The 115343-nt window shown below is 31.4% G+C and carries 119 protein-coding genes, 1 other RNA gene and 2 riboswitches (1 of these 122 only partly in view); of the genes, 105 read left to right on the top strand and 15 right to left on the bottom strand.

Annotation, left to right across the window (positions count from 1 at the left end; all coding sequences use genetic code 11):
- Positions 1–230 precede the first annotated feature (230 nt).
- From AB1J10_RS02785 to gcvPB, 14 genes are all read left to right on the top strand, one after another.
- Complete coding sequence (locus AB1J10_RS02785) at positions 231–1217, top strand: glucokinase (protein WP_070039362.1); 987 nt, start codon at positions 231–233, stop codon at positions 1215–1217.
- On the top strand, positions 1217–1540 hold the full coding sequence (locus AB1J10_RS02780) for an MTH1187 family thiamine-binding protein (RefSeq protein ID WP_064208909.1): 324 nt from the start codon (positions 1217–1219) through the stop codon (positions 1538–1540). Before AB1J10_RS02785 ends, AB1J10_RS02780 begins: the two co-directional genes overlap by 1 nt.
- A gap of 2 nt (positions 1541–1542) precedes the next feature.
- The gene (locus AB1J10_RS02775; protein WP_107365892.1) at positions 1543–2166 is read left to right on the top strand and encodes an MBL fold metallo-hydrolase; all 624 of its coding nucleotides are present in this window, start codon (positions 1543–1545) and stop codon (positions 2164–2166) included.
- A 59-nt stretch (positions 2167–2225) separates the two neighbouring features.
- On the top strand, positions 2226–3200 hold the full coding sequence (comGA, locus tag AB1J10_RS02770; protein WP_107365890.1) for a competence type IV pilus ATPase ComGA: 975 nt from the start codon (positions 2226–2228) through the stop codon (positions 3198–3200).
- The gene (gene comGB, locus AB1J10_RS02765; protein ID WP_064208911.1) at positions 3172–4239 is read left to right on the top strand and encodes a competence type IV pilus assembly protein ComGB; all 1068 of its coding nucleotides are present in this window, start codon (positions 3172–3174) and stop codon (positions 4237–4239) included. Before comGA ends, comGB begins: the two co-directional genes overlap by 29 nt.
- Positions 4240–4258: 19 nt before the next feature.
- The gene (gene comGC / locus AB1J10_RS02760) at positions 4259–4576 is read left to right on the top strand and encodes a competence type IV pilus major pilin ComGC (protein ID WP_046208171.1); all 318 of its coding nucleotides are present in this window, start codon (positions 4259–4261) and stop codon (positions 4574–4576) included.
- 22 nt (positions 4577–4598) lie between these two features.
- The gene (locus AB1J10_RS02755) at positions 4599–4697 is read left to right on the top strand and encodes a hypothetical protein (protein WP_369003010.1); all 99 of its coding nucleotides are present in this window, start codon (positions 4599–4601) and stop codon (positions 4695–4697) included.
- A complete protein-coding gene (locus AB1J10_RS02750; RefSeq protein ID WP_239991608.1) occupies positions 4694–5005 on the top strand; it encodes a competence protein in 312 nt (103 codons plus the stop codon). Before AB1J10_RS02755 ends, AB1J10_RS02750 begins: the two co-directional genes overlap by 4 nt.
- Entirely contained in the window at positions 4986–5279 is a 294-nt protein-coding gene (locus tag AB1J10_RS02745; protein WP_107520903.1) for a hypothetical protein, read from the top strand. The genes AB1J10_RS02750 and AB1J10_RS02745 overlap by 20 nt, the downstream gene beginning before the upstream one ends.
- Positions 5257–5700 carry a competence type IV pilus minor pilin ComGF gene (locus AB1J10_RS02740; protein ID WP_192945963.1) on the top strand — a complete coding sequence of 148 codons (444 nt, stop codon included), beginning with the start codon at positions 5257–5259 and terminating at the stop codon, positions 5698–5700. The genes AB1J10_RS02745 and AB1J10_RS02740 overlap by 23 nt, the downstream gene beginning before the upstream one ends.
- Before the next feature lie 164 nt (positions 5701–5864).
- The gene (locus AB1J10_RS02735) at positions 5865–6389 is read left to right on the top strand and encodes a shikimate kinase (protein ID WP_046208175.1); all 525 of its coding nucleotides are present in this window, start codon (positions 5865–5867) and stop codon (positions 6387–6389) included.
- Positions 6376–6472, top strand: a riboswitch (glycine riboswitch). It overlaps the preceding gene by 14 nt.
- Before the next feature lie 73 nt (positions 6473–6545).
- Positions 6546–7637 (top strand): glycine cleavage system aminomethyltransferase GcvT, encoded by a 1092-nt coding sequence (gcvT, locus tag AB1J10_RS02730; protein ID WP_064208915.1) that lies wholly within the window; start codon positions 6546–6548, stop codon positions 7635–7637.
- A 17-nt stretch (positions 7638–7654) separates the two neighbouring features.
- On the top strand, positions 7655–9007 hold the full coding sequence (gene gcvPA / locus AB1J10_RS02725) for an aminomethyl-transferring glycine dehydrogenase subunit GcvPA (protein WP_046208177.1): 1353 nt from the start codon (positions 7655–7657) through the stop codon (positions 9005–9007).
- Positions 8994–10469, top strand: coding sequence for an aminomethyl-transferring glycine dehydrogenase subunit GcvPB (gene gcvPB, locus AB1J10_RS02720; RefSeq protein WP_046208178.1), 1476 nt, complete (start codon positions 8994–8996; stop codon positions 10467–10469). Before gcvPA ends, gcvPB begins: the two co-directional genes overlap by 14 nt.
- Positions 10470–10821: 352 nt before the next feature.
- Here the strand turns inward: gcvPB and AB1J10_RS02715 are convergent, their stop codons facing one another.
- Complete coding sequence (locus AB1J10_RS02715; RefSeq protein WP_046208179.1) at positions 10822–11208, bottom strand: rhodanese-like domain-containing protein; 387 nt, start codon at positions 11206–11208, stop codon at positions 10822–10824.
- A 172-nt stretch (positions 11209–11380) separates the two neighbouring features.
- Between AB1J10_RS02715 and AB1J10_RS02710 the strand changes: the two genes are divergently transcribed.
- Entirely contained in the window at positions 11381–12211 is an 831-nt protein-coding gene (locus tag AB1J10_RS02710; protein ID WP_046208180.1) for a lipoate--protein ligase family protein, read from the top strand.
- Positions 12212–12318: 107 nt separating this feature from the next.
- Here the strand turns inward: AB1J10_RS02710 and AB1J10_RS02705 are convergent, their stop codons facing one another.
- Entirely contained in the window at positions 12319–12534 is a 216-nt protein-coding gene (locus AB1J10_RS02705; RefSeq protein ID WP_046208181.1) for an SA1362 family protein, read from the bottom strand.
- Positions 12535–12561: 27 nt separating this feature from the next.
- The gene (locus AB1J10_RS02700) at positions 12562–13143 is read right to left on the bottom strand and encodes a hypothetical protein (protein ID WP_046208182.1); all 582 of its coding nucleotides are present in this window, start codon (positions 13141–13143) and stop codon (positions 12562–12564) included.
- Positions 13144–13246: 103 nt separating this feature from the next.
- On the opposite strand from AB1J10_RS02700, the gene AB1J10_RS02695 reads away from it, so the two are divergent.
- From AB1J10_RS02695 to AB1J10_RS02610, 18 genes are all read left to right on the top strand, one after another.
- Complete coding sequence (locus AB1J10_RS02695; protein ID WP_046208183.1) at positions 13247–14305, top strand: M24 family metallopeptidase; 1059 nt, start codon at positions 13247–13249, stop codon at positions 14303–14305.
- A gap of 27 nt (positions 14306–14332) precedes the next feature.
- The gene (gene efp / locus AB1J10_RS02690; RefSeq protein ID WP_046208184.1) at positions 14333–14890 is read left to right on the top strand and encodes an elongation factor P; all 558 of its coding nucleotides are present in this window, start codon (positions 14333–14335) and stop codon (positions 14888–14890) included.
- 255 nt (positions 14891–15145) lie between these two features.
- Positions 15146–15619: an acetyl-CoA carboxylase biotin carboxyl carrier protein gene (accB, locus tag AB1J10_RS02685; protein ID WP_073341962.1), complete on the top strand. Its 474-nt coding sequence runs from the start codon at positions 15146–15148 to the stop codon at positions 15617–15619.
- Positions 15619–16968, top strand: a complete 1350-nt coding sequence (gene accC, locus AB1J10_RS02680; RefSeq protein WP_107365616.1) for an acetyl-CoA carboxylase biotin carboxylase subunit — start codon at positions 15619–15621, stop codon at positions 16966–16968. The genes accB and accC overlap by 1 nt, the downstream gene beginning before the upstream one ends.
- A 21-nt stretch (positions 16969–16989) precedes the next feature.
- Entirely contained in the window at positions 16990–17352 is a 363-nt protein-coding gene (locus AB1J10_RS02675; protein ID WP_070658616.1) for an Asp23/Gls24 family envelope stress response protein, read from the top strand.
- Positions 17353–17464: 112 nt separating this feature from the next.
- Entirely contained in the window at positions 17465–17851 is a 387-nt protein-coding gene (gene nusB, locus AB1J10_RS02670) for a transcription antitermination factor NusB (protein WP_046208188.1), read from the top strand.
- A 14-nt stretch (positions 17852–17865) separates the two neighbouring features.
- Positions 17866–19206, top strand: a complete 1341-nt coding sequence (gene xseA / locus AB1J10_RS02665) for an exodeoxyribonuclease VII large subunit (protein WP_070038263.1) — start codon at positions 17866–17868, stop codon at positions 19204–19206.
- Entirely contained in the window at positions 19196–19441 is a 246-nt protein-coding gene (locus AB1J10_RS02660; protein ID WP_103161483.1) for an exodeoxyribonuclease VII small subunit, read from the top strand. The genes xseA and AB1J10_RS02660 overlap by 11 nt, the downstream gene beginning before the upstream one ends.
- Positions 19428–20315 carry a polyprenyl synthetase family protein gene (locus AB1J10_RS02655; RefSeq protein ID WP_070038260.1) on the top strand — a complete coding sequence of 296 codons (888 nt, stop codon included), beginning with the start codon at positions 19428–19430 and terminating at the stop codon, positions 20313–20315. Before AB1J10_RS02660 ends, AB1J10_RS02655 begins: the two co-directional genes overlap by 14 nt.
- A 319-nt stretch (positions 20316–20634) precedes the next feature.
- Positions 20635–21087: a transcriptional regulator AhrC/ArgR gene (gene ahrC / locus AB1J10_RS02650; protein ID WP_019468379.1), complete on the top strand. Its 453-nt coding sequence runs from the start codon at positions 20635–20637 to the stop codon at positions 21085–21087.
- 20 nt (positions 21088–21107) lie between these two features.
- A complete protein-coding gene (gene recN, locus AB1J10_RS02645) occupies positions 21108–22787 on the top strand; it encodes a DNA repair protein RecN (RefSeq protein ID WP_064208921.1) in 1680 nt (559 codons plus the stop codon).
- Between the two features lie 73 nt (positions 22788–22860).
- Positions 22861–23769: a phosphate acyltransferase gene (locus tag AB1J10_RS02640; protein WP_064208922.1), complete on the top strand. Its 909-nt coding sequence runs from the start codon at positions 22861–22863 to the stop codon at positions 23767–23769.
- Between the two features lie 492 nt (positions 23770–24261).
- Positions 24262–25683 (top strand): dihydrolipoyl dehydrogenase, encoded by a 1422-nt coding sequence (gene lpdA, locus AB1J10_RS02635; RefSeq protein ID WP_070658613.1) that lies wholly within the window; start codon positions 24262–24264, stop codon positions 25681–25683.
- A 16-nt stretch (positions 25684–25699) separates the two neighbouring features.
- The gene (locus AB1J10_RS02630; RefSeq protein ID WP_046208195.1) at positions 25700–26698 is read left to right on the top strand and encodes a thiamine pyrophosphate-dependent dehydrogenase E1 component subunit alpha; all 999 of its coding nucleotides are present in this window, start codon (positions 25700–25702) and stop codon (positions 26696–26698) included.
- Positions 26691–27674 (top strand): alpha-ketoacid dehydrogenase subunit beta, encoded by a 984-nt coding sequence (locus AB1J10_RS02625; RefSeq protein ID WP_046208196.1) that lies wholly within the window; start codon positions 26691–26693, stop codon positions 27672–27674. Before AB1J10_RS02630 ends, AB1J10_RS02625 begins: the two co-directional genes overlap by 8 nt.
- A gap of 12 nt (positions 27675–27686) precedes the next feature.
- Entirely contained in the window at positions 27687–28967 is a 1281-nt protein-coding gene (locus AB1J10_RS02620) for a dihydrolipoamide acetyltransferase family protein (RefSeq protein ID WP_064208924.1), read from the top strand.
- Positions 28968–29182: 215 nt separating this feature from the next.
- The gene (gene brxB / locus AB1J10_RS02615; protein ID WP_046208198.1) at positions 29183–29620 is read left to right on the top strand and encodes a bacilliredoxin BrxB; all 438 of its coding nucleotides are present in this window, start codon (positions 29183–29185) and stop codon (positions 29618–29620) included.
- 12 nt (positions 29621–29632) lie between these two features.
- Positions 29633–30628, top strand: a complete 996-nt coding sequence (locus AB1J10_RS02610; RefSeq protein ID WP_046208199.1) for an aromatic acid exporter family protein — start codon at positions 29633–29635, stop codon at positions 30626–30628.
- Positions 30629–30798: 170 nt separating this feature from the next.
- Here the strand turns inward: AB1J10_RS02610 and prli42 are convergent, their stop codons facing one another.
- The gene (prli42, locus tag AB1J10_RS02605) at positions 30799–30897 is read right to left on the bottom strand and encodes a stressosome-associated protein Prli42 (RefSeq protein ID WP_150822912.1); all 99 of its coding nucleotides are present in this window, start codon (positions 30895–30897) and stop codon (positions 30799–30801) included.
- 201 nt (positions 30898–31098) lie between these two features.
- Between prli42 and AB1J10_RS02600 the strand changes: the two genes are divergently transcribed.
- From AB1J10_RS02600 to AB1J10_RS02590, 3 genes are all read left to right on the top strand, one after another.
- The gene (locus AB1J10_RS02600) at positions 31099–32238 is read left to right on the top strand and encodes a M20/M25/M40 family metallo-hydrolase (protein WP_107365943.1); all 1140 of its coding nucleotides are present in this window, start codon (positions 31099–31101) and stop codon (positions 32236–32238) included.
- 68 nt (positions 32239–32306) lie between these two features.
- The gene (gene gndA, locus AB1J10_RS02595; protein ID WP_046208201.1) at positions 32307–33716 is read left to right on the top strand and encodes an NADP-dependent phosphogluconate dehydrogenase; all 1410 of its coding nucleotides are present in this window, start codon (positions 32307–32309) and stop codon (positions 33714–33716) included.
- A gap of 548 nt (positions 33717–34264) precedes the next feature.
- Positions 34265–35914 (top strand): glycoside hydrolase family 13 protein, encoded by a 1650-nt coding sequence (locus AB1J10_RS02590; protein ID WP_107365761.1) that lies wholly within the window; start codon positions 34265–34267, stop codon positions 35912–35914.
- Between the two features lie 118 nt (positions 35915–36032).
- On the opposite strand, the gene AB1J10_RS02585 is transcribed toward AB1J10_RS02590, so the two are convergent.
- Both AB1J10_RS02585 and zwf read right to left on the bottom strand, forming a co-directional pair.
- Positions 36033–36902 carry an AraC family transcriptional regulator gene (locus AB1J10_RS02585; RefSeq protein WP_046208203.1) on the bottom strand — a complete coding sequence of 290 codons (870 nt, stop codon included), beginning with the start codon at positions 36900–36902 and terminating at the stop codon, positions 36033–36035.
- A gap of 288 nt (positions 36903–37190) precedes the next feature.
- The gene (gene zwf / locus AB1J10_RS02580) at positions 37191–38675 is read right to left on the bottom strand and encodes a glucose-6-phosphate dehydrogenase (RefSeq protein ID WP_046208204.1); all 1485 of its coding nucleotides are present in this window, start codon (positions 38673–38675) and stop codon (positions 37191–37193) included.
- Positions 38676–38823: 148 nt separating this feature from the next.
- Here zwf and rnz point away from each other — a divergent pair, with 148 nt between their 5' ends.
- The gene (gene rnz / locus AB1J10_RS02575) at positions 38824–39744 is read left to right on the top strand and encodes a ribonuclease Z (protein WP_064208927.1); all 921 of its coding nucleotides are present in this window, start codon (positions 38824–38826) and stop codon (positions 39742–39744) included.
- 132 nt (positions 39745–39876) lie between these two features.
- Here the strand turns inward: rnz and proC are convergent, their stop codons facing one another.
- A complete protein-coding gene (gene proC, locus AB1J10_RS02570; protein WP_070658596.1) occupies positions 39877–40692 on the bottom strand; it encodes a pyrroline-5-carboxylate reductase in 816 nt (271 codons plus the stop codon).
- A 145-nt stretch (positions 40693–40837) separates the two neighbouring features.
- Here proC and AB1J10_RS02565 point away from each other — a divergent pair, with 145 nt between their 5' ends.
- Positions 40838–41596 carry an SDR family NAD(P)-dependent oxidoreductase gene (locus AB1J10_RS02565; RefSeq protein ID WP_107365763.1) on the top strand — a complete coding sequence of 253 codons (759 nt, stop codon included), beginning with the start codon at positions 40838–40840 and terminating at the stop codon, positions 41594–41596.
- Positions 41597–41856: 260 nt separating this feature from the next.
- Here the strand turns inward: AB1J10_RS02565 and AB1J10_RS02560 are convergent, their stop codons facing one another.
- Positions 41857–42771, bottom strand: a complete 915-nt coding sequence (locus tag AB1J10_RS02560; RefSeq protein WP_046208208.1) for an aldo/keto reductase — start codon at positions 42769–42771, stop codon at positions 41857–41859.
- Positions 42772–42961: 190 nt separating this feature from the next.
- Here AB1J10_RS02560 and AB1J10_RS02555 point away from each other — a divergent pair, with 190 nt between their 5' ends.
- From AB1J10_RS02555 to xerD, 3 genes are all read left to right on the top strand, one after another.
- A complete protein-coding gene (locus AB1J10_RS02555) occupies positions 42962–43504 on the top strand; it encodes an NUDIX hydrolase (RefSeq protein WP_046208209.1) in 543 nt (180 codons plus the stop codon).
- Between the two features lie 104 nt (positions 43505–43608).
- Positions 43609–44055 carry a ferric iron uptake transcriptional regulator gene (gene fur / locus AB1J10_RS02550; RefSeq protein WP_019468360.1) on the top strand — a complete coding sequence of 149 codons (447 nt, stop codon included), beginning with the start codon at positions 43609–43611 and terminating at the stop codon, positions 44053–44055.
- A 36-nt stretch (positions 44056–44091) separates the two neighbouring features.
- Complete coding sequence (gene xerD / locus AB1J10_RS02545) at positions 44092–44979, top strand: site-specific tyrosine recombinase XerD (protein WP_064208929.1); 888 nt, start codon at positions 44092–44094, stop codon at positions 44977–44979.
- A 97-nt stretch (positions 44980–45076) separates the two neighbouring features.
- Here the strand turns inward: xerD and AB1J10_RS02540 are convergent, their stop codons facing one another.
- Positions 45077–45577, bottom strand: coding sequence for a DUF309 domain-containing protein (locus AB1J10_RS02540; RefSeq protein ID WP_107365842.1), 501 nt, complete (start codon positions 45575–45577; stop codon positions 45077–45079).
- A 91-nt stretch (positions 45578–45668) separates the two neighbouring features.
- Between AB1J10_RS02540 and AB1J10_RS02535 the strand changes: the two genes are divergently transcribed.
- The 6 genes from AB1J10_RS02535 (at position 45669) to AB1J10_RS02510 (ending at position 51245) form a co-directional block, all read left to right on the top strand.
- Positions 45669–46403 carry a segregation and condensation protein A gene (locus AB1J10_RS02535; protein ID WP_046208212.1) on the top strand — a complete coding sequence of 245 codons (735 nt, stop codon included), beginning with the start codon at positions 45669–45671 and terminating at the stop codon, positions 46401–46403.
- Positions 46387–46935: an SMC-Scp complex subunit ScpB gene (gene scpB / locus AB1J10_RS02530; protein WP_081254262.1), complete on the top strand. Its 549-nt coding sequence runs from the start codon at positions 46387–46389 to the stop codon at positions 46933–46935. Before AB1J10_RS02535 ends, scpB begins: the two co-directional genes overlap by 17 nt.
- Positions 46928–47665, top strand: coding sequence for a pseudouridine synthase (locus AB1J10_RS02525; RefSeq protein ID WP_046208213.1), 738 nt, complete (start codon positions 46928–46930; stop codon positions 47663–47665). Before scpB ends, AB1J10_RS02525 begins: the two co-directional genes overlap by 8 nt.
- Positions 47666–47800: 135 nt before the next feature.
- Positions 47801–48526, top strand: a complete 726-nt coding sequence (locus tag AB1J10_RS02520) for a response regulator transcription factor (protein ID WP_046208214.1) — start codon at positions 47801–47803, stop codon at positions 48524–48526.
- Positions 48510–50282, top strand: a complete 1773-nt coding sequence (locus tag AB1J10_RS02515) for an ATP-binding protein (protein ID WP_064208930.1) — start codon at positions 48510–48512, stop codon at positions 50280–50282. Before AB1J10_RS02520 ends, AB1J10_RS02515 begins: the two co-directional genes overlap by 17 nt.
- 216 nt (positions 50283–50498) lie before the next feature.
- Positions 50499–50635: riboswitch (FMN riboswitch) on the top strand.
- A 64-nt stretch (positions 50636–50699) separates the two neighbouring features.
- Entirely contained in the window at positions 50700–51245 is a 546-nt protein-coding gene (locus tag AB1J10_RS02510; protein WP_107391386.1) for an ECF transporter S component, read from the top strand.
- Positions 51246–51738: 493 nt separating this feature from the next.
- Here AB1J10_RS02510 and AB1J10_RS02505 read toward each other — a convergent pair whose 3' ends face one another.
- Positions 51739–51987: a ferredoxin gene (locus AB1J10_RS02505; RefSeq protein ID WP_019468351.1), complete on the bottom strand. Its 249-nt coding sequence runs from the start codon at positions 51985–51987 to the stop codon at positions 51739–51741.
- Positions 51988–52096: 109 nt separating this feature from the next.
- Here AB1J10_RS02505 and AB1J10_RS02500 point away from each other — a divergent pair, with 109 nt between their 5' ends.
- From AB1J10_RS02500 to ypdA, 4 genes are all read left to right on the top strand, one after another.
- Positions 52097–53062 carry a helix-turn-helix domain-containing protein gene (locus AB1J10_RS02500; protein WP_070658585.1) on the top strand — a complete coding sequence of 322 codons (966 nt, stop codon included), beginning with the start codon at positions 52097–52099 and terminating at the stop codon, positions 53060–53062.
- Entirely contained in the window at positions 53049–54428 is a 1380-nt protein-coding gene (locus tag AB1J10_RS02495; protein ID WP_107365475.1) for a RecQ family ATP-dependent DNA helicase, read from the top strand. Before AB1J10_RS02500 ends, AB1J10_RS02495 begins: the two co-directional genes overlap by 14 nt.
- Positions 54429–54575: 147 nt before the next feature.
- Positions 54576–56039, top strand: a complete 1464-nt coding sequence (locus AB1J10_RS02490; protein ID WP_107520756.1) for a LysM peptidoglycan-binding domain-containing protein — start codon at positions 54576–54578, stop codon at positions 56037–56039.
- A 231-nt stretch (positions 56040–56270) separates the two neighbouring features.
- Positions 56271–57257, top strand: a complete 987-nt coding sequence (gene ypdA / locus AB1J10_RS02485) for a bacillithiol disulfide reductase YpdA (RefSeq protein WP_070658583.1) — start codon at positions 56271–56273, stop codon at positions 57255–57257.
- 86 nt (positions 57258–57343) lie between these two features.
- On the opposite strand, the gene AB1J10_RS02480 is transcribed toward ypdA, so the two are convergent.
- Complete coding sequence (locus AB1J10_RS02480; protein ID WP_070658582.1) at positions 57344–58318, bottom strand: asparaginase; 975 nt, start codon at positions 58316–58318, stop codon at positions 57344–57346.
- A gap of 78 nt (positions 58319–58396) precedes the next feature.
- Here AB1J10_RS02480 and cmk point away from each other — a divergent pair, with 78 nt between their 5' ends.
- The 25 genes from cmk to AB1J10_RS02355 all read left to right on the top strand — a co-directional run bounded on the left by cmk (position 58397) and on the right by AB1J10_RS02355 (position 83646).
- Entirely contained in the window at positions 58397–59053 is a 657-nt protein-coding gene (gene cmk / locus AB1J10_RS02475; RefSeq protein WP_064208934.1) for a (d)CMP kinase, read from the top strand.
- Between the two features lie 297 nt (positions 59054–59350).
- On the top strand, positions 59351–60529 hold the full coding sequence (rpsA, locus tag AB1J10_RS02470) for a 30S ribosomal protein S1 (protein ID WP_070658580.1): 1179 nt from the start codon (positions 59351–59353) through the stop codon (positions 60527–60529).
- A gap of 196 nt (positions 60530–60725) precedes the next feature.
- On the top strand, positions 60726–62036 hold the full coding sequence (der, locus tag AB1J10_RS02465) for a ribosome biogenesis GTPase Der (protein ID WP_046208224.1): 1311 nt from the start codon (positions 60726–60728) through the stop codon (positions 62034–62036).
- A 16-nt stretch (positions 62037–62052) separates the two neighbouring features.
- On the top strand, positions 62053–63051 hold the full coding sequence (locus tag AB1J10_RS02460; protein ID WP_369002994.1) for an NAD(P)H-dependent glycerol-3-phosphate dehydrogenase: 999 nt from the start codon (positions 62053–62055) through the stop codon (positions 63049–63051).
- Positions 63052–63220: 169 nt separating this feature from the next.
- Positions 63221–63493 (top strand): HU family DNA-binding protein, encoded by a 273-nt coding sequence (locus AB1J10_RS02455; protein WP_019468914.1) that lies wholly within the window; start codon positions 63221–63223, stop codon positions 63491–63493.
- Between the two features lie 327 nt (positions 63494–63820).
- Positions 63821–64378, top strand: a complete 558-nt coding sequence (locus tag AB1J10_RS02450; protein WP_046208226.1) for a heptaprenyl pyrophosphate synthase subunit A — start codon at positions 63821–63823, stop codon at positions 64376–64378.
- Positions 64379–64395: 17 nt separating this feature from the next.
- The gene (locus AB1J10_RS02445) at positions 64396–65097 is read left to right on the top strand and encodes a demethylmenaquinone methyltransferase (RefSeq protein ID WP_073343660.1); all 702 of its coding nucleotides are present in this window, start codon (positions 64396–64398) and stop codon (positions 65095–65097) included.
- Between the two features lie 26 nt (positions 65098–65123).
- Positions 65124–66077 carry a polyprenyl synthetase family protein gene (locus tag AB1J10_RS02440; RefSeq protein ID WP_169926885.1) on the top strand — a complete coding sequence of 318 codons (954 nt, stop codon included), beginning with the start codon at positions 65124–65126 and terminating at the stop codon, positions 66075–66077.
- A 124-nt stretch (positions 66078–66201) separates the two neighbouring features.
- On the top strand, positions 66202–66651 hold the full coding sequence (ndk, locus tag AB1J10_RS02435; protein WP_070038216.1) for a nucleoside-diphosphate kinase: 450 nt from the start codon (positions 66202–66204) through the stop codon (positions 66649–66651).
- Positions 66652–67038: 387 nt separating this feature from the next.
- The gene (gene aroC / locus AB1J10_RS02430) at positions 67039–68205 is read left to right on the top strand and encodes a chorismate synthase (RefSeq protein ID WP_107365473.1); all 1167 of its coding nucleotides are present in this window, start codon (positions 67039–67041) and stop codon (positions 68203–68205) included.
- Between the two features lie 26 nt (positions 68206–68231).
- Positions 68232–69299 carry a 3-dehydroquinate synthase gene (gene aroB / locus AB1J10_RS02425; protein ID WP_369002993.1) on the top strand — a complete coding sequence of 356 codons (1068 nt, stop codon included), beginning with the start codon at positions 68232–68234 and terminating at the stop codon, positions 69297–69299.
- Positions 69300–69308: 9 nt separating this feature from the next.
- Positions 69309–70607, top strand: coding sequence for a 3-phosphoshikimate 1-carboxyvinyltransferase (gene aroA, locus AB1J10_RS02420; protein WP_107365471.1), 1299 nt, complete (start codon positions 69309–69311; stop codon positions 70605–70607).
- 3 nt (positions 70608–70610) lie between these two features.
- A complete protein-coding gene (locus AB1J10_RS02415; protein WP_046208232.1) occupies positions 70611–71858 on the top strand; it encodes a tetratricopeptide repeat protein in 1248 nt (415 codons plus the stop codon).
- Positions 71859–71879: 21 nt separating this feature from the next.
- Positions 71880–72440, top strand: coding sequence for a YpiB family protein (locus AB1J10_RS02410; protein WP_046208233.1), 561 nt, complete (start codon positions 71880–71882; stop codon positions 72438–72440).
- A 4-nt stretch (positions 72441–72444) separates the two neighbouring features.
- Positions 72445–73047 (top strand): DUF1405 domain-containing protein, encoded by a 603-nt coding sequence (locus AB1J10_RS02405; protein WP_064208941.1) that lies wholly within the window; start codon positions 72445–72447, stop codon positions 73045–73047.
- A gap of 37 nt (positions 73048–73084) precedes the next feature.
- Complete coding sequence (locus AB1J10_RS02400) at positions 73085–73780, top strand: zinc metallopeptidase (RefSeq protein ID WP_046208235.1); 696 nt, start codon at positions 73085–73087, stop codon at positions 73778–73780.
- A 331-nt stretch (positions 73781–74111) separates the two neighbouring features.
- Entirely contained in the window at positions 74112–74429 is a 318-nt protein-coding gene (locus tag AB1J10_RS02395; RefSeq protein WP_019468926.1) for a nucleotide pyrophosphohydrolase, read from the top strand.
- Between the two features lie 32 nt (positions 74430–74461).
- The gene (bshA, locus tag AB1J10_RS02390) at positions 74462–75610 is read left to right on the top strand and encodes an N-acetyl-alpha-D-glucosaminyl L-malate synthase BshA (protein WP_064208942.1); all 1149 of its coding nucleotides are present in this window, start codon (positions 74462–74464) and stop codon (positions 75608–75610) included.
- On the top strand, positions 75603–76811 hold the full coding sequence (locus AB1J10_RS02385) for a CCA tRNA nucleotidyltransferase (protein WP_064208943.1): 1209 nt from the start codon (positions 75603–75605) through the stop codon (positions 76809–76811). Before bshA ends, AB1J10_RS02385 begins: the two co-directional genes overlap by 8 nt.
- A complete protein-coding gene (locus AB1J10_RS02380) occupies positions 76795–77766 on the top strand; it encodes a biotin--[acetyl-CoA-carboxylase] ligase (protein WP_107365961.1) in 972 nt (323 codons plus the stop codon). The genes AB1J10_RS02385 and AB1J10_RS02380 overlap by 17 nt, the downstream gene beginning before the upstream one ends.
- Before the next feature lie 25 nt (positions 77767–77791).
- Positions 77792–80509, top strand: a complete 2718-nt coding sequence (locus tag AB1J10_RS02375; RefSeq protein ID WP_369002991.1) for a helicase C-terminal domain-containing protein — start codon at positions 77792–77794, stop codon at positions 80507–80509.
- A gap of 74 nt (positions 80510–80583) precedes the next feature.
- Positions 80584–81876, top strand: a complete 1293-nt coding sequence (gene asnS, locus AB1J10_RS02370) for an asparagine--tRNA ligase (protein WP_046208240.1) — start codon at positions 80584–80586, stop codon at positions 81874–81876.
- A 105-nt stretch (positions 81877–81981) separates the two neighbouring features.
- Entirely contained in the window at positions 81982–82656 is a 675-nt protein-coding gene (locus AB1J10_RS02365; protein WP_371090942.1) for a DnaD domain-containing protein, read from the top strand.
- Entirely contained in the window at positions 82646–83305 is a 660-nt protein-coding gene (nth, locus tag AB1J10_RS02360; RefSeq protein WP_046208242.1) for an endonuclease III, read from the top strand. Before AB1J10_RS02365 ends, nth begins: the two co-directional genes overlap by 11 nt.
- A gap of 5 nt (positions 83306–83310) precedes the next feature.
- Positions 83311–83646 (top strand): YpoC family protein, encoded by a 336-nt coding sequence (locus AB1J10_RS02355; RefSeq protein ID WP_064208947.1) that lies wholly within the window; start codon positions 83311–83313, stop codon positions 83644–83646.
- 245 nt (positions 83647–83891) lie between these two features.
- On the opposite strand, the gene AB1J10_RS02350 is transcribed toward AB1J10_RS02355, so the two are convergent.
- Positions 83892–86099, bottom strand: coding sequence for a transglycosylase domain-containing protein (locus tag AB1J10_RS02350; RefSeq protein WP_107365820.1), 2208 nt, complete (start codon positions 86097–86099; stop codon positions 83892–83894).
- Entirely contained in the window at positions 86096–86722 is a 627-nt protein-coding gene (recU, locus tag AB1J10_RS02345; protein ID WP_046208244.1) for a Holliday junction resolvase RecU, read from the bottom strand. Before recU ends, AB1J10_RS02350 begins: the two co-directional genes overlap by 4 nt.
- A gap of 250 nt (positions 86723–86972) precedes the next feature.
- Here recU and AB1J10_RS02340 point away from each other — a divergent pair, with 250 nt between their 5' ends.
- The 9 genes from AB1J10_RS02340 (at position 86973) to AB1J10_RS02300 (ending at position 96438) form a co-directional block, all read left to right on the top strand.
- A complete protein-coding gene (locus AB1J10_RS02340; RefSeq protein WP_064208949.1) occupies positions 86973–87311 on the top strand; it encodes a DUF1798 family protein in 339 nt (112 codons plus the stop codon).
- Positions 87308–87874, top strand: coding sequence for a DUF1273 domain-containing protein (locus tag AB1J10_RS02335; protein WP_046208246.1), 567 nt, complete (start codon positions 87308–87310; stop codon positions 87872–87874). The genes AB1J10_RS02340 and AB1J10_RS02335 overlap by 4 nt, the downstream gene beginning before the upstream one ends.
- Before the next feature lie 12 nt (positions 87875–87886).
- Positions 87887–88237, top strand: a complete 351-nt coding sequence (gene gpsB, locus AB1J10_RS02330) for a cell division regulator GpsB (protein ID WP_046208247.1) — start codon at positions 87887–87889, stop codon at positions 88235–88237.
- Positions 88238–88373: 136 nt separating this feature from the next.
- Positions 88374–88747: RNase P RNA component class B (rnpB, locus tag AB1J10_RS02325), an RNA gene on the top strand.
- A gap of 162 nt (positions 88748–88909) precedes the next feature.
- Complete coding sequence (locus AB1J10_RS02320; protein WP_369002990.1) at positions 88910–90043, top strand: THUMP domain-containing class I SAM-dependent RNA methyltransferase; 1134 nt, start codon at positions 88910–88912, stop codon at positions 90041–90043.
- A gap of 32 nt (positions 90044–90075) precedes the next feature.
- Positions 90076–90981, top strand: a complete 906-nt coding sequence (gene rarD / locus AB1J10_RS02315) for an EamA family transporter RarD (protein ID WP_369002989.1) — start codon at positions 90076–90078, stop codon at positions 90979–90981.
- A gap of 246 nt (positions 90982–91227) precedes the next feature.
- Positions 91228–91863: an SDR family oxidoreductase gene (locus AB1J10_RS02310; RefSeq protein WP_046208250.1), complete on the top strand. Its 636-nt coding sequence runs from the start codon at positions 91228–91230 to the stop codon at positions 91861–91863.
- A 231-nt stretch (positions 91864–92094) separates the two neighbouring features.
- Positions 92095–95541 carry a dynamin family protein gene (locus AB1J10_RS02305; RefSeq protein WP_107520739.1) on the top strand — a complete coding sequence of 1149 codons (3447 nt, stop codon included), beginning with the start codon at positions 92095–92097 and terminating at the stop codon, positions 95539–95541.
- A 15-nt stretch (positions 95542–95556) separates the two neighbouring features.
- Positions 95557–96438, top strand: a complete 882-nt coding sequence (locus AB1J10_RS02300; protein WP_064208952.1) for a 5'-3' exonuclease — start codon at positions 95557–95559, stop codon at positions 96436–96438.
- A 281-nt stretch (positions 96439–96719) separates the two neighbouring features.
- On the opposite strand, the gene AB1J10_RS02295 is transcribed toward AB1J10_RS02300, so the two are convergent.
- Complete coding sequence (locus AB1J10_RS02295; RefSeq protein WP_107365832.1) at positions 96720–97130, bottom strand: ribonuclease HI family protein; 411 nt, start codon at positions 97128–97130, stop codon at positions 96720–96722.
- A gap of 170 nt (positions 97131–97300) precedes the next feature.
- Here AB1J10_RS02295 and AB1J10_RS02290 point away from each other — a divergent pair, with 170 nt between their 5' ends.
- Positions 97301–97846: an RBBP9/YdeN family alpha/beta hydrolase gene (locus AB1J10_RS02290; RefSeq protein ID WP_239991605.1), complete on the top strand. Its 546-nt coding sequence runs from the start codon at positions 97301–97303 to the stop codon at positions 97844–97846.
- A gap of 92 nt (positions 97847–97938) precedes the next feature.
- On the opposite strand, the gene AB1J10_RS02285 is transcribed toward AB1J10_RS02290, so the two are convergent.
- Entirely contained in the window at positions 97939–98643 is a 705-nt protein-coding gene (locus AB1J10_RS02285) for a queuosine precursor transporter (protein ID WP_046208255.1), read from the bottom strand.
- Positions 98644–98896: 253 nt separating this feature from the next.
- On the opposite strand from AB1J10_RS02285, the gene AB1J10_RS02280 reads away from it, so the two are divergent.
- From AB1J10_RS02280 to sucB, 19 genes are all read left to right on the top strand, one after another.
- On the top strand, positions 98897–99091 hold the full coding sequence (locus AB1J10_RS02280) for a zinc-finger domain-containing protein (RefSeq protein WP_046208256.1): 195 nt from the start codon (positions 98897–98899) through the stop codon (positions 99089–99091).
- Between the two features lie 16 nt (positions 99092–99107).
- Positions 99108–99365: a NifU N-terminal domain-containing protein gene (locus AB1J10_RS02275; RefSeq protein WP_046208257.1), complete on the top strand. Its 258-nt coding sequence runs from the start codon at positions 99108–99110 to the stop codon at positions 99363–99365.
- A gap of 19 nt (positions 99366–99384) precedes the next feature.
- Positions 99385–100503 (top strand): conserved virulence factor C family protein, encoded by a 1119-nt coding sequence (locus tag AB1J10_RS02270; protein WP_046208258.1) that lies wholly within the window; start codon positions 99385–99387, stop codon positions 100501–100503.
- Between the two features lie 35 nt (positions 100504–100538).
- Complete coding sequence (gene brxA, locus AB1J10_RS02265) at positions 100539–100976, top strand: bacilliredoxin BrxA (RefSeq protein WP_046208259.1); 438 nt, start codon at positions 100539–100541, stop codon at positions 100974–100976.
- A gap of 364 nt (positions 100977–101340) precedes the next feature.
- Positions 101341–102297, top strand: a complete 957-nt coding sequence (locus AB1J10_RS02260) for a thymidylate synthase (RefSeq protein ID WP_046208260.1) — start codon at positions 101341–101343, stop codon at positions 102295–102297.
- 78 nt (positions 102298–102375) lie between these two features.
- Positions 102376–102861: a dihydrofolate reductase gene (locus tag AB1J10_RS02255; RefSeq protein ID WP_046208261.1), complete on the top strand. Its 486-nt coding sequence runs from the start codon at positions 102376–102378 to the stop codon at positions 102859–102861.
- Between the two features lie 9 nt (positions 102862–102870).
- Positions 102871–103710 carry a DegV family protein gene (locus AB1J10_RS02250; RefSeq protein WP_046208262.1) on the top strand — a complete coding sequence of 280 codons (840 nt, stop codon included), beginning with the start codon at positions 102871–102873 and terminating at the stop codon, positions 103708–103710.
- Between the two features lie 129 nt (positions 103711–103839).
- A complete protein-coding gene (gene msrA, locus AB1J10_RS02245; protein WP_107365635.1) occupies positions 103840–104367 on the top strand; it encodes a peptide-methionine (S)-S-oxide reductase MsrA in 528 nt (175 codons plus the stop codon).
- Positions 104360–104788, top strand: coding sequence for a peptide-methionine (R)-S-oxide reductase MsrB (gene msrB / locus AB1J10_RS02240; RefSeq protein WP_046208264.1), 429 nt, complete (start codon positions 104360–104362; stop codon positions 104786–104788). Before msrA ends, msrB begins: the two co-directional genes overlap by 8 nt.
- 14 nt (positions 104789–104802) lie before the next feature.
- Positions 104803–105306, top strand: a complete 504-nt coding sequence (locus tag AB1J10_RS02235) for a PTS sugar transporter subunit IIA (RefSeq protein WP_046208265.1) — start codon at positions 104803–104805, stop codon at positions 105304–105306.
- The gene (locus tag AB1J10_RS02230; RefSeq protein WP_046208266.1) at positions 105306–105527 is read left to right on the top strand and encodes a YozE family protein; all 222 of its coding nucleotides are present in this window, start codon (positions 105306–105308) and stop codon (positions 105525–105527) included. Before AB1J10_RS02235 ends, AB1J10_RS02230 begins: the two co-directional genes overlap by 1 nt.
- Before the next feature lie 158 nt (positions 105528–105685).
- Positions 105686–107167: a S41 family peptidase gene (locus tag AB1J10_RS02225; protein ID WP_046208267.1), complete on the top strand. Its 1482-nt coding sequence runs from the start codon at positions 105686–105688 to the stop codon at positions 107165–107167.
- Positions 107168–107182: 15 nt separating this feature from the next.
- Complete coding sequence (locus tag AB1J10_RS02220) at positions 107183–107692, top strand: GNAT family N-acetyltransferase (RefSeq protein WP_064208958.1); 510 nt, start codon at positions 107183–107185, stop codon at positions 107690–107692.
- Positions 107693–107702: 10 nt separating this feature from the next.
- Positions 107703–108776, top strand: a complete 1074-nt coding sequence (locus tag AB1J10_RS02215) for an undecaprenyldiphospho-muramoylpentapeptide beta-N-acetylglucosaminyltransferase (RefSeq protein WP_046208269.1) — start codon at positions 107703–107705, stop codon at positions 108774–108776.
- Between the two features lie 18 nt (positions 108777–108794).
- Positions 108795–109409 carry a phosphatase PAP2 family protein gene (locus AB1J10_RS02210; RefSeq protein ID WP_046208270.1) on the top strand — a complete coding sequence of 205 codons (615 nt, stop codon included), beginning with the start codon at positions 108795–108797 and terminating at the stop codon, positions 109407–109409.
- 448 nt (positions 109410–109857) lie between these two features.
- Positions 109858–110520 carry a response regulator transcription factor gene (locus tag AB1J10_RS02205; protein ID WP_064208959.1) on the top strand — a complete coding sequence of 221 codons (663 nt, stop codon included), beginning with the start codon at positions 109858–109860 and terminating at the stop codon, positions 110518–110520.
- Positions 110517–111872, top strand: coding sequence for a HAMP domain-containing sensor histidine kinase (locus tag AB1J10_RS02200; RefSeq protein ID WP_046208272.1), 1356 nt, complete (start codon positions 110517–110519; stop codon positions 111870–111872). Before AB1J10_RS02205 ends, AB1J10_RS02200 begins: the two co-directional genes overlap by 4 nt.
- Before the next feature lie 184 nt (positions 111873–112056).
- Complete coding sequence (locus AB1J10_RS02195) at positions 112057–114861, top strand: 2-oxoglutarate dehydrogenase E1 component (RefSeq protein ID WP_070038169.1); 2805 nt, start codon at positions 112057–112059, stop codon at positions 114859–114861.
- Positions 114862–114874: 13 nt separating this feature from the next.
- Positions 114875–115343: the 5' end (the start) of a dihydrolipoyllysine-residue succinyltransferase gene (gene sucB, locus AB1J10_RS02190; RefSeq protein ID WP_046208274.1), read on the top strand. It continues 809 nt past the right edge of the window; 469 of the gene's 1278 nt are visible here — the first part of the coding sequence; its start codon is at positions 114875–114877; the stop codon falls past the right edge of the window.

The following is a 115343-nucleotide window of genomic DNA, read 5'->3' as shown; positions in this document are numbered from 1 at the left end:
ACTAAATAACAGCAATCATGCAAGTGCTGATATAATGTATCTTTATATTCATTATCATTGCATTTATGAAATGAAAAATATTAATATAGATATATATGTTTTATGCAGAGAAAAATATATTTTAAGGAAAAGACTACTATGTTGACACGTTAATCGTTAAAATCGTCTATTGACGAAACTAGGATTCAATTTAGCATTCCTTAAAAATAAGAGAAGGATGAATAAAATACATGAAAAAAATTATCTTAGCAGCAGATATTGGTGGTACAACTTGTAAGCTAGGTATATTCGACGAACAATTAGAACGAATTGAAAAATGGTCTATAAAAACTGATACGTCAGATGTTACAGGTTATGCACTTTTGAAAAATGTTTATGAATCTTTCGTTGAACATGTTGATAATTCAGAATTTGTTTTTTCAGATGTTTTAGGTGTTGGTATAGGTATACCAGGACCAGTGAATTTTGAAACAGGTGAAGTGAATGGTGCCGTTAACTTATATTGGAAAGAAACAGTTAATGTCAGAGAAATTTTCCAACAATTTGTAGACTGTCCGGTTTATGTTGATAACGATGCCAATGTTGCAGCATTAGGTGAAAAGCATAAAGGGGCAGGACATGGCGCAGACGATGTGGTTGCAATTACATTAGGCACTGGCCTTGGAGGCGGTATTATTTCTAATGGAGAGATTGTACATGGTCATAATGGCTCTGGTGCTGAAATTGGTCATTTTAGAGTTGACCATGACCAACGCTTTAAATGTAATTGCGGGAAATCAGGTTGTATTGAAACCGTTGCTTCTGCGACCGGCGTTGTCAATTTAGTGAATTTTTATTACCCTAAATTAACGTTTAAATCTTCGATACTTCAATTAATAAAAGATAATGAAGTTACCGCGAAAGCAGTATTTGATGCGGCAAAAGCTGGAGATCAATTCTGTATCTTTATTACCGAACGCGTGGCTAATTATATTGCATATTTGTGCAGTATTATCAGCGTAACAAGTAATCCTAAATATATTGTTTTAGGCGGAGGAATGTCAACTGCTGGTTTAATATTAATAGAAAATATAAAAACAGAGTACCATAATCTAACTTTTACACCAGCACAACAAGGTACAGAAATCGTTCAAGCTAAACTAGGCAATGATGCGGGCATTACTGGTGCTGCTGGTTTAATTTATACTTATATAATTGAAAAGGAAGGTGTGAAATAATGGCTATAGTAGATGTAGTAGTTATACCTGTGGGTACGGAAGGACCAAGTGTTAGTAAGTATATTGCTGAGATACAAACAAAATTAAAAGAATTTAAAGCACAAGGTAAAATTGATTATCAATTGACACCAATGAATACTTTGATTGAGGGAGATTTAAAAGATTTATTTGAAGTCGTTCAAGCAATCCATGAATTACCATTTGATAAAGGTATTGATAGAGTTTGTACTAATATAAGAATTGACGATCGAAGAGACAAATCTCGAAAAATGAATGACAAACTAAAATCTGTTGAAAATCATTTAGATAGTGGAGGTCACTAACAATGCAAATATCTAGTTTAGCATTGGGCTTAGTTAAAACGAATACTTATTTTATTGAAAATGATAAGAATGTGATTTTAGTAGATCCAGCGGCTGATTATGAATTAATTATAAAAAAATTAAATCAAATTAATAAACCTGTCATTGCAGTATTATTAACACATGCACATTTTGACCATATCGGGGCTTTAGATCAAATCGTTGATAAATTTAATGTGCCTGTTTATATGCATCCTAGTGAGTTCGATTTTTTAACTAATACAGAAAAAAATGGTTCACAAAAGTTTAAACAATATGGATTAACACCTGTCATTAGTCATGTATCACCACAAAAAATTGATGAAGGCTCTATGGAAATTGAGGGCTTTAAATTTAAAGTACTTCATACACCTGGACATTCCCCTGGTAGTTTATCTTTTATATTTGATGATTTTGCTGTAGTTGGAGATACTTTGTTTTATCAAGGTATAGGAAGAACTGACTTATATAAAGGCGATTATGAAACTTTGGTTGACTCTATATTAGATAAATTGTTTAAATTAGAGGATGACTTACCATTATTCCCAGGACATGGGCCATATACAACGATAGAAGACGAACAACTTAATCCATATTTGTATGGTTAGTTTTATTTCATAAAGTAATATTAACACCTCCTACGTGTATTATTGTAGGAGGTGTTTTTTTGAAATTACTCTTTAAAAATATCATTGATAAAGCGATTAAGGAAAATGTATCAGATGTACACTTTATTCCAAACCACAAAAAGGTATACATTAAATTTAGAAAAAAAGAATATTTAAACACTATAGAAACGATAGAAGTCAATATTTATAGGAAGTTGCTCACATATATGAAATATCAAGCAGGTTTAGATGTATCAACACACAGCACCGCACAAAGTGGAAGATACGCTTACAAACTTAAACAATTATACTATTTAAGAGTTTCAACTTTACCTTTATCTCTTGGATTTGAAAGTTGCGTAGTGAGAATTATACCTCAATATTTTCAAAGTTCAGCAAAAGCACTTAGTATAAATCAATTATTTAAACTAGTCCATAAAAAACAAGGTTTAATACTGTTTAGTGGACCTACTGGGTCTGGCAAAAGTACGTTAATGTATCAACTGATAGTGCACGCAAAGGAAAAATTAAATGTTAATATAATTACTGTAGAAGACCCTGTAGAACGTTTGGATGAAGGTATAACACAAGTTTCTATTAATGAAAAAGCAGGGATTAATTATGCTAATTCATTCAAGGCGATTTTAAGATGTGATCCAGATATTATACTTATTGGTGAAATCAGGGATGCTATGATTGCTAAACAAGTTATTCATGCAAGTTTAAGTGGTCACTTAGTACTTTCAACGATACATTCAAATAATTGTAAGGGTGCATTGAGTAGATTATTAGAAATGGGTATAAGTATTCAAGAACTACGACAGACGGTATTAAGTATTATCAATCAGAGATTAGTAAACACCTCAAAAGATGAACGTTCTTTAATTTATGAACAATTAACTCGAGAAGATATAGCATTTTATTTTGAAAATCAACTTACACTTCCAAACACATTCAAAAATTTGTCGTATAAATTGCATGAAATGGCAAAAGAAGGGGAAATTTGTGAAGAAACACTTAATAGATATCTTTAGTTCACCACGATTTATGATTATCAGTGAAAAAAACCAAATTGAATTACTTCAAAGATTACATGATTTACTTCAGCATGGATTCACATTATCAGCATCATTTAAATTTTTACTACAACACTTAACAATAAAAGCACCAAAAATAGTGACTCAGATTAATACTCGTCTAGATCAAGGCGCACAATGTTACGAAATATTATTGTTACTAAAATATCCCAAAATTATTATCATGCTAATATATTTTTCAGAGTTATTCAGTGAACTCACATCAACATTACCACATGCCCAAGACTATTTAATTCGAAATAACAAAGCAAAGCTACAACTACTAAAAACACTTCAATACCCTTTGCTATTAATTACAATTTTTATAGGTATGTTAATCATTTTAAATCATACTATTATACCTGAATTTCAATCTCTCTATAATAGCTTTGATGTTGAAATTTCAAAAACACAATTAATTTTATCATCTTTATTAATATATTTACCTAGAACACTTTTTATTATTTTATTTATCTGCTTAATTTTTTCTTACTTATTTTATATATCTACAAAAAAACTACCCATTAACTTAAAGTACAAAATTATATTAAAAATCCCGATTTTACGTACTTTTTTCAAATTTTATAAAACTTATAGACTTTCTACTGAATTTGCATTGTTTTATAAGAATGGTGTGAACTTACAATCAATCGTTGATATTTATTCTAAACAAAAAAATGACTCATATTTAATTTATCTTGCTAGAAAATTGGCAACAGGTACACAAAATGGCTATAAGTTAAGTGAAATATTAAAAAAGATTTCCTGTTTTGAAGAAGGCTTGATTAACTTTATTGAGGAAGGCGAAAAGATAGGAAAGCTAGACATAGAATTAAAATTATATAGTGAAATTATATTTACAAAAATTGAACGCTATCTGCAACGATTAATTAATTTTATACAACCAGCTATATTTTTAATGCTAGGCATCTTAATCATTGCGCTATATTTAGTGATTATGTTACCTATGTTTGATCTAATGCAAACGATCAAATAATAAGATTTGGAGGCTTTTAATGAATAAAATAAAACAATTTTTTAATAAACGTGCTTTTACTTTAATTGAGATGCTCCTCGTACTTTTAATTATCAGTTTATTACTGATATTGATTATACCCAATATTGCAAAACAATCTTCACATATTCAAAGTACAGGTTGTGATGCCCAAATAAAAATGATTGAAAGTCAAGTTGAAGCATATACTTTAAAACATAATAAAAAACCACAATCTATAGATGAATTGATTGCGGATGGCTATATTAAAGAAAACCAAAAAAATTGTAAATCAGGTGCTACTATCACAATTAACAATGGTGAAGTAATTGCAAACTAGTAAAGCATTTACATATATCGAGATGTTAATGGTTATGGTTATTATTAGTATCTTATTAATTGTCAAGTCAATCATATACCTATTAATGATAAAAAAAATAATGCGAACAATAATTTTATGAATAATTTAATCACTCAACTCAATTATTTAAAATCTAAAGCAATAAAAGATGATAAGTCTATAACACTTATATTTAACGACTATTCAAATAAAATTATAGTTAGAGAACAGTCAATTGAAAACAAAGATATACTATTTCCACCAAATACATTTGTACATCCTAAAAGTAATATAAAATATTTAACATTTAACAATAAAGGTAATATAAATAAATTTGGTAGTGTCTCACTTTCAGTTGATAATGAAATTTTCAAACTAATATTTCATATTGAAAAAGGAAGATTAAGATATGAAAAAATTAAACATTAACGGTAGTATACTTATGGATGCATATATCGCTTTTACTTGCATGCTTATAATGTGTAGTGTATTTTTGCCTATGCTTTTACAATTAAATCATACTTTTAATGATAAAATTGAAAACATAAGTATGAAAAGAATCATATTATTAGCTTTGAAATATAATGATAGTGAGCATTTAATAAACGGCGTAAATATTGACGGTTATAAAATAAAATTAACTAATTCTAATTTATGCATAAAAACAAAGGATAATAATAATGAAAAATGTTTTCACAAGTAAATATTCCAGCTTTACTTACATCGAAGTATTATTTACATTATTTATAACTATATTAATATTTACTATGCTACCTCTATTATATAAATCAATCGTTCCAACAAAGAATCAATCTAATTTAGAATCATCAATTGATATAGAATTTTTTTCAAGAGACATAACTGAAGCAATGTTACAAAACAATTCAAAAGCACTTGAAATTGATAAAAGCGGCCGTATTTTAAAAATTAGCATAAGGAAAAATATTATAAGGTACGAGTTTAAAAATAATAAGATTATTAAAACTGTAAATAACACAGGAAACATTACCTTATTAAACAATGTAAAAAATGCGCAATTTATATTACTAAAAAATAAGCATTTAAAATTAAAATTGAAAATGTATTATACAGGGGGTTCCTTTGAAAAGGCAGTTCAATTCTAATATGAAAGGGTATATATACCCTTTTGTGATGGTTATTTATATGCTATATTTATCACTAATAGCAATATATACTTCTCGATTTAATCTTCAACTAAAAACGCTTGATAACATTGAATCATATTATGATAAACAAATTAAATTACAATTACAAAAGGAAGATATTTTTGAAAAATAAAATTAACACACCACTTATTTTAATAGGTTTTATGGGGACAGGAAAAACAACATTAGGAAAATATATTGCACAAAACAATCAATTGAGTTTTGTAGATTTAGATGAATTTATAGTGCAACAAGAAGGAAAAACAATACCAGAAATTTTTGAACAATTAGGTGAAAAAGGATTTCGCAATTTAGAGTTTAAGTATTTAAAAAAATGTGCGAACCAATTTGACGTCATTGCTACAGGCGGGGGTATCATCGAAGGCAATGATGCATTTAACTTATTAAAAGAACAAAAACATGTTATATGGTTAGATTGCGACATAGAAATTCTATACGATAGAATTAAAAATGATAGTAATAGACCCAATGCGAATAATAAACCGTTTTTTAAATTAAAAAGCTTGTATTCAACTAGAGTTTCAAGATATAATGAAATCGCATTCATCAAAGTGAATAGTAATAAGTCGCTTCCAGTTACATATAAAAAAATATTGGAAACGATGAAAGCGAATGACCAGTATTAGAGAGAATGGTTAATCATTTATATAACCATCGCCGAAGGTGCAAGTTTAACGAAACTCTCAGGCAAAAGGATAATACTGAGACGCATTCCTGGATTTATTGACAGGGTAGTCTTAGTCTACTCTGTCTTTTTTAATATATTAATAGGGGGTTTAGCAATGGTAAATGAATTAAAACGCACACCACTTTATCAAAACTTTGTGGATCTCGGTGCAAAAATTGTTGAATTTGGTGGTTGGGCTATGCCAGTTCAATTTTCAAGTATTAAAGAAGAACATAATGCTGTAAGAACTAATATGGGCTTATTTGATGTAAGTCACATGGGTGAAATTTTAATAAAAGGTTCTGAAGCAGATCAATTAGTACAATACTTGCTTTCAAATGACACTGACAATTTAGACACAACAAAGGCGCAATATACAGCATTGTGTAACGAGCAAGGCGGTATCATCGATGATTTAATCACCTATAAACTCAGTGAAAAAGCATATTTATTAGTCGTAAATGCTGGAAACACAGATAAAGACTTTGAATGGATGAAAAAACAATCTGAAAATTTTGATGCTGAAGTCTTAAATGTATCAACAGATTATGGTCAATTAGCTATACAAGGTCCAAATGCACGTGATTTTGTTCAAAAGCATGTGAAACAGAATATATCAGAAATGTCTCCTTTTGAATTCTTACAAGATGTTGAATTCTTTGGTAAAAACGTAATATTATCCCAATCTGGTTACACAGGTGAAGATGGATTTGAAATTTATTGTAAATCAGATGATACACCATTTTTATGGGATTCAATATTAGAATTTGACGTAGAACCTTGTGGTCTTGGTGCAAGAGATACATTAAGATTAGAAGCTGGTTTACCACTTCATGGACAAGACTTAAGTGAATCAATTACACCATATGAAGGGGGAATTGCATTTGCTGCTAAACCATTAATTGATGCCGATTTTATAGGTAAAAAAGTGTTGAAAGATCAAAAAGAAAACGGTTCTAAAAGAAGAACAGTTGGCATAGAAATGATTGATAAAGGAATTCCAAGAACAGGTTACACTGTTTATGATATCGATGGAAATGAAATTGGAGAAGTTACTTCAGGCACACAATCTCCATTAACTGGTAAATCAATTGGTTTAGCTATAATTGATAGAGATGCATTTGAAATGGGCAAAGAGATTATTATTCAAATTAGAAAAAGACAAGCAAAAGCAAAAATTGTGAAGAAAAATCAAATCAGTAAATAATTTAAAGGGGTGTTACCGTGAGTCATCGTTATATTCCATTAACAGATCAAGATAAAAATGAAATGCTAGAGACAATTGGTGCTGAATCGATCAGCGAATTATTTGGAGATGTTCCAAAAGATATTTTATTAAACAGAGAGTTAGCTATTCCCGATGCTGAATCTGAAACCACATTAACAAAAAGACTTAATAAAATTGCTAGTAAAAACATTACTAAAGAAACACATACTTCGTTTTTAGGTGCAGGCGTTTATGATCATTATGCCCCAGCAGTAGTAGATGCAATGATTTCGCGTTCTGAATTTTATACTGCATATACACCTTATCAACCTGAAATTTCACAAGGTGAATTACAAGCTATCTTTGAATTTCAAACTTTAATTTGTGAATTAACAGATATGGATATTGCAAATTCATCTATGTACGATGGTATGACAAGTTTTGCAGAAGCTTGCATTTTAGCATTTAATCAAACGCGTAAAAATAAAATTGTCGTTTCAAAAGGCATGCATTATCAAGCATTACAAGTCTTACACACTTATGTAAAAACACGTGAAGAATTTGAAGTTGTTGAAGTTGATTTAGATGGTACAATTACAGATTTAGAAAAACTTGAAAATGCTATTGATGATGATACTGCTGCAGTTGCAGTCCAATATCCAAACTTTTATGGTTCAATTGAAGATTTAGAGAAAATACAGTCATATATCGAAGATAAAAAAGCATTATTTATTGTTTATACAAACCCAATCGCACTAGGGTTATTGACACCACCAGGTAGTTTTGGTGCAGATATTGTAGTTGGAGATACGCAACCATTTGGTATTCCAACACAGTTTGGCGGTCCACATTGTGGCTTCTTTGCTACTACTAAAAAACTCATGAGAAAAACACCTGGTAGACTTGTTGGACAAACCGAAGACCAAGATGGAAACCGTGGTTTTGTGTTGACACTTCAAGCACGTGAACAACATATTAGACGTGATAAAGCAACATCAAATATATGTTCAAACCAAGCATTAAATGCATTGGCTTCATCAATTTGTATGTCTGCTTTAGGAAAACAAGGTATTTACGACATTGCAGTTCAAAATTTTGAGAATGCAAACTATGCTAAAGAACAATTTAAGCAACAAGGATTTGAAGTTAGCAATGGCACATCATTTAATGAATTTGTAGTAAAATTCGATAAACCAGTTAAAGATGTAAACGATGCTTTAATTCAAGAAGACATAATAGGCGGATTTGATTTAAGTGAAATAGGAGAAAACTTCGACAATCATATGTTAATTGCAGTTACAGAATTACGAACTAAAGATGAAATTGATACATTTGTTAAGAAAGCAGGTGAAATAAATGGCAGTAAGTAAATCTAGTCCATTAATTTTTGAACGTTCTAAAGAAGGTCGTTACGCGTATTCTTTACCTAAAAAAGAAATTGATAATGGAGCAGTTAACAAGCTATTAGATGACAAATTTATTAGAAAAAACAAAGCTGAATTTCCCGAAGTAGCAGAACTAGATTTAGTGCGTCATTATACAGAATTATCAAATAAAAACTTTGGTGTTGATTCAGGATTTTATCCATTAGGTTCATGTACCATGAAATATAATCCAAAAGTAAATGAAAAAATAGCTAGAATACCTGGTTTTGCTGAATCACATCCACTACAAGATGAATCTCAAGTACAAGGTTCGCTAGAAATTATTCATAGCTTACAAGAAGAACTCAAAGAGATAACTGGTATGGATGAAGTCACTTTACAACCAGCAGCTGGTGCACATGGAGAATGGACAGCACTGATGATTTTTAAAGCTTATCATGAAAAAAATGGTGAAGGACATCGTAACGAAGTCATCGTTCCTGATTCTGCACATGGTACAAACCCTGCTTCAGCGGCATTTGCTGGATTTAAAGCTGTTACAGTGAAGTCAAATGAACGTGGAGAAGTTGATATAGAAGATTTAAAACGCCTTGTCAACGAAAACACAGCTGCAATTATGCTTACGAATCCAAATACACTAGGTATTTTTGAACAAAACATCATGGATATTCGCAATATTGTACACGAAGCCGGTGGATTATTGTATTATGATGGTGCCAACTTAAATGCAATCATGGACAAAGTTAGACCTGGAGACATGGGCTTTGATGCTGTTCATTTAAATTTACACAAGACATTTACTGGACCGCATGGTGGTGGCGGACCTGGTTCAGGACCAGTTGGTGTTAAAAAAGAACTTGCAAGTTTCTTACCAAAACCAATGGTAATTAAAGAAAATGATGTGTATAAATACGATAATAATATCGAGCATTCAATCGGACGTGTCAAACCATTTTATGGTAACTTCGGTATTTATTTAAGAGCATACACATATATTAGAACTATGGGTAATAAAGGACTTGAAGAAGTTTCAGAAGCAGCAGTACTAAATGCAAACTATATTAAAGCAAGATTAAAAGAACATTTTGAAATTCCTTATGAACAATATTGTAAACATGAATTTGTTTTAAGTGGCTCAAAACAAAAAGAATATGGTGTACGAACACTAGATATGGCTAAACGTTTACTTGACTTTGGTGTACACCCACCTACTATCTATTTCCCATTAAATGTAGAAGAGGGCATGATGATTGAACCTACTGAAACAGAATCTAAAGAAACTTTAGATTATTTCTGTGACACAATGATCGAAATTGCGAATGAAGCAAAAGAAAATCCCGATAAAGTTTTAGAAGCACCTCATACAACGATTATTGATCGATTAGACGAAACAAAAGCTGCTCGTCAACCAGTATTAAAATTTGAGCATTTAAGATCAGAAAAATAACTTTTAAAATGACATGTTAAAGGATTTTTTGAATTGATAATCAAATTATGTATGAAGCATTCAATTCAATTAAAAATTAATAACTTGATATAAACCTCATATAGAGAACAAAGGGCTAATCCGTATTAAAATGGATTGGCCCTTTATTCTCTATAAATCTTATGAAGTTAATTGTGTGAATTTACTTGGAAATATTATAAAATCACTGCCTTTCACCATGTATTTAAATTCATTCAAAACAGTTTATTTATAATATTTAGCAAATCATAAATTTAAATTTTTTAATTATATAAAAAATTGAGCTACTAGTTATTTAACTAACAGCCCAATTTTAAAATGTTAACTTATTCATTTATTTTTTTGATTTGATTTTACCAGTCCATTTTTTATATCCGCCTTTAAGCATGAATATATCTTTATAACCATTCTTTTTTAAGATTCTAGCGGCACGATAACTGGCAATACCATTCGCATCACAAAGATAGATAGGTTGATCTGTTCTCAAGCCTTGATATCTTTGCTTAAACATTGTGATTGGGATGTTACGGGCACCATTAATATGACCATAATCATAATCTACTTTTTCTCTTACATCAATCACTTGAGCTTTTCGCAAACCATTATGGAATTCATTTTGGTTTAATTCTGTTACCGCTTTTTTGTTCAAATATCTATTGAACAACATATATGCGATGATTATTATTAAAATTGCTAAAGCTATAAACCAAAAATTACTCATCTTGCATCCTCCCTAATTAACCGATATTATATATTATAAGACTGTTAGCACAAATTATCAAAATATTTTTATCATGATAATTACGTAAACTGACATTTTTGTACAATTATTGAAAACGATAACACAAATTAGATGTTATCACAATTTAATTTTAATGAATGGAGTTTTGATTGTGACTGAAACATGGCATTTTATTAATACAGGTAGTAATGATCCATTTTATAATATGGCAATGGATGAAGCGTTATTAAATTTTGTATCTAGAGGTGAAATTGATCCAGTAATTAGATTTTATACATGGGATCCAGCTACACTTTCAGTTGGTTACTTTCAAAGATTAACGAAAGAAATTGATATAGACAAGGTGAAAGATAAAGGTTATGGCCTTGTTAGAAGACAAACAGGTGGCAGAGGTGTCTTGCATGACAAAGAATTAACTTATAGTGTTATTGTACCGGAATCACATCCAAACATGCCCAAAACAGTTACAGAAGCATATAGGGTCATTTCTGAAGGGCTACTTGAAGGATTCAAAACATTAGGTTTTAATGCTTCATTTGCTATCCCACGAACTAAAGAAGAACGGTCTAAATTAAAACAACCAAGAAGTGCGGTTTGTTTTGATGCTTCCAGTTGGTATGAATTAGTCGTAGAAGGACGCAAAATTGCAGGTAGTGCGCAAATGAGACAAAAGGGTGTGATTCTGCAGCATGGTTCATTGTTACAAGATATAGATATTGATGATTTATTTGATATGTTTATATTTAAAAATGACCGTTTGAAAGAGAAAATGAAGCAAGCTTTTGTCGATAAAGCAGTAGCAATTAATGATATATCTGATCGCTACATCACTTTAGATGAAATGGAACAAGCATTCGAAAGTGGATTCAAAAAAGGATTAAATATCAATTTAAAACCTTTAGAATTGACTGCTCAGCAAAACGCAGAAGTTGACGCATTAATTAATAAGTACCAATCATCAGAATGGACTTATAGAAAATAATTAAATTCGCTATAAAAAAAGCATTTACCCAACAATTTTTGAATTTAATTGTTGGGTAAATGTTTTAATTTATTCAATAATGTTAAATATTCAGAACCTAATTTTTATTATTTTTTATGCCTTTTTCTATATTTTCTTTGGGCACGTTTATACTTTCTTTGATCTTCTGTTAAAAAGAAAAAATAATAAATTAAATAAATGATACCTGCAAAAATTGCTAAACTGATAGCCATTCTTACAAAACTAAATAAGAACGCATCTAAGTTAAGTATTAAACCAACTAATGCAATTGCGATTACGATATAAAATATTGCTTGTTTCAAAATACACACTCCTATTTATATGTCACATTACTCATTGCTTATGCTCACTTTTGATAAAGTAGTTTGCCCTTTATTAAGTTTTTTCTTATCTTTCTCGTTATAACCATCCCTTATATCACTCATGGCAGAATCTAATGACTTGTTTAATTTAGTAATATTTTTATGTTTCTTCTTATCTTCGTCATTCATTTTATCTTTATCAATTTTACTTTTATATGTAGTAAATGCACTATCAATTTTATTAGTAATATCGGTTAATTTATTTTGAACTTTTTCGCTCTGCTTATTTTTTGAGACTTCGTCTTCAATATCATTATAATCACCAATTGCTTTTGCGACATCTTGATAATATTCAGAAGACGCCTTAATATGATTTAATTTCTTTTTATTACTTTTCGCATTCTTGATATTATTTTTATCTTTTTCTAATGCAGTAATATTTGTTTTTTCTTCTTTTATTTCAAGTTTTAAGTCTTGTATATCACTTTTTAATTTATGATTTTCGTCACGTAATTTTGTTGTTTTCTCTTCTAATGGGCCTAAATTTTGGCTTCCACATCCGGCGAGTAAACACGAAGCGCATAAAATAGCGAATAATTTTTTCTTCATAACTCTCTCCTAATTCAAAAACTATAAATTTGTACACTAATTATGCTATCATTTTAATGTATATATTGGAAATGTACAAATTTATTGAATAGGGTGATTACTGTTGAATAGAATTGAAAAGTTAAAATCTGCTCTAAAGACAAAACATTTGGAAGCAATTATCGTTTTATCTGATTATAATAGAAGATACTTATCTGGATTTACTGGAACCAGTGGTGCATTGATTATTACAAATAGCGAAAAACTATTGCTTACTGATTTTAGATACATAGAGCAAGCAACTGATCAAGCTGCTGGTTTTAAAGTGATTAAGCAACAGGGACAACTGATAGAATCTATAAAATCCACACTAGAAGACTTAAATGTACAAAATGTTGGCTTTGAAGGTAATTTAGTAAGCTATGATACTTATTTACAATTAAGTAAATCATATATCAGTTTAATAAGTATTTCTGGTTTAATTGAGAGAATAAGAGAAGTCAAGGATGAACAAGAAATAGCAAATATTCAAAAAGCTGCTCAAATTGTTGATGATGCTTATGAGTATATTTTAACAGTTGCTAAAGCTGGAATGACAGAACTTGAGTTAAAAGCAAAATTAGAAAGTAAAATGCTCGAATTAGGTTCAGAAGGACCATCTTTTAATACTATTGTTGCTTCTGGAGTGAGAGGAGCACTTCCACATGGTGTAGCAAGTGATAAAGTCATCAATCAAGGAGAATTAATTACCTTGGATTATGGAGCTTATTACAATGGATATGCCTCAGATATTACCCGTACTTTTGCTATTGGCGAACCAGATGCTCAATTAAAAGAAATATATAACATTGTATTACAAGCAAATTTAAAAGGAATTGAAGCAGCTAAACAAGGAATGACTGGTAGAGAACTTGATGCAGTAGCAAGAGATTATATTACCGAAAAAGGATACGGTGAGGCTTTTGGCCATTCATTAGGGCATGGTATAGGATTAGACGTACATGAAGGTCCAAATTTATCTAAAAAATCTGAATCTCCATTAGAATTAAATAATTGTGTTACAATTGAACCCGGTATATATTTAGATGGAATTGGTGGCGTACGTATTGAAGATGATATATTAATTACCGAAAATGGTTGCGAACGCTTTACTAAATCGTCTAAAGACCTTATTATTTTATAGAAGACCTTATATTAAGGAGGAAACTGAATGATTTCGGTTAATGATTTTAAAACAGGTTTAACAATTTCTGTAGATAATGGTATTTGGAAAGTTTTAGATTTCCAACACGTAAAACCAGGAAAAGGTGCTGCATTTGTACGTTCAAAATTACGTAACTTAAGAACAGGTGCGATCCAAGAGAAGACATTTAGAGGCGGAGAAAAAGTTGAAACTGCTATGATTGAAAATCGTCGCATGCAATATTTATACGCCGATGGTGATACACATGTTTTCATGGATAACCAAACATTTGATCAAATTGAATTACCTGCTGATTACTTAGAACATGAATTAAATTTCTTAAAAGCAAATATGGAAGTTCAAATTCAAAGTTATGAAAATGAAACTTTAGGTATTGAATTGCCAAAAAACGTTGAGCTTACAGTAACAGAAACAGAACCAGGTATTAAAGGTGATACTGCTACTGGTGCAACAAAATCTGCGACTGTTGAAACAGGTTATACACTAAATGTACCATTATTTGTTAATGAAGGAGATACTTTAGTAATTAACACAAGCGATGGAAGTTACGTGTCAAGAGCTTAATTCATCAGTGACACTCACCACTTGATGACAGCATTTGCAAATTATTTTAGAAGCCTTTCCACTTACTTTAAATGGAAGGGCTTTTATTATTTGCGTAAGGACGGAAAATTATTTTGACACAAAACTATAGTTAATTATTGATTAACTATAAAAGTTAATGAGTTATAATAGAAAATATGTATATGCTTGAATTGAACATTTCACTAAAGTAAAATAAACTAGGTAAATGAAAACAATCTGAAGGAGTCAGTATTTATGAATTTTAAAGAAATTAAAGAATTAATTGAAATTCTTGATCAATCTAGCTTGACTGAAATAAATATAGAAGATAAAGGGAATATAGTTAACTTAAAAAAAGAAAAAGAAACTGAGATTATCACACCTCAAGTTTCACAACAACCGATGCAACAGATTGCACCACAACAACCAGCTGTTTCAAATCAACTTGATACACAAAGTTCTGATGATACAAGTTCTTCCCAAGAAAATGACAATTTAAAAACAATCAATGCACCAATGGTTGGCACATTTTATAAATCACCTTCACCAGAGGAAAGTCCATATGTTCAAATAGGAGATTCTGTTTCAAACGAATCAACAGTATGTATTTTGGAAGCTATGAAACTATTTAATGAAATACAAGCAGAAGTCACAGGGGAAATTACTGAAATACTAGTAGAAGACGGTCAAATGGTAGAGTATGGCCAACCGTTATTTAAGGTGAAATAATGAATAAAATTTTAATTGCAAATAGAGGGGAAATTGCTGTAAGAATTATTCGAGCCTGTCACGATTTAGGTTTACAAACTGTGGCAATATATTCTGAAGGAGACAAAGACGCATTACATACTCAAATTGCTGATGAAGCATATTGTGTCGGTCCCACTCAATCTAAAGATTCTTACCTAAATATCCCTAATATTTTATCTATCGCGACTTCAACAGGATGTGATGGGGTTCACCCTGGATATGGTTTTCTAGCAGAAAACGGTGATTTTGCTGAACTTTGTGAAGCATGTCAACTTAAATTTATTGGCCCAAGTTATGAGTCCATAAAAAAAATGGGTATCAAAGATGTCGCTAAAGAAGAAATGAAACGCGCTGAGGTTCCTGTAGTTCCTGGAAGTGAAGGGTTAGTTAAAGATATTAAAGAAGCGAAGAAAATTGCAAAAGATATAGGATATCCAGTCATTATCAAAGCTACTGCAGGCGGTGGTGGCAAAGGTATACGTGTTGCACGTGATGAAAAAGAATTGGAAACTGGCTTCAAAATGACTCAACAAGAAGCAGAAACTGCTTTTGGTAACAATGGATTATATCTTGAAAAATTTATTGAAAACTTTAGACATATCGAAATACAAGTAATTGGAGACAGTTATGGTAATGTCATCCATCTAGGTGAGCGTGATTGTACCATACAAAGACGTATGCAAAAACTTGTAGAAGAAGCACCGTCACCAATCTTAAACGATGCTAAACGGCAAGAAATGGGTAATGCAGCAGTAAGAGCAGCAAAAGCTGTAAATTATGAAAACGCTGGAACAATTGAATTTATTTATGATTTGAACACGCATGAATTTTATTTTATGGAAATGAATACACGTATTCAGGTAGAACATCCAGTTACAGAAATGGTAACTGGTATTGATTTAGTAAAACTACAACTTAAAGTAGCGATGGGTGAAAAGTTACCATTCACACAAAAAGATATTGAAATCAAAGGACATGCAATTGAATTTAGAATTAACGCTGAAAATCCTTATAAAAACTTTATGCCTTCACCAGGTAAAATTACACAATATCTAGCACCGGGTGGTTTTGGCGTAAGAATTGAATCAGCATGTTATACTAATTATACAATCCCTCCATACTATGATTCTATGGTAGCAAAATTAATTGTTCATGAACCATCAAGAGATGAAGCGATTATGACAGGATTGAGAGCGTTAGGTGAATATTTAGTATTAGGCATTGACACTACAATTCCATTTCATATTCGCCTACTAAATAACGATATATTTAGAAGTGGTGAATTTAATACTAATTTCTTAGAAACTTATAACATAATGGATGAATAAACTAAATAGGAGGTTTGTGAAATGGTCAAAGTAACAGAATCATCACATTCCAATTTAGGAAAAATAGAAATTGCACCTGAGGTTTTGACTGTTATTGCAAGTATAGCAACCTCAGAAGTAAAAGGCTTAGAAGGTCACTTTAAAGAAATAAAGGACTTAAGTGTTGAGAAAGTTACAAAAAAACAATTGGCACGTGGTATTAAAGTAGATACTAAAGATGATGGTATTCATATTGATGTATATTGCTCATTTTCATATGATATTAATATCTCAGAAACAGCAAGAAAAATACAAAATGCCATATACAATTCAATATCTACGATGACAACGATCATACCAAGTCAAATTAATGTTCACATTACACATATCGTATCTACAAATTAAATATAGCACTTTGACTTTAATGCGGTCATAAAACTGAGTTCTATAATCAAGAGATTAACAAAATTCTATTTTATATTAGTCATAAAGCGTACAATGCTAAAAGGAGTTTATAATGAGTCGAAAAGAATCAAGAACACAAGCCTTTCAAACACTATTTCAATTAGAAATGAAAAATAGTGATTTAACGATTGATGAAGCAATTAGTTTTATTAAAGATGATAATCCTGATTTAGAGTTTGATTTTATTAATTGGCTAGTTACAGGCGTAAAAGATCATGAATCTGTATTAGATAATAAAATTGCACCACATTTAAAAGATTGGACAATAGATAGATTATTGAAATCTGACCGAATTATTTTAAGAATGTCAACTTATGAATTACTAAATAGCGAAACGCCACAAAAAGTAATTATCAATGAAGCGGTTGAATTAGCAAAACAATTCAGTGATGATGAACATTATAAGTTTATCAATGGTGTGTTGAGTAATATTGAGTAAAAGAGTGATATAATATGTCAGATTATTTAAGCGTTTCAGCTTTAACTAAATATATTAAATATAAATTTGATCAAGATCCGCACTTACAGACTGTCTTGCTTAAAGGTGAACTTTCTAACTTTAAAAAACATAGTAGCGGTCATCTCTATTTTAATGTTAAAGATAAAAATAGTGTCATCAGTGCAATGATGTTTAAAGGAAATGCTTCGAAAATTGACTTCGACCCTAAAGAGGGAGATGAAGTGTTGTTAGAAGCACGTGTTTCTGTATATGAAAGACGTGGTAATTATCAAATTTATGTTAATAAAATGCATATAGATGGTATTGGTAATTTATATCAAAAATTAGAACAGTTAAAAAAGAAATTAACTAAAGATGGTTATTTTGATCAAAACCATAAAAAGATTATTCCTAAGTTTCCTAAAAAAATCGCTGTGCTGACTGCAGGCACGGGTGCAGCGATTAGAGATATCCATACTACTATTAATAGTCGATATCCTTTAGTTGAACAAATACAAATCAACACTTTAGTACAAGGTGAGCAGGCTAAGTATGATATCATTGAAAAAATAAAACAAGCTGATGATTTAAATGTAGATACTATAATCATTGGTCGTGGTGGTGGTTCTATAGAAGATTTATGGAACTTCAACGAAGAAGATGTTGTCAAAGCGATTTATGCGTGTGAAACGCCAATCATATCAGCAGTAGGCCACGAAACAGACTTTACGCTTAGTGATTTTGTAGCAGATGCACGTGCTGCTACACCTACACAAGCAGCAGTGATGGCAACACCTGATCAATATGAATTGAGGCAATATATTCAACAACAAAAACTTTCTTTAACCAGGTTTATGAAACAACAGATTCAACATCAAAAGCAGTATTTAGAACACGTTGCTTCATATTACAAATTTAAAACACCAACCTTGTTATATGATCAACAGATTCAAAAACGGGATGACTTAGAGAAACAGCTTAATTTAGCTATTACTTTTAAAGTTAATCAACATAAGCAAAAGCTAGAGTTAATAAAACAAAGTTTCAACTTAAAACATTTCAAACAAAATATTCAAAGAGAACAAACAACTATCAATCAAAAACAAACTAATCTTGTAAAATTAATGAATCATCTTATTGTAAAACAAAGAAATAATTTAACTAATAAAATAGAGAATTTGAATAATCTTAGTCCAACCAATACAATGTTACGTGGTTATACGATTGTGAACAAACAAGATAAAATAGTTACTAGTACTAGCGATCTAGCTGAAAATGATAATATTGTATTAACGATGAAAGACGGTTCTGTTGATGCACAAGTTATGAAAGTAAGGTGTAATGATGACGAATAAATCACAAAGTTTTGAAGAAATGATGAAAGAATTAGAAAGTATAGTTCAAAAACTAGATAATGAAAATGTTTCTTTAGAAGAATCTTTAAACTTATACCAAAGAGGTATGACATTATCAGCAAATTGTGATGAAACATTGAAAAATGCTGAAAAAAAAGTTAATGAACTGATGTCTGAAGAAAATGTTGAAGGCGATGAAGAAACTGAAAAGGAAGAAAATCATGATGAATCATAAAATAGACAATTTAACTGACGAAATAAATGAATTATTACAAAATTCAATTCCGAATTCATCACTGAATACAGATTTAGAACATAGCATGAGATATTCGTTAGAAGCAGGCGGCAAAAGAATTAGACCTGTTTTACTTTTATTAACATTGGAAATGCTAGCATCGGATTATAAACTTGGTTACGCTTCAGCACTTGGATTAGAAATGGTACATACGTATTCTCTTATTCATGATGATTTGCCTGCAATGGATGATGATGATTATCGAAGAGGTAAATTGACAAATCATAAAGTCTACGGTGAATGGAAAGCAATACTAGCTGGTGATGCATTACTCACTAAAGCATTTGATATCATTGTTAACGACGACAAGCTGAAAGATAATACCAAAATAAAACTGATTAAACGCTTATCATCTGCAAGTGGACATTTAGGTATGGTAGGTGGTCAAACACTCGATATGCAAAGTGAAGGTGAAGGATCTGCGGTAGACCTAAATACTTTAGAACATATCCATCAAGCTAAGACAGGTGCTTTATTAAAATTTGCAGTAATGGCAGCTGTTGATATTGCCGAGGCTGAACTAAGTGTAGCTAATTTATTAGAAAAATTTAGTGAACATTTAGGATTAATGTTCCAAATAAAAGATGATTTATTAGATATTTATGGAGACGAAGCGAAACTAGGTAAATCTACAGGTAGTGATCTTGAAAATGATAAAAGTACTTACGTCTCATTATTAGGTCAAAACGGGGCAGAAGATAAGCTGAAATCACATACTGAATCTGCATATGCGTGTTTAGCTCGTTTACCTGAACAATATGACACAAGTAATCTAAAATATATCGTAGAATTATTCAATTATAGAGAATCATAATCAGACGTAGATTCTGTTTTTACAGATTTTATAAAATTTCTACCATTAAATTATGCTAAATCATGCTACTTTTCGTAGCGTGATTTTTTATTTATAAAAATTTATAATTTTATAAATAAATATTCATTTGTTACTAAAATGGTATCGGTATAAGTGATTCAAAATTTAATTATGGCTTATTTTTAATTCACTTCGAAAATAGACAGGCAGTATACACAACAGTCAATAAAAGTATTTCTGTTAAATTAACTTTAGTAGTAGTATCATTGTCCATGTGTTAAAATCATTGTATAAATATTCGTTTACAGAGGTGCTATACATGGCAAAAAAATCAGTAAGACATATTAAAATAAGAGAAATTATATCTAATGAAAAAATTGAAACCCAAGATGAACTGGTAAAGCGTTTAAATGAATATGAGTTAAATGTTACCCAAGCAACTGTTTCTCGCGACATTAAAGAATTACAGTTAATAAAGGTCCCTACACCTTCTGGTCAATATGTTTATAGTTTACCTAATGACAGAAAATATCATCCTTTAGAAAAACTTGGTCGTTATTTAATGGATTCATTTGTAAATATTGATGGTACTGGAAACCTTTTAGTACTTAAGACCTTACCTGGTAACGCTCAATCAATTGGGGCAATTTTAGATCAAATAGACTGGGATGAAGTGTTGGGCACAATTTGTGGTGATGATACATGTTTAATTATATGCAGAGATGAATCAGCCAGCGAAAAAATTAAAACACGTATCTTTAATTTATTATAAGTATAAGGAAGTGATTATAAATGCTACAAACCTTATCAATTAAACAATTCGCTATTATAGATGAATTAGAAGTAAACTTTGGTGATGGCTTAACTGTTTTGAGTGGCGAAACTGGTGCTGGTAAATCAATTATTATAGACGCGATTGGTCAGTTAATTGGTATGCGTGCTTCATCAAACTATGTGAGACATGGTGAAAAAAAAGCTGTTATTGAAGGAATTTTTGATATAGATAATAGTAAAGAAGCCATTTCAATACTTCATGATTTATCTATCGATATCGATGAAGACTTTTTATTAGTAAAAAGGGAAATATTTAGCTCAGGTAAGAGTATTTGTAGAGTTAATAATCAAACAGTTACTTTACAAGATTTGAGAAAAATAATGCAAGAATTATTAGATATACATGGGCAACATGAAACACAAACATTATTAAAGCAAAAATATCATTTACATTTATTAGATAATTATGCCGAAAATACATATAAATCACTGCTTGAATCGTATGTTGATACTTTTGATAAATACAGCGCTAAGAAAAAAGAATTAGCAGATTTAGAGTCAGCCGATCAAGCGTTATTACAACGGTTAGACTTGTTAAAATTTCAATATGAAGAATTACAAGAAGCGAATCTTATTGAAAACGAAGTCCCTCAACTTGAGAGCGATATCAAACGTATTCAAAATTCAGAAAGTCTCAGTTTAGCCTTAAACAATGCACACGTCACGTTGACAGATGAGCATGCCATTACAGATCGTTTATACGAATTGAGTAATCAGTTACAATCAATTAGTGAAATTTTACCTGATAAATATGATGAACTAAAAGAAGATGTCGACCAATTTTATTACACGCTTGAGGATGCTAAACATCAATTGTACGATGATTTAACGAATACAGAATTTGATGAACAATATTTAAATGAATTAGAATCTAGAATGAATTTATTAAATAGTTTAAAACGTAAATATGGTAAAGATGTTAATGAACTAATTATGTATCAAGATAAAATGGCTGACGAAATTAATAAGATTGAAAATTATGAAGAAAGTACTGCTCAATTACGTCAAGAAATCGATGATTTATATAAAAATGTTATGGAATTAGGAGAAAAGTTATCGCAAGAAAGAAGAAATGTTGCACAAACATTGCGTAATCACATTGTAGATGAAATTCAAAACCTTCAGATGAATGATGCTAATTTAGAAATTTCATTTAAACCTTTAGATAAACCGAACCGAGAAGGAATAGAATTTGTGGAATTTTTAATCAGTCCAAATAAAGGCGAACCCTTAAAGAGCTTAAATAAAATTGCTTCTGGAGGAGAATTATCAAGAATTATGTTAGCGCTAAAAACTATCTTTGTAAAAACAAGAGGCCAGACAGCAATTTTATTTGATGAAGTAGATTCTGGTGTATCTGGTAAAGCTGCTCAAAAGATGGCAGAGAAAATGAAAGGATTGGCTGAACACATACAAGTGATATGTATATCACATCTACCACAAGTTGCGTCCATGAGTGACCACCATTTATTTATTAGTAAAAATTCTAATGATGAACGAACAACAACACAAGTTAAAGAATTGACTGGAGAAGAACGTATTGATGAAGTAGCAAGAATGATTTCTGGTGCTACTGTGACAGAATTAACCAGACAAAATGCGAAAGAAATGATAGAGCAGAACCACAATTTAAAATAAAAATCTATATTCACTATTGTTAATACAAGTGCTAGCTGGGTTAGATAAATAATCAGTGAAGGATGTTGATTTTATGCGATTCCAACATTTAGTTGAACCATGTGAAACAATGAATGGAAATGTAGCCGTTTTATATGCAAATGACGAAAAAATGATATCAGTACTAGTTAAGGCTTTAAAATTAACTAACATAGATATTTTTATTTATGATACCCAAGACACTACGGAAATCATTCGTTCTTTTGATTTAGAACCTCAAATCTTAAACAGGATTCATGTGCTAACATTTTCAAGTGATTATCAATTACTTAAGCAATGCGCAGACGATTTATCGCAGGGTAAAGTAACTGTTTTAATGAAAGGAAAAATGAAAGCCACATCAATGATTTCTTTTATTTTAAGCAATAAAAATTTTATAGACCAATATGGATTTTTAAACCATGTCGCGTGTTTTAGTATACCTAATTACCATAAAACTTTAATGATTAGTGATGTAGCATATAATGTGGCACCATCGATAGAAGAAAAAAAGCAAATCATTAAAAATTTAACTACCCTTAGTAATACATTAGGTTACGATAAATTTAATATTGGATTATTATCTTCAGTCGAATATGCGTCTAAAAAGATACCATCATCTATTGATGCTGAAAAATTGAAAAATATTTTCAATCGAACTTCGGATGTATATGTAAAAGTAGATGGACCAATTCTATTTGATTATGCAATCAGTAAAAAAAGAGCGATTGAAAAAAATTACACATCAAATATTGCTGGTGATGTAGATGCACTTATCGTTTCAAATATAGATGTTGGGAGCGCTTTATTAAAATCTTTAACTCATTTTGGAAATGCTTCTGTTTCCAGTTTGTTACTCGGCGCAAAATTCCCAATTGTCTTCACGTCAAGGGCAGAAAGTAAGCAAAATAAGTTAAACTCCTTATTACTTGCTTTGAAAACACAAAATAAATTTAACCACTAAATAAATTTGAATTTTTACACTATTATTTAGGTTATTAATTTTATAATACTGAATTTTGATGTAAGATAGTAAAGGATATCAATTAATAGAAAATTTAATTGCTGTTGCACTTGTTTATGTAAAGTAAGTAACGATTTTCTATATAAGACTTATTGTAATAATAGTATCTATTCATATTTCATTATTTAAACATTTTACTGAAAGTATTCGTTTTTAAAAATTGGTGAAATGGAGTTATTTTAGTAAATTTCAAAACTTGTATTGAAATCACTTTTAAAATTCAAAGGTGATTTTATTCGTATGTTTAAATTAATTAACATTAAACAATTCAGTTTGTTAAATACTTTAAACTTGCTATACAATTCTTTTATCAATGTTCTTTCAAATAAATATTAAACTGTAAACTATAGATTGAATTTTAAATACTATACGAATTTAATGTTTAAATATGATTTTTGACATAATACTAAGATTGCAGTTAGGAGCAAAAATATGGCAGATGAAAAATATGATCTAGTAATTTTAGGTGGAGGAACAGCTGGGTATGTATCAGCAATAAGAGCATCTCAATTAGGTAAAAAAGTTGCGCTTGTAGAAAAGTCACTTTTAGGAGGTACTTGCCTACATAAAGGATGTATACCAACAAAAGCGCTCTTAAAATCCGCTGAAGTATTAAGAACAGTTACAAATTCAAGTGAATTTGGTGTAGATATTGATGCATTTAAGTTAAATTTTTCAAGAATGCAAACGCGTAAAAATGAAGTAGTCCAACAAATGTTTAACGGTGTTGAACAACTTATGAAACATAATAAAATAGATGTGTTTAATGGTATCGGACGAATATTAGGTCCATCTATTTTCTCACCTCAAAGTGGCACTATTTCAGTAGAATATGATGATGGTGAATCAGAATTAATTCCAAATAATAATGTATTAATTTGTACAGGATCATCTCCAATGCCCTTGCCTTTTTTATCTTTTGATGGCAACACTGTGTTATCTAGTGATGATATTTTGAAGTTAGATAAATTACCGCAAACACTTGCTATCATAGGAGGCGGAGTAATTGGTTTAGAATTTGCATCTTTAATGGTGGACTTAGGTGTAGAAGTTTCTGTTATCGAAGCAGGACCACGTATTTTGCCTACTGAAAGTAAATCAATAGCAAAAGCGTTGCAAAATGATTTAGAACAACGTGGCGTTAATTTTTATGTAGATGTCCAACTATCTGAAGAACATGTTTCTACTAAAGATAACAGTATTGAAATTCAAATCGAGGAAGAATTATTCGTTTTTGATAAATTATTAGTAGCCATAGGTCGTAAACCAAATACAACAGATATTGGATTAAACAACACAAAAATAAAACTGACGGATAAAGACCATATAGTCGTAAATGAATATCAACAAACAGAAGACAAACATATCTATGCTGCTGGAGATTGTATAGGTAAATTACAACTCGCACATGTTGGATCTAAAGAAGGCATAACAGCCATTGAGCATATGTTTGATGCTACACCAATCTCAGTAGACTATAATAAAATGCCAAAATGTGTCTATACACAACCAGAAGTTGCAAGTATTGGTCAAAATAAAGAATTAGCGAATGAGGAAGGATTCAAAACAAAAACATTTAAAGTTCCATTTAAGGCAATTGGAAAAGCAGTCATTGAAAATACAAAAAATTTGAATGGTTTTTGTGAAATTGTAATTGATCAAGAAAACGATAACGTCCTAGGTATAAATATGATTGGCCCCCACGTAACTGAGCTCATTAATGAATTATCATTATTTCAATTTATGAATGGTTCAACATTGGAATTAGGGTTAACTACACATGCACATCCGTCACTTTCAGAAGTGCTGATGGAATTAGGATTAAAAGTCGAAAATAGATCGATTCACGTTTAATTAAGGAGGATACAAAATGTTTGATTATAAATCAGTAGGTCTTGATACTTCTGAATTAAAATCTATGTATAAATGGATGGATTTAGGCCGAAAAATTGATGAGCGCATGTGGCTACTTAATCGTGCAGGTAAAATACCTTTTGTAATAAGCTGTCAGGGACAAGAAGCTACACAAATAGGTATGGCATTCGCAATGCAAGAAGGGGATATTTCATCACCTTATTATAGAGATCTTGCACTTGTTACATATTTAGGTATGACGCCACTTGATTCAATGTTAGCTGCTTTTGGTAAACGTGATGATATCAGTTCTGGCGGCAAACAAATGCCATCTCATTTTAGTAAAAAAGAAAAAGGAATTCTATCTCAAGGTTCACCAGTTGCTACACAAATATTACATGCAGTTGGTGCTGCACTAGCTTTAAAAATGGACAGTAAACAAAATATTGCAATAACTACTGTAGGTGAAGGAAGTTCTAACCAAGGAGATTTCCATGAAGGTTTAAACTTCGCTGGTGTACATAAATTACCTTTTATTTGCGTTATAGAAAATAATAAATATGCTATTTCTGTACCTGACTCATTGCAATATGGTGCTGAAAAATTATCTGATCGTGCTATTGGATATGGTATACATGGTGAACAAGTAGATGGCAATGATCCTATTGCAGTATATAAAGTTATGAAAGAGGCTCGTGAGCGTGCATTGAGTGGCGAAGGTTCAACTTTAATTGAAGCGATGTGTACACGTTTGACTGCGCATTCTTCTGATGATGATGATAAATATCGTTCACAAGAAGAACGTGAAGGATTAAAATCATTGGATTGTAATCAAAAATTCAAATCTTTCTTATTAGAAGAAGGAATTATTGATGAACAGTGGTTGGATGAAATAGAAAAAGAACATAAAGAAATTGTTAATCAAGCTACAAAAGAAGCTGAAAAAGCACCTTATCCATCACCAGAAGAAACTTACACACATGTCTACGAAGAAGGGAGCTTAAATAATGGCTAAATTATCTTATTTAGAAGCGATTCATCAAGGTCTAGACCAAGCAATGGAAAAAGACAATGATGTTTTTGTATTGGGTGAAGATGTAGGTAAAAAAGGTGGCGTCTTTGGTGTTACTCTAGGATTACAACAAAAATATGGGGAAGCACGTGTGTTAGACACGCCATTAGCTGAATCTAACATTGTGGGAACTGGTATAGGAGCAGCAATGATGGGTAAAAGACCAGTGGCAGAAATACAATTTGCAGAATACATTTTACCTGCTACCAACCAAATTATGAGTGAAGCTGCTAAGATGAGATATCGCTCAAATAATGATTGGCACTGTCCATTAACCATTCGTTCTCCATTTGGCGGTGGAATTCATGGCGCTTTATACCATTCTCAAAGTGTAGAATCTATTTTTGCATCAACACCTGGTCTAACAATAGTCATACCTTCTTCACCTTATGATGCAAAGGGGCTATTACTTGCTTCAATCGAATCTAATGACCCAGTCCTATACTTTGAACATAAAAAAGCATATCGTTTATTAAAAGAAGAAGTACCTGAGTCATATTATACGGTGCCAATTGGTAAAGCTGATGTAAAACGTGAAGGAGATGACATTACAGTATTTACCTATGGCTTATGTGTCAATTATTGTATACAAGCTGCTGATATGTTAATGGAAGAAGGCATCAATGTTGAAGTTGTAGATTTACGTACCGTGTATCCATTAGATAAAGATACAATTATTGAACGCGCGAAACAAACAGGTAAAATATTATTAGTTACTGAGGATAATTTAGAAGGAAGTATTATTTCTGAAGTAGCCGCTATTATTTCAGAAAACTGTTTATTTGACCTTGATGCACCGATTATGAGACTTGCCGGGCCAGATGTTCCATCAATGCCATTTGCACCGACGCTTGAAGATGAGTTTATGATAAATCCAGAAAAAATAAAAAACAAAATGCGTGAACTCGCAGAATTTTAAGGAGGCACAACCATGGAAATTAAAATGCCTAAACTCGGTGAAAGTGTACATGAAGGAACAATTGAACAATGGCTTGTTTCAGTAGGCGATAAAATAGAAGAATATGACCCACTTTGTGAAGTCATAACTGATAAAGTTACAGCAGAAGTGCCATCATCATTTGCAGGTACAATCCGTGAAATTATTGTGGAGGAAGGTACAACAGTTGAAGTAGGTGAAGTAATTTGTTACTTAGATACTGAAGAAGATGTATCAGATGAAAATACCGATAACGGTGCTACAAATGACCAACCTGAAGATGTAAAAGAAACATCACAAACTCAAGAGAGTAACTCAAATGTAAACAATAGCGAAAACGCTGCAGCTGATCAGCGCCCTCAAAATAATGGACGTTTTTCACCTGTAGTATTTAAACTAGCGTCTGAACATCAAATTGACCTTTCACAAGTTAAAGGAACTGGCTTTGAAGGAAGAGTAACTAAAAAGGACATAGAGAAAGCAATCAAAGAAGGTACCCATAAATTAGGTTCAGAAATCATCGCGCCTAAAGACTCACCTAAAGTCAATAAGCAAGTGCAATATAATGAACCCTCTCCGGGTTCAGCAATACCAGTAAATGGCGTTCGTAAGCAAATTGCTGAAAATATGGTCAACAGTGTTAATGAAATCCCACATGCTTGGATGATGGTAGAGGCAGATGCTACAAATCTAGTTAAAACAAGAAATTATCATAAAAATAGTTTTAAAGAAAATGAAGGTTATAACCTTACTTATTTTGCATTCTTTGTAAAAGCAGTAGCAGAAGGCTTAAAAGCATATCCTTTACTAAATAGCAGCTGGCAAAATTCTGAAATAGTAATGCATAAAGATGTTAATATTTCAATTGCAGTAGCTGATGAAGAGAAATTATATGTTCCAGTAATCAAAAATGCTGATGAAAAATCTTTAAAAGGCATTGCTAGAGAAATTAATGATTTAGCTCAAAAAGCACGTAATAAAAAATTAAGATCTGAAGATATGCAAGGTGGTACTTTTACAGTCAATAATACTGGTACATTTGGTTCAGTATCATCTATGGGAATTATCAATCACCCTGAAGCAGCAATACTTCAAATTGAATCTATTATCAAAAAACCTGTCGTTATTGATGATATGATTGCAATTAGACATATGGTTAATTTATGTATTTCTATCGACCATCGTATATTAGATGGCTTGCAAGCAGGTAGATTTATGAATTTCGTCAAAACGAGAATCGAGCAATATTCTATAGAAAACACAAGCATTTATTAGTTTTGTAATATCGGTAAATACTATTAAATGTGATAAATAGTAAGTTAGAAATCAAATTTCATTATTTTGATTTCTAACTTTTTTATTTTAAAAACTTTATTACTGAAGGTTCCATGATGAACGAACTTGTTGTCAGATTAAACACACATGTTGAACTATTGTCTATATATTAGTAAAATGAAATTAATAAATTGATAACGAAAGGTGATTTGAATATGGATTTAAATTTTGATTTATATATGAATGATGTAGTAAGCCAAGCAAGAAATGAAATCGAAGAAGCAGGTTATGAACAATTAACGACAGCTGATGAAGTTGATAAAGTCTTAAATCAAGAAGGCACATCACTAGTAATGGTTAACTCAGTTTGTGGTTGTGCCGGTGGTATTGCTAGACCAGCAGCTACGCATGCATTACATTATGATAAATTACCAGACAGACTTGTAACAGTGTTTGCTGGACAAGATAAAGAAGCAACTCAACAAGCAAGAGATTATTTTAAAGGATATGCACCATCAAGCCCATCATTTGCATTAATAAAAAATGGTGAAATCACACAAATGATAGAACGCCATCAAATCGAAGGCCACGATGTGATGGATGTTATTAATCAATTACAAAATTTATTTGATACTTATTGTGATGAAAGATAGAGGTTAACATCGATGATGCGATTAAATCCATATCGAATCGGATTTAGAACAATTAAAACTGCTGTAGGTATGGCACTAGGAATTATCATTGCTAAATTAATGGGGTTAGATAATTTTGCTTCTAGTGCCATTTTAGTGGTGCTTTGTATTAAACATACAAAAGTGCATTCACTACAAGCGATAATATCTAGATTTGTCTCTTGTATATTAATCCTTGTGATTGGCTCAATAGCTTTCAGTTATTTTGGTCAAAGTGCGATTATTTTAGGTGTGATCGTACTTTTATTTATACCGCTCACTGTTGTTTTTAAAGTACAAGAGGGAGTAGTTACAAGTTGTGTTATTTTGCTGCATGTATTTAATGCTAAAGTCATTGACATACACTTGTTTATCAATGAAATTTTATTGTTAATCGTTGGTCTTGGTATTGCATTTTTAATGAATTTAATCATGCCTAGTTTAGACTTTAAACTAAAACAATATAAAGAGGAAATAGAAAATCAATTCACAAAAATCTTTGAAACATTCAGTACTACTTGCAAAGCACCTAACCCTTCTTTAGATATGTCCTTCAATCAATTACAACTTACGATACAAAAAGCAAAATCAATTGCATTTAGAGATGTTAAAAATCATTTTGTACGTAATGAAAATTCTTACTATCATTATTTTGATATGAGAGAAGCACAGTTAGAATTATTAGAAAGAATGTCTAAAATGATACAAAACATTGAAACAAAAGACACGTTATTAGATAAAATCAGTAGTTTGTTTTTAGAGGTAGCTCAAAACGTAAATAGTAATGATTATACTGCTTTACGCTTGCATTCTCTTTATGAAATCAAATTAGAGTTAGATCAATTAGAGTTACCAAACTCACATGCTTCTTTCAGAACTAGAGCAAGCATTAAACAATTACTCAATGAATTAGAAGAATATTTAGAAGTTAAATCACAATTCGGATCCTTAAAATTACATAAAGATACAAAATCAACAATTTTTTCATAATACGAATAAATAATAATCACCTTGACCTAGGTAAAAGAAATGGCGCACTCACTTTCTTTTACCTAGGTCATTTTAATGTAAAAAAGCACAAAAAATGTACCATAAAGCAATATAATTTACACCGCTAAATGATACATGACACAATTTTAATTAATATTTATTTTCATTTTTTAATTTGTTAAAGGAACTATACTCGTCAAGATTAATGCAAGTACGACTGCTATCAACATAACTACAATTATAAATCTAAGCACTTTATTGTTATTCAAACTTAATTCCTCCAAAATATATCAAATGCGTTTTAAAAAGCAATATTGTACTGTGACTCATCCACAATATTTCAAGTCACTACTATTTTATCAATGTATATTATAACATAACTAGACGAATACGTATAAACATATTTGTTTTGCTAAGCTTTAAACTTATGTAAACTAAAATAAATTGTGATTATAGAAAAGGGGATTTATATGATAAATAAACAACGTCTATTAGAGACATTTTTAGAACTCGTTCAAATTGATTCTGAAAGTGGCAATGAACAGGATATCCAATACCATCTTAAAAAAATAATGGAACAGCAAAATATAGATATCTATGAAGATAAAGCCAGTATTCAAAATGATACTTTAGGTGCGAATAATTTAATTTGCACCTTAAAGGCAACGCCCAATTATGAACATCTTGAAAAAATATATTTCACAAGTCATATGGATACAGTTGTACCAGGTCAAAAAATCACACCAACTGTAAAAGATGATGGATACATATACTCAGATGGAACTACGATTTTAGGTGCAGATGATAAGGCTGGCTTAGCAGCTATTATAGAATTTATCCATGTTATTAATGAACAACATTTGCCTCATGGTCAAATTCAATTTATTTTGACTGTTGGTGAAGAAATTGGCTTAGAGGGGGCGAAAGCAATAGATAAAACTTTACTAGATGCGAGTTATGGGTTTGCAATTGATGCAAGTGTTCCAGTTGGCACAACTGTAGTTGGTGCGCCAACTCAAATGAAACTGAATGCGACTATATTTGGAAAAACAGCGCACGCCAGTACACCTAACCATGGTATAAGCGCAATCAATGTAGCTGCAAAGGCAATTAGTGAAATGAACTTAGGTCGAATAGATGACTATACCACTGCAAATATTGGTCGTTTTGAAGGTGGTTCTGCTACCAATATTGTGGCAGAAAAAGTAACATTAAATGCAGAAGCACGTTCACATTCAGAAGAAAGTATCGTCAGACAAGTCAATCATATGAAATCTGTTTTTGAAACAACAGCAAAAAGGTATCATTGTCATGCCGAAGTAGAAATCATCAAAAGTTATCCAGGATTTAAAATTTCTGATGATGCAGCGGTAACTTCTATAGCAAAATCTAGCGCTTTAGCTTTAGGTTTAGAAGCAAATACTGTCATTGCTGGTGGTGGATCAGATGGTAATATAATAAATCAACTTGGAATACCTACAGTCATTTTAGGTGTAGGTTATGAAAACATTCACACTACAGAAGAAAGAATTTCAATTGAATCTTTAAATCAGTTAGCTAGTCAACTTTTAAGTATTAACGACGTGCTTATTAAACAATCTATAAACTGATTAAGTGAATATAAAGATACCTTTGTGATACAATATACTAGAAAACTTTAATAAGAGAGGTTAGTTAAATGACACAACAAATAGGTGTAGTAGGTTTAGCCGTAATGGGTAAAAACCTTGCTTGGAATATTGAATCACGTGGATACAGCGTATCAGTTTTTAACCGTTCTTCAGAAAAAACAGATGAAATGGTAAAAGAATCTGAAGGAAAAAACATACATCCAACATATTCAATGGAAGAATTTGTAAATTCCTTAGAAAAACCCCGTAAAATACTACTAATGGTAAAAGCAGGAACAGCTACAGATGCAACAATTGATACGCTTTTACCATTATTAGATGATGATGATATTTTAATTGATGGTGGAAATACTAATTATCAAGATACAATCAGACGAAACAAAGCACTCGCTGAAAGTGGTGTTAATTTCATTGGTATGGGTGTATCTGGTGGTGAAGTTGGTGCATTAACAGGACCTTCACTTATGCCTGGTGGACAAGAAGCAGCTTTTAATAAAGTGAGTCATATATTAGAAGCTATATCAGCAAAAGCAAAAGACGGCGCACCATGTGTAGCCTATATCGGACCAAATGGTGCCGGACATTACGTTAAAATGGTCCATAATGGTATAGAATATGCTGACATGCAGTTAATTGCAGAAAGTTATGCAATGATGAAAGACTTACTAGGTATGTCACATGAAGATATCGCTCAAACATTTAAGGATTGGAATGCTGGGGAATTATCAAGTTATTTAATAGAAATAACTGGTGATATTTTCAATAAATTAGATGATGAAACAAATGGACCATTAGTTGAACAAATACTAGATACAGCCGGCCAAAAAGGTACTGGTAAATGGACATCTATCAATGCTTTAGAACTAGGAATACCTTTAACAATAATCACTGAATCTGTATTTGCTCGTTTTATTTCTTCAATTAAAGAAGAACGTGTAAATGCTTCTAAACAATTAAATGGACCTAGTGCTAAATTTGAGGGTGATAAAGAAGCATTCCTTGAAAAAATCCGCAAAGCACTTTATATGAGTAAAATCTGTTCTTACGCGCAAGGTTTTGCTCAAATGAGAAAAGCTAGTGAAGACCATGCATGGAATCTTCAATTAGGTGAGCTTGCTATGATCTGGCGTGAAGGTTGTATAATCCGTGCGCAATTCTTACAAAAAATTAAAGAAGCGTATGATAATGATAGTGAATTACAAAACTTACTATTAGATCCTTATTTCAAAGACATCGTTACAAATTATCAAGATGCTTTACGTGACGTTGTAGCAACAGGCGTACAAAATGGCGTACCAACACCTGGTTTTTCTGCAAGTATTAACTATTATGACAGTTATCGTTCAGAAAATTTACCAGCTAACTTAATCCAAGCACAACGCGATTATTTTGGTGCACACACATATGAGCGTAAAGACCGTTCTGGTATTTTCCATACACAGTGGATTGATGAATAATTTAGATGTTTTATAACATTCATGTTCTAATATAATTATCTCAGATGGAACTGAAAAATTACCAAAAACATAAGTAATTCTAGCTAAAGAGTGTTAATTTTCATTAAAATTAACGATGGATTGACCTCAATTAGTGAAGATCATAATAAAAACACTTTCGCTAAATTCATAATATAAAATGAATTTATACGGAAGTGTTTTTTCTATAAATAAAATTACTTATTCAATCGAATTTAAAAATAAAGTTATTGTTTAGCTGATTTTTAAAAATGAAATCTATATGTATAAACTAAATATCTTTTTTATATCATACCTGTTTCATTTGGAAGCGATTACGCTAAACTTTTGACTTTTATACATACATTAATTAACCTAATAATATATGTAATTAATTCTTTTATATTTAATATTGTATTAACCTATAACAATGAAATATTCGCTACTGCTTGTCATGCAAATATTTTATGACAATACAACTCATAGGTAACACTTCAAATATTAATAATGAACGGATTTAACGAATTCAATACTTTTGAAGGGGGATTTATATGAACAGGGAATGGTGGAAAGAAGCAATCGCTTACCAGGTTTATCCAAGAAGCTTTAATGATACAAATAACGATGGTATCGGAGATTTAAAAGGTGTGATAGAAAAATTAGATTACTTAGATGATTTAGGCATCGATGTTATTTGGCTTAGCCCAATGTATAAATCTCCAAATGATGATAATGGTTATGACATTAGCGACTATAAAGATATTATGGATGAGTTTGGTACTATGGAAGATTTTGATCAATTACTATATGAAGTACATCAAAGAGATATGAAATTAATATTAGATTTAGTCGTAAACCATACATCAGATGAACATCAGTGGTTTATAGAATCAAAATCAAGTAAAGATAATCCTAAACGTGACTGGTATATCTGGAGAGATCCGAAACCAGATGGTTCAGAGCCAAATAATTGGGAAAGTATATTTAATGGATCTACATGGGAATTTGATGAACATACAGGTCAATATTATTTTCATTTATTCAGTAAAAAACAACCAGATTTAAACTGGGAAAATAAAGAAGTAAGAAATGCTATTTTTGAAATGATGAATTGGTGGTTTAATAAAGGTATAGATGGTTTTAGAGTAGATGCAATAACACATATTAAAAAAACATTTGAAGCTGGTGACTTAAAACTACCAGAAGGAAAAGATTATGCGCCAGCATTTGAAGTGGATATGAATCAACCTGGCATACAAACTTGGTTACAAGAAATGAAGGATAAATCTTTAAATCATTATGATATTATGACTGTAGGGGAAGCAAACGGCGTCAGTCCAGATAATGCTGAACCATGGGTAGGTGAGTCAACTGGTAAGTTCAATATGATTTTTCAATTCGAACATTTAAGTTTATGGAATTCAGGTGATGTTAAATTTGATGTCAATGCCTATAAAAATGTGTTAAATGAATGGCAAAAAAAACTTGAAAATGTTGGTTGGAATGCATTATTTATTGAAAATCATGATCAGCCAAGACGTGTATCAACTTGGGGAGATGATTCGCATTATTGGTTTGAATCTGCTACAAGTCATGCAGTCGTTTATTTTTTACAACAAGGTACACCCTTTATCTATCAAGGGCAAGAAATTGGTATGACCAATTATCCATTTGATGATATTACAACTTTTAATGATGTTGCAGTAGTCAATGAATACCAAATTGTCAAACAGCAGGGTGGCGACGTATCCAAACTTTTAGATAAACATAAAAAAGAAAATAGAGATAATTCACGAACGCCTATGCAGTGGAATAATTCTAACTTTGCAGGATTTTCAGACGTAGCGCCTTGGTTCCCTGTAAATCCAAACTATAAAACGATTAATGTTGCACAACAACAACAAGACCCAAATTCAATATTAAATTTCTATAAAGCTTTAATAAAATTAAAAAAATCTCAAGATATTTTTACATATGGAACGTTTAATCTAGTTGATTCAGAAAATAGTCAAGTATTTGCATATACACGAGAATTAGATGGTCAAAGTGTACTAATTGTTGGTAATTTAACAAATCAAGAAGCTAAATTATACTTTGATATGAACGTGATAGAAGAAAATATCTTACTACACAACTATAAAAACAATACTATTGATTTTGAAAATATCCAACCATACGAAGCATTTGTAATTAAATTATAAAACATTTTCGATTTACCACATTAAATAGTATTACAAACGCAAAAATAGCGAGTAAGCAACTCAATTAACAATAAGTTTGCTTACTCGCTTTTTGTTATTTAAGCATTTTTGTGTATTGTTATTCAAGTATGTCATATTGCTCTTGATCAACAGGCATCCATAATTGAACTTTAGTGAATGGATCATCGAATGAAATATCAAATGGATAAACTTCAACGTACAAACTATTATGTTCATAGGGTAAAGTCATCTGCAGGCTAGTCTCAATATAATACCAAGCTTCATTGACGACATAATCCATCTCACCTTGCAAATTAAATTTAGCATATTGTCTTTCAGGTAAGTAACGACTTTCTAGATGAGCTGGGTATCTTTCACTTGGCACGCCAACAAAAATTTCCATACCATGATCAAGTGGACAATTAACCACAAATAGCTCATGTGGACTCGTATCATTATATCGTTGTAATTCCTTAACTTTATCGTCAATTAATAAATCTTCTAAAAAATCAGGCACTTTAAATGGGTTGTCAATCTCGTCTGAATTCAAAAATTTAGCATAACCCACTAAAGATAAGCCTTGTGTATCTTCTAAACGATACGTATAAGGCGCACGTTCTGTAGTAGTAAGTTTAATATAAAGTCTTGGTTGCATTTTTAAATCGTCTCGTTTTGTATTGACTTGAATAGGAGAAACACCATGAAAATCACTAAAATCATTAGCAAAATCATTAGCATCTTTATAGCTATACTTTTTTGCAACATCTACCAAGCGAGCTGAACCACTTAAAATGTCTTGAGCAGCTAAAGTCAATCTTCTTGACCTTGCATATTCTGTTGGCGATTGACCTACAATCATTTTAAATGATTGATCAATATGAAATGGTGAAAGACCAACGTAATCACTAAGTGCTTGCAAATGTAAAGGTTCTAGCAAATGATCTTCAATATATACAATTGCCTGTTGGATTTGCTTGATAACGTCCAAAACTTTCACTCCTAAATTATAACTAAATACAATTAAATATGTACCTCGTTACTTTTCTATACACTATGTTATGAATCATTGTTGATTAGTTCTATTTTACATCATTTTTATATGACTTACATCTCAAAAATATTAAATAGGGTAAAATGTAAACAATCTAAAATTGTATATTCATAGTTTAATCAATAGTCTAAATCATAACACAAATAGGGTATAATAAAAAAGCAACAACACAAGCATAAATAGAAACTTGTATCATTGCCTTATTTTTAATTAGTTACATATTAACTAATGAATATCGTCCCACCAATGGAAACCATCTCTACTTAATAGTAAATCACTTGCTAATGGACCATTTGTTCCAGCTGTATAATTAGGGAATTCAGGTTCATTTTGGTTCCATTCTTCTTGAATTGCATCAACGAATTTCCAAGTTGATTTTAATTCTTCCCAATGTGTAAAGTTAGTTGCATCTCCATTTAAACAGTCAAATAATAAATTTTCATAAGCATCAACCGTATTCATTTTATCTTGCGCGCTCATTGCGTACGATAGTTGCACTGGCTCAGTTTCAATGCCTTGTACATTCTTTTTAGCATTTAAGTGTAAGGAGACACCCTCATTTGGTTGTATGTTAATAACTAGGAGGTTGGAATCTAATTTTTTATCTGTTTTATAGTATAGGTTCATAGGGACTTCTTTGAATTCGACAACTACTTGAATCGTTTTACTTTTCATTCGTTTACCAGTTCTTATATAGAACGGTACACCAGCCCATCTAAAATTATCAATCGTTAGTTTACCTGAAACAAAAGTTGGTGTGGTAGAATTTTCTGCTACACGATCTTCATCTCTATAACGTTTTACTTGCTGACCTTCAATGACACCTTCATCATATTGACCACGAACAAAATTTTGCCGAACTTCTTCTGGTTCTAATTTACGTAAAGATTTTAAAGCTTTAACTTTTTCTGCTCTGATATCTTCACTATTTAAACTAATAGGTGCTTCCATTGCGAGTAAGGCAACCATTTGTAACATATGGTTTTGAACCATATCTTTTAATGCGCCGCTAGATTCGTAGTAGCCACCTCTGTCTTCAACACCAAGCACTTCCGATGAAGTAACTTGAATGTTAGAAATGTATTTGTTATTCCACAATGGTTCGAACATTGCGTTGGCAAAACGTAATACCTCAATATTTTGAACCATATCTTTGCCTAGATAATGATCGATACGGTATATTTCTTCTTCTTTAAATGAACGACGTAATTGTTCATTTAATTTTTCGGCAGATTCTAAATCTGAGCCGAATGGTTTTTCAATTACTAGGCGTTTAAAACCTGTTGTATCTGTTAATCCAGAAGATTTTAAATAGTCAGATATAACACCAAAGAAATTTGGAGCCATAGCTAAATAAAAGAGTCTATTACCTTGCAATTGGAAATCATGATCTAATTTATTACTGAATTCTAATAGTGATTGATAACTCGCTTCATCACTTACATCGTGTTTATGATAAAATACGTGTTCCATAAATTTATCTAAGTGTTTAGTATCTTTAACGTGTTCTTGAATTGACGACTTCACTTGACTACGGAAATCATCGTTTGTTAAATCTCTTCTACCAATTCCAACGATTGCAATGTGCTCATTCAAATTTTCTTGTTGGTATAAATGGAATAATGATGGAAATAATTTTCTGTGACTAAGATCACCAGTTGCTCCAAAAATAGTAATTAAGCATGGGATATCTTTATTTCTAGTATTCAAGATCAAAACCTCAATTCTTTATTAAATCTGTATTTATTATAGACCAATATACCAGTATCTTCCCACAATTTTGCTTGTAATATCATATTTTATTATATTTTTAATACTTTTATATGATAAAATATGAACAAGAAGAGGAGGCATATGCATGGAAATTACGTTTTTTGGGACAAGTGCTGGTCTGCCAACTAAAGAAAGAAATACGCAAGCGATTGCATTAAATTTGGAACCATACTCTAACAGCATATGGCTTTTTGATGTTGGTGAGGGCACACAGCATCAAATATTACATCATTCAATTAAATTAGGTAAAGTTGATCACATTTTTATCACGCATATGCACGGAGATCATATATTTGGCTTACCTGGCTTGCTAACAAGCCGATCTTTCCAAGGAGGTGAAGGTAAACCGCTTACGATTATTGGTCCCAAAGGTATTAAATCATATATAGAAACAACTTTAACTTTATCAGAATCAAAATTAAATTATCCTATTACCTATATTGAGATTGAGGAACAATTGTCCTATCAACACAATGGATTTAATGTTGAAGCACATATGTTAAATCATGGTATTCCTTCATTTGGATATAGAGTGGAAGCACCATATAAATCTGGTAAAATAAATGTTGAAGCACTTAGAAGCATCGGATTAGAACCCGGCCCTAAATATCAAGATGTAAAAAACAATGAAACATTTGAATATAAAGGTGAAATCTACAACTCCAAGGACTTTAAAGACGACGCAGTTAAAGGTCCAGTAGTAGCAATATTTGGAGACACTATGCCTTGTAAAAACGAATTATTAATTGCACGTGATGCAAATATCATGGTACATGAAAGTACATATATAGAAGGAGATAAATCATTGGCTAATAGTTATCACCATAGTCATATTGATGATGTTTTTGAATTGATAAGAGAAGCCAATGTCGACTACAGTTTAATCACACATATCAGTAATCGTTATACTAAAGAAGAAGTATGTGAAATTAGTAAATCACTTAAACTTTTAAGTGATACACCACCATTTAATTTTGTTAATGACTTTGATGCTTGGCAATTTTAAAAATGAAAAGTGGGGCAGTTATCTAAAAATTGATGTATTCCAAAACGAGTCTTAATAATAAACTTTGGAAGTATTTTACAATTTAGATTACTGTCCCACTTATCTATAATAATTTAATTTTTTTAAAAGATATTAATCATTGTCTTGGTTGGATAATTCAATACTTCTATTAACTGCAGAACGTAAACAATCTTCGAATATAGCCTCTATATCATAATCTGCAAGTGCATTAAGTCCTGCTTGTGTTGTACCACCTTTAGAAGTGATATTTTTTCTTAACTGCTCCATACTCAATTCTGAACGTTCTATCATTTTACTCGTTCCTATAATTAAATTCCGAATCGATTCTTCTACTTGTGATTTTTCTAAACCTAAACGTGTACCTGCTGTAACATATTGCTCAAAGACATGGTATAAAAATGCTGGACCGCTTCCAGTAATCGCTGTTACTTGATGTAAATTATCTTCTGAAACTTCTATTGCAGAACCAAATGCATTTATTAAACTATCAACTTCTTCTTTTGATTTAGCGCCAAAATTATTGGAAAAGCTAATGCCAGTAACTGAATGTCCGACATGTGCATTTGTGTTTGGCATGATACGCGCAATTGGATTATTAGAAGCCAATTTTTCACGAATATAGCTAATCGGTAAACCAGCCATAATAGAAATGAATTTATTCTTTTCTGCAATATATGGTTTGATACGGTCTGCTAACTCATCAAAATCATATGGTTTCGTTCCTAAGAATACATAATCTGCATCTTCTAACAATGCCGCATCATCATAGCTATAGTTCACACCTAACTCGTCAGCATATTCTTTTAATGCAACTTCATTCGAACGATTCGTTAAATAAATATTTTTAGAATCAATCACTTTTGAACTAACGATACCTGTAAAAATTGCATGCGCCATATTTCCGGCACCATAAAATACTAGTTTCATGTGAAGACTTCACTTCCTCTTTGCTTTTTATGTTTCCATACTAACATAGTTTTAAATTATGGCTAAGAATTTTTAAAGATCTATAGTAAAATATCATTTACACTCATATACTTAAACTATGAATTTAAAGCTAGGAGAATTTACTATGATAGGTAAACATTTTATATTAACAGGTGGTACAAGTGGATTAGGAAAAGCCATATTAAAAACATTATTAACTAAAAAAGTACATGTTACGGTACTTGCACGAAATCCAGAGAAATTAAAACAATTTAAAACACAATATAACACAGAACATCTTAATATCATTAAATGTGATTTACAATCACAACAGGAAATCATGGATTTAAAAAATTACTTTCAACACCAAACGATTGATGGACTCATCTATTGTTCTGGTCTTGGGTATTTTAAATCCATTGAAGACCATACATCTGTTGAAATGTTTGAAACATATAAGTTGAATGTATTGCATTTTAATCTATTAATGAAAGTTGTACAACCGGCTTTCTCTAAAAATCCAATTATCGTTGGTATAGGTAGTCAAGCTGCCTTTATAAGCCAAGGTTATGCTGCACATTATGGTGCAAGTAAAGCGGCTTTCAATCAATTATTAAATGCACTGCGCATTGAAAAACCAAATTATCATATTATGACAGTTAATACAGGGCCAATAGCGACGCCATTCCATGAAAAAGCAGATCCATCAATGAAATTTGCTAAAAAATACAGAGATATAATGCTTAATCCCGAAAAACTAGCAAACCAAATTATCGAAGGTATAATTAGGCAAAAATTAGAAATTAATCAACCTAGATGGATGCATAATTTACTAAAAATTTATCAATTAATGCCACGCTTTATAGAAAAAAACCTCACTTCATTATTTAAAAACAAAAGGTAACGCTACTTCAAAAATGAGAAATTGTCATTTTGACAATAGCATTAAAATAGAAGATAGCAATAATGGTGTTACGGATAATTAAGCTTTTAATATAAAAACGTCAATTTCTATAAAATCACAATAGAAATTGACGTTTTGGCTTTGATTGAAGTTATTTATTTTTTAGCTTTCGGTCTTAGAAACAACCTCGTTTATACAATTAAAACTTTAATATTTTCAATTTTTCGCATACATACATATTGGAAACAAGTAAAAGAGATTTATTTTAAATGTTGGGTATACTCTAAATTTTTCACACGCTCTTGTGCTGCTTTTAAAGCTTCTAAACTTATGTCTTTTGAACGTTGATAATTTTTTACATTTTCATCAAGTTGATCTGTACTACTTGCACCAACAATGATAGAACCTAAAGCATCATGAGACGTTAAATAATTAAACGTAAGTGCAGTTAAATTACTTTCTATTTCTTTTATGGATGCAATTGTTTCGCCGAGTTCTTGATAAGTATAGTCAAAAATACCTTCACTGAATTTTGAATCTAACACATTATTACTTTTAGCAGTTAATAATCCTTTAAACACTGGACCGCGAGCTAATACTTTAACTTTTTTAGCATGTACATCATCTAAAAGTTGTTCCGGTCTGTTATCAATTAAATTAAATTGAGACATTAGCGTTTCGATATCGCTATGTTTTAAATAGTAATCGATTACGTTAGGTCTTATTGAGGAGATACCGTAAGCACGGATAATACCTTCTTTCTTTAATTCATCGAAAGCGCTAATCGTTTCATCTATAGGATCATCAATTGTACCACCATGTAGCTGATATAAATCTAAATGATCTAAACCAAGTCTTTTCAATGAGCCTTTCACTGCTTCTTTAATATAAGATTTAGAAGGATCCCATGTTGTAGACCCATCTTCCGTTAAACGATTTCCTACTTTTGTGCCAATGATTATATCATCTCTATTTTGGTATTTCTTTAAAGTCTCACCAACGATTGTCTCATTTACACCTTTGTCATACATATCAGCTGTATCAAAATAAGTGATACCATGTTCAATTGCACGTTCTATGATAGGCTCTGCTTGCTTTTTATTTGTCCCAAGACTCATACAGCCTAAACCTAACTCTGAAATTTCTATACCGCTTTTCAAAACATTTTTTTGCATGTTTTATCTCCTTTCGATACACTTGGATAATAGGGCGTAGACGTAATAAAGTAAGTTGGATTTTTCAATATTAACTATCTATACAAAACAAAAATCAAACTCAAATGTGTTCATTCGCTATTCCCATAATAATAACTAATGAGTACATCTTAACAATATCTTAAACCAATTAAAAGGACAGTGATTATTTATGAACCTATTTGAAAAGACATTACATAGCGCTTCTATTTATAAAGGAGCAATCATAGATTTAGAAGTCCACGATGTTGAACTACCCGATGGACAAACTTCTAAACGTGAATTAATATACCACAACGGTGCTGTCGCTGTTTGTCCAATTACACCTGATAATAAAGTGATATTAGTGAAACAATTTCGTAAAGCTTGCGAAAAACCACTATTAGAAATACCAGCAGGTAAATTAGAAAAAGACGAAGAACGTATATCCGCAGCTAAGCGTGAACTTGAGGAAGAAACTGGTTATATTGCAGATGAATTAGAACATATTACTGAAATGTATGGTTCACCTGGTTTCTCAAACGAAAAAATATCAATTTATATGGCAAAAAATTTAACAAAAGGTGAAATGCATTTAGATGAAGATGAATTTTTAGAAATAGCATATTTTGATATAAATGAAATTAAAACATTATTAGATAATAAAGAATTGGAAGATGCAAAAACCATTATTGCTTTACAACATTTACTACTTAATTATAATCATTATAAATAAGAGGCGAGAATACTTGCGAATTTTATCAATTATTGGTATTTTAAATATATATATCATAACTAAATTAAAATGATTATAATTATTAGTAGGGGAGTGAGGCTTCCGTGGAAGAACGATTAAATCGCGTGAAGCAACAATTACAGCAATCATCTTATAAATTGACGCCACAACGTGAGGCAACATTGAGAGTTTTAATTGAAAATGAAAAAGATCATTTAAGTGCTGAAGATGTTTATTTAAAAGTTAAAGACAAAGCACCTGAAATAGGACTTGCAACTGTCTATCGTACATTAGAATTGCTAGCAGAATTAAAGGTAGTGGATAAAATAAACTTTGGCGATGGTGTTGCACGATTCGATTTAAGAAAAGAAGGAGCAAAACATTTTCACCACCATCTTGTGTGTATGGAATGTGGTAAAGTAGAAGAAATCGAAGAAGACTTATTACCTCGCGTAGAGGAAAGAGTAGAAAATGAATTTGAATTTAAAATATTAGACCATCGTTTAACATTCCATGGTATTTGTGCATCGTGCCAAGCAAAAGGAAAATAATTTAAAAAATACTATTTCAGAAACAGAGGTAGTACAGTGAAAAATATTATAGATGAATATTTGAAATTTATACAATTAGAAAAAGGATTAAGTGTAAATACAATTGGTGCATATCGAAGAGATTTAAAAAAATATGATGAATTTTTAACATTACACAAAATTAGTCATATTGATTTTGTAGATAGACAACTTATTCAAGAATGTTTGGGTCACTTACATGATGAAGGTGCATCTTCAAAATCGTTAGCACGCTTCATTTCCACTATCCGCAGTTTTCATCAGTTTGCATTAAGAGAAAAATATGCAGCAAAAGATCCAACAGTATTAATAGAAACGCCGAAATATGATCGTAAATTACCAGATGTTTTAGAAATAGATGAAGTACTTAGACTATTAGAAACCCCTGATTTATCCAAAAATAACGGATATAGAGATCGCACGATGTTAGAATTACTTTATGCCACTGGCATGCGTGTGTCAGAACTGATTCAAATAGAGTTAGAAGATGTTAATTTAATTATGGGCTTTATACGTGTTTTTGGTAAGGGAAATAAAGAAAGAATTGTGCCATTAGGAGATACAGTGATTGAATACTTAAATACTTATTTGGAAACAGTAAGACCACAATTATTAAAAAACACGGTAACTGACACACTCTTTTTAAATATGCACGGTAAACCTTTATCAAGACAAGCCATATGGAAGATGATTAAACAAAATGGTATCAAAGCAAATATACTAAAAACTTTAACACCACATACATTAAGACATTCATTTGCCACACATTTACTCGAAAATGGAGCAGATTTACGTGCAGTACAAGAAATGCTCGGCCATTCTGACATATCTACAACACAATTGTATACACATGTTTCAAAATCACAAATTCGTAAAATGTATAATGAATTTCATCCAAGAGCATAAACACAGCCTGGTTTATTCTATTGAATAACTAGACTGTGTTTTTTATTGTAGTTACATTATTTAAATAAATATATTCATATAAGATTAATGCTTATATTCATTTGTTTCGAGCTTGTAGAGCGCGTTTTCTTGCTGCTTCGACTTCAGTTCTATCTCTTTTTAAATGGTGGTCAATGATATAATCATCTTCAATTTTATAATATGTCATCGCATAATGCGGGTATTGTTGTAATATAACTTGCTCCATTGTCGCAGTTAATGGGAGATGAATAGGCTCGAAAGATTTCTCCTTCTTTGTAGCATTAATTAATTCGACTAATAGCGCTTTATACGCTTCTATATCGAGTCCAATATTAATTGCTGAGTCGTACTTTTCTATTACTTTTAATGACTTACCAAACGATTTATAGGCACCTACATAATTATGTCTACGGTAATGATAAGCGCCAGTTGCAGTCAATATAAGACTTACAACAGCATCTCCTTTATTGTAATTTGGGTTTGTTTTCCAAGCGTCTTCTAAAATATCGTGACAAAGAAAGTAATGTTGCTTTGTATGGAATTGGAAATAAAAATCTTGAAGTGCAATTTTTAACATGTTTATCGCTCCGATTTTAAATGTTTGTATTAAACATGCTATAATATTTTAGTGAATTACGCACTTAACTTGCTAATATGAGGTAGATAAAATGTATGAAGTAAAACTCGATGCCTTTAATGGTCCTTTAGATTTATTATTGCATCTTATTCAAAAATTTGAAATTGATATTTATGATATACCAATGAAATCTTTAACAGAACAGTATATGCAATATATTCATGCGATGAGTCAATTAGAAATTAATGTGGCAAGTGAATATTTAGTTATGGCATCAGAATTACTAATGATAAAAAGCAAAATGCTTTTGCCTCATTCAGATGAAGTTGACGATTTAGAAGATGACCCACGTGAAAATTTGGTTGAGCGATTAATTGAATATCAAAACTATAAAGAATATACAGTGCTATTAAACGAAAAAAGAGCAGAAAGAGAGAAGTATTATTCTAAACACCCAACGGATTTAACACATTTAGAATCAAATGAAACTTGGGACCCTAATAATACGATTGATTTAACAGAACTCATCATTGCTTATCAAAAAGTGAAAAATCGTGTGGAATACCAAACACCCAAAACCGTTGATATTCGAAAAGAAACGTTCACAATACAAGAAGCTACTACACAAGTAACTCAACGTTTGCAAAAACATGAATCATTCAACTTTTTTAGTTTATTTAATTTTACTGAACCACTGGAAATGGTAGTCACTCATTTCCTCGCCATACTAGAAATGTCGAAATCTGGAATAGTAAATATTGAACAACAAAAAAGTTTTGACGATATTAATATTTTAAGAGGAGTTAATTATGGCATTGAACGATAAAGGAATCCTAGAAGCATTACTTTATACTGCAGGTGATGAAGGACTTGAAGAAAAGCAAATACTAGAAATTTTAGACATTGACCAACATCGTTTTCATACATTAATCAATGAATATGACGCTTGTGGCTTAGAGATCCAACATTATGGTAAAAATTATGTCTTAACCACCAAAAAAGATGCGTCAGAATTTATTGAGAAGTTAATTGAACAAAAATCAAAAATGAAATTATCACAAGCAGCTATGGAAGCTTTATCGATAATCGCATACAATCAGCCATTATCTCGTAGTGATATTGAATTGATTAGAGGTATAAATTCGGACGGAGCCGTCAAAACCTTGATAGCACGAGGTTTAATTGAAGCCAAAGATGAGGCAGATTCTAGAAGCCAACAATTATATACAACAGAACTATTCTTAAATGTATTTGGTATTGAACAATTAGATGATTTACCAACTACGGATGAAGAAGATGAGGAAATAGAAGCCTTCTTCAGTAATTTAGTAAATCAAAAAGGAGAAAAAAATGAATAAAGAAACAGAAAGATTACAAAAACGTATCGCAAATAGTGGCTATACTTCAAGACGTAAAGCGGAAACATTAATTACAGAAGGTAAAGTGAAAGTAAACGGTGAAATCAAAACAGAATTAGGTACTAAAGTAAAACCAACGGATACAGTAGAAGTTGAAGGCATTAAATTAGAACAAGAAGACAAACTATATATTCTTTTCTATAAACCTTCACAAGTTATCACTAGCGTTTCTGATGACAAAGGTAGAAAGGTCGTTACTGATTATTTCAAACAAATTAAGACAAGAATATACCCTGTGGGACGCTTAGATTATGATACATCAGGGCTACTTTTACTTACCAATGATGGTGAATTCACTAACTTAATGACACATCCACGTTATAAAATCAAAAAGAAATATGTTGTTAAATTAAAAGGCTATCTCATGCGCGAAGAAGTTAAAGCATTAGAACAAGGTATTAATTTAGAAGATGGGCAAACGCAACCTGCGACAGTTAAAGTTAAAAACCAAGATAAAGATAAAAATACGACACTTGTAGAAATTACAATAACTGAAGGTCGCAATAGACAAGTTAGACGCATGTTTGAATACTTTGGACATCAAGTATCAAAATTACAACGCATAGAATTTGGACCCTTAAATTTAAAAGGACTCAATGCTGGTGAAGGCCGAGTACTCACACCGCATGAAGTAAAAATATTACGTCAAATTGCAGAACACGGACAATAATTATGACATTCCTTTAACAAAATCCTGATATTGATAATTTTTTCACAAACTTTTCATTCATAAACACTTTTATAGCTCAACCTATGATATAATATGGTTGAAATTGAAGTTAGCAGTGTGGGAGGGTACGAACCTATGTCAAACGAAATACTTATCGTTGATGATGAAGATAGAATCAGACGATTATTAAAATTGTACTTAGAAAGAGAATCTTTTGAAACTCATGAAGCTAGAGATGGACAAGAAGCATACAAAATGGCAATGGAACATGATTATGCATGTATCTTGTTAGATTTAATGTTGCCAGAAATGGATGGCATTACTGTAGCAGCTAGACTCAGAGAACAGAAAGAAACACCAATTATTATGTTAACTGCTAAAGGAGAAGAAACAAACCGCGTAGAAGGTTTCGAATCCGGTGCAGATGATTATATTGTAAAACCATTTTCACCACGTGAAGTGGTCTTACGTGTCAAAGCGCTATTAAGACGAACTCAAGTTGCACATACAGAACAAAGTGAACCACATGCACGAGATTTAATAGAATTTGAACATCTTGTGATTGATAATGATGCTCATCGCGTGCTAGCTGATGGCAACCAAGTAAACTTAACGCCAAAAGAATATGAACTTTTAATCTTTTTAGCAAAAACGCCAAATAAAGTCTTTGATCGTGAGCAACTATTAAAAGAAGTATGGCATTATGAATTTTATGGAGATTTGCGTACTGTTGATACACATGTAAAACGTTTAAGAGAGAAATTAAATCGCGTTTCTGATGAAGCTGCCCAAATGATTCAAACAGTTTGGGGCGTTGGCTATAAATTCGAGGTTAAATCTGAAAATGAACCGCCTCAATAATGTAGTAGTAAAACTGTGGTTAACTATAATTTTTATAGTAACGACAGTTTTAATTTTATTAAGTGCAGCACTTATAACGTTTATACAATCTTACTTTACGCAAGAAACAGAAGATTCATTACTTGAAGATGCTAAAAGAATCAGTCATTTAGTTGAGCATTCAGAAGATAAAACGACTGCCATAAAGCATAGTAAGTCTCTTATCGAGGGTCCAGTGGGGCTTATTATCATGAATCATAAACACATGGATAGCGTCAATAATGATGAGACAAAAGAAAAGATGTTCAAAGAAATAAAAAGTAATAAAAACTACGAAAAAGTGTTCGATAAAGGAAAGCAGATATCTGAGCACGTGACAATAGATATAAATAAACAGCAAAAAACTTATGTTTTAATAGGTTATCCATCAAAAAATTTAGAATCGAGTGCACATAATAGTAAATATAGTGGTGTTTTTATCTATCAAGATTTGAAAACGATAGAAGATACCAATAATGTGATTACAGTCATTATTTTAATTATTGCTATAATCTTTTTATCTATTACTACTGTGTTTGCCTTTTTCTTATCATCTCGAATTACAAAACCACTAAGAAATTTAAGGACTCAAGCATTAAAAGTTTCTAAAGGAGACTATACACAAGTAGTTCCTGTTAATTCTCGAGATGAAATTGGTGAGTTATCACGTGCTTTTAACACGATGAGTTCGGAAATACAACAACACATCGACGCATTATCCTCATCAAAAAATATCAGAGACAGTTTAATAAACTCTATGGTTGAAGGCGTTCTAGGTTTTAATGATAAACAAGAAATAATTATATCAAACAAGATGGCACAAAATATTTTAAAAATATTGGATGCACACGATTTAGACAAACTTGATCGTCAAAATGAATTAACATTTAAATCCAAAAAAACACAATTCGAAGAATATGAAATTAGCACACGCTATTTTGTCATTATTACAAGTTATATTGAACAAATTCAGCCTGATGGCAGAAGTGGTATTGTAGCTATTATTCGTGATATGACCAATGAACATAATATTGATCAAATGAAAAAAGATTTTATTGCTAATGTATCACATGAATTGCGTACACCTATTTCATTGCTACAAGGATATACAGAGTCGATAGTGGATGGTATTGTAACAGAACCAGACGAAATACATGAATCATTGTCCATTGTCCTTGATGAAACAAAACGTTTAAATCGATTAGTAAATGAGTTGCTCAATGTTGCACGGATGGATGCTGAAGGGCTAACTGTAGAGAAAGTGAAACAGCCAATTGATCCACTGCTTAATAGAATGCAACAAAAATACCAGAAACAAGCAAATGACTTAAAGTTAACGATGAATTTAAATCCAAATACACACAATCAATTATGGTATTTCGACACCGATAGAATTGAACAGGTTTTAACTAATCTTATAGATAATGCTACTAGATATACAGAACCTGGTGATTTAATATCGATTAGTTATGGAGAGTCAGAAAATGAAAATATTTTATACATTTCAGACACAGGATCTGGTATTGCTCCAGAACATTTACAACAAGTATTTGATCGTTTCTATAAAGTCGACACTGCTCGTAAACGAGGTAAACAAGGTACTGGGTTAGGTCTGTTTATCTGTCGTATGATTATTGATGAACATGGAGGTACGATAGACGTTAAGAGTGAGCTTGGCAAAGGCACAACATTTATAATTAAATTACCAAAACCAACAGAAGAATATGAAGATACATGACTATTAAACTAATCATAGAAAGTGAAATGTAATTTAATTTATAATCTTAATGTAAATCAAGCATGTGTGTTCTATAAATATCGAGATTGAGAGTCAATACATTACTATTGATTTTCAATCTCGTCTTTTTCATAAGTTATGTAATTTACTAAGCATAAGCAGGTCTATTGTTTTTATCTGAGTAATAGGCTATGATATATTTATAAAATTTAAGAAATTCATCTTCGGGGTAGGGTGTAATTCCCAACCGGCAGTAATTGAAGCCTGCGACCCATTTATCTATTAAAAAGATAAATGGCTGATCTAGTGTAATTCTAGAGCCGACAGTATAGTCTGGATGGGAGAAGATGGAGGGTTTTTGTTGTGCAATTAAATCCTCCTTTTCTAAGTAAGATGAATGGAAGGAGATAATTGAATATGCAACAACAAACCAAGCGACTTATTACGATAAGTATGTTAAGTGCGGTGTCATTTATTTTGATGTTTATCAAATTTCCAATCCCATTTTTACCACCGTATTTAACATTAGACTTTAGTGATATTCCAGCTCTATTAGCAACTTTTAGTTTAGGATCAGTAGCTGGTATTATTATATTATTTATAAAAAATTTACTTAATTTCTTATTTAATATAGGGGATCCAGTTGGACCAATTGCTAATTTCTTAGCTGGCGCTAGTTTTATTTTAAGTGCCTTTTATATAATTAAAAATAATCATACAGTCAAAACACAAATCATTGGATTTACGATAGCGACGATTGTTATGACGATTGTTCTAAGTATTTTAAATTATTTTGTTTTATTACCACTTTATGGGATGATTATGAATTTATCAAATGTAGTTGAAAATATAAAAATTGTGATAGTTTCAGGTGTTATACCTTTTAATATAGTAAAAGGTATAATAATTTCTTTAATATTTATGTTATTATTCAAACGTTTAAAAAAGATTTTACTTAGATAATTTTTAATTAATTAGCTTATACAACGAATATGAAAAAATGGACACGCAATAATAAAAGAAGCTGAGACAATTTATTTGTCTCAGCTTCTTTTATTATTGAAAACTTTTGCTAAAGTTGAAAGTGAAGTTGCTTATCATTATTTTTGTACTTAAACGCATCTTTTAAAATAGTTTTTTAACTTGTTAACACTTAATGGAATGATATAAGCACAAGATTATAGAATCGAGTCATATCTCCAGACGAGTGAACAACCTGGTCGAATTTGTCGAATTTTAAAATTTAAAATGACCAAGCTATTTCATATGGATTAGTCATTTATTTTGATTGTGAGATTTACATGCTATATCTCAACTTGCTTTATTTTCATACTACAATTAATAAATGATTATTTTTCATAAAATAAGAGCTCAGATTTTTCATTAAAACAATGAATATACTGAGCTTTTATAAATTCATTTCATGCAAAAATGAATATCTATTTGATTAATTTTATTATTCAAATTTTAGAGGGTCTCCGTCAAAAGATTCCTCTTCAATTTTAATAGAATCTGTAGGACAACCTTCTAAAGCATCTTCCATGTCTTCATATAATTCTTCTGGTACTTCCGCAGTACCTTGGTTATCATCTAGTATAACGTATGCGATACCTTCATCGTCGTAATCATATATATCAGGAGCAGCAGCACCGCAAGCACCACATGCAATGCATGTATCCATATCAACAATTGTATATTTAGCCAAACTCTTCGCCTCCTTTAACAAACATGCTACACTAATAACACAATTAGTATTGTAGTTACTGTTTAAAATTTTATCAAATGTTTTTGTTTTATAAAATGAGGGAGCACACATGTATAATTTAATTCGCTTTACACGAATGCAAGCACATAATTACAAAACAGAAAAAAGCATATATAATATTATCACAGGCAAAAAATCCCATCAAACCTTTTTTGACGCCTGTAGTCAACAACTATTATCATTGTATCATAGCTTACCAAACTTAAAATATCCATCATTTGTTGGATATATTCAAAATGGACAACAGGATGTTGATAGTACGCGATTAATTCGTACACATCCAAGGTATACATATGATAGTTTATTAAACACCTTTAAGGCACTTCAATTATTAACCCAAACAATTTCGAATATTTCACATGATTCATTACATTTTGTGCCTATTACACACAACAATACAATTCAACATAGAGTTAAAAAAGTATATAACAGTGCTAAAAATAAGAATATATCTTGCAAATTAAATGAAGAATTAAATCTTCTTTTCTCTTCAATTTCTGAAAAAAATAGTAAAACGTATTTGCACTATTATTTACAAGGTTATAAAGAAAGTATGTATACAAGACAACAAGTCAGCTTAATAGAAAATATTTCGCAACAACAATTGTTCGAACTAGAAATAAATGAATTAGTAATCATGATGTTTGAATTGGAAAATGCGATTAAATATCCTATTTTAAATCAATTAATTATTTTACCAACGTTGCTTTTTAAAACAGAGGAAACTTACATAGGTATTAAAAAAGGTCTCAGCTTTAACGAATTAGCTAAGACACAAAATGTAAAATCAAACACAATTGAAGATCATATTCTAGAATTATTTATAAAAGGGTATCTTTCACAATACGATGTATTTATAAATGATAATTCATATTCACAGTTTCTAAGTTACTATGTAGAAAATCGCAGCGAAAGATTAAGAAATTACAAAGAGAAATTTCCAAAATTAAATTACTTTGAAATTAAACTATTAATCATCGGTGTTGAAAGAGGTGATTTAAATGTTACATCATGAATTAAAAAAATGGTTTGGTTTTGATTCATTTAAGCCTGGACAACAGGAAATTATAGAGCATGTATTAAATGATGAAAATACTTTGGGTATATTGCCGACTGGTAGTGGAAAAAGTTTATGTTATCAATTACCAACCTATATCAAACAAAAGCCCACCCTTATCATCTCACCGTTAATATCCTTAATGGATGATCAAGTTATGCAATTAAAACTACAAGGCGAGCATTACGTTTCATGCATCCATTCCGGATTAGATGAAAATGAAAAAAAACAAAATTTACAATACTTAAAGCATAGTCGTTTTATATTTTTAAGTCCCGAATTTTTGTTGCAACCACATAATTTTAAACTTATACAACATCTAGATTTTGGTTTAATCGTTTTAGATGAAGCCCACTGCTTATCTGAATGGGGTTATGATTTCAGACCACACTATGCACTTGTAGGGAAAATCATCAATTATTTTCCTAAAGCCAATATACTTGCTTTGACTGCCACAGCACCACCTTATTTAACATATGATTTAAATCACATGCTAAATAAAACATTTACTGTTGTGAAAACAACGACGAATAGAGAAAATATTACATTATCACACATAAATTTCGAAAATGATCATGAAAAGTTAAAATGGTTACTTCCAACGTTAGAACAATCAGGTCCAACTATTATCTATGTTTCATCAAAAAAAATGTGCCTAACTTTAGCAAAGGCAATTTATCAATATGGTTTTTTAACTGGGATATACCATGGTGACTTAACCTATCAGGAAAGACATACTGTACAGCATCAATTTATAAATAATGAAATACCAATTATTGTTGCAACAAGTGCTTTTGGAATGGGGATAAATAAAAAAGATATACGAACCATCATACATTTTCATCTAGCCACAAGTCCATCAAGTTATATGCAAGAAATTGGTCGTGCAGGACGTGATGGCTACTCTAGCCAAGCCATCAGTCTTTACCAACCAGATGATAGTTATCTATTAGAAACCTTATTGTTTGCAGATATAATTACTGAAGAAGATGTGAACACATTTGAATTAGGTATGTTTTTACCACCTGAAAAAAATGAAATATTAGAGGTTCTAAGTAGTAATTTTAAAATTGAACAATTGCGTACTATTTTCAAAACAGCATTTGAAAGAAAACAACGCGGTTATTATCGAATGTTAGGTTATAAAAATTTAGACCAATGTCGTAGGTCATATATGGTAGAGTTTTTCGGTGAAAATCTATCAACAAAACCAACACAGTGCTGTGATAATGACACAGAATTAAAACCAATTAATATTATTAATAGAAAAAAAGTAAAAAGAAAAATGGATTTTAAAGAAAAATTACGAAATATATTCAAATAAAAGATAAATACTTTACTTCACTTTTTCAATCAAGCTATAATACTAGATATACGCTAAATTTTTATTTGTTTTTCATATAAAATTAATACATATATACTGGCTTTTAGGGTAAAACAGTATATACTAAAATTAAATGATGGAAGGATGATGAATTTGTCTAATAATAATTTCAAAGATGATTTTGAGAAAAATCGTCAATCTATTGATCCAAAAGAACATCGAGATGATGTAAAGGATTCTGTTAACGATTCCGTTGACAATGTAAAAGAGGAAGTTTCTGATAAACAAGACGAACAATTCCCTCCAAGAAATGCCCAAAGAAGACAACGTAGAAGAGATACGGCAACACATCAAAATGAAGGAAATGAATCAACTGTTGATGAGAAAAATGATACATCAAGTCAACAAGACAGTAAGCAACAACAGGAAACACATTCATCATCCAAGACGGTTGCGGATGAAACCAATAAAAATCAAGACCCTTCAGAAAATAACAATATTAATCAAAATAGAAGTGAAAAAGATCACGACATTTCTGAAGATAACCAATCTGAAGATAAAAATGATAAGAAAAAAGGCGCTGCCGTAGCTGGCGGAGCAGCCGCAGCTGGTGCAGGTGCATATGCCACAAAAAAACACCATGACAAGAAAGATGCTTCTGATCATGCTAAAGATAACAATGCAGCCTCAGACGATAACGAAAAAAGTGATGCTGCTACAGGCGTAGGTGCTAATAATAAAAATCAACATACTGAAGAAGCTAATTCTGAAAAAAGTAATGATTCAAAAGACAACAAGAAAAAAGGCGCTGCCGTAGCTGGCGGAGCAGCCGCAGCTGGTGCAGGTGCCGCTGGAGCAAGTGCTGCGCATTCGAATGGAAATGGCTCCGGTGGAAATAATGGTAACGGTGATCACAACAACGATCCAAATGATGATAACAACAATAACAAGAAAAAAGGCGGATTATTTGGAAAAATATTACCAATCGTAGCAGCAATTTTAATTTTAGCAGCAATCGGAATTTTTGGTGGTATGGCATTAACTGGCAACAATGATGATAGTAGTAATAACGACGATAAAAAGGTAGCGGACAACAAAGATAAAAAATCTGACTCAGATTCAGACAAGGACAGCAAGAAAGATTCAGACAAAAACAAAGACGATGATAGTGATAAAGCAAATACAAATAATGACGATAACGCTGAATCAGATAGTAATGATAATTCAAACCAAAGCGATTCTAATTCTGACGATGCAGCTACTAGCGATCAAAATCAAGCTACTGAATCTGATCAAAATAACCAAAGTGATCAAAATGCACAGAACAGTCAAAATGATCAATCACAACAAAATAATCAAGCTACGAATCAAGGTAATGATTCAGCAAACCAAGGTCAAGCTACTAACAGCCAAAACAATCAACAAAACAACCAAGCTTCAAACAACAATTCAGGACAACAAACACATACTGTAAATGGTCAAAATCTTTACAGAATAGCCATCCAATACTATGGAAGCGGATCTCCTGAAAATGTAGAAAAAATCAGAAAAGCAAATGGATTACAAGGTAATGATATTCATAACGGACAACAATTAGTTATTCCTCAATAAAACATTCATCTTTAACAAATAAAATGAAGCTTGATTATCGAGCCTGTTCCTAAAAAAGGACTAATCCATAACATGATATGCTCCCTACAAAGTAGACATTTAAAAAAGTAAACTTTGTAGGGAGCTTTTATATGAATTAGTCATTTTTGTAAACAAATTTTCAAAATCTATCACTTGGTTTTTTTTAATCTACTGGTATAATAAATGGGTGGTTAAAGGAGGACAAATACTATGCAAACAGTAGAAAGTATAATCATCGGCGGTGGACCATGTGGGTTAAGTGCCGCTATTGAACAAAAGAAAAAAGGGATTGATACTTTAGTAATTGAAAAAGGAAATGTTGTGGACGCTATTTATAACTATCCAACACATCAAACATTCTTTTCTTCAAGTGATAAATTAAGTATTGGCGACATTCCATTTATTGTCGAAGAAAGCAAACCACGTCGTAATCAAGCATTAGTGTATTATAGAGAAGTTGTTAAACATCATCAACTGCGTATCAATGCTTTCGAAGAAGTCCTTACTGTTAAAAAAATTAATAATCGTTTTACACTCACTACTACGAAAGATGTTTATCAGTGTCGATTTCTAACCGTAGCTACTGGTTATTATGGTCAACATAATACTTTAGAAGTAGAAGGTGCAGAATTGCCAAAAGTAAAACATTACTTCAAAGAAGCACACCCTTATTTTGATCAAAATGTTGTCATCATTGGTGGCAAAAACTCAGCAGTTGATGCAGCATTGGAATTAGAAAAGGCTGGTGCACATGTCACAGTTATCTATCGCGGTTCTGACTATCCAAAAGCAGTTAAACCATGGATTTTACCTAATTTTGAGTCATTAGTGAAACACGAAAAAATAAACATGGCCTTTAACGCTGAAGTCACAAAAATTACTGAAGATAGTGTTATTTATGAGCAAGATGGAGAAGTAATTGAGATTCCTAACGATTACATTTTTGCAATGATTGGTTATCATCCGGACTATAATTTCTTAGAATCAATTGGAATTGAAATCAATGAAAATGAATATGGGACAGCACCAGTTCATAACAAAGAAACTTACGAAACAAATGTAGAAAATTGTTATATTGCTGGTGTGATTGCTGCAGGTAATGATGCAAATACGATTTTTATTGAAAATGGTAAGTATCATGGTGGCATTATCACTCAAAATATTTTATCTAAAAAGCAAACGCCTTTAGAATCATAATATAAAAAAGAGCTGGATAAGTGATTATTATTTGAGAATACTTTCAATATTCTTAAGATAAAACATTACTTATCACAACTCTTTTTTTATAATTGAGCTTCAAAATACTTTTTTAATTGTGCTTTAGTTAAATGATTACTTAAGCCGATTAATAATTTCAGTCTCGCTTTTTGTCCATTTAATCCATTAGAGAAAATAACTCCTTTTTGTTCTAATGTTGCACCGCCACCTTCATAAGCATAAATAGGGCCGACAATACCATTAAAAGATCTAGATACAAGTATAACTGGAATATTGTTATTTAAACATTGATTCAACCCTTCTAAACATGTAGGCGGCAAATTGCCTTGACCTAGCGCTTCTATTATAATCCCATCAACTTGTTTTTCACTGTAAAAAGCCAAAACATCGCTATTCATTCCCATATACGCTTTCACGAGTGGGATGTTTAAAGATTGATTGATATCAGTCAATACTAAATGCCCAAATGGTTTATGATGAAACTGTACACTTTGTTTTGTTATCACACCTAAGGGACCATGATTTGGACTTTGAAATGTATTCGTATTAGAAGTGTGCGTTTTCGTTACATTTCTAGCTGTATGAATCTCATCGTTAAAAACGACCATAACACCCATATTTAATGATTCATCACTAATTGCAACTCTAATTGCTGATAAAAAATTATATAAACCATCTGCACCAATTTCATTGGAAGAACGCATCGCACCAGTGATTACAATTGGTTTTGAGGTGTCTATTGTTAAATCTAATAAATAAGCTGTTTCCTCTAGTGTATCAGTACCATGTGTAATCACATAACCATCATAATCATCTTGATCCTCAGATTGATTTATAATTTGTTTTAAAGTTTCCACATACGCAATATTCATGTGTGGAGATGGTACATTAAAAGGTGTTATTTCTGTTACATCAGCATATTGATTAATAATATTTTGATGATTAGAAATTGGATTGTCTTTATTTGTAACAACTTTGTTCGATTCATCTTGTGACATGCTAATCGTGCCGCCAGTATGTATGACAAGAAGTTTTTTCATGTGTGCATTCCTCCTATTTATAAAATACATATTTATGATAAAATATTATTTATAAAACAACAAGGAAGGGTTACTAAAATGAAACCAATAAATATCGCACTTGATGGACCTGCAGCTGCAGGTAAGAGTACAATAGCAAAACTTGTGGCAGCCAAGTTATCTATGGTGTATGTAGATACTGGTGCAATGTATCGTGCTATAACATATAAATATTTACAATTAAATAAAACAGAAAATTTTTCTGAACTTGTCGAATCAACTGAACTTTCATTAACTTATGACGAAGAAAAAGGACAAAGAGTCATTTTAGACAATCAAGATGTGACAGATTATTTAAGAGAAAATGATGTGACAAATCATGTTTCTTATGTATCTTCAAAAGAATCAGTGCGCTCATTTGCCGTTGAAAAGCAACAAGAGTTGGCGCAGCAAAAAGGCATTGTAATGGATGGTAGAGACATTGGTACGGTTGTGTTGCCAGATGCTGATTTAAAAATATATATGATTGCCTCTGTTGAAGAACGTGCTTTACGTCGTCAAAAAGATAACGAACTAAGAGATATACAATCAACAGTAGAACAATTAAAAAAAGAAATAGCCGAACGCGATCACTATGATATGAATAGAGAAATATCTCCTTTGAAAAAAGCAGAAGATGCAATAACTATTGATACTACCGGTATGAGTATCGAAGAAGTTACTGATAAAATTTTGACATTAGTAGAAGATATCTAAATTCATAAAATCATATTATCTATTGATTTTTTTTGTAGTCCTTTTGTTAAAATTGTGTAAAAAAGTTATAAAATATCAAAATCAGGGTATATTATCGTAGTAGGTTTTTAAAACTTGTACTACATATAAGTCAATGTAAATTGCTATTGATATTAAAACTATTATCTACATGTTAAGTATCAATTAATATTTTTAAATGTATAGAATGAGAGTATTCACTATAAAGTGGAATTCCTTGACAATTCTGTCAAATTATAAGATGTTATAAATATGTAGTGTAATAAGGAGGCAGACAAGATGACTGAAGAATTCAATGAATCAATGATTAACGAAATTAAAGAAGGGGATAGAGTTACTGGTGAAATTCAAGAAATTGAAGATAAACAAGTAATTGTACATGTTAATGGAGGTAAATTTAACGGTATTATCCCTATAAGTCAACTTTCAACACATCATATTGATAATCCTAGTGATGCTGTTAAAGTTGGTGACGAAATCGGTGCATATGTCACAAAAGTGGAATATGACGAAGAAAATGAGACAGGTGCTTATATCTTATCAAAACGTCAATTAGAAACTGAAAAATCATATGAATTTTTACAAGAAAAATTAGATAATGATGAAATCATCGAGGCTAAAGTCACTGAAGTTGTAAAAGGTGGTTTAGTAGTAGATGTTGGTCAAAGAGGATTTGTACCAGCTTCATTAATTTCAACTGATTTCATCGAAGATTTCTCTCATTTTGAAGGACAAGTTCTAAAATTAAAAGTTGAAGAACTAGATCCAGCAAATAATCGCGTCATTCTTAGTCGTAAAGCTGTAGAAGCATTAGAAAATGCTGAGAAAAAAGATGACTTACTCAATAATCTTAATGAAGGCGATGTCATAGAAGGTAAAGTTGCACGCTTAACAAACTTTGGTGCGTTTATCGATATTGGTGGTGTAGATGGACTTGTACATGTTTCCGAGCTATCACATGAGCATGTTAAATCGCCAGAAGATGTTGTTTCAATTGGTGATCAAGTCAAAGTGAAAGTAAAATCAGTTGATAAAGATTCTGAACGTATTTCATTATCAATTAAAGATACATTACCAAGCCCGTTTGAATCGTTAAGAGGAGAAGTCAATGAAGGTGAAGAAATCGAAGGTAAAGTTGTCAGACTTACAAGCTTTGGTGCCTTTGTTGAAATTAAACCTGGTGTGCAAGGTTTAGTTCATATTTCAGAAATCAGTCATTCACACATCGGTACACCTGGTGAAGTATTAGAACCAGGACAAGTTGTCAGTGTTAAAATACTCAGTGTCGATATTGACAATGAACGTATTTCACTTTCTATTAAAGCAACATTACCTGACGAAAATGTTGCTGAAAGTGATAGTGAAACAACACAATCATATTTAGATAATAATGAAGACGAAGACAATCCAACACTAGGTGATGTTTTCGGAGATAAACTTAAAGATATTAAGTTTTAATAATTATCATAAGACTAAAAATAAATCTTGTCCTATTTTTACGTTAGGGCAAGATTTATTTTTTTAGTATACATATCAATCAATAAATTAATTGTATTTCATGAAAGTCATTTAAATTGATTCATTAATAATTTCTTTTGAAATACTTACCCCGTATGATAGAATTATAGAGATTAAAAAAGAGAGGAAGTTAGTTATGACTAAACCTATAGTTGCTATTGTAGGAAGACCCAATGTTGGAAAGTCTACAATTTTTAACAGAGTCGTAGGTGAACGTGTCTCAATTGTTGAAGATACACCAGGTGTGACTCGTGACAGAATTTATTCATCAGGCGAATGGTTAACTCATGATTTCAATATCATTGATACTGGAGGTATTGAAATAGGTGATGCACCATTCCAAACACAGATTAGAGCGCAAGCAGAAATTGCCATAGATGAAGCTGATGTCATTATTTTTATGGTAAATGTTAGAGAAGGTTTAACACAAAGTGATGAAATGGTAGCTCAAATGCTATACAAATCTAAAAAGCCCGTTGTATTGGCAGTGAATAAAGTTGATAATCCTGAAATGCGAAATGAAATTTATGATTTTTATTCACTAGGTTTTGGAGATCCGTATCCAATTTCTGGTTCACATGGTTTAGGATTAGGTGATTTATTAGATGAAGTAGTTAAAAATTTCAAAGAAGAAGAGCCCGATCCATATGACGAGGATACAATTCGTTTATCAATTATTGGTCGCCCTAACGTAGGTAAGTCGAGCTTAGTTAACGCGATTTTAGGTGAAAATCGAGTCATAGTATCCAATGTTGCTGGAACAACTCGAGACGCTGTTGATACTGAATATAGCTATGACGATCAAGATTATGTGCTCATAGATACTGCTGGTATGCGTAAAAAAGGTAAAGTATATGAAAATACAGAAAAGTACTCAGTTTTACGTGCACTTAAAGCGATAGAGCGATCAAACGTTGTTTTAGTAGTTATCGATGCTGAACAAGGTATCATAGAACAAGACAAGCGTGTTGCTGGCTATGCGCACGAAGAAGGAAAAGCGATTGTTATCGTTGTCAATAAATGGGATGCTGTAGATAAAGAAACAAATACTATGAAGAAATTCAAGGACGAAGTACGCAAAGAATTTCAATTTTTAGATTACGCACAAATCGCATTTGTTTCAGCAAAAGAACAAAAAAGATTATCTACACTATTCCCGTATATTTTAGAAGCTAGTGAAAACCATAAAAAACGTGTTCAAAGTTCAACATTAAATGAAGTGATTACAGATGCAATTTCTATGAATCCAACACCAACAGATAAGGGTCGTCGATTAAACGTATTTTATGCTACACAAGTTGCAATAGAACCTCCAACATTTGTTGTGTTTGTAAATGACGTAGAATTAATGCATTTTTCTTATAAACGTTATCTTGAAAATCAAATCAGAGCTGCCTTTGGATTTGAAGGTACGCCTGTACACATCATAACTAGAAGAAGAAATTAATAAATGGAGGGGTTACATGTCTAATATAGCTGTCTTTGGTACTGGGAGTTTCGGTACGGCATTAGCAAATGTCTTAGCTGAAAACGGGCATCAAGTATTAATGTGGGGGAAAAATGAAACGACTGTTAATGAAATAAATGAATTTCATACAAACACTAAATATCTTAAAAATGCACAACTTGAATTATCAATTAACGCAACTACAGATATTCATAAAGCAATAGCGCATTCAGATGTATATCTCATGGCTTTACCTACAAAAGCAATGAGGGAAGTTGCAAGTGAAATTGATTCACACTTAACATCGAAAAAAACTTTTATCCATGTTGCTAAAGGAATAGAAAACGATACTTATAAACGCGTCTCTGAAATGTTAGAAGACTCAATTAGCTCTGAACATAATGCAGGTATTGGTGTACTATCAGGTCCAAGCCATGCTGAAGAGGTTGTTATCAAACAACCAACTACAGTGGCTGCTTCTTCTAAATCACCAGAAGTGAGTAAACTAGCTCAAGATTTATTTATGAATGATTATTTAAGAGTTTATACGAATGACGATTTAGTAGGCGTAGAATTGGGTGGCGCATTAAAAAATATTATAGCTGTTGCAAGCGGTGTAATTTCAGGCATGGGCTTCGGAGGCAATGCCAAAGCGGCATTAATGACTAGAGGTTTAGCTGAAATAAGTCGACTTGGTGAAAAATTAGGCGCAGATCCACTGACATTTTTAGGTTTAGGTGGTATTGGCGATTTAATTGTAACGTGCACGTCTACTCATTCTAGAAATTACACATTAGGGTATAAATTAGGTGAAGGTAAATCACTAGAAAAAGCATTAGAAGAAATGAATATGGTGGTTGAAGGTGTATATACTACAAAATCAGTTTATAATTTAGCTAAAGAACATCATATTGATATGCCAATTACAACTGCATTATATAGAGTTTTGTTTGAAAATCAACCTGTTGATGAAAGCGTCAAAGACTTAATGGGACGGGGCAAAAAGGCCGAATAAGATAGAACTATTACACTTTTTTGCAAATATATAACAATTTGATATTAAAATCCTATTAATTCAACGTTTTTTACACATAAATCATTGCAGTTGCAGTATTCGTTGTGTTAAAGTCATACCATAATGATATTAAGTTATCATTATAAACCCTAGGGGAGGTGAATTCATAATGAACAAAACAGATTTAATCAATGCTGTTGCAGAACAAGCTGATTTAACTAAAAAAGAAGCTGGTTTAGCTGTAGATGCAGTATTCGAATCAATTCAAACATCACTTTCTAAAGGTGAAAAAGTACAATTAATTGGATTCGGTAATTTCGAAGTACGTGAACGTGCTGCTCGTAAAGGACGTAATCCACAAACTGGTAAAGAAATTGATATCCCTGCAAGCAAAGTTCCAGCATTCAAAGCTGGTAAAGCTTTAAAAGATGCAGTTAAATAATTCTTTACTTAAAAGTGAAGCCCTTGTTACAGGGGCTTTTTTTCTTTTGGTAAAAACTTTTAAATACAAATAAAAATAGATTGTAAACTAAGTCTCTTAATATGGTATCATTCGATATGATGATATGATATTAAGAGATTTTTAAAGTGATCAAACATCAATTTAGTTTTTATAAAGATAATAAACAAACATAATTCATTTATTTTTATAATTTTTACTATTCACAAAATACATAAAACGTATATATTTATCACTTTGAAAACCGTTGATTTTAATTTTCCCTATATAATGTTAATATGTATATTGATAATAACGTGAGGTGTGAACATGGAAACGACATTAAGTATTTTTGAAAAACAAATTACCCAACGCTTGAAAGGTATACATCATTATGACGCTATTTATATAAATGAAGTATTAGCAAAAATCCTTGATTCTTATGATATACCTGAAGATGCTAAATTAGCTTGCCTCACTATAGATACTGCGATGCGTCATTTAGATGAGGTTTCCAAAAATTTATCCTCTAAGAAAGCCATTTTGATTGGTGATTTACTAAGCGCTCACTTTTATACATTATTAGCGAAGTTACATGATCCAATTTTTCAAAAGCAAATTAGTTCAGCGATTGTTGAAATTAATGAAATGAAATCCTCCATCCATAACGGAGTGATTCCCAAAGAAGAAATCGGTCATTTTATTTTAAAAATCGAAAATAAATTTCCACTTATTACTATCAATCGATACGTACCAAACATAGAAACAACAGATATCAATCAAAAATTATTAACAAACTTATTAGAAAATCATCCTTCGTATTTAAAAAAATATTCGAAAGATGAACTAAATACATTTTTAGAAGAAATTAAATTAGAAATTAATTAAAAAAGAGGTAATCAATGATGGCAGATAATAAAGCAAAAAAAGAACAAGTACATAACGTTTTTCAAAATATTTCTGGAAAATATGATCGCCTAAACAACATCATCAGCTTTGAACAACACAAGACATGGAGAAAACGCGTTATGAAAGAAATGAATGTTAAAGATGGTAGCAAAGCATTAGATGTTTGTTGCGGAACGGCAGACTGGACCATTTCTTTAAGCAAAGCAGTCGGTCCTTCTGGTGAAGTATTAGGTGTAGATTTTAGTGAAAACATGCTTGAAGTAGGTAAAAAGAAAACAGCGGACATGCAAAATATCCAACTCATTCATGGTGATGCAATGCATTTACCATTCGAGGATAATGAATTTGATTATGTCACAATTGGCTTTGGTTTACGTAATGTACCTGATTACCTTGCAACGCTTAAAGAACTAAATCGAGTTTTAAAGCCTGGTGGAATGGTTGTTTGCTTAGAAACAAGTCAACCAACTGCTCCAATATTTAAACAATGTTATAAATTATACTTTAAATTTATAATGCCTATATTTGGTAAAATATTTGCGAAATCGAAAGATGAATATGAATGGTTACAGCAATCTACTTTTGATTTTCCAGACAAAGAAAAATTAAAACGTTTATTTTCACAAGCAGGATTTAGTAATATTAAGGTACGTAGCTTCACTGGTGGCGTTGCAGCGATGCACCTAGGCTATAAATAAAAATGAAACAACCAAAGGTGATGACTGTGTCAAAGTTAAATATGAACAATGAAATTAAAATAATTGAACAGCGATTGGAAGAAGCATTAATAAGTAAGGATCAAATCTTAGAAGATGCTTCTTATCATTTATTTTCATCAGGCGGAAAACGTGTAAGACCTGCCTTTGTAATATTAAGTAGTCAATTTGGCGAAGAAATTAATGAAGATGTCTATCGTGTTGCTGTAGCACTCGAATTAATCCATATGGCTACTTTAGTACATGATGATGTTATTGATAAAAGTGATAAACGTCGCGGTAGTTTAACGATTGCCAAAAAATGGGATCAAGACACTGCAATTCTCACAGGTAATTTTCTATTAGCTGTCGGTTTAGAACATATTTCAAATATTGAGGATAACCGAGTACATAAAGTGATATCTAGTGCAATTGTCGAAGTATGCATGGGTGAATTGTACCAGTTTCAAGATCAATTCAATGCTCATCAAACAATTACTAATTATTTAAGAAGAATCAAACGTAAAACTGCATTGCTTATACAATTATCAACAGAAGTTGGAGCAATTGCTTCACATGCTGATACCAAAACGGTTCGTAATTTGAAAATGATTGGTCATTATATTGGGATGAGTTTTCAAATCGTTGACGATATTCTAGATTTTACTAGTACTGAAAAGAAATTAGGAAAACCAGTGGGCAGTGATTTAATGAACGGCCATTTAACGTTACCAGTATTGTTAGAAATGCGTAAAAATCCTGAGTTTAAATCACAAATAGAACAACTTGGCCCAAACAGTGATCAATCCTTATTTGATAAATGTATACAAACCGTTAAACATTCTGATGTGATAAAACAATCACAAGCAATTAGCGATAGATATTTAGATAAAGCGCTTCATCTTATTGATCAATTAGAAAAAGATGATGCTAAACCAATATTTAAAAAAATTATTAAAAAAGTAGGGAAAAGAAACGTATAATTGTGTGAAAAGCATTGAAAGCGCTTAAATTAACTGTTAATATTATAATGTGCTTCAAGACATTATAATATTTTGTTTTGTATTTTTATAAAACTTACATCACTAACAGGGGGATAAACACACAATGGAAAGAACATTTTTAATGATTAAACCGGACGCGGTTCAACGTAATTTGATAGGTGAAATCGTTTCACGTATTGAACGTAAAGGACTAAAACTTGTAGGTGCTAAACTAATGACAGTACCTAAATCGCTTGCAGAAGAACATTATGCTGAACATACGGATAAACCATTCTATGGCAATTTAATCGACTTTATTACTTCTGCACCTGTATTTGCAATGGTTGTAGAAGGTGAAGATGCAGTACATATTGCGCGTCACATTATTGGATCAACAAATCCATCAGAAGCTACACCTGGTACAATCAGAGGAGACTTTGGTTTAACTGTAGGCAGAAACATTATTCATGGTTCAGATTCAGTTGAATCTGCTAATAAAGAAATCAATCTTTGGTTTAATGCAGAAGAATTAAGTGATTTTACAGAATCACGTGAAGCATGGTTATACGAATAATCATCGTTGAATCGATACACCATTACTTGTAAGATGATATGCGTTATTAACTTAATTATTTAATACGCTCAACAATAAAGATAAAAAATAATAGTAAAAATACGATTCATGGTCGTATCCGTAAAATCAAAACACTTTCGTTGTATTCATAATAAAATGAATTTATGCGAAGGTGTTTTTTTGTATAAAAGTTGCAATTGCATTCTAAAGTGAAGTCGTTTAATATCTTAAGTTATTACTGAATTTTAGACAGATGTTATAGTTGTATGTAAGGAAATCTTATAAAGTTTAGTTATTTGAAATTTTTCTGTTAATTTGAACAATTGAATGTGATAAGATAAGGAACATATAATCATTTAAAGTACTAAAGAACGGAGTGGGTAAATAATGAGATATTTAACTTCAGGAGAATCACATGGTCCGCAACTAACAGTAATTATTGAAGGTGTGCCAGCAAATTTAGAAATTCATGCTGCCGATATAAATGAAGAAATGTTTAAACGTCAAGGTGGATACGGTAGAGGTAGACGCATGCAAATTGAAAAAGATAGTGTTGAAATTGTATCTGGGGTACGTAACGGATATACGCTTGGTAGTCCAATCACGCTTATTGTCACAAATGATGATTTTAAACATTGGAGAAAAATCATGGGCGCTGATCCTATTAGCGATGAAGATCAAGAAAACATGAAGCGCGTAATTACAAAACCACGTCCAGGTCATGCCGATTTAATCGGCGGTATGAAATATAATCATCGAGACTTAAGAAATGTATTAGAGCGTTCTTCTGCTAGAGAAACTGCTGCGCGAGTGGCTGTAGGTGCTGTATCGAAAATATTACTAAAGCAACTCGATATTCATTTTTATAGTAGAGTTATGGAAATTGGTGGTATTAAAGATGATTTAGCTTATGACCTTGAAACAATCAAATCTAATATTGATAAAAATGATGTCCGTGTGATTAATGATGATATTGCTCAACAAATGAGAGATAAAATTGATGACGCCAAAAAGGCAGGAGATACTATTGGCGGTGTTGTACAAACTATTATTGAAGGAGTACCAATTGGTATCGGCAGTTATGTACATTATGACCGTAAATTAGATGGTAGAATTGCTCAAGGGGTTGTAAGTATTAATGCTTTTAAAGGCGTCAGTTTTGGAGAAGGATTTAAAGCAGCCGAAAAACCTGGCAGTGAAATACAAGATGAAATACTTTATGATACAAACAATGGTTATTACAGAGGATCAAATCATTTAGGTGGTTTTGAAGGTGGTATGTCTAACGGAATGCCTATTGTTGTCAATGGTGTTATGAAACCAATTCCAACATTATATAAACCGCTAAATTCAGTAGATATTAATACTAAAGAATCTTTTAAAGCTTCTGTTGAACGCTCTGATAGTTGTGCCGTTCCAGCTGCAAGTGTTGTAGTAGAAAATGTCGTTGCTTTTGAACTTGCAAAAGCATTATTAGCAGAATTCCAATGTAATCATATCGAGCAATTAAAATCACAAATTGAAGAACGCCGCTTGTTGAATATTGAATACTAAATTATAAGATTAGCCAGGTGATATCGATGAAATTACAAACTACGTATGAGACTAATAATTATCGTATTATCATAGAACATAACGCGCTAAAACATTTACGTCATTACATTGAAAATTACAAAGATATTGTACTAGTCGTAGATAATACAATTGCTCAAAAATGGGATGATACATTAGAATTTATTACATCTGAATACGATGCTCACATGTTGGCTGTACCGTCAGGTGAGTCTACAAAATCTCTAGATTATTATGCAGAGACTATAGAAACATTATTGAGCAAAAATTTGACTAGAAATACTTGCATCATTGCAGTAGGTGGTGGCGCTACCGGTGATTTCGCTGGATTTTTAGCTGCTACCCTATTGAGAGGCGTTGATTTTATCCAAGTACCTACGACGATATTAGCACATGATTCTAGTGTTGGTGGTAAAGTGGGAATCAATTCAAAACACGGTAAAAATTTAATTGGTGCATTTTATAGACCAACTGCGGTTATCTATGATTTGAATTTTCTCTCAACGCTTCCTTATACAGAAATATTGAGTGGTTACGCTGAAGTATATAAACATGCATTGTTAACTGATGCCGATGCAGTATGTAATATTGAATCACATTTTTATGATAAGACAACGTTAGCGTCTTTAGATGAAATGGAATATTATATTTATAAAGGCATAGAGACAAAGTTAAATATTATTGTAAAAGATGAAAAAGAATCAAACGTTCGTAAATTTTTAAATTTAGGACATACTTTTGGTCATGCCGTTGAATACACATTTAAAATACCACACGGTCATGCCGTGATGATTGGCATTCTTTTTCAATTCATCGTATCGAACCATATTTTAAACCAAAAATTTGATATTTTACATTACGTCAATTATTTAAGTTCTCTAGATTATCCATTAAATATCATCAATACCTTCAAATTCGATTCACTTTATGAATTAATGTTAAGAGATAAGAAGAATGACCAACAAGGCGTACAGATGGTTTTATTAGAAGGTATAGGAAATCCTGTGGTTAAACATGTCGATAAATCCACTTTAGTAGAGAGTTTCACGACATTACAAACATATTTTAAAAAGTAGGTGGCATAATTGGTTAATAGTAAAACAATTGATATAAATGGTCCTCTGATTGGAGAAATAGAAGTTCCAGGAGATAAGTCAATGACACATAGAGCGATTATTTTAAGCTCATTAGCATCAGGTAGGTCAACGATATATAAACCCTTACTTGGTGAAGATTGTATTCGTACAGTAGAAATTTTCCGTCTACTTGGTGTCGAAATAGAAATTTTAGAAGATAAAATTGAAATAAACTCACCTGGATATAAATTTTTCCAAACACCACATCAAGTACTCTATACTGGCAATTCTGGAACGACGACACGTTTAGTTGCTGGATTATTATGCGGACTAGGCATTGAAGCAGTCCTTTCTGGTGATGCTTCTATTGGTAAAAGACCGATGGATCGAATTATGAAACCTCTATCGTTAATGAATGCAGATATTTCAGGCGTGAATCATAACTTTACGCCTTTAATCATCAAACCTGCTCAAATTAAAGGCATATCATACCAAATGGAAGTCGCAAGTGCTCAAGTTAAAAGTGCAATATTATTTGCAAGCTTGTTTGCAAACGAAAAAACAACGATTTCTGAAATAGGTATAACGCGCAATCATACAGAAACAATGTTTGAACATTATCAAATTCCGATTACTTACAATGATAAAATGATTCAATTACCTGAAAATAGTATTGAACATATTACTGCCACTGATTTTCACGTACCTGGGGACATTTCCTCAGCTGCATATTTCATTGTTGCAGGGTTGATAACTCCAGGAAGTGATATTACAATTCACAATGTTGGCATAAATCCAACACGTTCAGGTATCATAGATATCGTGACACAAATGGATGGCAATATAACTTTATTCAATCAAACTAATGGTTCAGAACCTACCGCTTCAATACGCGTACAATATACACCAAATATGAAGCCTATCCATATTGAAGGTGAATTGGTACCAAGAGCGATTGATGAATTACCAGTTATCGCCTTACTTTGTACTCAAGCAAATGGAACAAGTATTATAAAAGAGGCGGAAGAATTAAAGGTCAAAGAAACCAATCGTATTGACACTACGGCAAACATGTTGAATTTATTAGGTTTCACCTTACAACCAACAAGTGACGGCATGATTATCCATCCATCAAGATTGGAACAAACTGCCACAGTGGATAGCTTTACTGATCATCGCATTGGTATGATGCTTGCTGTAACTTCTTTACTAACTAGTGATACATTAACGATTGATCAATTTGATGCAGTCAATGTTTCCTTCCCAGGTTTCTTAGCTAAATTTAATCAATTAGAAAAAGAGGGATAAAGTATGGAAGATATCTATAAACTTATAGATGATATCAACTTACAAAAACTAGATAACTTAGATACACGGGTAAATGACGCGCTAAGTTCTCCAAAAGATGATGCGCTCTTTATACTCGGTGAAACATTATATAACTATGGACTAATGCCACAAGGTCTTGAAGTATTTCGTACACTTTATCACAAATACCCAGATGAAAGTGAACTGTTAATTTATTTCATTGAAGGACTGATTGCGGAAGATCAAACGGATGAAGCATTAGAATATTTAAGCACTGTTGAACTATCTACAGAACGTTTGATGCTAGAAGCAGATTTATACCAACAATTAAATATGCTTGAAGTGGCTATAGATAAATTAGTAGAAGCTATTGATATTGAACCAAATGACCCAATCATACACTTCGCATTGGCAGAATTACTTTATTTTGATGGTCAATATTTACGTGCTTCTTCAGAATATGAAACAGTATTAGAAACGGGAGAATATCAAATCAATAATGTTAATTTATTCTCACGTTTAGCTGATTGTAGCTTACAAAGTGGAAATTATAGTGATGCCATCACAATGTTCAATGAAATCAGCGAAGATGAAATGGATTCAGAAATATACTTCAAAAAGGCCATTGCTTATGAAAAAAACGACTTAACACAGGAAGCTATCAAATTAGTGCAAACACTATTATCAAAAGATCCAGACTTCCTACAGGGCTACTTTTATCTACAACAATTATATGAAAACGAGCATAATCATGCAGATGCCATTGAAATTGGTAAAGAAGGATTGCGCTTGAGTCAATTTTATAAAGAATTAATGGTATCAACAGGTAGTATTCAAATAGAACACGGAGATGCTAATGAAGGTGTACAATTGTTACTACAAGCCTTAGACGTAGATAATGCTTATCAAGAACCACTTTTAATCTTGAGTGATTTCTTTAGACAAGAAGAAGATTACGATTCAATTATTAGCTTATTACAATATGTAGATGAAGAAGATTTAGATCCCGTATTTATGTGGCATGTAGCACATGCTTTAGGTCAAGAAGAGCGAGATAAAGAAGCACAACATTTCTTTGAATTAGCCTATCCAACCATGAGAACGCAATCAGCATTTTTAAGTGATTATTATTTCTATTTAGTTGAAATAGGTTATATAGAACAAGCACAACAAATCTTAAAGCAATTGCTAGAAATAGACCCATCGAACGAAACTTGGCATGATGAAGCTGAAAGATTGCAATCATTCTAAAAAGTAAAGAAGGTGAGTATATTGACTGATACCTTACAACAATTAAAAGCAAGTTTTATAGAATACGTATTATTTCAGTATCGTTTTAAATCTCGAATTAGTGTATGGGTATTAAATTTGATAAAATCCTCACCTGAACTTTTACAAAAAATATACTTTGTAGATGAGCAAATTCCCAGTCATAACACTTTAGAAATTGCAACTGTGAATACAGACAACATCGCCATAAAACTTATAGTAGAGGATCAACAATATATTAATAATGAAAAAATATTTGACTATATCGCAAATCAAAATATCTTTTTTGATATCAAATTATATTTAAATAAAGAAGATTCTAGAGATACGAAATTAGACGATTTATTGTTAACACAATTACTTCACTCTCCATATTATGCCGTATATATTCAAGATATATATGGTTTGCCATTATCAAAAAAAAGTGAATCATCTATTATCAAATATTTACAAGACAATATTGACTTAAGTCTGCAACTTCAGGATAGAGCTTTATTTTATCAATTATCTCAAATCCTAAATACATTTAAGTTGAGGAATCTTAATACATTATCGAAGGATTGACTATATGAACATTTACTCACTATGGCAACTTATCATTTTTAATAAAGGTATGCTGTATTTCTTATTAATATGTAATTTATTAGGCACAGTTTACGGGTATATTTGGTACGGTTCACAAATGAGTGCTACACCTTGGCAATTTATACCATTTGTACCTGATAGCCCAACTGCATCATTATTTTTATGTATTGCTATTCTAGGGTTGATTGTTAACAAGAACTTACCAATCATCGAAGCACTCGCTTTTGTCACATTAATCAAGTATGGAGTATGGGCTGTAATTATGAATATCATTCTTTTTATTCAATACGATATGATTACAATTACAGGTTGTATGTTGATACTTTCTCACGGCATTATGGCAATTGAAGGTTTTATTTTTTATCCAAGATTTAAAGTGACGATTTCTGCCTTTTTCGTAGCGATGATATGGGTGTTTCATAATGACATTATCGATTATGTATTTATGCAATATCCTTTTTATGATTTTATTGCAAGTCACATTGAAGCAATTGCATACTTAGCATTCTGGTTAAGCGTTATACCTTTAGTTTTATATTTAAGTTTAACTCTATTTAAAAAAGATAAAATATTTGACCATTATTAACGTCCACAGTAAAATGTTTATAAAGGAGTGAGGATTTTTGTCTTTTATTTATATGATTATATACTTTGTTATTTTAATGGTTCTGCCTCTATGGGCACAACACAAGGTTAAATCTAACTATGAAAAGTATTCTCAAGTGAGATCAACTAGTGGGAAAACAGGGCGTGAAGTAGCGCTTGAAATACTCCATTCAAATGGAATTTATGATGTAGATGTTGTCGAAGGTAAAGGATTTCTAACAGATCACTATGATCCTAGTAAAAAAGTTCTTGTCTTATCACCAGCAAACTTCAATAGACCTTCAGTTGCTGGTACAGCAATTGCAGCCCATGAAGTAGGACATGCTATACAGCATGCCCAAGGATATTTCTTCTTAAGATTTAGAACTTCATTAGTACCTTTAGCAAATATTGGTAGTTCTTTAGGTTACATGGCAGTGTTTGCTGGTATTGTTTTAACGAGTTTACAGAGTACATTGGGTTCAACTGCACTTTGGATTGGAATTGCATTAATGTCATTCGCAGTATTGTTCTCAATTGTTACCTTGCCAGTCGAATTTGATGCTAGTAGTAGAGCAATGAAACAAATTAAAAGCTTAGATATTGTTAATGAAAAAGAATATCGACATGCAAAAAAAGTATTATCAGCTGCTGCAATGACTTACGTTGCATCCACTGCTGTAGCATTAGCAGAACTTGCACGTTTCATTTTAATCGCTAGATCAAGTGAATAATTTATCCATGCAAATGAGACAGAAATATAAATTATTTAAATTTATTTCACTGTTTCACAACGCTTAGGTTGATAAAATTAGGATAAGAGGTTGAGGCAATCATTTTGCCCAATCTCTTTTTTTATGTATACAATTATTATTTTTTAAAATATAGATTTAAGATGGTGACTTCCTTTACATCTATTATTGTTATACCTCAGCACATCATATTATCATTTAATTTAACTACTTAATTCATATTGAATAGTGTACAAAGGTTGCAGGAATAATGCATGAATCATAGAATTAGTCTATACTATAAAAGAAACTGATAGAATGAGAGGCGTTTATCATGAAATCGATGAAAGACATGCAAATAGAAGTAGATGACTATATAAATCAATTTAAAACTGGCTACTTTTCACCTCTAGCAAATCTCGCAAGGTTATCAGAAGAAGTAGGAGAGTTATCAAGAGAAATCAATCATTTTTATGGAGAAAAAAAGAAAAAAGATAGTGAAGCTGCAAACACGGTAAAGGCAGAACTTGGAGATAATTTATTCGTGTTACTATGTATAGCTAATTCCTTAGATATAGATATGACTGAAAGTTTTAACGAAACAATGGATAAGTTTAATACACGAGATAAAAATCGTTTTGAAAGAAAATAGATTGATATTGTTTAAGAAAGGATGTGCCACCTATGAAAATAGGAATTACATGTTACCCTTCTATGGGTGGTTCTGGAATTATCGCCACTGAGTTGGGTATCAAATTAGCAGAAAGAGGACATGATATCCATTTTATAACATCGAATATACCTTTTAGAATTAGAAAACCTTTACCTAATATTACATTTCATCAAGTTGAAGTGAATCAATATGCTGTATTCCAATATGCACCTTACGATATTACCTTAAGTACCAAGATTGCTGAAGTAATCAATGAATATGACCTAGATTTATTACATATGCATTATGCCGTACCGCATGCTGTTTGTGGTATCTTAGCAAAACACATGTCTGGTAAAGACATTAAAATAATGACTACCCTACATGGCACTGATATTACAGTATTGGGATATGATCACTCATTAAAAAATGCGATTAAATTTGGTATAGAGGGTAGCGATGTAGTGACAAGTGTCAGTAAATCACTTGCAGAACAAACGACTGATATTATTGAAACAGATAAAACAATCATTCCAATTTATAATTTCGTTAGAGAAAATGAATTCCCTACAAAACATTCAATGCCAACTGAATCTGATATCAAATTAAAAGCTTGTTACGGGATAGAACCTGAAGAAAAAGTGATTATTCACGTTTCTAATTTTAGAGCAGTCAAACGAATTGATACAGTCATTGAAACTTTCGCAAAGATACACCAAAAATTGCCATCAAAACTTATTTTATTAGGTGATGGACCTCAATTAATGGATATGAAAGCAAAAGCACGTGAATTAGACATTGAAGATGCTGTGTTATTTTTAGGTAAACAAAATTGGGTGAGTGAATTTTATCAAATATCAGATTTAGTATTATTATTAAGTGAGAAGGAAAGCTTTGGTCTCACATTGTTAGAAGCAATGAAATCAGGTGTACTTCCAATTGGCTCTACTGCTGGAGGTATCAAAGAAGTAATTAAACATAACGAAACAGGTTTTATAGTAAATATTGGTGATAGTGATACAGCCAGTACGTATGCGTTACAATTGTTGACAGATGATGAACTTTATAAAAAAATGCAGCAGCAAATGTTGGATGATGTTGCTGAACGTTTTTCTTCAGATTTAATTGCAGACCAATATGAATATTATTATAAAAAAATGTTAGAGGGTAATCATGACTAAAACATTATTCGAACAAGCAAAACCAATATTAAAAACTTTACAATCTAACCATTACCAAGCATTTTTTGTTGGGGGTTCTGTGAGAGATTATCTAATGCATAAAACAATACACGATATTGATATTACTACGAGTGCGACGCCTGAAGAAGTAGAAGCTATTTTCGAAAAGACAATTCCTATAGGTAGAGAACATGGCACAGTCAATGTTATCTATAATGATGAACACTATGAAGTAACAACATTTCGTGCAGAAGGTGATTATGATGATCATCGAAGACCTAACGAAGTCTTTTTTGTGCGTGAATTATATGAGGATGTTAAAAGACGTGATTTCACAATGAATGCAATAGCTATGGACGCCGATTTTCATATTCACGACTACTTCAATGGTCAACAAGATATTGAAAATCACATAATTAGAACCGTAGGCAATGCGCATGAACGTTTTAACGAAGACGCGTTAAGGATTATTCGAGGTCTACGTTTTCAAGCACAATTAGGATTTGCATTAGAAAATGAAACTTTTTATGGTATGAAATCACATATCCATGATATTAAATATTTATCAATTGAACGAATTGTGGTTGAACTAAAAAAACTCACTTCTGGTAAGTATGTAGCCCATAGTTTTGAAAACTTACAGTACTTGAATGCATTTAATTACATTCCTTTTTTCAAACATTATAAACTAAATGATTTTATTTTAGATGAAGCCATTCCGTTCACTTTATTTGTAGCTTTATTGAAAGCACAACAACCTTTAGTAAATGGTACTCTTAATGATTTAAAAATTAGTAATAATGAAAAAAAGTATATAGGTAAATTAGAACGGCTACTTAATCAATTACCCAATATTAAATCTAAATCAGACTTTAAAATACTTCTTTATGATTATGGTGAACAAGATATACTATTAATATTAAATTTCATAGATTTACATATTAAAAACCATTTACCTTCTTTTTCACCGCTTATTATAAATATACAATCTGTAAAAGAAGAATCTAAAAAGTTACCTATTCACTCAAGAAAGGATATTGATATTAATGGTAAAGATATCCTTGAGGCAGTTAATAAGCAAAGCGGTCCTTGGCTAAAAACACTATTGAGAGATATTGAGATTGCTATTATCAATAGAGATGTTCAAAATATTAAACCAGAAATCATTAGGTGGGTGAAGTCACATGTCGAAATACAGTAAAGATGTTATTCAAATCTTATATACAAACCAGTCAGAATATATTTCTGGACAGTTTATTGCAGAACATCTTTCAATTTCTCGAACAGCAGTCAAAAAAGTAATTGATCAACTTAAGCAAGAAGGGTGTGAAATTGAATCAATTAACCATAAAGGACATCGCTTAATTGAACTACCTGATAAATGGTATAGTGGGATTGTAGAACCTTTAATCGATGAACAAAAAATGTTTGATCATGTAGAGGTCAAAGCGCAAGTTGATTCCACACAGTTACTCGCAAAACAAAAATTAGTTGGAAACTCAAACACCTTTTTAATTTTAAGTGATGAGCAAACGAAAGGAAAAGGGCGCTTCAATAGACCATGGGATTCATCACGTGGCAAAGGATTATGGATGTCTCTTGTGTTACGTCCAAATGTCCCATTTGAAATGATAACAAAGTTTAACTTGTTTATAGCATTAGGTATCAGAGATACAATGCAACAATTTAGTAATGAGAAAGTAACGATTAAATGGCCAAACGATATCTATATTGATGGAAAAAAAGCTTGTGGATTTTTGACTGAAATGGTAGCTAATAGTGATGGTATAGAAGCGGTGATATGCGGTATTGGCATAAATATGAATCACTTGCCTGAAGATTTTCATGGTGAGTTGCAATCAAAGGCCACGAGCTTGAGAATACATGCTAACCAAAAAATACATCGTTATCATTTATTAGAGCAATTAATAAATCAGATTGAAAAACGTTACCATCAATTTTTAAGCCAGCCGTTTTCCACGATACGACATGAATACATTGAAACTTCAAATATTTGGAATAGAACTTTAAAATTCACTGAAAATGGTCAACAATTTCAAGGTGAAGCTATAGATATTGATGAGCATGGTTATCTAATTGTCATTGATGAGCAACAGACACAACACAAACTCATGAGTGCAGATATAGAACTATAAATTTATAAGAAAAGGAGGAATGAAAATGACACAGCCTTGCTACGCTGTTGTTGATTTAGAAACAACAGGCAACCAATTAGACTACGATGAAATTATTCAAATTGGTATTACTTTCGTCCGCGATAATAAAATAATTGGCACCTATCACTCTATGGTAAAAACAGATTTAGAAATTCCTCCTTTTATTCAAGCATTAACCTCAATTGAAGATGAAATGCTAAAGCAATCACCATATTTCCATGAAATTGCTGACGATATATACAAACAACTTGAAGGCTGTATCTTTGTCGCACATAATGTAACTTTTGATTTAAATTTCATAAAAAAATCATTTAAAAAATGTAATATCAGATATAGACCCAAAAAAGTATTAGATACATTAGAATTGTTTAAAGTTGCTTTCCCAACAGATAAAAGTTATCAATTAAGTGAATTAGCAGAAGCACATGGTATTACGTTAAATAATGCCCACCGTGCGGATGAAGATGCTGCAACGACTGCACAACTTATGATACTTGCTTTCAATAAATTCGAAGCACTACATTTAGATACTTTAAAACAACTTTATTATTTAAGTAAAAATTTAAAATATGATTTACATGATATTCTTTTTGAAATGGCTCGAAACCATAACCATGAACGACTAAGTGAAGACTTCGAACAATTTGAACAGATTATTTATAAAAAGCAAAGAGATTTTAAAGCGCCCACAGTAAACTTTGACGGAACTTTAAAAGATCTTTATACAGACATTACTGAAAAATTAAATTTAACATATAGACCCCAACAATTATATTTAGCTGAAATTATATTAGAACAGTTGATGCATAGCGAGAAAGCTATGATTGAAGCGCCGTTAGGGAGTGGTAAATCATTTTCATATTTATTAGCTTCACTAATGTATAACATACAAACAGGAAAACATGTAATGATTTCTACAAATACAAAATTATTACAAAATCAGTTGTTGGAAAAAGATATACCTGCATTAAAATCAGCATTGAATTTTAAAATAAATGCATCTTTAATCAAAAGTAAACGAGATTATATTTCGTTAGGATTAATCAGTCAAATCTTAAAAGATGAATCTAATAATTACGAAGTTAGCATTTTGAAAATGCAATTATTGATCTGGATTACAGAAACACATACTGGAGATATACAAGAGTTAGATTTAAAAGGCGGACAAAAAATGTATTATGAACAAAAGTTAGAAACTTATGTTCCAGTGCGTAATGACATTAATTATTTTAATTTTATTAAGCGTAACGCAAAAAATATACAAATTGGTATAACAAATCATGCTCATTTAATACATGCTTCACATGACAATACAATTTATCAATTATTTGATGATTGTATCATTGACGAAGCCCATAGGTTACCTGATTACGCATTAAACCAAGTTACGAATGAATTAAGCTATTCTGATGTCAAATACCAATTAGGCCTAATTGGTAAAACTGAAAACGATAAACTACTTGCCGCTATCGACCATTTAGAACAACAACGTATACTTGAAAAATTAGATATACCACCAATCGATGTTTTTGGCCTTAAAACAAATATCAATGAAATACATGATTTAAACGAACAATTGTTTAGTACGATGTTTAATAGTATCCAACAATCAGAAATACATGATGATGAAGTGCATAAAGTTCATTTTGTATATCATTTTGATGTAACACCTATTTTAAATGATTTGCATGCCATCATTCATAAATTAAATATGACCTTAGAATTCTTTAACGGCATGAGCCATAAAACAATTAAAACAGTAAGAAAACAATTACTTTATATTAATGATAAGTTTAGAGCAATTGAAACTAGTTTAAAAAATAATCATACTAGTTATTTATCCATTAAAAACATTAACCAAAAATCTACAATCAAATTAAATGTAAAAGATTATGATGTGAAAGAAATATTAACAAAACAAGTGTTAGATAAATTTAATGCACTTACATTTATTTCAGGTACCTTAACTTTTAATCACTCATTTGAAAATTTCAAGCAATGGTTTAATAAGGACATCATATTTAATACTTATGAGCTTGATACTGCAACAGTATCTTCAAACCAGACAACTGTATTTATACCAAATGATGTCGTTTCATATAATTATAAAAATATTGATGACTATGTGAGCTCTATTGTCAATTATGTTATAGAATATACAACAGTTATTGAATCAAAATGTTTAATTCTATTCACTAGTTATAAGATGATGCATATGGTACAAGAACTCTTGAATGAATTACCTGAGTTTGAGGATTACGTAATACTCACACAACAACAAAATCAAAACTATAAAATTGTACAGCAATTTAATAGTTTTTCTAAAGCCATCCTATTAGGGACTAGCACATTCTTTGAAGGTTTTGATTTCCAATCAAATGGTATCAAGTGTGTAATGATTACAAAATTACCTTTTATGAATCATAACAATACGAAATATTGGTTAATGGAATCTGAATTCACTTCCACATTTAAAGATTTCGTTTTACCTGATGCTGTTACTCGTTTCAGGCAAGGACTAGGCAGACTTATTAGAAGTGAGCAAGATAAAGGTATCATCGTATCATTTGATGATCGTTTAATTAAAAGTAATTACAAACAATTCTTTGAACAATCATTAGAAAGTTATCGTCAAAAGAAAGGCGATATAAAACAATTTTCAAGCTTACTTAAAAAAATAAAAAAAGAGACAATACATCATAAAAGTAACTCGCGCAACTAGAAGTTGTACCTTGATTTTGTTAAAATGTATAAGGATTAATAAAAGAAGACTACAAAAATATTAGGAGTTTGGTTATGAAAACAACGATAAAAGAAGCAAAACATTACATTAACCAAGAAGTAACGATAGGTGCTTGGTTAACGAATAAACGTTCAAGTGGTAAAATTGCATTCTTGCAGTTAAGAGATGGTACTGGCTTTATGCAAGGCGTCGTAGTAAAAGCTGATGTAGATGAAGATACTTTTCAGTTAGCTAAAGATATTACGCAAGAAACTTCATTATATATTACTGGTGTCATTTCAGAAGATAATCGCTCTGATTTAGGTTATGAAATGCAAGTAAAATCTATTGAAATCATTGCAGAAGCTCATGATTACCCAATCACACCGAAAAACCATGGTACAGAATTCTTAATGGATCATCGTCACCTTTGGTTACGTTCAAAAAAACAACATGCAGTTATGAAAATAAGAAACGAAATTATTCGTGCAACATATGAATTCTTTAATAATACTGGGTTTACCAAAATAGATCCACCTATTTTAACAGCTAGTGCACCAGAAGGTACAAGTGAACTATTCCATACTAAATATTTTGATCAAGATGCTTTTTTATCTCAAAGTGGTCAACTCTATTTAGAAGCAGCTGCAATGGCTCATGGTAAAGTATTTTCATTTGGACCTACATTCCGTGCAGAAAAATCTAAAACACGCCGTCATTTAATTGAATTTTGGATGATAGAGGCTGAAAAAGCGTTTTGCGATCATAACGAAAGCCTAGAAATTCAAGAACAATATGTGACACATGTTGTTAAATCAGTACTAGAAAATTGCAAATTAGAATTAAATATTTTAGAACGTGACACTGAAAAGCTTGAAAAAGTTACAACGCCTTTCCCACGTATCACATATGATGATGCAGTTGAATTCTTGAAAGAACAAGGCTTTGATGATATCGAATGGGGAGAAGACTTTGGTGCGCCTCATGAAACTGCAATTGCAAATCATTACGATTTACCTGTATTTATTACAAATTATCCAACAAAAATCAAACCTTTCTATATGCAACCAAATCCAGATAATGAGGATACAGTGTTGTGTGCAGATTTAATAGCACCCGAAGGATATGGAGAAATAATCGGTGGTTCTGAACGTATCAATGACCTTGCATTATTAGAACAACGTATCGATGAATTTGAATTAGACCCTGAAAGTTATAGTTACTATTTAGATTTACGTCGTTATGGTAGTGTACCTCACAGTGGATTCGGTTTAGGTCTAGAAAGAACAGTCGCATGGCTATCAGGTGTAGAGCATGTTCGTGAAACTGCACCATTCCCTCGTTTATTAAATCGACTATATCCATAATATTATCAATACAAGAAACTACCTAAACTACGTCCAGTCTATTTTACGGCTGGACTTTTTTATAATATTTACACATGATAAGGAGGGGTGCTTTTGAATATCGATATGCTTAAAACTAGACCTGTTGTAATTCGCAAAGAATTACTAGATCATTATAATGAATTAGGTATCAATGAGCGTGAATTAGTTATCTTAATAAAATTAATTTACGCGTCGGAAACGACCAATAAACAACCATCCATTGAATCTTTACAAAAAGGCACATCACTAGATTCTAGAGAAATTACTGCTATTATACAAAATCTTATTCAACGTGATTTATTAGAGTTAAATGTTAACAAAGACGAAGAAGGTAAATTCACTGAATATATGAATCTCGATCAGTTCTATCATAAACTAAATGATATTATGCAACACGTTAATAATAATAGTAACCAAAAACAAGTTGAACTTGAATTCAATAAACTTTTCCAACAGATTGAGCAAGCTTTTGGTAGACCATTATCACCGTATGAAATCGAAACATTAAACCAATGGTTAGACATAGATAAACACGACTTAAGTGTGATTCAAGCAGCATTAGATGAAGCGCAAAGTCAGAACAAAATGAGTTTTAAATACATTGATCGAATTTTATTAAATTGGAAAAAAAACAATGTAAAAACCATTGAGGATTCCAAAAAAATAAGTCAACAGTTTAACCAACCTAAAATGAAACATACTGTTAAAAAAGTGCCTAAATTTGATTGGCTAAATGAGGAGAATCAAGATGATAAGTAATAAAAAAGCTTTAGAAATGATCGATGTCATTGCTAATATGTTCCCAAACGCTGAATGTGAACTCGTACATGATAACCCATTTGAACTAACAATTGCGGTACTATTATCAGCACAAACTACAGATGTTTCTGTAAATAAACTCACTAGAGAGCTTTTCAAAAAATACAAAACACCTGAAGACTATCTAAATGTAGATATATCAGAATTAGAAAATGATCTGCGTACCATTGGTTTATACAGAAATAAAGCTAAAAACATTCAAAAATTATGTGCGTCATTACTAAATAAATTCGACGGGGTGATTCCGCAAACACATGCCGAACTTGAAAGTCTAGCTGGAGTGGGGCGTAAAACAGCAAACGTAGTGATGAGTGTTGCTTTTAATGAGCCTTCACTTGCAGTAGATACTCATGTAGAACGTGTAGCTAAACGTTTAGGCATTTGTAGGTGGAAAGATAATGTTAGACAAGTAGAAGATAAATTGTGTAAAGTCGTACCTAGAGAACGTTGGAATAAAACACATCATCAACTTATTTTCTTCGGACGCTATCACTGTTTAGCACGTAGCCCTAAATGTGATATATGCCCCTTATTTAATGAATGTAGAGAAGGGCAAAAAAGATATAAAGCCAGTTTGAAAGAAGTGTGACACAATTGATTTCAAAAGAAGCGTTTAAACAATTAGAAGAACAAATAGATTTATTTTCTAAACAGAAGAAATTAAATTCTTCTGAAGCCAAGGTATTAATTGATAAATACTTTGATATGATTGAGTCTTTTTTTAAACAAATCAATCACATTCATACGATTGATTTTGAACAATTAAACGATTATCCAGTTGTACCAATGAATTTTAAAGAGCGTTATCAATATATGCTTGCCCGTAAATACCATTTTATGGGTTACAGTCAAATGAAGACAGTCAAATCAGAATTAATAAAAATGAATGCATCCTATCAAATACGTAGAAAAAACAAAGGTAATCCTTAAAACCACTTCCCAACTTGTTGGGTTAGTGGGACTTATGCATGAGCGAAAGCTCAATACTTGATAGTCAGTTGCTCACTCATATAAAGCCATCAATCTTCAATTAGTTACGAAAACTCTATAAAATAAAGAAAACGCCAATTTCTATAATATTTCAATAGAAATTGGCGTTTATTTGTTAGTAAAGAATAATGATAATCAAGTGTTTATTAAGCACTTAGTTACTTATTCAAAAATTTATTCGGACACTATTGTGCTCTTGATAAGCCAGTAGAATTATTTGCATTATTACTGTTCGAGTTAGCTGATGATGCATTATTGTTATTGTTGTTGTTATTATTGCTACCACCGCTATTATTACTACTACTGCTGCTGCTTCCACCTTGTCCTCGAGGCTTATTACTTGTTGTGTTGTCATCAGGATGTCCTGCAACAGATAGGCTGTCTTTACTATCACCATTTACTGAGTCAGGTTTACTAAAGTCCTTGCCGTCTCTTGGTGAGATATTACTCATTACATCCTCGAATAAATATTGCGGATATTCTTGTTCGTCATGACCAACAAATGAATTTACGCCGCCTTGTTTAACTTCTTTGAAGCCCATCCACACAGACATGCTGTATTTTGGCGTGAAACCATTCATCCATACATCTTTTGCAGCATCGTCAGGTAAACCATATTGTTGATAAGTTTGATCACCATAAGTACCTGTACCAGTTTTGGCTGCAACATTTACACCAGATATACCGTGGCCATATGCAGAACCATATGCTTCAAATGTACCTTTAAGTACTTCTGCAAGCATATAAGAAGTGGAATCTTTCATTGCTTTCTTACTTGTGTGATCGTAATTAATTGTTTCCCCATCTTCTTTTTCTACTTTTTTAATAGAATGTGCATTATTATATTCGCCACCATTTGCAATTGATGCAAAAGCAGATGCTAATTGAGTAGGTGAGAATTCTGATGATGAACCACCTAATACTTCAGAAGGTCCAATATCTCCTTCATATTCCAAACCTACTTTATTTGCGAAATCTTTTGGTGCGTCATTTCCAGCGTTCTCTTTTGAAGATTGCCATGCTTTTAATGCTGGAATGTTGAAACTTTGACGTAAAGCGTCATACAATTTAACCTCGCCGTGACCTTTAGTATCATAGTTTCTAAAGGTAACACCATCTACTTGATATGCTTCTTCATCCTGAATTGCATGGTTCGTAGCCCAATTCATATTTTCTATAGCAGGGCCATAAGCTAAGAATGGTTTTAATGATGAACCAGTAGGGTGTGCATCTGTAGCTAAGTTTCTATCAACAATATCTTTATAGTTTCTACCGCCTGATATTGCCACTAATCCGCCAGATTCACTGTCTACGATAGAAGCACCAACTTGTTGGTCTTCGTTTTTATAGTAACCACCATTATCTACACGATCTTGAAGTGTTTGTTGTACGTCTTTGTCCATATTTGTGTAGATTTTAACACCACTGTTAAGAACTTCTCCTAAATCTTTACCTTTGAATGCTTTATTATTCATTAATTCAGATTTTACGAAGTTAACATAAGAATCGTATTCAGGATTTGAACTTTTATCACTAACTTGACGTTCTTCCGAATCACGTTTTACTAAATTATCTTCTAATGATGTATTTTGTGCTTCTTCTTTTTGCTTCTTAGTAATACGATTATGATATTCCATTAAGTATAAAACAGTATCTTTACGTGATTCTGCTTCTTTTGGATGATCATAGATATTATAAGTATTCGGAACTTGTGGTAAACCAGCAAGATAAGCCGATTCAGCTAAATTTAAATCTTTTAAATCTTTATCAAAATAATATTTAGCTGCAGCCTTCACACCATAAACACTGTCAGAATAGTAAATTTTATTTAAATACATCTCAAATATTTCATCTTTACTATATTCTTGTTCAAGTCTATATGATAGGTAAGCTTCTTGTGCTTTACGGGCAATTGATTTTTGATCCGTTAAGAATGAACGTTTAACTACCTGTTGGGTCAATGTCGATGCACCTTGTGAACCAAATCCTCCCGTAAAGTTTTTAGCCACTGCACCAAACAAACGTTTATAGTCAAGTGCACCATGGTCATAGAAACGATTATCTTCTGTAGCCAAGACAGCTGCTTTCATGTTTTTAGGTACTTCATCTAAATCAACATGTTCACGTCTTTGCCCATTATCAATCGTTTTAATCAAATCGCCATCTTTATCATATATTTTAGCAGGAATTGGATCTTGTAATTTTGATTCTGTAAATGCTGGTGCTTTCCAAGCATAATATGCAAATAACAAAATACCAATTAATGCTAGAACAATGAAGGCTATGATGAGAAATCCGATTATCTTAATAATCGTTCTTTTTATATTCCTATTCTTTTTTTCTCCGGACTTATCATTCTTTTTTGAATCAGAAGTCCTTTTTTTCTCCGTCATACGCGGTCCTCACTTTCATCTAATATCAACTTATCAACTGCTTTGAGGTAATTCAATCTTGGTTGATACTGATAAGGAATATAGTAACCATTTTTTCTAATTTCTTCAACCGTAATCGACTTTTTAATTTCTTTTTTGTACCGATGCCAATAATATTTAAATTTGCAATAAGGCAATAAATAAACTTCATCTAATAATTTAAAGCGAATTAATAAAAAAACAATACCTCCTTGATCATAACAAGCATCCATATGTATCACTTGGTGCTCATGCATATTATTCAATGGAAATGAAGTTTTATTTTTAGTTTCTTTCGCTTCAAAATCTAAATAGTGCCCTTTATAAATACCATTGTAATCAGTAGTCGAAGGCGTTCGGAAATAAGCCTCATTAATTACCGCCTTACTTCTCATAGGATAATGAACATTAACTATTTGAACAGGGGTGGGCTTTTTATGTATAACAGCTTGCCCAAGTTTCAAATAGTGCGTATTAGATAATTCAATATCGCTCTCAAGTGACATACCTCTGCCACCATAATTTATTTTACTCTTATCATCCTTATAAGTTCGTCCGACTTGAGACTTATTTCCGTAAAATGGTTTCCCATTTGGATAATTCATTGTTTTTCACCACTTTAATTTGGTTTCAAAAACTTTTTCCATTATACATGAAAACAGTCATTTTTTCCAAACTATGAAATATAAAGCAATGTATCTGTACATACATCAATATTTATTTTAACGTGCTTTTCTCAATTAAACAATATTTCCCTATAAATAAGCCTATAATATGACATAAATGTAAGTTCGTTGTTTCTCAAATGACTATCAAATTCATTTATGGTAAATTTAATATGTAGGAGGAAACTTCATGCAACAATTAATTACCCAACTCTTAAATGATGTACAAAAGATGCAAAATAGATACGAAACAGTCAAATCGAAAGATATAGATTATGACTTTTACAAAGATGTTGTTCCATTTACGAGTTACATAGATAATCTGTTAGAAACGTTTAGCACCTTCGAACCTAAAATACTAAGATTATCCTATATGAATAAGAAAAAATTTGATTTACTTATTTCAAATATTGAATCACTGTCCGTTGAATGTCATTTTAAAAGGACTAGCCGGAAATTATTTACTGAAAAAGTCAAGGCAGTACAATACGATTTAAGTTATATACAAAGAAGTGATGCTAAATTATGATAAAGACAATTTATGTGACTGGCTACAAGTCATTTGAACTTAATATCTTTAAAGATGACGCACCTGAAGTTTCATATTTAAAAAAATTTATAGCACATAAATTAAAATCATTGATTGAAGAAGGACTTGAATGGGTATTAATACAAGGACAGATGGGTATAGAATTATGGACTGCTGAAGTAGTAATTGATTTAAAAGAAACGTATCCTGATCTTAAACTTGGTGTCGTTACACCATTTTATGGCCACACAGATAGATGGAATGAACAGAATCAAGCAAAATATAATCACATTGTACAGCATGCTGATTTTGTAGATAGTGTATTTCATACATCATATGTGGGACCACACCAATTTAAACAAACAGATCAATTTATGCTCGACCATACAGATCAAACATTACTAATATATGATGAAGAACAAGAAGCTAGTCCAAAATACTTTAAGCAAATGTTAGTTGATTTTATGGAAAAAACAAATTATACTTGTGACATTGTTTCGTTTGATGAATTAACAGAATTTATCAACGATTTACAGTGGTCTCAAGAACAAAGTTTCGAATGAGGTGGAAAAAATATGTCAGATGTTTCATTAAAACTATCAGCTAAAGATATTTATGAAAAAGATTTTGAAAAAACTATGACACGTGGTTATAGAAGGGAAGAAGTGGATGCTTTCTTAGACGACATCATAGCAGATTATCAAAAGATGGCAGATTTAGATAATGAAGTTGTTAAACTTTCCGAAGAAAACAATAAACTAAAAAAAGAACTAGAAGAATTGAGATTGCGTGTGGCTACTTCAAGACCACAAGAAAACAAAAACTTTTCAGCAAATGGGAATGCTGCAAGCAATGCTACTAATAATAACAACGTCGATATACTAAAAAGAATTTCAAACTTAGAAAAAGCAGTTTTTGGTAAATAATAAAACAAGCAATCATAACAAATGCGATGTCCAAGTAGTTATAATTGCGTACATAAAGATAAGTTTTGTTTTTCTCAAAACTTATCTTATTTTTATTTGTTCTGATCTTTGAAAAATGATATACTCTTAAAGATGGTGTTTTGGGTAATCGCTATAGCGATATAGAGGAAAGTCCATGCTCACACAATCTGAGATGATTGTAGTGTTCGTGCTTGATGAAACAATAAGTCAAGGCATTAAGTTGACGGCAACGAAATAACCTAAGTCTTTAGATACGGTTAAAATAGTTTGAAAGTGCCACAGTGACGTAGCTTTTATAGAAATATAAAAGGTGGAACGCGGTAAACCCCTCGAGTGAGCAATCCAAATTAGGTAGGAGCACTTATTTAACGGAATTCAACGTATAAATAAGGCATACTTTAAAAGTATGTAGACAGATGGTTACCACCAGCGTACGAGTGTAACTAGTACACGTTGGCAGTACAAAGGTACAAAACATGGCTTATAGAAACATCATTACTAGACCCCAAGCTCTCCCAATTAGGAGAGCTTTTTTAATGTTTAAATTTAACATAAAGCCTTAATATAATCCAGAACAGAAGTAAGGTCATATCTATTTAAAATAACTTTTGATAAAATAAAATTAAATCTACTTAAAAAAGGAGCAAAACAATGTATCAATTATTAGCTGTGTGCCCAATGGGGTTAGAAGCAGTTGTTTCTAAGGAAATTCAAGAACTTGGTTATACAACAACAGTAGAAAACGGCAAAATCTTTTTCGAAGGTGATGAAGCAGCAATAGTTAAATGTAATTTATGGTTAAGAACTGCTGATAGAATAAAGATTGTTGTTGGACAATTTAATGCAACAACATTTGATGAATTATTTGAAAAGACAAAAGAACTCCCTTGGGAAACAATCATCGAAAAAGAAGGAAACTTTCCAGTACAAGGTCGTAGTGTAAAATCTACTTTGTATAGTGTGCCAGATTGCCAAGCAATCGTTAAAAAAGCAATTGTAGAGCGTTTAAAATCTGCTTATCAAGAAAAAGGGTGGCTAGATGAATCGGGAGCTAAATATCCAGTGGAAGTAGCTCTATTAAAGGATAAAGCACTACTGACAATAGATACTTCTGGATCAGGACTTAACAAACGTGGTTATAGACTAGCTCAAGGTGAAGCACCTATAAAGGAAACACTTGCTGCTAGTTTAATTAAATTAGCAAATTGGACAGGTGATACACCATTGATTGATCCATTTTGTGGTTCTGGAACGATTGCGATTGAGGCATGTTTAATTGCTCAAAATATTGCACCCGGTTTTAATCGAGATTTCGTTTCAGAAACATGGGATATTATGCCTGATAGATTATACGATAAATTGAGAGATGAAGCTGATCAACAAGCTAATTATGATAGACCTTTAAAGATATATGCATTAGATATTGACCCAGAAATGATAGAAATTGCACGTAGAAATGCTGAAGAGGTTGGCTTATCAGACATTATTAACTTTAAAGTTCAAGATGTTAACACTTTATCAATTGAGTCGGCAGAACCAGTTGCATTGATTGGCAATCCACCTTATGGTGAACGCATTGGCGATAGAGCAGAAGTGGAAGAAATGTATCGTTATATCGGCCAATTAATGCAGGAGCATCCTTACTTATCAACTTATATTTTAACAAGTAATAATGAATTTGAATTTTTAGTTAATCAAAAAGCAACCAAAAGACGAAAGTTATTTAATGGTTATATAGAGTGTACTTACTATCAGTACTGGGGGAGTAAAAAACCTAAAAAATAGACTGCATGAGCAATCAGAAAGAGGTGTGACAAATGAATAACGAGTTTAAAAAAGGCATATTTTTTGCTTTTGGTGCATATATTTTATGGGGGATTTTACCTATATATTGGGATTTAATAGAAGATATTTGTGCTTTTGAAATATTAGCTTTTAGAATTATACTTTCAATGATATTTATGTTAATAGTGGTAGTCGTCACTAACAATACAGCACCATTTAAACGTGATTTACAACAGCTCATAGCAAATCCTATACAACTCATTGCTATCATAGCTGCTGGTTATGTAATAACAATTAATTGGGGCACTTTTATATGGGCTGTTACGAATGGCCACGTATTGCAATCCAGTTTAGGCTACTACATTAATCCACTCGTAAGTATTCTATTAGCGTTAATTTTTCTTAAAGAGCGATTTAATAAATTAGAATGGATTGCCATTGGATTTGCAGTTATCGGTGTTTTGTATATGACTATAAGAGTCGGTGTATTCCCTAGTATTTCGTTACTACTAGCATGTTCATTTGGTATTTACGGATTGATTAAAAAAATCGTACCGATTGATGCAATCAGTAGTATTACAATAGAATGCATTGTTACTGCACCAGCAGGCATTATATACCTATGGTACATATGGCAACAAGGTAGTTTAACGTTTGGCTATAATACCTCATCTTTCTGGTTAATCTTCTCAGGAGCTGTAACGGCAATTCCACTTATACTATTCTCAGCTGGCGCCCGTAGAATTCCGCTATCACTGACTGGTTTTATACAATATATCGGACCGACAATTATGTTTGTATTAGGTATTTTCTTATTCAAAGAACCTTTTAGCATCGATCAATTTATTACATTTATTTTTATTTGGGTTGGCATTGTAATTTATAGTATTTCACAATATGTAAAAATTAAAAAGAATAATAACCCTGTTATTCACTAAACGATATTTTCAATTCCGTAAAGGTAACTTTATATAAGTTATCTTTACGATTTTTATTATGTTTTGAAATTGTTCAAAACATGTTTACATATCAAATCGGTCATTTTATTATATTCAATGTCGCAAATATATCATTAGTATAAATTATGCATTTGTAGTATTGTAAAATTAGATAAAAAGTGAACCAATCGAAAATTTATTATATACACTATTATTTTTAATCATATATTATAATGGAGTGATTATATGACGAGAGTATTAATATTAGGGGCAAATGGAGCTATTTCTAAAGCAGCTATTAATTCTTTTTTAGAAAACACCTCATATACGCTGAGATTATTTTTAAGAGACGCTAACAGATTACCTGATTATGCATCAGATCGCATCCGTGTACGTGAAGGAGATGCTACAAACTTCGAGGATGTTAACAGTGCAATGGAAGATGTAGATATTGTATTTGCTAGCCTTTCTGGTGAATTAGATAAAGAAGCAAGTACTATTGTTAAAGCTATGGAACAAAATCACGTTGATCGTTTAATATTTGTAGCGGCTCTTGGTATTTACAATGAGGTACCAGGTAAATTTGGTGAATGGGTAAATAAACAAATCCATAATCACTTACCTATTTATAAACAAGCAGCTGATATCATTGAAAGTTCAAACCTCGATTATACTATTTTAAGACCTGCATGGTTATCAGATATTAACGAAATTGATTATGAGATTACTCATAAAAATGAATTATTTAAGGGAACAGAAGTTTCCAGAAAAAGTGTTGCTGCTGTTGCAGTCCAAATTGCCAAAAACCCTGAACTGTATTTAAAAGAAAACATTGGTATTAACAAACCTAATACTGATTTTAATAAACCAAGATGGAAATAAAAATAAAATTGTAAAATCGACTAATTTATTAATGATTGCGAATACCACCAGTTAAGGTGGTATTTTTAATTTTAAATTAAGTCACATTCAATAAGTGGAAAATACTTTTTACATTTCTACTTATAAAACATTGCTAAATACAATTTAATTTTGCTAACTTACTTTAGACGCACATTAATTTGTTATACAATAGAAATTAATTACATATAAGTAATAAAGGGGATACATAACATGTCTAAAACGAAGCAACTCGATATACTATATAAATTAAAAAAAGAGGTTGAAAAATCAAACAATCATAGATTGATTCATATTATAAATCAAGTCATTAAAAAAATATTTTTAGAACAGTATACTGCTACTTTTGTCGGCCATTTTTCAGCAGGCAAATCCACACTTATCAATATGCTACTAGAAGAAAGCATACTACCAAGTTCACCAGTGCCCACAACCAGTAACACAGCAATTGTCTCTGTATCAGATGAACCAGGTATTATAGCTAATTTGAACAACCAAAAATATACTTTATTAACAAACTACGATGAAGTTAAACAAATGAATCGTGAAAATATTGACGTTGAATCTGTAGAAATTAAATTTTCTTCTGATAAATTTAATAAAGGGTTCACACTTCAAGATACTCCAGGCGTTGATTCAAATGTATCAACACACCAATCTAGTACTGAAGAATTTATGTATACAAGTAATGTTTTATTTTACACAGTAGACTATAACCATGTTCAATCTGCAATGAATTTTCAATTTATGAAACAGCTGAACTATGCTGGTGTTCCGGTCGTTTTTGTTATCAACCAAATAGATAAACATCATGAATCGGAAATTCCATTCGACACATTTAAACAACGCGTTGAAAAATCAATTGCTGAATGGGAAATCAAATTAGATCAAATATTTTATGTTTCTAAATTTGAACATGAACACAACCAAATTCAAGCACTTTCAGATTATCTCATCGATAAAGATCAACATAGAGAATCAATGGCGGATTATGTGGAGCGTACTGTGAATTTTATTACAGACGAACAACTATCTTTTATACAACATGAAATTCAAACGATTCTAAATGAGCTAGATATATTTGAAGAAGACTTTGACCAAGCATATTTAAACTTTCAACAACATCAACAAGTAAGTGAAGAAGCGAAGTTACTTAATAACCCTGATCAATTGTATGATTTCTTAAAACAAAAGCGTAAAGCGATTCTCGACAATGCATATGTTATGACGCATGATACTAGAGAAAAAATAAGAACTTATTTAGAGAGCAAAACTAAAGACTTTAAAGTAGGCGGCATATTCAATAAAAAGAAAAAAACATTAGAAACGCAACAAATTAGACTTCAAGAATTACTTGAGCAATTACAAAAAAAAGTAAATCAAGAAATACGCCAACCTTTGAGAGAAGATATGTCATTTTTAACGCGATTTATTAACTCATCCGAAGTAAATGATGCGATTTTAAACCAACACTATCAAATGCCTCCAAATCTCATAGATGATTTGTATCAAATGCAAATATCTATTAGTAATCAATATGTTTTAACATTTTCAGATGACTTAATGAAATCTATTAAACAATTTATTATTAAAGAAACTGAACCATTATTTGAGAAAGCAATCAGCCATTCTCAAGCAAACGACATTGGCACAGAAGAAGTAGAAGATTACAATGATTATGTTAAATTTATGGAGTTGCGTAATCTAAGAGAATCACTTGAAACACAAAATTATAGACACTACTACATTCATATTGATGATTCACTAGATAAATTAATAGATAGAGAAGAAATCACATATCAAGCTAAACCAGAGCATTCAGAAGTTCAAAAACAGAATCGTTCTAATACCACTAAAACAAAAACAACGGATACTTCAATTCAAGATATAAAAAATTCATTAAACTTGATAAAAGATATTCCATTATTCGAACAAACAAAACAAGATATCAACGATACACTGAAACGCCTAAATCATAAAATCATTAAAATAGGTGTTTTCGGGACGTTCAGTGCTGGAAAAAGTAGTTTAATCAACGCACTACTAGGCGATGCATATCTTGTTAGTTCACCAAATCCTACAACAGCAGCAATGACAGAACTGACATACGGTGAAGAAAGTCAAATTACACTTAAATCACCTGAGCAAATCTTAGAAGAGTTAAACCAATTATTTGAATTGGAAAATAAAACTTTTGATTCAATTGAGGCATTTTTAAATCAAAACACAAAAAAAGTAACAGCATCTTTAGAAAAAAACAAATTAGCATTTATCAATGCGATTGAGAAACATTATGCGATGTATCAAGAAATGCTAGAACAAGGTTTAACACATACCATTGCACGGGATGAAATAAAAAAATGGAGTGCAGAAGACGAATATGCAACCTTTGTAAATACAGTTCATTTGAAATTACCTATCGATTGGTTGAAAGATAAAGTTATCGTAGATTCACTTGGGTTACATTCCAATAATCAACGTCATACAAATGAAACAGAAAAGATTTTAACTTCTTCAGATTTAATACTTTATGTAAGTTATTTTAATCATTCATTCACAGATAATGACAAACGCTTTATAGAACATATGAAAGAAATGAACCAATTAAGTGAAAATCAAGCATTTAAAATGGTCATAAATGCAACTGATTTAGCTGAAACTGAAGAAGACTTAAATGCAGTCATAAACTATGTAAGTGATGCACTTAACCAAGTAAATATGAATTCGGACATTTTTGCAGTTTCGAGTCGAGAAGCTTTAAAAACAGGAGACTTAGGAATTGATAAACTAAAAAATAGTATAAACTATTTTACTCAAGTTGAGTCTAAAGATATATTGCAACAACAAATGACGAAACAATTAACCAATATTTCAGAAGCATTTGACCAAATGATAGAAGACGCACAGCATAATCAATCTAAAATTAAGCAACGTAAAAACAAACTCGAGCAGTATCATAATCAAATATTACTGAATAATAATATATTACAAATTGCCGTGCAGCGTGCTTCAAATGAAGTTGAAGATCAAATTTATCACCTCAATGAACGTTTGAAAATTCAGTTGTTAGATGAAGTTAAATCAATTTATAATGGGCAAATGACACAGAGCAACAACTTTAACGAAGCAAAACGTCATTCCACAAAGCAATACTTAGATCAAATTCATCAAAGATTGTATTTAGAACAATCCTTACTAGTGGAACGTGTTAAAAAGTATTTCATTCAACAAATACATGAAGAAATTGCTCCTTTAAAACAAAAATTAGAGCAATTACACATTTTCATTGAACCTGAATTTAATAAGAGTAATATAGAACTAGACGATCCTTATTTAAAAATTGATTTAAGTCAAATGCTTTCCGCTTTGCCTAAATCATTAACGAAAAAGAACATCTTGCAGCCAAAAATGCAAAATGAAGTTCAAACCACAATAACTCAAAACACGCTCGTACAACTTAAACCTTGTATAGCTGAATTAAGAAAAGCATTAATTGAAATCGTGAATAATTTGAATAATGATGCAGAAATAAAATTCAATCAGTATGAAAAAGATATACACACACAAATTAAACAACTCTTAGCATTTGAAATGGATCATTCTTTAATAAAACAACTCCAAGAAACAAATAGCGAATTAAAAGCTCAGTTGTTAATTTAGAAAGAGGTACTTACGATGTCCAAAAAGATATTATTAATAGACGGTATGGCTCTGCTGTTTCGTCATTTTTACGCAACTAGCCTACACAAACAATTCATGAGAAATTCATCAGGTATTCCTACAAACGGTGTTCAAGGGTTTGTTCGTCATGTATTTACTGCGATAAACGAAATACAACCTTCACATGTGGCTGTGTGTTGGGATATGGGTAAATCTACATTTCGAAATGAAATGTTTGACGGATATAAACAAAATCGACCCGCACCACCAGAAGAATTGATACCACAATTTGATTATGTTAAAGAAATATCAAACCAATTTGGATTTGTAAATATTGGTGTCCAAAATTATGAAGCAGATGATGTAATAGGCACTTTGGCACATCAATATTCACAACAAAATCAAATTTTTGTAATCACTGGTGACAAAGATATTCTACAATGTATTAATCCTAATGTTGAAATTTGGTTAACTAAAAAAGGATTTAACTTATACAACCGCTATACATTAGACAGATTTCAAAATGAATATGGATTAAATCCGCTACAATTAATAGATGTTAAAGCATTTATGGGAGATAGTGCTGATGGTTATCCTGGTGTTAAAGGGATTGGTGAAAAAACTGCTATAAAACTTATTCAAAATCATGGTTCTGTTGAAGCAGTGATTGACGCTTTAAACGAATTGACACCTGGTCAAAGACATAAAATAGAAGATAATTTATACAATTTGAAACTTTCTAAATCACTAGCTAAAATTCATACAGAAGTACCTATTAATACTTCTGATTTATTAAACGACATGAAGTTTGGGACGGAATTAGCTGAAATACTAAATATTTGTAAAGAACATGAACTCTATGTATCAGGAAAATACTTAGCTACACATTTTAGTTAAATAAAAATTAAAGGGCTCATACGTATTCAAATAAATACGTACGAGTCCTTTATAATTATTGTCTAATCCTTTTCATCGTACATGTTTAACGAGATAAAAATGATATCCTTCTATCCTGTAGTCACACTCATATATTTTAAAATAAAGGTTTAAATTCAAAAAATGTGTTTAGAATCATCTATTAAAAGTTTCTCACTATAGAAAGGGACTATTTCTGATTTTCGTCATAATAAGTTTTCAAATATCCTACTGACTTTGAATTGTTAAGATACTGTTTTGATTTAACGCTTTTTTGCTCTTGTTTTAGTAATTTTATATAAGGCATTTTTGGCATGATGATTTGCTTCTTTATTTTGATTCCTTGGAACCCATTTAACAAACAATAAATCAAAATATGACTCTAATGATTTTATTTTAAGCAAGTAATTTATAAACTGCTTATTTTTTACTTGTCCTTTGTTCATACTATCTTCTATTAATTTCGAATCAGTGTATACGAGTGCTGTAGTAATCCCATGGTGTTTTGCACATTCCAATGCAAATACGAAAGCTGCCCATTCTGCACTATGATTGTCTAAGATTCCTAAATTACAGTCATAATGCAATCGTTCTTGCTCAGTAATGATAACGATAGAACATGCGCTTTGACCAGGATTGCCTGCTGTAGCAGCATCAAAATATATTTTCGCCATAAATTCACCTTCAAATTTAATAAGTTAATTTTATATTATCAAAAGAACATAAATAAGTATAATCATGTAGATGCATTTTTCTTGGAAAAATACATCAATGTAACGTAAGCTATTACCGTCAATAAAAAAGCACAACATTAATTTAATAAAGGATGATCTAATTGAAAAATATGTTTATTATACATGGCTATCAAGCTAGTACAAAAAGCCATTGGTTTCAATGGTTAGCCTCACAAATAGAGGCATATGGTTATAATGTTAAAATTATACACTTACCAAATTCTGATCATCCTGAACTTGATTCATGGTGTCAAGCAATAGATGATATTATTCAAAGTAAATTGAATTCAGAAACTATTATCGTTGCACATAGTTTGGGAGTCATATCAATATTACATTATTTAACTTCTGTTAAGCCTCATTCAAAAATAAAAGGCCTTTTTCTAGTTTCAGGTTTTAACGAAAAGTTATCGAACATACCCGAATTAAATCAATATATAGATAACACACGTATAAAACTCGATAAATTATGTGCGCAACACATTATTACAATTGGTGCTTTAAATGATCCAGTAGTGAATATAGACGCGACAGATAGATTATCAAAACAATTAAATGTCAATACACATTATATAAATCATAACGGCCACTTTTTAGAAACTGAAGGGTATCACACATTCAAGTTCTTAAAAGAAAAGATAATTGAAATATTATAATTATATTAAATCACCAGAAATAAATAAGCCCGTAAATGAACTTATCTGTTAATCATTTACGGGCTTTTCCTCAGTTATATTAAAACATGTCATTAATAACCTTCATCTAATTTTTGTATTTTGCCTTTTCGGTACATTGATTTTGCCCAATAACCAAAAGGAACATTAAAGATAGTAGAAACAATTTTTAATAAATATGTTGTAATAAAGATTTCAAATACCGCTTCATTTGGCATTGCACCTAAAAAAGCAATGATGACAAATAACGCAGTATCCACGATATTACTTAAAATAGTACTACCATAAGCTCTTATAATAAATGTTCTATCTGAACTAAACACTTTTTTGATTAATGAGAAAAGTAATACATCTAAATGTTGTCCAATAATGTATGCTATAACCGAACCTAAAGCAATCCTTGGAACAATATTAAAAATAGATTCTAATGCTTTTTGTGTATTGTCTACCGGGGAAGGCGTGAAATGAAGCGAAAATTGCATCACGATAATCATCACCAATGTCGAACAAAAACCTAACCAAACTGCACGTTTAGCTATTTTGCGTCCGTAAATATCATTTAAAATATCAGTTGCTAAATAGATAGATGCAAACATAACATTTCCCAGGGTTGCTGAAATAGTAAAAATATCGATTGTTTTAATAACTTGGATATTAGCTATAATGGTGCCAATAGCAATCCATGCAATCAAACCATGTTTACCAAACAAACGATACATAGTAACTAATAATATGAATGTTACTAAAAAAGTAATAACGCCAAATATTTCATTAAACAATTTTATTCCTCCTAAATTTTGATAATGCGGGTGTTTAGAAACCGCAAAATAAACAACTACATTATTTTACTAGAAAATATTAAAAAAGCAAGTTCAAACTTCAACTGATTTTTTAAATATTTATACTAATGTTATATTTCATATTAATGATTAAACAATCGTTGTTACAAATGATATAATATCAACAAGTCTCAAATCTTATAATAAATTAACTAGTTGGGTACTTATAATTCATTTTTAGAAGTACAGGAGCGTGAAACGTATTCTAACCTATTCTGAAAAAGAGGCAATTGATGCCATAGACCAATTAATGAACACATATTGTAAAGCGTGTTTATTGAAACGTCATATAAAAAAGACAAACGGCAAAACACAAGCACATCATTTTTGTATTAATGAATGTTCTGTCGGAAAACAAATTAAGCAAATTGGCAATGAATTACAATAAAAAGGAGCATACGATTATGGAAATAATAAATATAGCTACGACACCAAATCCAAATACGATGAAAATTGATTTAAACATAGATAGTGGGGATAACAAACCTAACACATATACAAAAGTTAAAGAGGGACAACCTGACTTCATCAATGCAGTACTAGATGTAGAAGGTGTTAAATCTATATTTCAAGCAATGAATTTTATTTCTGTAGATAAAAATTCAGAAGTAGATTGGGATACACTTTTACCAAACATCACAAAAGCTCTAGAAGAAATATAAACATAAGGAGGGTGCCTTAATGGAAATAGTACGTGTTGAACCTACACCAAGTCCAAATACAATGAAAATTGTACTAAGTGAAAAAAGAGAAGATAACCAGTCTAATACTTATTCATCAGTCGCAGAAGGGCAACCTGATTTTATCAATGATGTTTTAGCAATTGATGGTGTTAAATCTATATTTCATGTAATGGATTTTTTGGCTGTAGATAAAAAACCAAAATTTGATTGGGAAGATGTTTTACCAAAAGTAACAGCAACACTCAATGATGAACAAGAAATAACTTCCGAAGCACAACCAGATGAACATTTTGGTGAAGTAAAAGCAGAGGTTTTGACATTCAAAGGTATTCCTTATCAAATTAAACTAACGACAAGTTCAGAAGAACAACGTAAACAATTACCTGAAATATATGTTGATAGCATGTTAGCTGCACAGAAAGATGATGATAATGTTGTGTTCCAACGTAAATGGGAAGATTTTGGAATACGCTATGGCGAACTCTCAGAGGTAATGGAAGACGTCGTTGAAGAAATAACGGCAATCTATCCTAAAGATCAATTGCAAAAACGAGTTGAAGAAGCTTTAGCATCCAACGTTACAATTCCTGAAACTAAATACCGACATGTAACATTGGAAGCATATCAAGCAACTGAAAGTTGGAAAGAACGATTAAGAATGCTAAAATCATTCCCAACACCTACAATTGAAGATTTACCGTTGCTCGGTGAGGTCGTGAGTGATGAACAGAAAACACCATTAAGACGTGAAGCAATTATACTCCTTGGAATGATTGAAGATGAAATCGTACTCCCATACCTCTATAAAGGCTTAAACGATAAAAGCCCTGCAGTAAGAAGAACTGCTGGTGATTGTTTAAGCGATTTAGGTTTCAAACAAGCATTACCAGAAATGGAAAAAGCATTAGACGATCCACATAAAATAGTCAGATGGAGAGCAGCAATGTTTATTTTTGATGAAGGTGGGCCAGAGCAGTTAAATTCACTTCGTGAACATGCTGACGATTCAGCCTATGAAGTGAAGCTGCAAATCGAAATGGCTATAACAAGAATTGAAAATGGCGATGAGGCATTAGGTTCCGTTTGGAAGCAAATTGCAAATCGAAATAATAGCTAAAGAAACTATCATTAAATGAAATAGGAGTGTTATAAATGAATGCTTATGAAGCATATATGAATGAACTCGCAACACAAATGCGCAGCGAACTCACAAATCACGACTTTAACAGTTTAGAAACTGCTGTTGATGTTGATAACTTTATGAATAATGTATCTGAAGATGAAACAACTTTTGTTGTGATTAATTCAACTTGTGGTTGTGCTGCTGGATTGGCAAGACCTGCTGCAGTTACTGTTGCAGAACAAAATGAAAAAAAACCAACAAATAAAGTGACTGTTTTTGCCGGTCAAGATAAAGAAGCAACCGAAGAAATGCGCGCTTTTATTCAACAAGTACCGTCCAGTCCATCGTATGCATTGTTTAAAGGAAAAGAATTAAAACATTTTATGCCAAGAGAACATATAGAAGGTAGAGATATACAAGATATTTGTATGGATATTAAAGACATATTTGATGATTATTGTGATTAATCAATAAGACCAAGGCTGAGATATAAATAAATGTCTCAGCCTTAAATTGCTTTAATAACAAGTACAACATCCTTAATACTTATCATGCATTAATTTAATGAGCATATTTTTACTGTTTTTTGAGTAGTTTCTAGGTCATCCTTTTATTGATTATAACTATTTAAAAAGTTTATAATACTTCTAATTATTTATCATAATCATTAGAACAACCAGCCAATATTATTAAGGCATAAACTGAATACATATTTTATTCTCAAATTCCACTCATATTTTCACTTTACTAGTGGTTATTTCTTTAAATTATTGGTATTTTAAAATATGATTAACTATAAATAACTTTACTGTTGAAAGGAGTGTGTTCGTCATGCTAAATACATTTGATCAATCCTATCATGATCTTTGTAACGAAATATTAGAAATAGGAAAGCAAAAAGAAGACCGTACAAATACAGGTACTATTTCAAAATTCGGACATCAATTAAGGTTTGATTTGTCAAAAGGATTTCCATTGCTAACTACCAAAAAAGTATCATTTAAATTGATTGCAACTGAATTACTATGGTTTATCAAAGGCGATACAAATATTAAATATTTACTCCAATATAATAATAATATATGGAATGAATGGGCGTTTGAAAATTATATTAACTCAGTTGATTATAAAGGTCCAGACATGACAAACTTTGGTCATAGAGCCCAAACCGATGAGGCATTTAATAAAAAATATAAAGCGGAAATGCGTAAATTTAAAGAGCTAATTTTAAATGATGCGTCTTTTGCTAAAAAATATGGTGATTTAGGAAATGTTTATGGCAAACAATGGCGTGATTGGGAAGATAAAAATGGCAATCATTTTGATCAGTTAAAAACTGTTATCGAACAAATTAAACATCATCCGAATTCAAGACGCCATATTGTCTCAGCTTGGAATCCAACTGAAATCGATACTATGGCATTACCACCTTGTCACACAATGTTTCAGTTTTATGTCCAAGATGGTAAATTAAGTTGCCAATTATATCAAAGAAGTGCAGATATCTTTTTAGGTGTACCATTTAACATTGCTAGTTACAGTTTGCTGACACATTTAATTGCTAAAGAATGTGGTTTAGAGGTGGGGGAATTTATACACACATTCGGCGATGCTCATATTTATACAAATCATATGGAAGCTATTGAAACACAGTTGTCTCGTACAAGCTATGCGCCACCACAACTTAAAATAAATTCAGATAACTCTATTTTTGACATTAACTATGAAGATTTAGAAATAGTAAATTATGAATCACATCCAGCAATTAAAGCACCAATAGCTGTATAAAATTTTAAAAAATGATTAGTATTAATAATAATTTAATATATTTACTGATAATATTATATTACTATTAGGAGGGAAATTATGACACTTTCTATACTTGTTGCTCACGATCAGCAACGTGTTATTGGGGTAAATAATCAACTACCATGGCATTTACCAAATGATTTAAAGCATGTAAAAAAACTATCCACTGGCAATACACTTGTTATGGGCCGTGCAACATTTGATTCTATAGGAAAGCCGCTTCCTAATAGAAAAAACGTAGTATTAACAAGAAATAAATCATTCGCACATGACGGTGTAGATGTTATCCATTCAATTGACGAAATATATAATTTGCCAGGCCATGTGTTCATTTTTGGTGGACAAACATTATTTGAAGAAATGATTGATAAAGTCGATGATATGTATATTACAGTAATTGAAGATAAATATAATGGAGATACATTCTTTCCACCTTATACATTTGAAGAATGGGAAGTAGAATCTTCTATTCCGGGAACATTAGATGAAAAAAATACGATTCCACATACATTTCTACATTTAGTTCGTAAAGATACAACATAGGAGGAAAGAATAATGAAAATGAAAATTGTAACTGATTCAACATCAGATTTATCTCATGCTTATTTAAAAGATAATGATATACATGTCATCCCACTTAATTTAACTATTGATGGTAAGTCGTATGTAGATCAAGTAGACATTTCCTCTGAAGCATATATAAAAAAATTAGAAGAAAATGCTGATGTAAAAACGAGTCAACCAGCTATCGGTAATTTTATTGAGTTATATGATGAATTAGGCAAAGATGGTTCTGAAATCATTAGTATTCACATGACATCAGGGCTTAGCGGTACTTATCAAACCGCACTTCAAGCAAGTCAAATGACAGATAGTACGGTAACTGTCATAGATTCAAAATCTATTTCATTTGGATTAGGATATCAAGTCCAACATGTTGTAGATTGGAATAACCAAGGTTTTTCATCAGAAGAAATTGTTTCAAAAATAACTGACTTACAAAGTAATATAAAATTATATGTTGTTATTGGCCAATTAAATCAATTAATCAAAGGCGGTAGAATCAGTAAAACGAAAGGATTAATTGGTAATATGATGAAAATTAAGCCAATTGGGACGCTTGACGATGGTAAAATTGAACTCATTCATAATTCTCGTACTCAAAATGGTAGTATTCAATTTCTAAAAAAAGAAATCAGTACGTTTTTAGGAGATAAAAAAATTAAATCTATCGGTATCGCACACGCTAATATTTTAGAATTTGTGGATAAAATTAAAAAGCATTTTACCGAAGAATTTAATATCACTGAATATGATACAAATGTTACAACACCTATAATATCAACACACACTGGAGAAGGCGCAATAGGTCTAGTTGTTTTAAAATCATAAACTAATTTATAATAAATTAAGGTTCGTTTTAATTATTCTTTCATTTGTTAAATTTTCAAAACAATTTAATAGCTTATCACTGAAAATAATGATAACTTAATGACAAGATAATAAAAAAGGAGGTATACCATGGCATATGCGACATTAGCTGGGGGTTGTTTCTGGTGTTTGGTAAAACCGTTCACCTCTTATCCGGGCATTGAAAATGTTGTTTCTGGCTATAGCGGTGGACATGTTGAAAACCCTTCTTATGAAGATGTTAGTCATGGACAAACCGGCCATGTAGAAGCAGTACAAATCAAATATAACTCTGAAATTACTTCCTTCGAGAACATTTTAGATGTTTATTTTAAAACATTTGATCCAACTGATAATGGCGGTCAATTTTTTGATAGAGGCGAACATTATCAACCAGCTATTTTTTATCATAATGAAGCACAAAAAAAAGCTGCAGAAGCAAAAATTCAAGAGTTAAATGAGCAGGCAATATTTAATAAACCCGTAATTACACCCATAAAACCATACAAAAACTTTTATCCTGCTGAATCCTATCATCAAGATTACTATAAAAAGAATCCATTGCATTATGAGCAATATCAACGTGGTTCTGGCAGAAAAAGTTTTATAGAAAAACATTGGGGGAAACAATATGATTAAGAAAAATAAAAATGATTTAACAGAAATGGAATACTTGGTAACTCAAGAAGATGGAACAGAGCCTCCTTTCCAAAATGAATATTGGAATCATTTTGAAAAAGGGGTTTATGTTGATAAAATTTCTGGTAAACCTTTATTTACCTCAGAAGAAAAATTTGAATCAGACTGTGGTTGGCCTAGTTTCTCAAAAGCTTTAGATGATGATGAAATCATAGAGCTCGTTGACAAAACATTTGGTATGGTGCGCACAGAAGTACGCTCTGAAGATGCGAACAGCCATTTAGGACATGTTTTCAATGATGGCCCAACTGAAAGTGGCGGTTTAAGATATTGTATTAACTCAGCTGCCGTGCAATTTATACCATTTGAAAAACTGGAAGAATTAGGTTACGGAGATTTAATACCACATTTTGAAAAATAAGGAGCGAACAAGACATGTTTAAAAAATTATTTGGTAAAGGTAAAGAAGTCGACAAAGAAACGAGTGTATATGCACCTATTACTGGAGAATATGTGAAAATAGAAGATATCCCAGATCCAGTGTTTGCGCAAAAAATGATGGGAGAAGGATTTGGAGTAAATCCAACTGATGGTGAAGTTGTTTCTCCAATCAATGGTAAAGTAGATAATATCTTCCCAACAAAACATGCAATTGGTTTACAAGCTGATAATGAACTTGAACTACTTGTTCATATTGGTTTAGATACAGTACAACTTGACGGAGAAGGTTTCGAAGTATTAGTCGAAAGTGGCGATACTGTTAGTGTGGGAGACCCATTATTACGTTTTGATTTAGATTATATAAAAGAAAATGCTAAATCAGTTATTTCTCCAATAATTGTTACAAACTCAGATAACACGTCATCTGTGGCAATTGCCGACGATATAACATCAGTAACTAAAGGTGAAACTAAAATTATTGATGTGACAATGAACTAATGAAAGATCATTCATTTTATCAATTTGCATTAACAGCACGTGGTCGAAAAGACGAAAAAGGCGAATTAGCTGAAGAAATTTTTGATGATTTGTCTTTTCCACGACAGGAAAAAGATTTTCATGCTCTATCAGATTACATTGAAATGCAAGGAAGTTATACCGTTTCAATGTCTGTTTTTGATAGTTTATATGATGAATATACTGAATGGTTAAAATTTTAGTCTTAGTTTATATTTGAGAGAATATAGTAAAGTATATTAAAATAATAAAGTATCATAGAGAGCTGGGATTAATCTTTAATGATTCAATCCCAGCTACTTTTATTTTCAAATCAATAAAATTTCGATTTGAATTATACATATATTTAGGAAGTGATAAAATGTCGGAAAGATCAGACATGCAAAATGAAAACCACGAAGAAACTAAAAATAACGATGCTAATAACAAATATTCCACTAAAAATATGAGCTTTAAACGGAAAAATTTCATTTTAACAATCATAAGTATTGTGCTTATAACAGCAGTTTTAACAGTTTTTGCAACCATAGCAGTCATGAACTGGACAAGTGGGTTAGATGGAAAACAAAGAACAGAAATGAAAAAGGTTGAAGATGTCTATAGTATTTTAAATAAGGAATATTATAAAAATACAGATTCAGAAAAAATATCGGAATCTGCAATTAAGGGAATGGTAAAAGATTTAGATGATCCATATTCGGAATATATGACTAAAAAAGAATCTAAATCGTTTAACGAGGATGTCTCAGGTGATTTTGTGGGTATTGGTGCAGAAATGCAAAAAAAGGGAGATAAAATTCAAATTACAAGCCCTATGAAAAACTCTCCTGCAGAAAAAGCTGGCATTCAACCTAAAGATGTAGTGACTAAGGTGAATGGTAAGTCTATTAAAGGCCAACCACTTGAAGCTATAGTCAAAAAAGTGCGTGGAAAACAAGGTTCAAAAGTTACATTAACAATTGAAAGAGCGAACCAAGAACACGACATCACTATTAAAAGGGATAAAATACATGTTAAGAGTGTTGAATATGAAAAACATGGTAATACTGGTGTGTTTACAATAAATAAATTTCAAAGTAGTACTTCTGGTGAATTAAAATCTTTAATTATTAAAGCTCATAAAGATGGAATTCGAAAAATTGTTCTAGATTTACGTAATAATCCTGGTGGATTGCTTGATGAAGCTGTGAAAATGGTAAATATTTTCGTGGATAAAGGAAAAACCGCAGTTCAACTTGAAAAAGGCGATCAAAAAGAACAAATAAAAACATCAAACGATGCAAGCAAAGAAGCTAAGGATATGGATGTTTCAATTTTAGTGAATAAAGGTTCGGCCAGCGCGTCAGAAGTATTCACTGGTGCTATGATGGATTATAATAAAGCTAAAGTTTACGGTTCAAAAACTTTTGGTAAAGGTATAGTACAAACCACACATGAATTTGATGATGGTTCTCTATTAAAATTTACGAATATGAAATGGTTGACTCCAAAATCTCGTTATATTCATGGGAAAGGCATTAATCCTGATACAAAAATTAATGAACCTGAATATCAATCTTTAAGCGTCATACCTAATACACAGACATACCAGTTGGGTGATGAAGACAAACATGTTAAAACAATTAAAGTGGGTCTATCTGCATTAAACTATCAGTCTAATAATAAATCTAAACGCTTTGATAAGGAATTAGAAGATGCTATTAAATCATTCCAAAAAGATAATAATTTAACAGTTAATGGAAAATTCAACAAACAAACCAATGATAAATTCACACAAGCTTTAGTTAATAAAGCAAATAAAGAAGATACTGTATTACAAACCCTATTAAACAAATTAAAATAAAGAGGTGAACCTCGCATGATAAGATTAGGTACCGTAGAAGATTTACCAACTATTTTAACGATTGTAGAAGAAGCAAAGTCAATAATGCAACAAGAAAACAACAACCAATGGGATGAACAATATCCATTAAAATCACATTTCAAAGAAGATATTAGTAAAGATTCATTGTTTGTTTTAGAAGAAAAAGATACAATTTTTGCCTTTATAGTTGTCGACCAGCAACAATCTGAGTGGTATGATGAACTGGCATGGCCAATTGATAGAAAAAATGCATACGTTATTCATAGATTGGCAGCCTCATCAGAATATAAAGGTGCTGCTACAAAATTATTTGATTTTGCTGTTAACCTTGCTTTACGAGATAATGTACATGTAATGTTAACTGACACTTTTGCATTGAATAAACGTGCTCAAGGATTATTCCAAAAATTTGGCTTTATCAAATTAGGTGAAGTAAATATTGATTATCCTCCTTTCGATAAAGGAGAACCATTCTATGCCTATTATAAAAAATTAGAAGAATAGAGGTAATAATATGACAAAAATCGCATTTACTGGTGGCGGTACTGTTGGACATGTTTCTGTTAATCTAAGTTTGATTCCAACAGCTTTAGAAGAAGGACATGAAGCATTTTATATCGGCTCCAAAAATGGTATGGAACGAGAAATGATTGAATCCCAATTACCAGAAATCCCATATCATAAAATTTCAAGCGGTAAATTAAGACGATACATCTCTTTTGAAAATATTAAAGATATTTTTAAAGTATTAAAAGGTATCTTCGATTCAAGACGCATATTAAAAAAAGAAAAACCTGACCTATTATTCTCAAAAGGTGGTTTTGTATCTGTGCCTGTAGTTATCGCTGCTAAATCCCTAAAAATTCCAACTATTATACATGAATCTGATTTAACACCCGGACTAGCAAATAAAATTGCTTTAAAGTTTGCTAAAAAGATTTATACAACCTTTGAGGATACATTACAATACCTGCCGAGTGAAAAAGCGGATTTTGTAGGTGCTACAGTGCGGGAAGATTTAAAAAGTGGTGATAAAAATAGAGGCTATCAGTTAACAGAATTTAAAGATAATAAAAAGGTTTTATTAATCATGGGTGGTAGCCTTGGAAGTAAAAAGTTAAATGATATTATTAGAGATAATTTAGACGCATTATTAAATAATTATCAAGTGATTCATTTAACTGGTAAAGGATTGCTGGATCAATCCTTGACAAATAAAGAAGGATACGTTCAGTTTGAATTTGTTAAAGACGATTTAACTGATTTATTAGCGATAACAGACACAGTTATTAGTCGTGCTGGCTCAAACGCTATATATGAATTCTTGGCATTAAGAATTCCAATGCTCTTAATTCCATTAGGCCTTGACCAATCTAGAGGAGATCAAATTGACAATGCGAAAAATTTTGAATCTAAAGGTTTTGGAAGAACAATTCCTGAAGACACTTTAACCGAGGATAAACTCATCGATCAGTTAAAAGATATCGAAACTCACCGTGAATCTATTATAACTCAGATGCAAACATACAAAGAAAGTTTTACACGCCAAGATTTATTTCATAAAATTATTAAAGATGCAAATAACTAATAATAGGGAGGATACGCAATGAGTCGTTGGAAAAGAATAAGTCTACTCATTATTTTTACATTAATTTTTGGCATTATTGCATCCTTCCATGAATCAAGATTAGGGAAATGGATAGACAATGAAGTTTATGAATTCATATATTCTTCTGAAAGTTTTATAACTACTACATTTTTCTTAGGAGTAACTAAAATCGGGGAAGTATGGGCAATGGTTTGTTTATCATTATTACTTATCGCCTATTTAATGCTTAAAAAATTAAATATAGAGGCACTTTTCTTTGCAATAGCAATGAGTTTATCAAGTACTTTAAACCCATTATTAAAAAACGTATTTGACAGAGAACGACCTACACTATTACGTCTCATAGATATCTCTGGTTTTAGTTTTCCAAGTGGACACGCAATGGGGTCAGCCGCTTTCTTTGGCAGTACCATTTACATTGCTAATCGTGTCTTGAAAGGTAAAACAAAAGGAATTATGATAGGTCTTTCAGCACTATTTATTATTTTAATTTCATCATCAAGAGTATATCTTGGTGTTCATTATCCAACTGATATCATTGCTGGTATCATTGGTGGTGCTTTTTGTGTCGTATTATCAACATTAATATTAAGACACAAATTAAAAATTTAAAAAATAACGAAATAGAACAAATGGCAATTTCTATATAAAATAGAAATTGCCATTTTTTAAATTCATCTGAGATACTTATATCTCAAACTTAATTTAATTGTGTCAAAAATTATTATAAAAACCGATTTCATAATGCAAACCGGTTTCTATATATACGTTGATTTACAACGTTAGTCTTTTACGGGCATATAAAAGGGGATATTTACGAAAATGATCAATTCTACTAAAACAAATATGTGTGGGGGGAATGTCTATGTAGTATTGATAATCATTTTCAATTACATTATACAACACTGAGAATAATTGTCAATTAGATTTCGAATATTTTCTTATTTTTTATTTCAACATCGTTATACTTATTTATATTCAATATCTTATTTTATTTTTAATACCCTGTTACTTTCTATAAACTGTTATTTCATATATTATATATTTTGAGGTGTAAGCAATGACAAAAATTTTAATTGTTGAAGATGAACAAAATCTTGCACGTTTCATCGAGTTAGAATTAGAGCACGAAAACTATGCAGTAGATATTGAATATGATGGCAAACCTGGGTTAGAAAAAGCTTTAACAGATGATTACGATTTGATTTTGTTAGATTTGATGCTACCTAATATTAATGGTTTAGAAATTTGTAGACAAGTCAGACAAAATAAATCCACTCCTATAATTATTATCACAGCAAAAAGTGACACTTACGATAAAGTAGCTGGATTAGATTATGGGGCAGATGATTATATAGTAAAACCCTTTGATATTGAAGAATTATTAGCAAGAATAAGAGCAATGTTACGTAGACAGCCACAAAAGAACATCATCGACATGCAAGGCATTATTATAGATAGAGATGGCTTTAAAGTAACTGTAGATGGTAATTCTTTAGATTTGACGAAAACAGAATATGATTTATTGACCTTATTAGCTGAAAATCGTAATCATGTATTACAGCGAGAACAAATTATCGCAGATGTGTGGGGTTATGATTCAGAAGTTGAAACTAACGTTGTTGATGTATACATCCGCTATTTAAGAAATAAGCTTAAACCATATAATAAAGATAAAATCATAGAAACTGTACGTGGCGTGGGATATGTGGTTAGAAAATGAAACAGCGTAAATTAAAAACCAAGTGGATGATTATCACAACAACGATTACATTTTCAACCATATTTATATTTAGTTTAATTATCATATTCTTTCTAAGTAACGCATTACGTCACAACGAACTAAGCGAAGCTGAAAGAAGTTCATCGGATATCATTCAACTTTTCGAATCTAAACAATTGAATGATATTACACCATTAGACTTAAATGCTTCGTTAGGTAATTTTCAAAAAGTGATTCTTTATAATAAAAATGGTGAAAAACAAATAGAGACTTCAAATGACAACGATATCGTTTATTCACCTAATTTCAAACCTAAAGAAATTGATACGGCTTTAATAAAAAAATACCATAACAACGATTATTTAATTATTACAAACCGGATTAATACGCACCATTTTAAAGGATATAGCGTAATCATTCATTCTTTAGAGAATTATAATGCACTCGTCAATTCATTGTATTTTATTGCACTCATATTTGGAGTGATTGCTACTTTTATAACTGCAATGGTAAGTTATTTCTTCTCTGCACAAATTACAAAACCATTAATCTTAATGTCTAATAAAATGCAGCAAATTCGTCGTGATGGTTTCCAAGAAAAAGTGGACTTAGTTACTAATTATGAAGAAACAGATAATTTAATTGTCACTTTTAATGAAATGATGTTCCAATTAGAAGAATCGTTTAACCAACAGCGTCAATTTGTTGAAGATGCTTCACATGAGCTACGAACTCCATTACAAATTATTCAGGGTCACTTAAATTTGATACAGCGGTGGGGCAAAAAAGATGCAGCAATTCTTGAAGAGTCACTCGACATATCCTTAGAAGAAATGACTAGAATTACAAAATTAGTTGAAGAATTATTATTGTTAACAAAAGATAACAACAACAGTAAAGAAAATGAAACCGAAAGTGTAGAAATTAATCAAGAGATTACATCCAGAATTAAATCACTAAAACAACTTCATCAAGATTATGTTTTTGAATTTGTACCTTATCAAAAACCGCTTAATATAAAAATAGACCGTTATCAATTTGAACAAGTCCTAATTATCTTTATTGATAACGCCATGAAATATGATCAAGTTAATAAATATATTCAAATTCAAACAAATCTAAGGAACAAACAAATATCAATTGAAATCACTGACCATGGTGTAGGTATTCCAAAAGAGGATATAGATTTTATTTTTGACAGATTCTATAGAGTTGATAAATCCCGTTCCAGAAAGTTAGGCGGCAATGGTTTAGGTTTGTCGATAGCTAAAAAAATCATTGAATTAAATCATGGGACAATTCATGTAGAAAGTGAAGTAGGAAAATACACGACATTTAAAATCACATTTTGATTATTAACAGGTTACTCATTCAAGTGAAAATATGTTACGCTATAAAATGAAAATACAATTAGCAGAGCCAAATAAAATCAGGTTCTGCTTTTTTCATATAACTAGTTATTGATACTTTAATTTGCGTTTATTTAATGCTATTATTGATTTGTAAGCGTTTTAACTATTTTGTGGAGGGTGTAATATGAGCAACGAAAGTCAGGTTACCCAGGCACCTGTAAATTTCGGGGCAAATCTTGGATACATTTTAGATCTATATGATTTATATTTGAATGATCCAGCTTCAGTCCCTGAAGATTTACAAGTCCTATTTAGTACAATCAAAAACGGTGAAGCAAACATCACAACAAATACAGCTGATGGTCAACAAAATACGACTAAAGCTGATAGCACGATTAAACGTGTTATGCGTCTCATAGATAACATACGTCAATATGGGCATTTATTGGCAGATATTTATCCAGTTAACAAACCTGAAAGAGAAAATGTTCCAAAATTAAATATTGAAGATTTTAATTTGGATAAAGAAACACTAGAGTCAATTTCAGCAGGTATTGTATCTGAACACTTTAAAGATATTTACGATAATGCTTATGAAGCTATTGTTCGTATGGAAAAACGTTATAAAGGACCTATTGCATTTGAATATACACATATCAATAACAATAGGGAACGTGTATGGTTAAAACGTAGAATAGAAACACCATACAAAGCAACATTAAACGATAATCAAAAGATTGAATTATTTAAAAACTTAGCACATGTAGAAGGCTTCGAAAAATATTTACACAAAAACTTTGTGGGCGCAAAACGTTTCTCAATAGAAGGTGTAGACACACTAGTGCCAATGTTACAACAAACATTAAGACTTGCTAGTGACGAAGGCATTCAAAATATACAAATAGGTATGGCCCACCGTGGTAGATTAAATGTACTTACACATGTGTTAGAAAAACCATATCAAATGATGATTTCTGAATTCATGCACACTGATCCAATGAAATTCCTACCAAAAGATGGTAGTTTAGAATTAACTTCAGGTTGGTCAGGAGATGTAAAATACCATCTTGGTGGTGTAAAAACTACAAATTCTTATGGCAGTGAGCAGCGCATTTCCCTTGCGAATAATCCAAGTCATCTTGAAATCGTTGCGCCGGTTGTATTAGGTAAAACACGTGCAAATCAAGATGATACCGACAAACCTGGAAAAGTTCATACTGATTTCCATAAATCTATGCCGATATTGATTCATGGTGATGCTGCTTACCCAGGACAAGGTATTAACTTCGAAGCTATGAATTTAGAAAATTTAGACGGCTATTCAACAGGTGGTACACTCCATATTATCACTAATAATAGAATTGGCTTTACAACTGAGCCAGAAGATGGTCGTTCTACAACGTATTCATCTGATGTTGCAAAAGGCTACGATGTACCTATCATGCATGTTAATGCAGATAATGTTGAAGCAACTATTGAAGCAATTGAAATTGCTATGGCGTTTAGAAAAGAATTCCATAAAGATGTTGTCATTGATTTGGTTGGTTATCGTAGATATGGGCACAATGAGATGGATGAACCATCCATTACCAATCCGTTACCATACCATAATATTCGAAAACATGACCCTGTTGATGTACTTTATGGTCATCAATTAGTTCAAGATAATATTATTTCTGAAGATCAAATGAATCAAATCTTTGATGAAGTTCAAAAAGAACTCCGTGCCGCTCATGATGAAATAGATAAAAACGACAAGATGGATAATCCAGATATGCAAAAACCAGATAGTCTTGCCGAACCACTCCAAAGTGTCGATGTGGATGTAAGTTATGAACAACTTAAAGAAATTAATGATGCAATGCTATCATATCCATCTAACTTTAATGTTCTTAAAAAATTAAATAAAGTCTTAGAGAAAAGAAGAGAGCCTTTTGAGAGCGAAGATGGATTAGTTGATTGGGCTCAAGCAGAACAATTAGCATTCGCAACAATCACTCAAAAAGGTACGCCTATTCGCTTAACTGGACAAGATAGTGAACGTGGTACATTCAGTCACCGTCACGCCGTACTCCATGACCCTGATTCAGGTGAAGAATATATCCCACTTCACAATGTTCCAGGACAAAAAGCAACTTTTGAAGTGCGTAACTCGCCACTATCAGAAGCAGCGGTTGTTGGTTTTGAATATGGTTATAATGTGCAAAATAAAGATTGTATGACAATTTGGGAAGCCCAATATGGAGACTTTTCTAATATGGCTCAAATGATATTCGATAACTTCTTATTTAGTGCTAGAGCTAAATGGGGTGAACGTTCAGGTTTAACACTATTCTTACCTCATTCATTTGAAGGTCAAGGGCCTGAACATTCATCTGCACGTTTAGAAAGATTCTTACAATTAGCTGGGGAAAATAACAGTACAGTAGTAAACTTATCAAGCTCAAGTAACTACTTCCATTTACTGAGAGCTCAAGCTGCTAGCTTAGGTACACAATCAATGAGACCACTAGTAGTAATGTCTCCTAAGAGTCTCTTACGTAATAAAACAGTTGCTGACCCAATTGATAAATTTACATCTGGAAAATTCGAACCAATTTTACCAGAAGAACATGATAAAGAAGCTGTTAAAAAAGTAATTCTAGCGTCAGGTAAAATGTTTATTGATTTAAAAGAATATTTAGCAAAAAATCCAAATAATTCAATTTTACTAGTTGCCGTGGAAAGATTATATCCATTCCCAGCTGAAGAAATTGAAACATTACTAAATGAATTACCTTATTTAGAAAATGTAGCTTGGGTACAAGAAGAACCTAAGAACCAAGGCGCTTGGTCATTTGTTTATCCATATCTGAAAGAATTAACTACAGATAAATACGATTTAAGCTATCATGGCCGTATTCAACGTTCAGCTCCTGCTGAAGGTGATGGAGAAATACACAAACTTGTTCAAAATATGATAATCGAACAAAGCACAAAATTTAACTAGGGGGAAGTTAAGCATGCCAGAGGTAAAAGTTCCAGAATTAGCAGAATCCATTACAGAAGGTACCATTGCAGAATGGTTAAAACAAGTCGGTGATAGTGTAGATAAAGGTGAAGCTATCCTTGAATTAGAAACAGATAAAGTAAACGTCGAAGTAGTTTCTGAAGAAGCTGGTGTATTGCAAGAATTACTTGCAAATGAAGGTGATACGGTAGAAGTTGGCCAATCTATCGCTGTTGTAGGCGAAGGAAGTGGCAATAATAATTCTGAAGCACCTAAACAAGATAATTCTGAATCACAAGCAGCTGATAGTAACGAAAAATCAGAGCAACCAAAATCAGAAGCTCAAAATGATAATGAAAGTACTGCTGACGATTCACAAAATAAAGGACAACGTGTTAATGCGACACCATCTGCACGTAAATATGCACGTGAAAAAGGCATTGACTTATCCGAAGTAGCAACGCAATCAAATGATGTTGTTA

It is taken from the genome of Staphylococcus cohnii species complex 1663 (genome assembly GCF_041008415.1).
GTDB lineage: Bacteria > Bacillota > Bacilli > Staphylococcales > Staphylococcaceae > Staphylococcus > Staphylococcus ureilyticus.
The sequence above is the reverse complement of the archived record's forward strand: the minus strand, read 5'-3'. Positions and strand labels throughout refer to the sequence as shown.

Bases quoted from the DNA above. Each gene is read 5' to 3' on its own strand.
- nusB (WP_046208188.1), top strand. From the start codon at position 17,465: ATGAGTCGAAAAGAATCAAGAACACAAGCCTTTCAAACACTATTTCAA.
- AB1J10_RS02610 (WP_046208199.1), top strand. From the start codon at position 29,633: ATGATGCGATTAAATCCATATCGAATCGGATTTAGAACAATTAAAACT.
- recN (WP_064208921.1), top strand. From the start codon at position 21,108: ATGCTACAAACCTTATCAATTAAACAATTCGCTATTATAGATGAATTA.
- AB1J10_RS02300 (WP_064208952.1), top strand. From the start codon at position 95,557: ATGTCCAAAAAGATATTATTAATAGACGGTATGGCTCTGCTGTTTCGT.
- lpdA (WP_070658613.1), top strand. From the start codon at position 24,262: ATGGCAGATGAAAAATATGATCTAGTAATTTTAGGTGGAGGAACAGCT.
- AB1J10_RS02620 (WP_064208924.1), top strand. From the start codon at position 27,687: ATGGAAATTAAAATGCCTAAACTCGGTGAAAGTGTACATGAAGGAACA.
- rnz (WP_064208927.1), top strand. From the start codon at position 38,824: ATGGAAATTACGTTTTTTGGGACAAGTGCTGGTCTGCCAACTAAAGAA.
- AB1J10_RS02535 (WP_046208212.1), top strand. From the start codon at position 45,669: ATGTATGAAGTAAAACTCGATGCCTTTAATGGTCCTTTAGATTTATTA.
- AB1J10_RS02555 (WP_046208209.1), top strand. From the start codon at position 42,962: ATGAACCTATTTGAAAAGACATTACATAGCGCTTCTATTTATAAAGGA.
- brxA (WP_046208259.1), top strand. From the start codon at position 100,539: ATGAATGCTTATGAAGCATATATGAATGAACTCGCAACACAAATGCGC.
- AB1J10_RS02310 (WP_046208250.1), top strand. From the start codon at position 91,228: ATGACGAGAGTATTAATATTAGGGGCAAATGGAGCTATTTCTAAAGCA.
- recU (WP_046208244.1), bottom strand. From the start codon at position 86,722: ATGAATTATCCAAATGGGAAACCATTTTACGGAAATAAGTCTCAAGTC.
- AB1J10_RS02560 (WP_046208208.1), bottom strand. From the start codon at position 42,771: ATGCAAAAAAATGTTTTGAAAAGCGGTATAGAAATTTCAGAGTTAGGT.
- gndA (WP_046208201.1), top strand. From the start codon at position 32,307: ATGACACAACAAATAGGTGTAGTAGGTTTAGCCGTAATGGGTAAAAAC.
- AB1J10_RS02715 (WP_046208179.1), bottom strand. From the start codon at position 11,208: ATGAGTAATTTTTGGTTTATAGCTTTAGCAATTTTAATAATAATCATC.
- gcvT (WP_064208915.1), top strand. From the start codon at position 6,546: ATGGTAAATGAATTAAAACGCACACCACTTTATCAAAACTTTGTGGAT.
- AB1J10_RS02660 (WP_103161483.1), top strand. From the start codon at position 19,196: ATGACGAATAAATCACAAAGTTTTGAAGAAATGATGAAAGAATTAGAA.
- ahrC (WP_019468379.1), top strand. From the start codon at position 20,635: ATGGCAAAAAAATCAGTAAGACATATTAAAATAAGAGAAATTATATCT.
- AB1J10_RS02305 (WP_107520739.1), top strand. From the start codon at position 92,095: ATGTCTAAAACGAAGCAACTCGATATACTATATAAATTAAAAAAAGAG.
- ndk (WP_070038216.1), top strand. From the start codon at position 66,202: ATGGAAAGAACATTTTTAATGATTAAACCGGACGCGGTTCAACGTAAT.
- AB1J10_RS02540 (WP_107365842.1), bottom strand. From the start codon at position 45,577: ATGTTAAAAATTGCACTTCAAGATTTTTATTTCCAATTCCATACAAAG.
- AB1J10_RS02630 (WP_046208195.1), top strand. From the start codon at position 25,700: ATGTTTGATTATAAATCAGTAGGTCTTGATACTTCTGAATTAAAATCT.
- AB1J10_RS02700 (WP_046208182.1), bottom strand. From the start codon at position 13,143: ATGAAGAAAAAATTATTCGCTATTTTATGCGCTTCGTGTTTACTCGCC.
- ypdA (WP_070658583.1), top strand. From the start codon at position 56,271: ATGCAAACAGTAGAAAGTATAATCATCGGCGGTGGACCATGTGGGTTA.
- aroB (WP_369002993.1), top strand. From the start codon at position 68,232: ATGAAATTACAAACTACGTATGAGACTAATAATTATCGTATTATCATA.
- AB1J10_RS02495 (WP_107365475.1), top strand. From the start codon at position 53,049: ATGTTACATCATGAATTAAAAAAATGGTTTGGTTTTGATTCATTTAAG.
- AB1J10_RS02515 (WP_064208930.1), top strand. From the start codon at position 48,510: ATGAACCGCCTCAATAATGTAGTAGTAAAACTGTGGTTAACTATAATT.
- AB1J10_RS02675 (WP_070658616.1), top strand. From the start codon at position 16,990: ATGGTCAAAGTAACAGAATCATCACATTCCAATTTAGGAAAAATAGAA.
- brxB (WP_046208198.1), top strand. From the start codon at position 29,183: ATGGATTTAAATTTTGATTTATATATGAATGATGTAGTAAGCCAAGCA.
- rpsA (WP_070658580.1), top strand. From the start codon at position 59,351: ATGACTGAAGAATTCAATGAATCAATGATTAACGAAATTAAAGAAGGG.
- comGC (WP_046208171.1), top strand. From the start codon at position 4,259: ATGAATAAAATAAAACAATTTTTTAATAAACGTGCTTTTACTTTAATT.
- AB1J10_RS02260 (WP_046208260.1), top strand. From the start codon at position 101,341: ATGCTAAATACATTTGATCAATCCTATCATGATCTTTGTAACGAAATA.
- AB1J10_RS02395 (WP_019468926.1), top strand. From the start codon at position 74,112: ATGAAATCGATGAAAGACATGCAAATAGAAGTAGATGACTATATAAAT.
- rarD (WP_369002989.1), top strand. From the start codon at position 90,076: ATGAATAACGAGTTTAAAAAAGGCATATTTTTTGCTTTTGGTGCATAT.
- AB1J10_RS02745 (WP_107520903.1), top strand. From the start codon at position 4,986: ATGAAAAAATTAAACATTAACGGTAGTATACTTATGGATGCATATATC.
- AB1J10_RS02490 (WP_107520756.1), top strand. From the start codon at position 54,576: ATGAATTTGTCTAATAATAATTTCAAAGATGATTTTGAGAAAAATCGT.
- AB1J10_RS02750 (WP_239991608.1), top strand. From the start codon at position 4,694: ATGAATAATTTAATCACTCAACTCAATTATTTAAAATCTAAAGCAATA.
- AB1J10_RS02500 (WP_070658585.1), top strand. From the start codon at position 52,097: ATGTATAATTTAATTCGCTTTACACGAATGCAAGCACATAATTACAAA.
- accB (WP_073341962.1), top strand. From the start codon at position 15,146: ATGAATTTTAAAGAAATTAAAGAATTAATTGAAATTCTTGATCAATCT.
- AB1J10_RS02210 (WP_046208270.1), top strand. From the start codon at position 108,795: ATGAGTCGTTGGAAAAGAATAAGTCTACTCATTATTTTTACATTAATT.
- scpB (WP_081254262.1), top strand. From the start codon at position 46,387: ATGGCATTGAACGATAAAGGAATCCTAGAAGCATTACTTTATACTGCA.
- AB1J10_RS02565 (WP_107365763.1), top strand. From the start codon at position 40,838: ATGATAGGTAAACATTTTATATTAACAGGTGGTACAAGTGGATTAGGA.
- AB1J10_RS02235 (WP_046208265.1), top strand. From the start codon at position 104,803: ATGTTTAAAAAATTATTTGGTAAAGGTAAAGAAGTCGACAAAGAAACG.
- AB1J10_RS02415 (WP_046208232.1), top strand. From the start codon at position 70,611: ATGGAAGATATCTATAAACTTATAGATGATATCAACTTACAAAAACTA.
- AB1J10_RS02335 (WP_046208246.1), top strand. From the start codon at position 87,308: ATGATAAAGACAATTTATGTGACTGGCTACAAGTCATTTGAACTTAAT.
- AB1J10_RS02785 (WP_070039362.1), top strand. From the start codon at position 231: ATGAAAAAAATTATCTTAGCAGCAGATATTGGTGGTACAACTTGTAAG.
- AB1J10_RS02340 (WP_064208949.1), top strand. From the start codon at position 86,973: ATGCAACAATTAATTACCCAACTCTTAAATGATGTACAAAAGATGCAA.
- AB1J10_RS02295 (WP_107365832.1), bottom strand. From the start codon at position 97,130: ATGGCGAAAATATATTTTGATGCTGCTACAGCAGGCAATCCTGGTCAA.
- AB1J10_RS02480 (WP_070658582.1), bottom strand. From the start codon at position 58,318: ATGAAAAAACTTCTTGTCATACATACTGGCGGCACGATTAGCATGTCA.
- AB1J10_RS02740 (WP_192945963.1), top strand. From the start codon at position 5,257: ATGAAAAATGTTTTCACAAGTAAATATTCCAGCTTTACTTACATCGAA.
- AB1J10_RS02445 (WP_073343660.1), top strand. From the start codon at position 64,396: ATGGCAGATAATAAAGCAAAAAAAGAACAAGTACATAACGTTTTTCAA.
- AB1J10_RS02200 (WP_046208272.1), top strand. From the start codon at position 110,517: ATGAAACAGCGTAAATTAAAAACCAAGTGGATGATTATCACAACAACG.
- AB1J10_RS02375 (WP_369002991.1), top strand. From the start codon at position 77,792: ATGACACAGCCTTGCTACGCTGTTGTTGATTTAGAAACAACAGGCAAC.
- accC (WP_107365616.1), top strand. From the start codon at position 15,619: ATGAATAAAATTTTAATTGCAAATAGAGGGGAAATTGCTGTAAGAATT.
- AB1J10_RS02365 (WP_371090942.1), top strand. From the start codon at position 81,982: ATGCTTAAAACTAGACCTGTTGTAATTCGCAAAGAATTACTAGATCAT.
- AB1J10_RS02405 (WP_064208941.1), top strand. From the start codon at position 72,445: ATGAACATTTACTCACTATGGCAACTTATCATTTTTAATAAAGGTATG.
- AB1J10_RS02625 (WP_046208196.1), top strand. From the start codon at position 26,691: ATGGCTAAATTATCTTATTTAGAAGCGATTCATCAAGGTCTAGACCAA.
- AB1J10_RS02755 (WP_369003010.1), top strand. From the start codon at position 4,599: ATGTTAATGGTTATGGTTATTATTAGTATCTTATTAATTGTCAAGTCA.
- AB1J10_RS02450 (WP_046208226.1), top strand. From the start codon at position 63,821: ATGGAAACGACATTAAGTATTTTTGAAAAACAAATTACCCAACGCTTG.
- AB1J10_RS02525 (WP_046208213.1), top strand. From the start codon at position 46,928: ATGAATAAAGAAACAGAAAGATTACAAAAACGTATCGCAAATAGTGGC.
- msrB (WP_046208264.1), top strand. From the start codon at position 104,360: ATGATTAAGAAAAATAAAAATGATTTAACAGAAATGGAATACTTGGTA.
- cmk (WP_064208934.1), top strand. From the start codon at position 58,397: ATGAAACCAATAAATATCGCACTTGATGGACCTGCAGCTGCAGGTAAG.
- AB1J10_RS02385 (WP_064208943.1), top strand. From the start codon at position 75,603: ATGACTAAAACATTATTCGAACAAGCAAAACCAATATTAAAAACTTTA.
- AB1J10_RS02290 (WP_239991605.1), top strand. From the start codon at position 97,301: ATGTTTATTATACATGGCTATCAAGCTAGTACAAAAAGCCATTGGTTT.
- AB1J10_RS02350 (WP_107365820.1), bottom strand. From the start codon at position 86,099: ATGACGGAGAAAAAAAGGACTTCTGATTCAAAAAAGAATGATAAGTCC.
- AB1J10_RS02520 (WP_046208214.1), top strand. From the start codon at position 47,801: ATGTCAAACGAAATACTTATCGTTGATGATGAAGATAGAATCAGACGA.
- gcvPB (WP_046208178.1), top strand. From the start codon at position 8,994: ATGGCAGTAAGTAAATCTAGTCCATTAATTTTTGAACGTTCTAAAGAA.
- AB1J10_RS02215 (WP_046208269.1), top strand. From the start codon at position 107,703: ATGACAAAAATCGCATTTACTGGTGGCGGTACTGTTGGACATGTTTCT.
- asnS (WP_046208240.1), top strand. From the start codon at position 80,584: ATGAAAACAACGATAAAAGAAGCAAAACATTACATTAACCAAGAAGTA.
- der (WP_046208224.1), top strand. From the start codon at position 60,726: ATGACTAAACCTATAGTTGCTATTGTAGGAAGACCCAATGTTGGAAAG.
- AB1J10_RS02205 (WP_064208959.1), top strand. From the start codon at position 109,858: ATGACAAAAATTTTAATTGTTGAAGATGAACAAAATCTTGCACGTTTC.
- AB1J10_RS02590 (WP_107365761.1), top strand. From the start codon at position 34,265: ATGAACAGGGAATGGTGGAAAGAAGCAATCGCTTACCAGGTTTATCCA.
- AB1J10_RS02780 (WP_064208909.1), top strand. From the start codon at position 1,217: ATGGCTATAGTAGATGTAGTAGTTATACCTGTGGGTACGGAAGGACCA.
- AB1J10_RS02380 (WP_107365961.1), top strand. From the start codon at position 76,795: ATGTCGAAATACAGTAAAGATGTTATTCAAATCTTATATACAAACCAG.
- AB1J10_RS02640 (WP_064208922.1), top strand. From the start codon at position 22,861: ATGCGATTCCAACATTTAGTTGAACCATGTGAAACAATGAATGGAAAT.
- nth (WP_046208242.1), top strand. From the start codon at position 82,646: ATGATAAGTAATAAAAAAGCTTTAGAAATGATCGATGTCATTGCTAAT.
- AB1J10_RS02460 (WP_369002994.1), top strand. From the start codon at position 62,053: ATGTCTAATATAGCTGTCTTTGGTACTGGGAGTTTCGGTACGGCATTA.
- gpsB (WP_046208247.1), top strand. From the start codon at position 87,887: ATGTCAGATGTTTCATTAAAACTATCAGCTAAAGATATTTATGAAAAA.
- AB1J10_RS02230 (WP_046208266.1), top strand. From the start codon at position 105,306: ATGAAAGATCATTCATTTTATCAATTTGCATTAACAGCACGTGGTCGA.
- AB1J10_RS02220 (WP_064208958.1), top strand. From the start codon at position 107,183: ATGATAAGATTAGGTACCGTAGAAGATTTACCAACTATTTTAACGATT.
- aroC (WP_107365473.1), top strand. From the start codon at position 67,039: ATGAGATATTTAACTTCAGGAGAATCACATGGTCCGCAACTAACAGTA.
- AB1J10_RS02455 (WP_019468914.1), top strand. From the start codon at position 63,221: ATGAACAAAACAGATTTAATCAATGCTGTTGCAGAACAAGCTGATTTA.
- AB1J10_RS02275 (WP_046208257.1), top strand. From the start codon at position 99,108: ATGGAAATAATAAATATAGCTACGACACCAAATCCAAATACGATGAAA.
- AB1J10_RS02320 (WP_369002990.1), top strand. From the start codon at position 88,910: ATGTATCAATTATTAGCTGTGTGCCCAATGGGGTTAGAAGCAGTTGTT.
- proC (WP_070658596.1), bottom strand. From the start codon at position 40,692: ATGAAACTAGTATTTTATGGTGCCGGAAATATGGCGCATGCAATTTTT.
- efp (WP_046208184.1), top strand. From the start codon at position 14,333: ATGATTTCGGTTAATGATTTTAAAACAGGTTTAACAATTTCTGTAGAT.
- AB1J10_RS02225 (WP_046208267.1), top strand. From the start codon at position 105,686: ATGTCGGAAAGATCAGACATGCAAAATGAAAACCACGAAGAAACTAAA.
- AB1J10_RS02270 (WP_046208258.1), top strand. From the start codon at position 99,385: ATGGAAATAGTACGTGTTGAACCTACACCAAGTCCAAATACAATGAAA.
- AB1J10_RS02775 (WP_107365892.1), top strand. From the start codon at position 1,543: ATGCAAATATCTAGTTTAGCATTGGGCTTAGTTAAAACGAATACTTAT.
- AB1J10_RS02255 (WP_046208261.1), top strand. From the start codon at position 102,376: ATGACACTTTCTATACTTGTTGCTCACGATCAGCAACGTGTTATTGGG.
- AB1J10_RS02510 (WP_107391386.1), top strand. From the start codon at position 50,700: ATGCAACAACAAACCAAGCGACTTATTACGATAAGTATGTTAAGTGCG.
- bshA (WP_064208942.1), top strand. From the start codon at position 74,462: ATGAAAATAGGAATTACATGTTACCCTTCTATGGGTGGTTCTGGAATT.
- AB1J10_RS02600 (WP_107365943.1), top strand. From the start codon at position 31,099: ATGATAAATAAACAACGTCTATTAGAGACATTTTTAGAACTCGTTCAA.
- AB1J10_RS02655 (WP_070038260.1), top strand. From the start codon at position 19,428: ATGATGAATCATAAAATAGACAATTTAACTGACGAAATAAATGAATTA.
- AB1J10_RS02195 (WP_070038169.1), top strand. From the start codon at position 112,057: ATGAGCAACGAAAGTCAGGTTACCCAGGCACCTGTAAATTTCGGGGCA.
- xseA (WP_070038263.1), top strand. From the start codon at position 17,866: ATGTCAGATTATTTAAGCGTTTCAGCTTTAACTAAATATATTAAATAT.
- msrA (WP_107365635.1), top strand. From the start codon at position 103,840: ATGGCATATGCGACATTAGCTGGGGGTTGTTTCTGGTGTTTGGTAAAA.